Source organism: Nitratireductor sp. ZSWI3 (genome assembly GCF_024655565.1).
GTDB lineage: Bacteria > Pseudomonadota > Alphaproteobacteria > Rhizobiales > Rhizobiaceae > Nitratireductor.
This window is the reverse complement of the sequence record NZ_JANKOF010000007.1, coordinates 1-102,060: the sequence shown is the minus strand read 5'-3', so window position 1 is coordinate 102,060 and position 102,060 is coordinate 1. Positions and strand designations below refer to the sequence as shown.

At 66.0% G+C, this 102,060-nt stretch carries 88 protein-coding genes, 1 pseudogene and 1 riboswitch; of the genes and pseudogenes, 38 read left to right on the top strand and 51 right to left on the bottom strand.

The annotated features are described in order from the left end of the window. From NUU27_RS04575 to NUU27_RS04565, 3 genes are all read right to left on the bottom strand, one after another. Positions 1-533, bottom strand: a 533-nt coding sequence (locus NUU27_RS04575; RefSeq protein ID WP_257760880.1) for an amidase, incomplete at its 3' end; no start/stop codon positions are given. Between the two features lie 52 nt (positions 534-585). Further along, entirely contained in the window at positions 586-873 is a 288-nt protein-coding gene (gatC, locus tag NUU27_RS04570) for an Asp-tRNA(Asn)/Glu-tRNA(Gln) amidotransferase subunit GatC (protein ID WP_257760879.1), read from the bottom strand. Positions 874-1,061: 188 nt separating this feature from the next. Continuing rightward, positions 1,062-1,769, bottom strand: a complete 708-nt coding sequence (locus NUU27_RS04565; protein WP_257760878.1) for a metal-dependent hydrolase — start codon at positions 1,767-1,769, stop codon at positions 1,062-1,064. A 124-nt stretch (positions 1,770-1,893) separates the two neighbouring features. Here NUU27_RS04565 and ruvX point away from each other — a divergent pair, with 124 nt between their 5' ends. Next, the gene (gene ruvX, locus NUU27_RS04560; RefSeq protein ID WP_257760877.1) at positions 1,894-2,385 is read left to right on the top strand and encodes a Holliday junction resolvase RuvX; all 492 of its coding nucleotides are present in this window, start codon (positions 1,894-1,896) and stop codon (positions 2,383-2,385) included. Here the strand turns inward: ruvX and NUU27_RS04555 are convergent. Both NUU27_RS04555 and NUU27_RS04550 read right to left on the bottom strand, forming a co-directional pair. Further along, complete coding sequence (locus NUU27_RS04555; RefSeq protein WP_257760876.1) at positions 2,325-2,663, bottom strand: DUF6105 family protein; 339 nt, start codon at positions 2,661-2,663, stop codon at positions 2,325-2,327. The genes ruvX and NUU27_RS04555 overlap by 61 nt on opposite strands. Continuing rightward, positions 2,663-3,199 carry a hypothetical protein gene (locus NUU27_RS04550; protein WP_257760875.1) on the bottom strand — a complete coding sequence of 179 codons (537 nt, stop codon included), beginning with the start codon at positions 3,197-3,199 and terminating at the stop codon, positions 2,663-2,665. Before NUU27_RS04550 ends, NUU27_RS04555 begins: the two co-directional genes overlap by 1 nt. A gap of 162 nt (positions 3,200-3,361) precedes the next feature. Between NUU27_RS04550 and NUU27_RS04545 the strand changes: the two genes are divergently transcribed. Then, entirely contained in the window at positions 3,362-4,300 is a 939-nt protein-coding gene (locus NUU27_RS04545; protein ID WP_257760874.1) for an AEC family transporter, read from the top strand. Here the strand turns inward: NUU27_RS04545 and NUU27_RS04540 are convergent. Beyond that, positions 4,282-5,910 carry an acyl-CoA dehydrogenase family protein gene (locus tag NUU27_RS04540; protein WP_257760873.1) on the bottom strand — a complete coding sequence of 543 codons (1,629 nt, stop codon included), beginning with the start codon at positions 5,908-5,910 and terminating at the stop codon, positions 4,282-4,284. The genes NUU27_RS04545 and NUU27_RS04540 overlap by 19 nt on opposite strands. 238 nt (positions 5,911-6,148) lie before the next feature. After that, positions 6,149-6,906, bottom strand: a pseudogene (locus NUU27_RS04535) (IS5 family transposase). Positions 6,907-7,067: 161 nt separating this feature from the next. Between NUU27_RS04535 and NUU27_RS04530 the strand changes: the two are divergent. The 4 genes from NUU27_RS04530 to dprA are packed head-to-tail and all read left to right on the top strand — an operon-like array spanning position 7,068 to position 11,088. Beyond that, on the top strand, positions 7,068-8,030 hold the full coding sequence (locus tag NUU27_RS04530; protein WP_257760872.1) for an aspartate carbamoyltransferase catalytic subunit: 963 nt from the start codon (positions 7,068-7,070) through the stop codon (positions 8,028-8,030). Then, on the top strand, positions 8,027-9,313 hold the full coding sequence (locus NUU27_RS04525; RefSeq protein ID WP_257760871.1) for a dihydroorotase: 1,287 nt from the start codon (positions 8,027-8,029) through the stop codon (positions 9,311-9,313). The genes NUU27_RS04530 and NUU27_RS04525 overlap by 4 nt, the downstream gene beginning before the upstream one ends. Positions 9,314-9,340: 27 nt before the next feature. Beyond that, positions 9,341-9,955, top strand: coding sequence for a glycerol-3-phosphate 1-O-acyltransferase PlsY (gene plsY, locus NUU27_RS04520; protein WP_257760870.1), 615 nt, complete (start codon positions 9,341-9,343; stop codon positions 9,953-9,955). After that, positions 9,952-11,088: a DNA-processing protein DprA gene (gene dprA, locus NUU27_RS04515; protein WP_257760869.1), complete on the top strand. Its 1,137-nt coding sequence runs from the start codon at positions 9,952-9,954 to the stop codon at positions 11,086-11,088. Before plsY ends, dprA begins: the two co-directional genes overlap by 4 nt. Here dprA and NUU27_RS04510 read toward each other — a convergent pair. Then, positions 11,050-11,280 (bottom strand): hypothetical protein, encoded by a 231-nt coding sequence (locus NUU27_RS04510; protein WP_257760868.1) that lies wholly within the window; start codon positions 11,278-11,280, stop codon positions 11,050-11,052. The genes dprA and NUU27_RS04510 overlap by 39 nt on opposite strands. A gap of 276 nt (positions 11,281-11,556) precedes the next feature. On the opposite strand from NUU27_RS04510, the gene topA reads away from it, so the two are divergent. Genes topA through NUU27_RS04490 form a run of 4 tightly spaced genes read left to right on the top strand, consistent with a single transcriptional unit; the run spans position 11,557 to position 17,670 of the window. After that, positions 11,557-14,142, top strand: a complete 2,586-nt coding sequence (gene topA, locus NUU27_RS04505) for a type I DNA topoisomerase (RefSeq protein ID WP_257760867.1) — start codon at positions 11,557-11,559, stop codon at positions 14,140-14,142. 4 nt (positions 14,143-14,146) lie between these two features. Further along, on the top strand, positions 14,147-16,465 hold the full coding sequence (gene rnr, locus NUU27_RS04500; protein ID WP_257760866.1) for a ribonuclease R: 2,319 nt from the start codon (positions 14,147-14,149) through the stop codon (positions 16,463-16,465). After that, a complete protein-coding gene (locus NUU27_RS04495) occupies positions 16,465-16,899 on the top strand; it encodes a DUF983 domain-containing protein (protein WP_257760865.1) in 435 nt (144 codons plus the stop codon). Before rnr ends, NUU27_RS04495 begins: the two co-directional genes overlap by 1 nt. A gap of 30 nt (positions 16,900-16,929) precedes the next feature. Beyond that, entirely contained in the window at positions 16,930-17,670 is a 741-nt protein-coding gene (locus tag NUU27_RS04490) for an NUDIX hydrolase (protein ID WP_257760885.1), read from the top strand. Here NUU27_RS04490 and NUU27_RS04485 read toward each other — a convergent pair. The 20 genes from NUU27_RS04485 to NUU27_RS04390 form a co-directional block, all read right to left on the bottom strand. Continuing rightward, on the bottom strand, positions 17,662-18,483 hold the full coding sequence (locus tag NUU27_RS04485; RefSeq protein ID WP_257760864.1) for a sulfite exporter TauE/SafE family protein: 822 nt from the start codon (positions 18,481-18,483) through the stop codon (positions 17,662-17,664). The genes NUU27_RS04490 and NUU27_RS04485 overlap by 9 nt on opposite strands. A 157-nt stretch (positions 18,484-18,640) precedes the next feature. Continuing rightward, entirely contained in the window at positions 18,641-19,648 is a 1,008-nt protein-coding gene (dusA, locus tag NUU27_RS04480; protein ID WP_257760863.1) for a tRNA dihydrouridine(20/20a) synthase DusA, read from the bottom strand. A 142-nt stretch (positions 19,649-19,790) separates the two neighbouring features. Next, a complete protein-coding gene (locus tag NUU27_RS04475; protein WP_257760862.1) occupies positions 19,791-20,555 on the bottom strand; it encodes an ABC transporter ATP-binding protein in 765 nt (254 codons plus the stop codon). Next, on the bottom strand, positions 20,552-21,601 hold the full coding sequence (locus NUU27_RS04470) for an iron ABC transporter permease (RefSeq protein WP_257760861.1): 1,050 nt from the start codon (positions 21,599-21,601) through the stop codon (positions 20,552-20,554). Before NUU27_RS04470 ends, NUU27_RS04475 begins: the two co-directional genes overlap by 4 nt. Next, the gene (locus NUU27_RS04465; protein WP_257760860.1) at positions 21,598-22,638 is read right to left on the bottom strand and encodes an ABC transporter substrate-binding protein; all 1,041 of its coding nucleotides are present in this window, start codon (positions 22,636-22,638) and stop codon (positions 21,598-21,600) included. Before NUU27_RS04465 ends, NUU27_RS04470 begins: the two co-directional genes overlap by 4 nt. Before the next feature lie 54 nt (positions 22,639-22,692). Continuing rightward, a riboswitch (cobalamin riboswitch) is annotated at positions 22,693-22,907 on the bottom strand. 29 nt (positions 22,908-22,936) lie between these two features. Continuing rightward, on the bottom strand, positions 22,937-23,620 hold the full coding sequence (locus NUU27_RS04460) for a metal-binding protein ZinT (RefSeq protein ID WP_257760859.1): 684 nt from the start codon (positions 23,618-23,620) through the stop codon (positions 22,937-22,939). 331 nt (positions 23,621-23,951) lie between these two features. Continuing rightward, on the bottom strand, positions 23,952-25,199 hold the full coding sequence (locus NUU27_RS04455; protein ID WP_257760858.1) for a glucarate dehydratase family protein: 1,248 nt from the start codon (positions 25,197-25,199) through the stop codon (positions 23,952-23,954). Beyond that, a complete protein-coding gene (locus tag NUU27_RS04450) occupies positions 25,190-25,996 on the bottom strand; it encodes a sugar phosphate isomerase/epimerase (protein ID WP_257760857.1) in 807 nt (268 codons plus the stop codon). Before NUU27_RS04450 ends, NUU27_RS04455 begins: the two co-directional genes overlap by 10 nt. Then, complete coding sequence (locus NUU27_RS04445) at positions 25,993-27,027, bottom strand: hydroxyacid dehydrogenase (RefSeq protein WP_257760856.1); 1,035 nt, start codon at positions 27,025-27,027, stop codon at positions 25,993-25,995. The genes NUU27_RS04450 and NUU27_RS04445 overlap by 4 nt, the downstream gene beginning before the upstream one ends. Continuing rightward, entirely contained in the window at positions 27,024-28,193 is a 1,170-nt protein-coding gene (locus tag NUU27_RS04440; protein WP_257760855.1) for an SGNH/GDSL hydrolase family protein, read from the bottom strand. The genes NUU27_RS04445 and NUU27_RS04440 overlap by 4 nt, the downstream gene beginning before the upstream one ends. Positions 28,194-28,209: 16 nt before the next feature. Continuing rightward, positions 28,210-28,959 carry an SDR family NAD(P)-dependent oxidoreductase gene (locus NUU27_RS04435; RefSeq protein WP_257760854.1) on the bottom strand — a complete coding sequence of 250 codons (750 nt, stop codon included), beginning with the start codon at positions 28,957-28,959 and terminating at the stop codon, positions 28,210-28,212. A gap of 17 nt (positions 28,960-28,976) precedes the next feature. Further along, on the bottom strand, positions 28,977-31,307 hold the full coding sequence (locus NUU27_RS04430) for an alginate lyase (protein ID WP_257760853.1): 2,331 nt from the start codon (positions 31,305-31,307) through the stop codon (positions 28,977-28,979). 70 nt (positions 31,308-31,377) lie between these two features. Next, on the bottom strand, positions 31,378-32,904 hold the full coding sequence (locus NUU27_RS04425) for an extracellular solute-binding protein (RefSeq protein ID WP_257760884.1): 1,527 nt from the start codon (positions 32,902-32,904) through the stop codon (positions 31,378-31,380). A gap of 59 nt (positions 32,905-32,963) precedes the next feature. Next, the gene (locus tag NUU27_RS04420; RefSeq protein ID WP_257760852.1) at positions 32,964-33,845 is read right to left on the bottom strand and encodes a carbohydrate ABC transporter permease; all 882 of its coding nucleotides are present in this window, start codon (positions 33,843-33,845) and stop codon (positions 32,964-32,966) included. Positions 33,846-33,855: 10 nt separating this feature from the next. Then, positions 33,856-34,785, bottom strand: a complete 930-nt coding sequence (locus tag NUU27_RS04415) for a sugar ABC transporter permease (RefSeq protein WP_257760851.1) — start codon at positions 34,783-34,785, stop codon at positions 33,856-33,858. Further along, positions 34,782-35,897, bottom strand: a complete 1,116-nt coding sequence (locus tag NUU27_RS04410; RefSeq protein ID WP_257760850.1) for an ABC transporter ATP-binding protein — start codon at positions 35,895-35,897, stop codon at positions 34,782-34,784. Before NUU27_RS04410 ends, NUU27_RS04415 begins: the two co-directional genes overlap by 4 nt. Positions 35,898-35,936: 39 nt before the next feature. Further along, on the bottom strand, positions 35,937-36,716 hold the full coding sequence (locus tag NUU27_RS04405; RefSeq protein WP_257760849.1) for a GntR family transcriptional regulator: 780 nt from the start codon (positions 36,714-36,716) through the stop codon (positions 35,937-35,939). A gap of 237 nt (positions 36,717-36,953) precedes the next feature. Beyond that, positions 36,954-39,701 carry a CHAT domain-containing tetratricopeptide repeat protein gene (locus NUU27_RS04400; RefSeq protein ID WP_257760848.1) on the bottom strand — a complete coding sequence of 916 codons (2,748 nt, stop codon included), beginning with the start codon at positions 39,699-39,701 and terminating at the stop codon, positions 36,954-36,956. Positions 39,702-39,754: 53 nt separating this feature from the next. Beyond that, complete coding sequence (locus NUU27_RS04395; protein ID WP_257760847.1) at positions 39,755-40,285, bottom strand: hypothetical protein; 531 nt, start codon at positions 40,283-40,285, stop codon at positions 39,755-39,757. Positions 40,286-40,397: 112 nt separating this feature from the next. Then, the gene (locus tag NUU27_RS04390; RefSeq protein ID WP_257760846.1) at positions 40,398-41,669 is read right to left on the bottom strand and encodes a YwqG family protein; all 1,272 of its coding nucleotides are present in this window, start codon (positions 41,667-41,669) and stop codon (positions 40,398-40,400) included. A 420-nt stretch (positions 41,670-42,089) separates the two neighbouring features. Between NUU27_RS04390 and NUU27_RS04385 the strand changes: the two genes are divergently transcribed. Next, a complete protein-coding gene (locus NUU27_RS04385; protein ID WP_257760845.1) occupies positions 42,090-43,265 on the top strand; it encodes a M48 family metallopeptidase in 1,176 nt (391 codons plus the stop codon). Between the two features lie 95 nt (positions 43,266-43,360). On the opposite strand, the gene NUU27_RS04380 is transcribed toward NUU27_RS04385, so the two are convergent. The 4 genes from NUU27_RS04380 to NUU27_RS04365 are packed head-to-tail and all read right to left on the bottom strand — an operon-like array spanning position 43,361 to position 48,510. Then, on the bottom strand, positions 43,361-43,939 hold the full coding sequence (locus NUU27_RS04380) for a sarcosine oxidase subunit gamma (protein WP_257760844.1): 579 nt from the start codon (positions 43,937-43,939) through the stop codon (positions 43,361-43,363). 14 nt (positions 43,940-43,953) lie between these two features. Then, positions 43,954-46,947, bottom strand: coding sequence for a sarcosine oxidase subunit alpha (locus NUU27_RS04375; protein WP_257760843.1), 2,994 nt, complete (start codon positions 46,945-46,947; stop codon positions 43,954-43,956). Further along, entirely contained in the window at positions 46,944-47,246 is a 303-nt protein-coding gene (locus tag NUU27_RS04370; RefSeq protein ID WP_257760842.1) for a sarcosine oxidase subunit delta, read from the bottom strand. The genes NUU27_RS04375 and NUU27_RS04370 overlap by 4 nt, the downstream gene beginning before the upstream one ends. A 10-nt stretch (positions 47,247-47,256) precedes the next feature. After that, positions 47,257-48,510: a sarcosine oxidase subunit beta family protein gene (locus NUU27_RS04365; RefSeq protein ID WP_257760841.1), complete on the bottom strand. Its 1,254-nt coding sequence runs from the start codon at positions 48,508-48,510 to the stop codon at positions 47,257-47,259. 97 nt (positions 48,511-48,607) lie between these two features. On the opposite strand from NUU27_RS04365, the gene NUU27_RS04360 reads away from it, so the two are divergent. Further along, positions 48,608-49,669 carry a GlxA family transcriptional regulator gene (locus NUU27_RS04360; RefSeq protein WP_257760840.1) on the top strand — a complete coding sequence of 354 codons (1,062 nt, stop codon included), beginning with the start codon at positions 48,608-48,610 and terminating at the stop codon, positions 49,667-49,669. A gap of 58 nt (positions 49,670-49,727) precedes the next feature. Here NUU27_RS04360 and NUU27_RS04355 read toward each other — a convergent pair whose 3' ends face one another. The 5 genes from NUU27_RS04355 to NUU27_RS04335 form a co-directional block, all read right to left on the bottom strand. Continuing rightward, positions 49,728-50,678, bottom strand: a complete 951-nt coding sequence (locus tag NUU27_RS04355; RefSeq protein WP_257760839.1) for a spore coat U domain-containing protein — start codon at positions 50,676-50,678, stop codon at positions 49,728-49,730. Between the two features lie 8 nt (positions 50,679-50,686). Further along, complete coding sequence (locus NUU27_RS04350) at positions 50,687-53,113, bottom strand: fimbria/pilus outer membrane usher protein (protein ID WP_257760838.1); 2,427 nt, start codon at positions 53,111-53,113, stop codon at positions 50,687-50,689. Then, positions 53,085-53,825, bottom strand: a complete 741-nt coding sequence (locus NUU27_RS04345; RefSeq protein ID WP_257760883.1) for a molecular chaperone — start codon at positions 53,823-53,825, stop codon at positions 53,085-53,087. Before NUU27_RS04345 ends, NUU27_RS04350 begins: the two co-directional genes overlap by 29 nt. A 5-nt stretch (positions 53,826-53,830) precedes the next feature. Beyond that, positions 53,831-54,328, bottom strand: coding sequence for a spore coat U domain-containing protein (locus tag NUU27_RS04340; protein ID WP_257760836.1), 498 nt, complete (start codon positions 54,326-54,328; stop codon positions 53,831-53,833). Between the two features lie 284 nt (positions 54,329-54,612). Further along, complete coding sequence (locus NUU27_RS04335) at positions 54,613-55,524, bottom strand: LysR substrate-binding domain-containing protein (protein ID WP_257760835.1); 912 nt, start codon at positions 55,522-55,524, stop codon at positions 54,613-54,615. A gap of 137 nt (positions 55,525-55,661) precedes the next feature. On the opposite strand from NUU27_RS04335, the gene NUU27_RS04330 reads away from it, so the two are divergent. The 10 genes from NUU27_RS04330 to NUU27_RS04285 all read left to right on the top strand — a co-directional run bounded on the left by NUU27_RS04330 (position 55,662) and on the right by NUU27_RS04285 (position 66,000). Beyond that, the gene (locus tag NUU27_RS04330) at positions 55,662-56,636 is read left to right on the top strand and encodes a tripartite tricarboxylate transporter substrate binding protein (RefSeq protein ID WP_257760834.1); all 975 of its coding nucleotides are present in this window, start codon (positions 55,662-55,664) and stop codon (positions 56,634-56,636) included. Between the two features lie 28 nt (positions 56,637-56,664). Further along, complete coding sequence (locus NUU27_RS04325; RefSeq protein WP_257760833.1) at positions 56,665-57,180, top strand: tripartite tricarboxylate transporter TctB family protein; 516 nt, start codon at positions 56,665-56,667, stop codon at positions 57,178-57,180. A gap of 41 nt (positions 57,181-57,221) precedes the next feature. Beyond that, a complete protein-coding gene (locus NUU27_RS04320) occupies positions 57,222-58,715 on the top strand; it encodes a tripartite tricarboxylate transporter permease (RefSeq protein WP_257760832.1) in 1,494 nt (497 codons plus the stop codon). After that, a complete protein-coding gene (gene argE / locus NUU27_RS04315) occupies positions 58,696-59,892 on the top strand; it encodes an acetylornithine deacetylase (RefSeq protein ID WP_257760831.1) in 1,197 nt (398 codons plus the stop codon). Before NUU27_RS04320 ends, argE begins: the two co-directional genes overlap by 20 nt. A 192-nt stretch (positions 59,893-60,084) precedes the next feature. Further along, the gene (locus NUU27_RS04310; RefSeq protein WP_257760830.1) at positions 60,085-60,861 is read left to right on the top strand and encodes an IclR family transcriptional regulator; all 777 of its coding nucleotides are present in this window, start codon (positions 60,085-60,087) and stop codon (positions 60,859-60,861) included. A 47-nt stretch (positions 60,862-60,908) separates the two neighbouring features. Beyond that, entirely contained in the window at positions 60,909-61,868 is a 960-nt protein-coding gene (locus NUU27_RS04305; protein ID WP_257760829.1) for a tripartite tricarboxylate transporter substrate binding protein, read from the top strand. A 22-nt stretch (positions 61,869-61,890) separates the two neighbouring features. Continuing rightward, complete coding sequence (locus NUU27_RS04300; RefSeq protein ID WP_257760828.1) at positions 61,891-62,337, top strand: tripartite tricarboxylate transporter TctB family protein; 447 nt, start codon at positions 61,891-61,893, stop codon at positions 62,335-62,337. 24 nt (positions 62,338-62,361) lie between these two features. After that, positions 62,362-63,870 carry a tripartite tricarboxylate transporter permease gene (locus NUU27_RS04295; protein ID WP_257760827.1) on the top strand — a complete coding sequence of 503 codons (1,509 nt, stop codon included), beginning with the start codon at positions 62,362-62,364 and terminating at the stop codon, positions 63,868-63,870. Positions 63,871-63,886: 16 nt separating this feature from the next. Continuing rightward, positions 63,887-65,128 (top strand): CaiB/BaiF CoA-transferase family protein, encoded by a 1,242-nt coding sequence (locus NUU27_RS04290; protein WP_257760826.1) that lies wholly within the window; start codon positions 63,887-63,889, stop codon positions 65,126-65,128. Then, on the top strand, positions 65,125-66,000 hold the full coding sequence (locus NUU27_RS04285; protein WP_257760825.1) for a CoA ester lyase: 876 nt from the start codon (positions 65,125-65,127) through the stop codon (positions 65,998-66,000). Before NUU27_RS04290 ends, NUU27_RS04285 begins: the two co-directional genes overlap by 4 nt. Positions 66,001-66,021: 21 nt before the next feature. On the opposite strand, the gene NUU27_RS04280 is transcribed toward NUU27_RS04285, so the two are convergent. The 5 genes from NUU27_RS04280 to NUU27_RS04260 form a co-directional block, all read right to left on the bottom strand. Next, positions 66,022-67,266 carry an NAD(P)/FAD-dependent oxidoreductase gene (locus tag NUU27_RS04280; protein WP_257760824.1) on the bottom strand — a complete coding sequence of 415 codons (1,245 nt, stop codon included), beginning with the start codon at positions 67,264-67,266 and terminating at the stop codon, positions 66,022-66,024. Between the two features lie 75 nt (positions 67,267-67,341). Next, positions 67,342-68,367, bottom strand: a complete 1,026-nt coding sequence (locus NUU27_RS04275; RefSeq protein WP_257760823.1) for a ketopantoate reductase family protein — start codon at positions 68,365-68,367, stop codon at positions 67,342-67,344. Continuing rightward, positions 68,364-69,332, bottom strand: a complete 969-nt coding sequence (locus NUU27_RS04270; protein ID WP_257760822.1) for an isoaspartyl peptidase/L-asparaginase family protein — start codon at positions 69,330-69,332, stop codon at positions 68,364-68,366. Before NUU27_RS04270 ends, NUU27_RS04275 begins: the two co-directional genes overlap by 4 nt. Before the next feature lie 283 nt (positions 69,333-69,615). After that, entirely contained in the window at positions 69,616-71,205 is a 1,590-nt protein-coding gene (locus NUU27_RS04265) for an ABC transporter substrate-binding protein (RefSeq protein WP_257760821.1), read from the bottom strand. 4 nt (positions 71,206-71,209) lie between these two features. Then, complete coding sequence (locus tag NUU27_RS04260; protein ID WP_257760820.1) at positions 71,210-71,779, bottom strand: MarR family winged helix-turn-helix transcriptional regulator; 570 nt, start codon at positions 71,777-71,779, stop codon at positions 71,210-71,212. Between the two features lie 145 nt (positions 71,780-71,924). Here NUU27_RS04260 and NUU27_RS04255 point away from each other — a divergent pair, with 145 nt between their 5' ends. Genes NUU27_RS04255 through NUU27_RS04230 form a run of 6 tightly spaced genes read left to right on the top strand, consistent with a single transcriptional unit; the run spans position 71,925 to position 77,409 of the window. Then, complete coding sequence (locus NUU27_RS04255; protein WP_257760819.1) at positions 71,925-72,626, top strand: creatininase family protein; 702 nt, start codon at positions 71,925-71,927, stop codon at positions 72,624-72,626. A gap of 35 nt (positions 72,627-72,661) precedes the next feature. After that, the gene (locus NUU27_RS04250; RefSeq protein ID WP_257760818.1) at positions 72,662-73,633 is read left to right on the top strand and encodes an ABC transporter permease; all 972 of its coding nucleotides are present in this window, start codon (positions 72,662-72,664) and stop codon (positions 73,631-73,633) included. Beyond that, entirely contained in the window at positions 73,630-74,511 is an 882-nt protein-coding gene (locus tag NUU27_RS04245; protein ID WP_257760817.1) for an ABC transporter permease, read from the top strand. The genes NUU27_RS04250 and NUU27_RS04245 overlap by 4 nt, the downstream gene beginning before the upstream one ends. Beyond that, complete coding sequence (locus NUU27_RS04240; RefSeq protein WP_257760816.1) at positions 74,508-75,485, top strand: ABC transporter ATP-binding protein; 978 nt, start codon at positions 74,508-74,510, stop codon at positions 75,483-75,485. The genes NUU27_RS04245 and NUU27_RS04240 overlap by 4 nt, the downstream gene beginning before the upstream one ends. Next, positions 75,482-76,498: an ABC transporter ATP-binding protein gene (locus NUU27_RS04235; RefSeq protein WP_257760815.1), complete on the top strand. Its 1,017-nt coding sequence runs from the start codon at positions 75,482-75,484 to the stop codon at positions 76,496-76,498. The genes NUU27_RS04240 and NUU27_RS04235 overlap by 4 nt, the downstream gene beginning before the upstream one ends. A gap of 29 nt (positions 76,499-76,527) precedes the next feature. After that, a complete protein-coding gene (locus tag NUU27_RS04230; RefSeq protein WP_257760814.1) occupies positions 76,528-77,409 on the top strand; it encodes a polysaccharide deacetylase in 882 nt (293 codons plus the stop codon). A 62-nt stretch (positions 77,410-77,471) separates the two neighbouring features. On the opposite strand, the gene NUU27_RS04225 is transcribed toward NUU27_RS04230, so the two are convergent. From NUU27_RS04225 to NUU27_RS04200, 6 genes are all read right to left on the bottom strand, one after another. Further along, positions 77,472-79,124 carry an OFA family MFS transporter gene (locus NUU27_RS04225; protein ID WP_257760813.1) on the bottom strand — a complete coding sequence of 551 codons (1,653 nt, stop codon included), beginning with the start codon at positions 79,122-79,124 and terminating at the stop codon, positions 77,472-77,474. A 223-nt stretch (positions 79,125-79,347) separates the two neighbouring features. Next, complete coding sequence (locus NUU27_RS04220; RefSeq protein WP_257760812.1) at positions 79,348-81,366, bottom strand: HAMP domain-containing sensor histidine kinase; 2,019 nt, start codon at positions 81,364-81,366, stop codon at positions 79,348-79,350. Beyond that, positions 81,359-82,753, bottom strand: a complete 1,395-nt coding sequence (locus NUU27_RS04215) for a sigma-54 dependent transcriptional regulator (protein WP_257760811.1) — start codon at positions 82,751-82,753, stop codon at positions 81,359-81,361. Before NUU27_RS04215 ends, NUU27_RS04220 begins: the two co-directional genes overlap by 8 nt. Positions 82,754-82,990: 237 nt before the next feature. Next, positions 82,991-83,962, bottom strand: coding sequence for an ABC transporter substrate-binding protein (locus tag NUU27_RS04210; RefSeq protein ID WP_257760810.1), 972 nt, complete (start codon positions 83,960-83,962; stop codon positions 82,991-82,993). 107 nt (positions 83,963-84,069) lie between these two features. Then, positions 84,070-85,482, bottom strand: coding sequence for a sensor histidine kinase (locus tag NUU27_RS04205; RefSeq protein WP_257760809.1), 1,413 nt, complete (start codon positions 85,480-85,482; stop codon positions 84,070-84,072). After that, positions 85,482-86,159: a response regulator transcription factor gene (locus NUU27_RS04200; RefSeq protein ID WP_257760808.1), complete on the bottom strand. Its 678-nt coding sequence runs from the start codon at positions 86,157-86,159 to the stop codon at positions 85,482-85,484. Before NUU27_RS04200 ends, NUU27_RS04205 begins: the two co-directional genes overlap by 1 nt. Before the next feature lie 194 nt (positions 86,160-86,353). Here NUU27_RS04200 and NUU27_RS04195 point away from each other — a divergent pair, with 194 nt between their 5' ends. The 3 genes from NUU27_RS04195 (at position 86,354) to NUU27_RS04185 (ending at position 89,391) form a co-directional block, all read left to right on the top strand. Next, on the top strand, positions 86,354-87,328 hold the full coding sequence (locus tag NUU27_RS04195) for a tripartite tricarboxylate transporter substrate binding protein (RefSeq protein WP_257760807.1): 975 nt from the start codon (positions 86,354-86,356) through the stop codon (positions 87,326-87,328). An 81-nt stretch (positions 87,329-87,409) separates the two neighbouring features. Then, positions 87,410-87,841, top strand: a complete 432-nt coding sequence (locus NUU27_RS04190) for a tripartite tricarboxylate transporter TctB family protein (protein ID WP_257760806.1) — start codon at positions 87,410-87,412, stop codon at positions 87,839-87,841. 14 nt (positions 87,842-87,855) lie between these two features. Beyond that, positions 87,856-89,391, top strand: a complete 1,536-nt coding sequence (locus NUU27_RS04185) for a tripartite tricarboxylate transporter permease (protein ID WP_257760805.1) — start codon at positions 87,856-87,858, stop codon at positions 89,389-89,391. 7 nt (positions 89,392-89,398) lie between these two features. Here the strand turns inward: NUU27_RS04185 and NUU27_RS04180 are convergent, their stop codons facing one another. From NUU27_RS04180 to NUU27_RS04170, 3 genes are read right to left on the bottom strand one after another with little or no spacing between them, the layout of a single operon-like run. Then, entirely contained in the window at positions 89,399-90,286 is an 888-nt protein-coding gene (locus tag NUU27_RS04180; protein ID WP_257760804.1) for a DMT family transporter, read from the bottom strand. Then, positions 90,283-92,637: a PIG-L family deacetylase gene (locus NUU27_RS04175; protein WP_257760803.1), complete on the bottom strand. Its 2,355-nt coding sequence runs from the start codon at positions 92,635-92,637 to the stop codon at positions 90,283-90,285. Before NUU27_RS04175 ends, NUU27_RS04180 begins: the two co-directional genes overlap by 4 nt. A 19-nt stretch (positions 92,638-92,656) precedes the next feature. Beyond that, complete coding sequence (locus NUU27_RS04170; RefSeq protein ID WP_257760802.1) at positions 92,657-93,853, bottom strand: ROK family transcriptional regulator; 1,197 nt, start codon at positions 93,851-93,853, stop codon at positions 92,657-92,659. A 173-nt stretch (positions 93,854-94,026) separates the two neighbouring features. Between NUU27_RS04170 and NUU27_RS04165 the strand changes: the two genes are divergently transcribed. From NUU27_RS04165 to deoC, 7 genes are all read left to right on the top strand, one after another. After that, positions 94,027-95,292, top strand: a complete 1,266-nt coding sequence (locus tag NUU27_RS04165) for an extracellular solute-binding protein (RefSeq protein ID WP_374565540.1) — start codon at positions 94,027-94,029, stop codon at positions 95,290-95,292. A 65-nt stretch (positions 95,293-95,357) separates the two neighbouring features. Then, entirely contained in the window at positions 95,358-96,251 is an 894-nt protein-coding gene (locus NUU27_RS04160; RefSeq protein WP_257760801.1) for a carbohydrate ABC transporter permease, read from the top strand. A gap of 1 nt (position 96,252) precedes the next feature. Next, positions 96,253-97,134 carry a carbohydrate ABC transporter permease gene (locus NUU27_RS04155; RefSeq protein WP_257760800.1) on the top strand — a complete coding sequence of 294 codons (882 nt, stop codon included), beginning with the start codon at positions 96,253-96,255 and terminating at the stop codon, positions 97,132-97,134. A gap of 5 nt (positions 97,135-97,139) precedes the next feature. Beyond that, positions 97,140-98,618 carry an argininosuccinate lyase gene (argH, locus tag NUU27_RS04150; RefSeq protein WP_257760799.1) on the top strand — a complete coding sequence of 493 codons (1,479 nt, stop codon included), beginning with the start codon at positions 97,140-97,142 and terminating at the stop codon, positions 98,616-98,618. 4 nt (positions 98,619-98,622) lie between these two features. Further along, complete coding sequence (locus tag NUU27_RS04145) at positions 98,623-99,681, top strand: ABC transporter ATP-binding protein (protein ID WP_257760798.1); 1,059 nt, start codon at positions 98,623-98,625, stop codon at positions 99,679-99,681. Further along, complete coding sequence (locus NUU27_RS04140; RefSeq protein ID WP_257760797.1) at positions 99,678-100,586, top strand: carbohydrate kinase family protein; 909 nt, start codon at positions 99,678-99,680, stop codon at positions 100,584-100,586. Before NUU27_RS04145 ends, NUU27_RS04140 begins: the two co-directional genes overlap by 4 nt. Before the next feature lie 128 nt (positions 100,587-100,714). Then, complete coding sequence (gene deoC, locus NUU27_RS04135) at positions 100,715-101,758, top strand: deoxyribose-phosphate aldolase (RefSeq protein ID WP_374565535.1); 1,044 nt, start codon at positions 100,715-100,717, stop codon at positions 101,756-101,758. The last annotated feature ends 302 nt before the right edge of the window (positions 101,759-102,060 follow it).

Below are 102,060 nucleotides of genomic sequence, written 5' to 3'. Positions count from 1 at the left end.
GTGGCGGTTGCGCCGGCGCACAGGAGCGCGGCGACGGCGGCCGCCGAGCCGCCGGAGGAGCCGCCGGGCACGAGATCGGCGTTCGAACCCTCGGCGCGCCAAGGATTGATCACCGGCCCGTAATAGGAGGTCTCGTTGGAGGAGCCCATGGCGAACTCGTCCATGTTGAGCTTGCCGAGCATCACCGCGCCGTCGGCCCACAGATTGGCCGTCACGGTCGATTCATAGCGCGGCTTGAAGCCGTCTAGGATATGGCTCGCCGCCTGCGTGTGCACGCCCTCGGTGGCGAACAGGTCCTTGATGCCGAGCGGAATGCCTTCCAGCGCCCCGCCCTCGCCCCTGACCAGGCGCGCGTCGCTGTCCCGCGCCATGGCGCGGGCCTTGTCGTGCGTCACCGCGACATAGGCGTTGAGCTTGTCGTTCGCCGCGTCGATCGCCGCCAGATAGGCATCGGTCAGTTCCAGGGCGGAAAAGGCCTTTGCGGCCAGCTTCTGGCGCGCTTCGGCGATGGTCAGTTGCGTGAGCTCGGTCATGGAGATTCCGTTGAGGCCTGGGGCGTATTGTGCGGTGCTTGGGACTGCGGCTCTATTCGACCACTTTCGGCACGACGAAGAAATTGTCTTCCGAGACCGGCGCATTGGCGACGACGTCGTCGGCCTTGCTGCCGTCGGTCACCTGATCGACGCGCTTCTTCATCGCCATCGGAATGACCGAGGTCATCGGCTCGATCCCCGCGACGTCGACCTCGTCCAGTTGCTCGACAAAGCCGAGAATGGCGTTCAGTTCGCCCGTCATGCGCTCTGCGTCGCTTTCGTCGACGGCGATGCGGGCAAGCCGCGCGACGCGCTTCACGGTATCGATGTCCACGGACATGGTGCTCTCCGGCGCTCTGTCTTCTGTCGTTGCGCATTGCGGGGGCCGACCAACAGGATGCCCCGGCGAATGCAATGCTGTTGCGCCACGGCTATAATCGGCAGGCGGGCAGCGCGCAACCGCCAACCCCGCACGCCCTCCCGAATTGCCATGGCATTTTGCAGTCGCAAATGCGGGAAAGCGAGTTGCTAGATCTCGAACGCCTCGCCGATCTTCGGCAGCAGCACCTCGGTCTTCGAGCCCTCGAGCCCGTCGACGAATTTGTCCGCCGTCCGGTCGATCATCGGGAAGGTGCCGAAATGGCAGGGCACGACCTTCTCGAAATGGAAATAGCGCTGGCAGGCAAGGGCCGCCACCGCGCCGCCCATGGTGAAGCGGTCGCCGATGGGCACCAGGCCGACCGCCGGCTGGTGCAATTCGTCGATCAGCGCCATGTCGCCGAAAATGTCCGTATCGCCCATGTGATAGAGCGTCTTGTCCTCGGGGAAATGCAGGACGAGGCCGGCCGGATTGCCGAGATAGGTGTTCCCCCCGCCGCTTGCCGCCGAAGAAGAGGAATGCAGCGCGTTGACGAAGGTGGTGGTGAACCCGCCGCAATCGACCGTGCCGCCGTGGTTACCGGGGTTGATCTTGCCCTCATCGACGCCCTTACCCACCAGGAAGCGGCAGACCTCGAAATTGCCGACCAGCATCGCGCCGGTCTTTTTCAGGATCTCGGCGGCATCGCCGATATGGTCGTCGTGCCCATGGGTCAGGAGTACATGGGTGATGCCCTCTGCCGGCCCTTCCCAGCTTTGGCCCCACGACGGATTGCCGCTCAGGAACGGATCGATCAGGATGCGCGCCGCGCCAGCCTCGACCCGAAAGGCGGAATGGCCGTACCATGTCAGTCTCATGAGAAATCCTCCTGTCTCTTGCGGCTTTTTCCGGACGCACCGAATCCTGGCGGATGTTCGTGCTTTTCCTGTGACCGCGTCACGGATAGAACACCTTTCCTATACTTAAAAGGAGCAGCACGTCTTGTCCGTGATCGATCTGGCGGAACTCCCGGCCCTTCTCGAAGAAGGCCAGACGCTTGCCGGGCTCGACCTCGGCACGAAGACGATCGGGCTGGCAGTCTCCGACCGCGGCCTGTCGCTTGCCAATCCACGGCCGGTGATCCTGAGGCGCAAATTCACTCAGGACGTCGAGGCGCTGTTGGCCTCGTTCGAGCGCGACAATGTCGGCGCGATCGTCATCGGCCTGCCGGTGAACATGGATGGCAGCGAGGGCCCCCGCGCCCAGTCCACCCGTGCGTTCGTGCGCAATCTCGAACGGCTGACGCCGCTGCCGGTCGCCTTCTGGGACGAGCGCATGTCGACGATCGCCGCCGAACGCGCGCTGCTGGAGATGGACGTGTCACGCAGAAAGCGCGCCGAACGCATCGATTCGGCGGCGGCGGCCTTCATTCTTCAGGGCGCGCTCGACAGGTTGCGCGCGCTGGGCGGCGGCACCGCGTCTTCGCCCGCATAGGCGGCGCGCTTCTCCTTCAGCCAGGCCCATAGCGCCTTGCGCCGGCGGAAGGCGACGAGCCCCATCAGCAGGAAGGAATCGAACACGCAGGCCCGCGCCGCGAGCCCGGGAATCGTCTTCGGATCGATCCCCAGGATTTCGCCGTAGAGATTGAAGAACAGGTCGTTCATGTCGCGGCTGAGGAAAGCCAGGCCGAAGTTCATGTCGTGATAGGACAGGCCGTACCAGCCCCAGAACAACCCCATCGGCAGCGCCCAGAAGATCAGGAGGTAGCGCATCAGCGGCCCCTATCGTCGGTTGCCGGAAGGCTCCGGGCCAAGCTCCAGGGAACGACAAGCCGGCCGATCAGCGATCCATGCATGGCATTGCGCGCGCTGGATGTTGCCGGCTGATCGGAAAGCTGGACCACCCGCGTCTCCTGCAGTTTCCAGTCGCGCGTCTCCAGATGAATCACCAGATGACTGACAAGGATTGCCAGGAGCGCCGCCGATTCGGCCTGCCCCGTCAGGTCGCGGCCATGCAGCAACGCGCCTTCGAGGGCCGTTGCGAGCAGGACCACCACTGCGCCGCCGCAAGCCAGCCGCGTCACCTGCTCCGTCTCGACCCGATTGGCCTCGCACTCCAGAAGAGCGGCGATCAGGCTCCAGGCGAACAGCACGGCGACGAGCGCATTGGCGAGGACGAGGCCGAACGCCCCGGCCAGCCACCACGGCGTGCCGACCGCCACCCCGTCCGCAGGCAACGCCGCCCAGGCGGCCGTCGCAAAGGACGTCCCCCAGTAGAGCGACAGTAGAATCGTGAAAATGCGGCTCATCGGCTTCTTTCTCCGAGCGCACACTGGACTTCAACAAAACCCGCCGCAACGCTTACCATTCGTTAAGGTTAATTTTCACAGCGGCGCAATGCAGCGGCATGGGTTTACAGCGATGGGGATGCCGATTACGCACGGGGACCCTTCCCTGCCCGGATACTCCCGATGATCGCCATTTTCGAAAGCATCCTGCCGATCTTCCTCCTGATCGTCGCCGGCAACGCGCTGCGGCATCTGCCGATTGTCGACGACGGGACCTGGCCGGGCCTGGAACAGCTCTGCTACTGGTTCCTCTATCCGGCCCTTCTGTTCATCACGATCCTGAACGCCGATTTCACCAGCCTTCGGCTCGACGCCATGCTGGCCGCGCTGATGATCGCCGTTCTGGCCATGATCGCCTTCGTGCTGGCGCTCTGGCCTGTCCTGAAAACGTCCGGGCTCGTCTCCCACGGCCAGTATTCTTCCGTCTTTCAGACGGCGATCCGCTGGAACGGCTTCATGGCGCTCGCCGTCGCGCAAAAGCTGTTTCCGCCGGAGGGTGCGGCCGTGGTGGCGCTGGTGATGGCGGCGATCATCATACCCGTCAACATCGCCTCGGTGTTCGTCGTCACGCGGTTCGCCGACAGTGCCGCCCCGTGGTCCAGGGTGCTGCGCGACGTGGCGCGCAACCCGCTGATCATCGCGGCCGCCGGCGCCATCGTCCTGCGGCTCACGCCCTTCGGCCTCTATGCGCCGCTCAACCAGACGCTCGATCTGGTGGGGCGGGCCGCCCTCGGCATGGGCCTTTTGACCATCGGCGCCGGGCTCAGGCCGGGCGACCTCGTCAGCGCCGACGGCGCGCTGTGGATCGCGGTTCTGCTGAAGCTCGTCTTCTTTCCGGTGCTGCTGATCTCGATCGCGCTCGCCTTCGGCATCTCAGGTCCGGCGCTCGGATATCTGGCGCTGTGCGCGGCGGTGCCGACGGCGATGAACGGCTACCTGCTCGCCCGCCAGCTCGGCGGCGATGCGCCGCTCTACGCGTCGGCCACCACGATGCAGACGATCCTTGCCTTCTTCACCATCCCGATCGTGCTTCTGATCGTCGGTCAGCTCGCTTCCGGATAGAGCACGTCGATGATGGCCGAGGCGTCGTGGCGGGCATCGAGCATGCCGTAGGTGCCGCGCCACTGGCCGGCAAGGCGCGTCTCGATGAAGGCGTCCGCGACACGGCCCGCCCCCATGCGCCGCAACTCGGCGGCCGCGGCCGCCAGCGCCAGCTGCTCGGTCAGGATGCGCGCCGAGCCCTCGTCGCTCTCGCACACACGGGCCGCTGCGGCGAGCACCTCCAGCGTGGCGTTGCCCTTGTCGCCGAGATCCTTGCCGATCAGGCCGAGCACGTCGTTGAAGAGGCTGGCATTGCGCCCCAGCACGCGCAGCACGTCGAGCGCCATGACGTTGCCTGATCCTTCCCAGATCGCGTTGACGGGCGCCTCGCGATAATGGCGCGCCATGGGCGCCTCCTCCACGTAGCCGTTGCCGCCCAGGCATTCCATCGCCTCGTAGGTGATGGCCGGCGCGAGCTTGCACACCCAGTATTTGACGACCGGTGTCATGACGCGCGCGAACGCGGCCTCGGCGCGGCTGTCGGCGGCCTCGTCGAAGGCGCGCGCAAGGCGCAGCGACAAGGCCGTCGCAGCCGCCACGTCGAGCGCCATGTCGGCCAGCACGCGCTGCATCAGAGGCTGCCCGAACAGCGGCTTGCCGAAGACCTGCCGGTAGCGGGCGTGATGCACGGCCTCGGCCAGGCTGGCGCGCATGATGCCGGCCGAGCCCAGCGCGCAGTCGAGCCGCGTCAGCGTCACCATGTCCATGATCGTGCGGATGCCGGCCCCCGGCTCGCCGACCATTTCGCCCATCGTGCCGTGCAGCTCCACTTCCGAGGAGGCGTTGGAGCGGTTGCCGAGCTTGTCCTTCAGGCGCTGGAACTGCAGGCCGTTGTGGCGGCCGTCCTCCAGAAGACGCGGCACGAGGAAGCAGGACAGGCCGGCCTCCACCTGGGCGAGCACCAGGAAGGCGTCAGACATCGGCGCCGAGAGAAACCATTTGTGGCCGGTCAGCCGGTAGATGCTGCCTTCGACGCGCTCGGCGCGCGTCGTGTTGGCGCGCACGTCGGTGCCGCCCTGCTTTTCGGTCATGCCCATGCCGATGGTGATGCCGGCCTTCTGCGCCAGCGGCTTGTTGGCATGGTCGTATTTGCGGGTCGCCACGCGCGGCGCCCAGCGCCGGAACATGTTGGAATCGGCCATCAGCGCAGCGAGCGCGGCACTGGTCATGGTGAGCGGGCACAAATGCCCGCATTCGAGCTGCGCGGTCAGATAGAAGCGCGCCGCGCGCGCCTGGTGGCGCATGCCGCTTTCGGCCTCGCCCGTCTCCCAGATCGAGGAATGCAGACCGTTCGCCGCCGAGCGGCGCATGAGCGCGTGATAGGCCGGGTGATATTCGACGAAGTCAGCGCGTCGGCCGTATCGGTCATGGGTCTTGAGCTGCGGCGTCTCGGTGTTGGCGAGCCGCGCCAGATCCAGCGCCTCGCCGGTCCGAACGAAACGGCCGAACGCATCGAGTTCCTTGCGGACCGTTTCCGAAAGGCGTTCGCCGGCCTGCATCAGCAACGGATCGCTGCGCCAGGCATTGGTGCCGGTGATGGGCGGCGGCTGGTTGGTCACTTCATGCGTCACGGCTTCACTCTACCACTCGATCGGGGATGCGTCAGGAATCAACACAGCCTTTTGCCCTTCATACTGGCAAGTCAGACATTGCCAATCCATGAAAATCAATCTGCGGCGGCGAGGGGCGCTATAGCATTTTGCAGTCAGGTGGAATCACCTGACGTCCGCATAAATGCGGAAAAACAAAAAGATAGAGCGTCCTTTGTGCGTCCGAAAGGACGCACGGCGCTCTAGGACGAATCCACATTCAGCGGAGCCATAGAGCGATAGCTGCGATGTGGACGAAAGCGAGGTAGTACTCGGCGCGCCGGTCGTATCGGGTTGCGAAGCGGCGGAAGTGCTTGAGCCTGTTGAAGCATCGTTCGATGCGGTTGCGCAGCCTGTAGACGGTTTGGTCGTGCGGGATCGGAGCCTTGCGGGAGCGTGTGGAAGGGATGACCGCTTCGGCGTTCATGTTGGCGATGGCTTGGCGCAAGTCATTGTTGTCGTAGGCTCTGTCGGCCAGCACGGCTTCGGCCTTGAAGCCTTCGAGCAGGGCCTTTGCGGTGAGATTGTCGTGCCGCTGGCCGGCGGTGAGCATGAAGCGCAGCGGCCGGCCGAATGTGTCGCAGACCATATGGACCTTGGTGGTCAGTCCGCCTCGGGAACGCCCCAGCGCCTGAGTTTTGGCCCCCCTTTTCCGCTTGCTGCCTGCTGGTGGACGCGCACCAGGGTGGTATCGAGCATCAGATATTTGTTATCGCGATCCTTGATCAGTTCGGCGAAAACCTTCTCCCACACCCCGGCCTTGGCCCAGCGGGTGAAACGGGCATGTACGCTCTTCCACTTGCCGTAGCGTTCCGGCAGGTGCTGCCAGTAGGCGCCGGAGCGCAGAACCCACAAAACGCCGTTCACGAACAGACGGTTATCAGTGCCGCTGCGACCCGGATCGCCAACCTTGCCGGGTAGCAAAGGCGCTATCCGAGCCCACTGCGCCTCGCTCAGTTCATAGCGCTTCACGCCCATCAATCCGCTCCGAATCATCAAATCCGGAACGCATTGATTCAGCCAAACCCTTCAAAGGGAATCCTGAATGTGGATTGGTCCTAGTTTGCGGGGGATGAGCCGGCGCATCGCGAAAGGCCGCTTGCAGGCGGCCCCTGCCCGGCCTATAGCAGCCTCTTGATATGACAGACGCGCCCTTTCCGCTTTATCCGCACCGCCACCTGCTCGGCATCAAGGGTCTTTCGCCCGTGGACATCGAGACGCTGCTCGACCGGGCCGATGCCGCCGTCGCCATTTCCAGGCAACAGGAAAAAAAGACGGCGACGCTGCGTGGCCGCACGCAGATCAACCTCTTCTACGAAGCCTCGACACGCACCCAGTCCTCCTTCGAGCTCGCCGGTAAGAGGCTCGGCGCGGACGTGATGAACATGTCGGTCGCCAGCTCTTCCACCAAGAAGGGCGAAACGCTGCTCGACACGGCGATCACGCTCAACGCCATGCGGCCCGACATCCTGGTCATTCGCCATTCGGCCGCCGGCGCCGCCGCGCTGCTGGCGCAGAAAGTGTCCTGCTCGGTGGTCAATGCCGGCGACGGCGCGCATGAGCATCCGACCCAGGCGCTGCTCGACGCGCTCACCATCCGCCGCGCCAAGGGCCGCATCGGCGGGCTGGTCGTGGCGATCTGCGGCGACATCCTGCATTCGCGCGTGGCGCGCTCCAACATCGTGCTGCTCAATGCGCTCGGAGCGCAGGTGCGCGTCGTCGCGCCGTCGACGCTCCTGCCCTCCGGCATCGGCCAGATGGGCGTCGAACCGTTCACGCGCATGGACGAGGGATTGAAGGGCGCCGACATCGTCATGATGCTGCGCCTGCAGCGCGAGCGCATGGCCGGCTCGCTCGTTCCCTCGGTGCGCGAATATTTCCGTCTCTACGGACTCGATTCGGAAAAGCTGAAGGTCGCCAGGGACGACGTGCTGGTCATGCATCCCGGCCCGATGAACCGCGGGGTCGAGATTTCCTCCGAAATCGCCGACGGTCCGCAAAGCCTGATCCAGGAGCAGGTGGAGATGGGCGTCGCCGTGCGCATGGCGGTGATGGAGGCGCTGCTCGACCCACGCCGCAACGCCGAGGGAGGCGCGGCATGAGCGCGACCGTCTTCCAGAACGCCCGCATCGTCGACCCTTCGCGCGGGCTGGACGAGCGCGGCACGGTGATCGTCAAGGCCGGCAGGATCCTCGCCGCCGGCGCCGATGCCGACAACCAGGGCGCGCCGGAGGGGGCGGCCGTGGTGGATTGCGGCGGACATGCGCTCCTGCCGGGCCTGATCGACGCCCGCGTCTTCATCGGCGAGCCCGGCGCCGAGCATCGCGAGACCATCGCCTCGGCGGGCCGCGCAGCGGCGGCCGGCGGCGTCACCTCGCTGGTCATGATGCCCGACACGAACCCGGTCATCGACGATGTCGCGCTGGTGGAGTTCGTGCTGCGCACGGCGCGCGAGACGGCGAGCGTCAACGTCTTCCCCTCGGCGGCCGTCACCAAGGGCTTCGCAGGCCGCGAGCTCAGCGAGTTCGGCCTGCTGCAGGACGCCGGCGCGGTGATGCTGACGGAGGGCCGGCACACGATCGCCAGCCCGCTCACCATGCGCCGCGCGCTCACCTATGCGCGCGACCTCGGCATCGCCATCGCCCATGAGACGCAGGATCCGGACCTTGCCTCCTCCGGCGTCATGAACGAGGGCCTGTTCGCGAGCTGGCTCGGCCTGCCGGGCATCCCGCGCGAGGCCGAGGCCATTCCGCTCGCCCGCGACCTGATGCTGGCGAAGCTGACGGGCGGGCGCTACCACGCGGCCAAGATCTCGACCGCCATGTCGGCCGAGGCGGTCGCCCGCGCCAAGAACGACGGCGCCAGCGTCAGCGCCGGCGTCTCGATCAACCACCTTTCGCTGAACGAGAACGACATCGGCGACTACCGCACCTTCTTCCGCCTGTCGCCGCCGCTGCGCGCCGAGGAGGACCGGCTCGCCATGGTCGAGGCGCTGAGGACCGGCGCCGTCGACATCATCGTCTCCTCGCACGATCCCCAGGACGTCGACACCAAGCGGCTGCCATTCGCCGAAGCGGAGGCCGGCGCCATCGGCCTCGAGACGCTGCTGGCGGCGGCACTGCGCCTCCATCACAATGGCGACGTGCCCCTTCTGCGCCTGATCGAATGCCTGTCGACGGCTCCGGCGCGGCTGTTCGGCCTGCCCGGCGGCACGCTGAAGCCCGGGGCTCCCGCGGACCTCGTTCTGGTCGACCTCGACGCGCCCTGGCTGGTGCGCGAGGCCGATATCCGCTCCTTGTCCAAGAACACCTGTTTCGAAGGCGCGCGCATGCAGGGACGGGTCTTGCAAACCGTGGTTGCCGGCCGCACAGTGTTTTCCGGTTGATACGCTGAAAGCCAGGGGGAGAGCTGGATGCCAGATCCCATCAGTTGGCAGCTTGCCCTGCCCTATCTCATCGCTGCGCTGCTCTTCGGCTATCTTCTCGGGTCGATCCCGTTCGGGCTGATCATCACGCGCGCGGCCGGCCTCGGCGACGTGCGCAAGATCGGCTCCGGCAATATCGGCGCTACCAACGTGCTGCGCACCGGCAACAAGGGGCTTGCGGCGCTGACCCTCCTGCTCGACGCGCTGAAGGGCACGGCGGCCGTCCTGCTGGCCGGGCTCTACGGTCCCGACCAGGCAGTGGCCGCCGGCCTCGGCGCCTTTCTCGGCCACCTGTTCCCGGTCTGGCTCGGCTTTCGCGGCGGCAAGGGCGTCGCCACCTATCTCGGCGTCCTGATCGGCCTCGCCTGGCCCGGAGCGCTGATCTTCGCCCTCACCTGGCTCGCCGTCGCATTTGCCACGCGCTACTCATCTCTGTCGGCGCTCGTCGCCGCCGTCGTCGTGCCGATCGGCCTCTACTGGCTCGGCCATGTGCAAGCGGCCGAGCTCTTTGTCCTGATGAGCCTCATCGTCTTCATCAAGCACCGGGCCAATATCGCCCGGCTCCTGGCCGGCACCGAGACGCGCATCGGGAGCAAGGGGTGAGCACGCCCCAGGCCGGCGAGCGGCGCCTCAGCGACCGCCAGCGCCTCGCCTGGCTCAGGCTGCTGCGCAGCGAGAATGTCGGCCCGGCGACGTTCCGCGACCTGATCAATCATTTCGGCTCGGCCGAGACGGCGCTCGAAATGCTGCCTGAGCTCGCCCTGCGCGGCGGCGCGAAGCGGCGCCTCGTGGCCGCCTCGCAGGACGATGCCGAGCGCGAGATGGCGCAGGCGGCTCGTTTCGGCGCCCGTTTCGTCGCCGTCGGAGAACCCGACTATCCCCCCCTGATGCGGCAGATGGACCAGCCGCCGCCCCTGATCGCCATGAAGGGCCGGCTGGAGGTCGCACAGCAGCCCGTCATCGCCATCGTCGGGGCCCGCAACGCCTCGCTCGCCGGCATCAAGATGGCACGCCTGCTCGCCGGCGAGCTCGGCCGTGCCGGCTATGCGGTCGCCTCGGGCCTGGCGCGCGGCATCGACGCGGCAGCCCATACGGGCAGTCTGGAGACCGGCACCATCGCCGCCCTGGCCGGCGGCCTCGACAGGCCTTATCCGCCGGAGAATGACGGGCTCTACGCGCAGATCGCCGAGCGCGGCGTGCTCGTCAGCGAAATGCCCTTCGGCTGGACGCCGCGGGCGCGCGATTTTCCGCGGCGCAACCGGCTGGTCGCCGGCCTGTGTTACGGGCTCGTGGTGGTCGAGGCGGCGCGGCGCTCCGGCTCGCTGATCAGCGCCCGGCTCGCCACCGAGATGGGCCGCCTGGTGTTCGCCGTTCCCGGCTCGCCGCTCGATCCGCGCGCCGCCGGCACCAACGGGCTGTTGAAGGATGGAGCCACGCTGGTCACCGAGACGGCGGACATCCTGTCGGAAGTGGCGCCGCTGATCGGAGCGCTGCCACAGCCCGCCCGGCGCTTCGATGAACCCGAGAGCCTGTCCGGCGCCCCGCCGCCGAGCGACGCCGACCGCGACCGCGTGGTCGAGGCTCTCGGGCCGACGCCCGTGACGGTGGACGAGATTATCCGCCACACCGGCCTGCACGCTGCACAGGCCCTTACCATTCTTCTGGAGCTCGACCTCGCCGGTCGCCTCGAGCGCCATTCAGGAGGCGCGGTTTCCCTTGTTGCCGGTGATCGCTGACGCGTGCCGCTCCTCGTCCAGGCGATGGGAACGCTGGCCGCGAATGATGTCGCTGGCCTCCACATAGGCCATCTCGACGAGATAGGCGAGCATGTCGCAACGTTCCGCCAGCGCCATGGTTCGCAATTGACCGAGCATCGCCTGCATATAATCAAGCGTGTCGGTCCGCCTCCTGCCGTAATGCTCGCCCATCCGCCGGCACTCCCTTCAGCGCGCGGTTCCCCTGGCTGTTGCCCTGCTCCCCAGCATTCTCCTTTATGGACCCATTGACAGTATACATACCATTATAAACAAATAAACCGCGAATTTGCGCTAAACACAGCGGAGTCGGGAAATCAGGCCTGGAGAAGACGAAATTCCCATTGGCCCTTGACCGAACGGTAAAGCACGGCCATGTGACGAGGCTGGATTCGTCAATAATGCGTGGCGTCTGACTGGTCAGGCACATGCGGGGATATTTTAGAGCTAATGGATCTCGTTATCGTCGAGTCGCCGGCCAAGGCGAAAACCATCAACAAATATCTGGGTGGGAACTACAAGGTGCTCGCCTCGTTCGGACATGTGCGCGACCTGCCGGCAAAGGACGGCTCGGTGCGCCCCGACGAGGATTTCGCCATGTCCTGGGCCGTGGATACGCCTTCGTCCAAGCGTTTGAGCGACATCGCCAAGGCGATGAAGGATGCCGACGCCCTGATCCTTGCGACCGACCCCGACCGTGAAGGCGAGGCGATTTCCTGGCATGTGCTGGAGGTCTTGAAGCAAAAGCGCGCGCTGAAGGACAAGCCGGTGCGCCGCGTCGTCTTCAATGCCATCACCAAGAAGGCGGTGCTCGACGCGATGGCCAAGCCGCGCGAGGTCGATGCGCCGCTGGTCGATGCCTATCTCGCCCGCCGCGCGCTCGACTATCTGGTCGGCTTCACCCTGTCGCCCGTGCTCTGGCGCAAGCTGCCCGGCGCCCGTTCGGCCGGCCGCGTGCAATCGGTGGCGCTGCGCCTGGTCTGCGACCGCGAGGCTGAGATCGAGCGCTTCGTCCGCGAAGAATACTGGCAGATCGCCGCCCAGCTCGCCACGCCGCGCCAGGAGGCTTTCGAGGCGCGCCTGACGGCGCTCGACGGCAGGAAGCTGCAGAAGCTCGACATCAAGACCCGGGACGAGGCCGAAGGCATCAAGGCGATGCTCGAGGGCGCCAGCTTCAAGACCCTGTCGGTGGAGGCCAAGCCGACACGGCGCAATCCGGCGCCGCCCTTCACCACCTCGACGCTGCAGCAGGCCGCCTCCTCGCGCCTCGGCTTCGGTGCCTCGCGCACCATGCAGGTGGCGCAGAAGCTCTATGAAGGCGTCGACATCGGCGGCGAGACGGCCGGTCTCATCACCTACATGCGTACCGACGGCGTGCAGATGGCGCCCGAAGCGCTCGACCAGGCCCGCGCGGCGATCGGCGCCGAGTTCGGCGACCGGTTCCTGCCGGAGAAGCCGCGTTTCTACTCCGTCAAGGCCAAGAACGCCCAGGAGGCGCATGAGGCGATCCGGCCAACCGATTTCTCGCGCACGCCCGACAAGGTGCGCAGATATCTCGACCCCGACCAGGCCCGCCTCTACGAGATCATCTGGAAGCGCGCCATCGCCAGCCAGATGGAGGCGGCTGAGATCGAGCGCACGACGGTGGAGATCGAGGCCGTCAACGGCGCCCGCCACGCGAATCTGCGCGCCGTCGGCTCGGTGATCCGCTTCGAAGGCTTCCTGGCCGCCTATGGCGTCGACAAGGACGAGAATTCCGAGGACGAGGAAAGCCGCCGCCTGCCGCAGATTCTCGAAGGCGAGACGCAGAGCTGCCAGGCGATCGAGGCCACCCAGCATTCGACGGAGCCGCCGCCGCGCTATTCGGAAGCCTCGCTGATCAAGAAGATGGAAGAGCTCGGCATCGGCCGCCCCTCCACCTATGCGGCGACGCTGAAGACGCTCGAGGACCGCGACTATGTGACGATCGACAAGCGCCGTCTGGTGCCGCAGGCCAAGGGCCGGCTCGTCACGGCGTTTCTCGAAAACTTCTTCGAGCGCTACGTCGAATACGATTTCACCGCCGATCTCGAAGAGAAGCTCGACAAGATCTCCGACGGCCAGCTCTCCTGGAAGGACGTGCTGCGCGACTTCTGGGCCGATTTCTCCGGCCATGTGGACGAGATCAAGGAGCTGCGCGTCACGGACGTGCTCAACGCGCTCAACGAGGAACTTGCGCCGCTCGCCTTCCCCGCCCGCGAGGACGGTAGCGATCCGCGCGTCTGCCCGCGCTGCGGCACCGGCCGGCTGTCGCTGAAGCTCGGTCGGCACGGCGCCTTCGTCGGCTGCTCGAACTATCCCGAATGCGGCTACACCCGCCAGTTCGGCGAAGGCAACGGCGAAGACGGCGAGAACGGGCTCGACGGCGACAAGGTGCTCGGCAAGGATCCGCATACCGGCGAGGAGATCACGCTGCGCTCCGGCCGCTTCGGCCCCTATGTGCAGCGCGGCGAAGGCAAGGAGGCCAAGCGCGCCAGCCTGCCCAAGGGCTGGACGCCCGAGACGACGGACATCGAGAAGGCGCTGGCGCTTCTGTCGCTGCCGCGCGCCATCGGCCAGCATCCCGAGACCGGCAAGATGATCTCCGCCGGCATCGGGCGCTACGGGCCGTTCCTGCTGCACGACGGCGGCTACGCCAATCTGGAGACGGTCGAGGACGTGTTCTCGATCGGCCTCAACCGCGCGGTGACGGTGATCGCCGAGAAGAAGGCCAAGGGCGCCAACGGCCGCGGCAGGTCGACGCCTGCGGCGCTCAACGAACTGGGCGACCATCCCGACGGCGGCAAGGTGACGGTGCGCGACGGGCGCTACGGCCCCTATGTCAATCACGGAAAGGTCAACGCCACGCTGCCCAAGGGCAAGGATCCCATGCAGGTCACGCTCGAGGAGGCCCTGGAGCTGATCGCGGCGAAGGCGGGCAAGGGCGGCAAGAAGTCGGCCAAGGCGAAGAAACCCGCTACGACCAAGAAAAAAGCACCGGCCAAGAAGAAGGAATAACGCCTTGGCGCGCAGGATATCCGGCAGCAAGTCACCCCGCTCCGCCAAGGCATCCGGCGCGAAAGCTTCAAACGAGGCGGGCTTGCCCTCGCGCGAGGCGGTCCTTCAGTTCATCCGGGAAAATCCCGACCGGACCGCGAAGCGGGACATCGCCAAGGCGTTCGGCCTGAAGGGCGGCGACCGCATCTGGCTGAAGGACATGCTGCGCGCGCTGCAGGAAGAAGGGCTTTTGAAGAAGAGCCGCAAGCGGCTGATGCGGCCGGGACAGCTTCCTCACGTGGTCGTGCTAGACATCTTCTCGCGCGATGCCGGCGGCGCGCTGATCGCGCGGCCAGCCGAAAAGGACGATCAAGACGAGGGCGAAGGCCCCCTGCCCCTGGTCGAGATTCGCAGCCAGAAGAGCGGCCGCGCCGCCGGCATCGGCGATCGGGTGCTGGCCCGCGTCTTCCCCAATGAGGGCGATGCCGGACCGGCCTATACGGGCCGCGTCATGAAGGTCTTCGAGAAGCGCCGGCAGAGCGTGCTCGGCGTCTTCCGCAAGGCGAAGGACGGCACCTTCCGCATCGAGCCCATCGAGCGCACGCAACGCGAGCTGACGATCGGGGCGGAGGCGCGCGGCGACGCTCAGGACGGCGATCTGGTCGAGGTCGAACCGGTCTCCGCCGGCCGTTACGGCCCGGCGCGCGGCAAGGTCGTCTCCGTGATCGGTTCGCTGGCCAGCGAGAAGGCGGTCTCGATGATCGCCATCCATGCCCACGAGATTCCGCACATCTTTCCCGCCGCCGTCCTCGAAGAGGCCGAAGCGGCAACACCCGTGGACCTGTCGGGCCGCGAGGACTGGCGGGACTGGCCGCTGATCACCATCGATCCGGCCGACGCCAAGGATCACGACGATGCCGTCATGGCCGAGCCCGATCCGGACGAGAAGAACCCGGGCGGCTTCATCGCAACGGTCGCCATCGCCGACGTGGCCCATTATGTGCGCGCCGGCTCCGCGCTCGACCGGGAAGCGCTGAAGCGCGGCAACTCGGTCTACTTCCCCGACCGGGTCGTGCCGATGCTGCCCGAGCGCATCTCCAACGACCTGTGCTCGCTGCGTGAGGGTGAGGCGCGCCCGGCGCTTGCCGTGCGGATGCGCTTCACCGCCGATGGCCGCAAGCTCGGCCACAGCTTCCACCGCGTCATGATGCGCTCGGTCGCAAAGCTCTCCTACCAGCAGGCGCAGGCGGCCATAAACGGCAATCCGGACGACAAGACCGGGCCGTTGCTCGAACCGGTCTTGCAACCGCTATGGGATGCCTATGCGGCGCTCAGGCGCGGCCGCGAAGCGCGTCAGCCGCTCGAGCTCGACCTGCCGGAACGCAAGATCCTGCTCAAGGAGGACGGCACCGTCGACCGGGTCGTCGTGCCGCCCCGGCTCGACGCGCACAAGCTGATCGAGGAGTTCATGGTGCAGGCCAACGTGGCCGCCGCCGAGACGCTGGAGACCAAGCGCCAGCCGCTCGTCTACCGCGTACACGACGCCCCGTCGCTGGCCAAGCAGGAGGCGCTGCGCGAGTTCCTGCGCAGCTTCGAGATCTCGCTGGCGCGCGGTGCGCAGCTGAAGCCTTCGCAGTTCAACGCCATCCTTGCCCGGGTGCGCGACACCGAGCATGAGCAACTGGTCAACGAGGTGGTCCTGCGCTCCCAGAGCCAGGCCGTCTACGCGCCGGAGAATCTTGGCCATTTCGGCCTCAACCTGCGCCGTTACGCCCATTTCACCTCGCCGATCCGCCGCTATGCCGACCTGATCGTCCATCGCGCGCTGATCGCCGCCCTCGGTTTCGGCAAGGACGGGTTGAGACCCGACGAGGAGGCGCGGCTCGAGGAGATCTCGGCTCTCATCTCGGCCACGGAGCGGCGCGCCATGGCCGCCGAGCGCGACACGATCGACAGGCTCGTCGCCGAGCATCTGTCAGGCCGTGTCGACGAGGACTTCGAGGCGCGCATCTCCGGTGTCGCCAAGGCGGGGCTTTTTGTCCAATTGCCCGACTACGGCGCCGATGGCTTTATCCCCATATCCACGGTGGGAGACGAGTACTATATCTACGACGAGGCTCGCCACGCGCTGGTCGGTGAGCGCAGCGGCAAGGGCTTTCAACTCGGCGACAGCGTTTCGGTGCGACTCGTCGAGGTCGCACCGCTGGCCGGCGCCATGCACTTCGAAATGTTGAGTGAACCCGATCGGCTTCCCGGATCGATGAAGTCGTTTCACAAGGTCAAGGGCGCACGCGGGCGCGGCCGATCGAACGGTCAGCGCCCGGCGGGCCGCAGGAGAAGGTGATGGAAGAACAGATTTTCGGCGGAGCGAGCGCCGCAAAGCGTCCCGAGCGTCCGGTTATCGAGGCGATGAAGCGCGGCTTTCTCGGCCGCTGCCCGCATTGCGGCCAAGGCCGGTTGTTTCGCGCCTTCCTGAAGACCGCCGACCAGTGCCAGGTCTGCGGCGAGGAATTCCATCATCACCGCGCCGACGACCTGCCGGCCTATCTCGTCGTGTTCATCGTCGGCCATATCGTGGTCGGCGGCTTCATGGGGATGGAGGCCATGACCGACTGGCCTGGCTGGCTGCATCTGGCGATCTGGGTGCCCATCACGCTGATCATGGCGCTCGCCCTGATCGGGCCGATCAAGGGAGCGGTGGTGGGCCTGCAATGGGCCTACTACATGCACGGCTTCGGCGGCGAAGACGATGCGCTCGAAACCCATCCCGAGGCATAGGAACGGCCGATGAACGACAGCCCCAACCGGATGGACGGCCTGGACCGCGCGGCGGTCGACAAGGCGGAATCCAAGGATTTCGCCCTCGGCGGCAAGCCGATGCGGCCGCGCGACGCGGCGACGCTGATCCTGCTCGATCGCGCCGGCGGCCATGTTCGCGTCCTGATGGGGCGCCGCCATCGCGGCCACGCTTTCATGCCCGGCCGCTTCGTCTTTCCGGGCGGGCGCACCGATCCGGCCGATAGCCGCGTGCCGGTGGCCAGCGCGCTGCATCCGGACGAGGAGAGGAAGCTGATCGGCACCGGCACGCGGGCGACGGCCGCCCGTGCCCGCGCGATCGCCATGTCGGCGATCCGCGAGACCTACGAGGAAGCGGGACTGTTGATCGGCGAGAAGGGCGATTTCTCGACCCGCGCCAGGGATTGGCAAGGGTTTGCCGAACATGGCGTGCGGCCGTCGCTGGCCTGTCTCCGCTTCATCGCCCGCGCCATCACCCCACCCGGCCGCGTGCGCCGTTTCGACACGCGTTTTCTCGCCGCCTGGCGCGACGACGTGGCCGTCGAACTTGCCGATGGCGGTCCGACGAACGAGCTCGAGGAGCTGGTCTGGCTGTCGATCGACGAGGCCAGGGAGACCGAAGTTCCACTCATCACCCGCACGGTGCTGGACGATCTGCAGCAGCGCCTTGCGAGTGACCCGGAGCTTTCGCCCGGCGCTCCGGTTCCCTTTTACGCGATGCGCCGCGACCGCTTCGAGCGCCAGCTAATATAGGCTCCAGGCAAAGCGCACCGCCACGAGGATCAGGAAAAGGCCGAAGGCGAGTTCGAGCTTGCGCTTGTCGAGCGCGTGCGCGAGCTGGACGCCGTAAGGGGCGACGAGGAGCGTGATCGGCACGATCAGCAGCACGGCGATCCAGTTGATGTAGCCGCTCGAGGCGATCGGCAGCAGCGGGTCGCCCCAGCCCGCCCAGATATAGCCGATCAGCCCGGGAACGGAGATCAGCACGCCGACGCCCGACGAGGTCGCCACGGCCTGATGCATGGGACGGCCGTAGAGGGTCATGAAGGTGTTGTTCATGACGCCGCCGCCGATGCCCATCAGCGTCGAGAAGAAGCCGATCAGCACGCCGACGACGGAGCGCACCGGATTGGCCGGCACGACGGTCCCGAGCCGCCAGCGGTCGCGGTTGAACAGCAGCCGCAGGCTGACGAGGAAGGCGATCCCGGCAAAGATCGCCCGCAGGCCCTCGCTCGACACATGGGCCGCCACCAGCGCGGCGAGGACGACGCCTGCAGGCACGGCGAGAACGAAGCTGCGCAGAATGTCCATATCGACTGCGCCGCGCAGATAATGGGCGCGGAACGAGCGCAACGAGGTGGGCACGATGATCGCCAGCGACGTGCCGACGGACAGATGCATGCGCACCGCCTCGTCGACGCCGAAAAGGCCGAAGACCTGGTAGAAGACCGGCACCAGAACGGCGCCGCCGCCGATGCCGAACAGTCCGGCCATGAACCCGGCCACGATACCTGCCCCCGCCAGTGCGAGAGCGAACAGGGCGATCTCCCCCATCGGTAGGTCCATCAAGATCCCCTCGCCGCCGTCGCGGCCGGCCCATCAAACGAGACAGGCTTGGATGCTGCGAATCGCTCGCGCAGACATGACGCGCCAGCGATGGTCCCTTACCGCGCCCCCCGCCGGCGAGGCAAACGGCCACGGCGGCCGGGCGGATGGCCCAGCTTCACGCCGCGTCGCGCGAAAGCGAGAGATCGACCGCCGCGAAGGCGGCCAGCAGCACTTCAGGCCCCGCATCCCTGCGGGTCGCGTCGCTGGAGAGGATCTGCCGGTAGCGGCGGGCGCCGGCAAAGCCGTGGAACAGGCCGACCATGTGGCGCGTGACCTGCGCGAGCCTGCCGCCGGCGGCGATGTGGCGTTCGGCGTAAGCGGCCATCGTGTCGATCAGCGCCGTATAATCGATAGGCTCGGCGGCCGCGCCCGTCACCAGCCCGTCGGCCTCGGCGAGGATTGCGGGCGTGTGGTAGGCCGCCCGCCCGAGCATCACGCCATCCATGTGCCGCAGATGTGCCGCCGCCTCCAGGATCGAACCGATCCCGCCATTGATGCCGATGAAGCGATCGGGATTGCCGGCCTTGAGCCGATAGACGCGATCGTAGTCCAGCGGCGGGATGTCGCGGTTCTCCTTGGGGCTCAGCCCCTGCAGCCAGGCCTTGCGCGCATGCACCCACAGCCCATCCGCACCGGCTTTCCAGACGGCGTCGGCCAGGGCATCGAGCGCTTGTTCGGCATCCTGATCGTCGACGCCGATGCGGCACTTGACCGTGACGGGCACCGACACGCTTTCCTTCATGGCGGCGACGCAGGCCCCCACCCGTTCCGGCTCCTTCATCAGGCAGGCGCCGAACGCGCCGGACTGCACGCGGTCCGAGGGGCAGCCGACATTGAGGTTGATCTCGTCATACCCGAAGGCCGCGCCGATGGCTGCCGCCTGCGCGAGCTTTGCCGGGTCCGACCCGCCAAGCTGCAGCGCGACCGGGTGCTCCGTGCCGTCATAGCCGAGCAGGCGCTCGCGATCGCCATGGATGACCGCATCCGCCACGACCATCTCCGTGTAGAGCAGCGCCTCACGCGTCAACTGGCGGTGAAAGAACCGGCAATGCCTGTCCGTCCAGTCCATCATCGGGGCGACGGAGAAGATTTTTCTCTTATTTTTCAGTTCATTATACTGCATATCTACCAGATGAGGTCACAACGCCATGCCCTCAAATACGATCAAATTGCATGGATTGGAAGGACTGCGCAGGCATGTCCCCGATTGTGCCGGCCAAGGAAGGCGGGTGGCGGGTATCACTCAACCAACATTATTGGCTGTCTCAGTCCGGCAGGAAATCGACGCGAAGCCGGCCGGTCGATGGGTCTTGGCTGACGGTTGCCGCGATCTCGAAGACGGATCGGATCAGGTCGGCGGTAATCACGTCGACGGGTCTTCCCTGCGCCACCAGCGCGCCTTCCTTGATCACGGCGATCTCGTCGCAGAACGCGACCGCGTGGTTGAGGTCGTGAAGGGCGGCGATGCAGCTCGTGCCGAGGCCGCGGAGCAGCTTCAGGAGGTCGAGCTGATGGCGGATATCGAGATGATTCGTGGGCTCGTCCAGGAGCAGCTCGCGGGGCATCTGCGCGAGGGCGCGGGCAATCTGGACGCGCTGCCTCTCGCCGCCCGAAAGGGTCGACCAAAGCTGGTCCGCCCGGTCCGTCATGCCGGTTCGCTTGAGCGCCGCAGCGACGGCTGCGTGATCCGCCGCGCTCCAGGTCTCCCACGCGCCGCGGTGCGGCGTGCGGCCGAGGGCCACGACTTCGCGCGCGGTCAGCGCGACCTCGGTCGCCGTCTGCTGTTCCACCAGCGCGAGCCTGCACGCAACCTCCCGACGGGAAATGGTCGAGAGGGGCCGGTTGTCGAGGAGGACCGCACCGCCCTGGCCGCGCCGCAGCCCGGCGAGCAGGCGCAGAAGGCTCGACTTGCCCGAGCCGTTCGGCCCGACCAGGCCGAGGAACCGGCCTTCGGGAACACGCAAGGTCACGCCCTTGACGATGGGCTGGCCGCCCGTCTCCCAGGCGAGGTCGCGCGCTTGCAGCGTCATGCCCGCCGCCTCGACCGCCAAAGGATGAAGGCGAAGGCCGGCGCACCGAAGAGCGCTGTCACCACTCCGATCGGCAGGACCTGTCCAGGCACGACAATGCGCGACAGAACGTCTGCTGCGACCATGAAGACGCCGCCCGCCAGCGCCGCTGCCGGGATGAGCCGCCCGTGCGACGGCCCGACGAGGAAGCGGGTGGCGTGCGGAACGACGAGACCCACGAAGCCGACCGCACCGACCAGGCTGACGATCCCCGCCGTCAGCAGCGCCGTCACACCGAAGAGCTCCATGCGCACGCGCGCGGTCTCGATCCCAAGGGAGGCGGCAGCGTCCTCGCCGAATGCGAACGCGTCGAGTGCGCGTGCCCGGTAGAGGGCTACCAGCAACCCGATGGCGAGCATCGGCAAGGCAAGACCGATGTCGGGCCAGCGCGCGCCGCCAAGGCTGCCGAGGAGCCAGAACATGATGCCGCGCGTCTGCTCGGCATTGGCCGAGGTCGTCACGATGAAGGATGTCGCGGCATTGAAGAGCTGCGAGCCGGCGATGCCGGCGAGGATGATCCGCTCGGTGCCGCCGCCCGATCCACGCGCCAGAGCCGCCACGAAGACGAAGGCCAGGCCGGCGCCGAGAAAGGCGCCGCCCGACAGGGTGACGGCGCCCGCGCCGATGCCGAGCACCATGACGAGGACAGCTCCGGTCGAAGCGCCGGCGGAGATGCCGAGCAGATACGGCTCTGCCAGCGGGTTGCGCAGCAGGGCCTGCAGAACGGTTCCGCAGACCGCCAGACCGGCTCCCGCCGAGGCGGCCACGGCGGCGCGGCTGAGGCGATAATGCCAGACGATCCCCTCGCGGATCGGATCAACGGCCAAATCCATCCCGAAGAGCCGGTTGCCCAGCACCTTGACGACCTCGGCTGGCGGCACCGCTACCTCGCCGATCGACACCGCGCCTGCCGCCGCAACGAGGAGTGCGACAAGGGCGATCAGGCCGAACGCCGGCAGGCCCAGCCTGTGGAAAGGACGGGGCGCGACCCCGGCATGCAGGGTCATTGCGTCAGGCCAAGCGCGCGCAGGCCCTGCGCGAGCGTTTCCACGCCGTCGACGGCGCGCAGGGTCGGGTTCATGGAGCGGGCATCCATTCCGATCAAACGCCCTTCGCGCACAGCCGTCATCTGGCTGGTGACAGGATCGCTCTGGAGGAATTGGCGCTTTGCGGCGATATCGTCCGCCGGATAGCGGCGCCGATCCATCGTGGCCAGCACGATGACGGCGGGATCGAGTTCGGCGATCGTCTCCCATCCGACAAGCGGCCATTCTTCGTCCGAGGTGATGACGTTGCGCACGCCGACCACATCCGAGATCCACGCCGGCGCGCCGAAGCGCCCGGCCACATATGCCTCGCCGTCGATCTCGAGCGAGGAGAACCAGTAAAGAACCGAAACGTCGTCGGCACGGAGTGCCGCCGCGTTTGCCGCGGCCGCAGCGATCCGCGCGTCATTCTTGGCGCTCAGCGCATCGCCCGCCGAGCCGGCATCGAAGATCGCGGCAAGCTCCCCGATCTCCCGGCGCAGCAGGTCGGCTGTCCAGGGCTTCGAGCGCGCGCCGTCGCCGCTGCCGTCGCTGTAGGCGCTCTTGGCGCATTCGGCGGGCGAGACATAGACCGGGATCGCGAAATCCCCGAACTGCGCGAAGGTTCCCACCCGGCCGCCATCGGGGCCGATATCGCTGATCCACTCGTTGGTGACGAGGTCGGGCCGCGTCTTCAGAACCGCCTCGAGGCTCGGTGAATTGTCGGCAAGGCGCGGCAGGGCGGCCCCCTCCTCGGCAAGCTCCTCCGGCAGCGGCGCGAGCCAGACCGCGGTTCCGACGATGCGGCTGCCGAGACCGAGCGACAGCAGGATCTCGGTCGAGCCCTGCCCGACCGACACCACGCGCTCGGGCGCCGCGGCAAATGACAGCACGCGCCCGCAATTCTCGATTTCGAGCGGATAGCCCGTGGCCTGCGCCGAAGCGGAAGCGACGGATGCGACAAGAATGCCTGCAAGAAGACAGGAAAAGCGGCTCGCGCCGCCGGTGACGGTAAACATTATTGTTCCTTTCCCGGGCGCCCCGCCCGGTTTCATGTGGATGAGAAGCCACGCTGCTCGCGACTCCGGAACGGCAGGTCTCCTGACTTGCGACCCTGGTTCCGTTCCTGGCCTTCCCATGCGCATGCGCACAGTGGCTCCGACCCTGGGGCCGGCGGAACGGAACGGTCACCTACAGTTGCGGGGGCAGTTCCGGAATTCGCAGGACAGGCCTGCGGCACCGGATTCCCTTTCAAGCCCATCTGGGCACCGTTTCCGACGACAAATTATCTCGGCATCGCGTGCTGTCAACAGACGATCAATGCGCCATCATCTCGCCGGCGATCTGTTCTCCGCTCAGCGACGAGGGATAGTAGGTCGGCCAGTTGGTCACTTCCTTCAGCAAGGCCGCGCGGTCGCTCCCCCAATAGAGATGGTAGTGATCGGCCTGCGCTGGCGCGATGCGGTGATCGCTGAACTGGATGAACCGCGGAGCCTCGCCGTCGCCTCCGGTCTTCTCGAAGATATAGCGCACGCCTCGATTGCCCTTCTCATAGGTCAGGATCTCGTATCCATCCGAAGCGTAACGGCCTTCGACGGCCTTACCGTCCTCATGGAACGTGACGCTGTCGCCGCTGATGACGATGCGATCGACATCGGTCTTGTATCCCGTCTCGTAATAGGCGCGGTATTCCGCAGCGCTCTTGTCGCCCTGCTCCGACTTATGCGCCATAACCGGGTCCAGCGTGCCATCCTGCAGATAGGGATAGACGGACTGCCAATCGCCCTCCCAGTCCGAGAGCATGCGAGCGGCGATCTGGCCGTCTTCGAAATACCCTTTGTAGATGGCGTCGTCGGCACCGTGGGAGTGGTCATGCGCATTGTCGTGAGCGTGCGTCGGAGCGTTGCCGCTCCGGCTCTCCTGCGCGCCTGCCTGCGCGAGAAAAAGCAGCATCGAACCCATCGCCAGTGCGCCGGCGCACCTCGTGAACATCGTTTGCATTTGGAACCCTCTACTGGTTGCTGACGGAGACGATCAGCGTTCATGAAATGTTATGTTATCATATAACGCATCTCGGATAGCCGAACGCCCTCGCCTTGGCAAGGGGGCTTTCGAAAAGGCCCATCACAGCAACCAGCGCGATTACACGCTCCCGTCGGCAACCAATTCTGCGAATATGTCGCTGTCGTCAAAATGCTTCACAGCCTTGCGACCGACGAGGAAGCGTGCACGAAGTGGCAGGAAAAGCGTGCCGAGACGCTTGGCCGAACTTTGAATTCCCAAGGAAGATCAGGACCGGATTTCCCGTCCTGCCGACGTTCGTGCCCGGTCGCTACCAGCGCGGCACGCGGCGTTCGTAAGCCGGATCGAATTGCTTCATATAGGCGGTATCGTCCCGCTCCTTCGTGCCCGCCTGCTCGTAAAGGGCGGCGAGTTGGGCGAGCCTGCCCCGGTCGAGCGTGACGCCGAGGCCTGGTCCGCTCGGCACGGCCAGGGCTCCATTGCGGAAAGAGAACGGCTGACCTTCGATCACATCGACGCCGGTCCAGGGATAATGCGTGTCACAGTCGAAACTCAGATTCGGCGTTGCTGCCGCCGTGTGAAGCATCGCTGCAAGCGTGATCCCGAGATGGGAGTTCGAGTGCATCGACACACCGAGCCCCAAAACCTCGCATATTTTGCCAAGCTGCACGGAAGCTCGCAGGCCACCCCAATAATGATGGTCGGAAAGCACGATCTGCACCGCCCTTTTTCGGACGGCTTCGGCGATCTGATCGAACTCCAGCACGATCATGTTGGTGGCGAGCGGGATCGAGGTCGCCGCGGCGACTTCAGCCATCCGATCCATGCCGATCACCGGATCCTCCAGATATTCGAGGACGTTTTCCAGCTTCCGGGCGACATGGATGGCGGTCTCGACGGTCCAGCCGCCGTTCGGGTCGATGCGCAGCGGATGGCCGGGGAAGGCCTCGCGCAGCTTCAGCATCGTCTCGATCTCGAGATCGGGATGCAGCACTCCGCCCTTGAGCTTGAGGGAACGGAAGCCATGGGCTTCGACCATGCCCCGCGCTTCCTCAACCATCTGGTCGGGTGTGAGCACCTCGCCCCACTCGTCCTGTGCCTGGCCGATATGGGCGCCGAACTTGAAGAAGAGATAGGCACCGAAGGAGACGCTGGCGCGCACCGGGCCTCCGAGCAGATCGACCACGGGTCGTCCTAGCGACTTTCCCTGGATATCGAGGCAGGCAACCTCATAGGCCGAGGCCACCACATCCGTCAGCTTGTGATCTGCGACGGCAGATTTTGCATTGATGCCGCCGCCTTCGGGCAGCGCGGCAACGACGCGGGACTTCAGCGCGTGGAGATGAAACGGATCGAGCCCGATCAAAGCGCCTGCCGCGCGCCTCAAGCCCTCCAGGGCCTTGATGCTTCCATAGGTTTCCCCCAGTCCGACAGTCCCGTCATCGCAAACGACCTCGATGACGGTGCGCAAGGCGTGAGGCTGGTGGACCCCCTTGCAGTTCAGGAGAGGCCTGTCGGGAATCGCGACGGGCGTGAGGTGGATCTCGGCTATGCGCATCGGAAATCTTCCTGTCCCCACCAGGCACGTGCGGCCGTCAGCGCCTCCTCCAGAGGCGAAAGTTCCGGATGCCAGTGGCGCTCCCATTCCAGGCTGAGGGGAATCCGGCGCCCGCTTGACCGGAGAAGCGCAAGCAGGCTTGGCATCGGGAAATCCCCCCGGCCCGGCAACACGTATCGTCGGTGGCCATCGCCGTCAGGCTTGCTGTCCTTGACGTGCACATGAACGACGCTTTTCGCGATGCGGTGCCAAAGGGCTTCCATGTCGGCGCCCCTCGCCCAGGTGTGATGCGAGTCCCAGAGGATCCGCGCCGCCGGCACGCGTTCGACGAACGCAACAAGCTGCCCGTAATCCGCCAGTGCGTCATGGGTCTCGATCATCAGATCGACCTTCAGACCGCGCGACCGCCGATCGGCCTGCCAGGCTTCCAGCCAATCTGCGGCTCGGTCCAGAGCGGCTCGGCTCAGCCGACCGCCGCCATCGAAGACACGCAGATGGTCGGCACCGGCCGCCTCGGCCCAGGCGACAAATGGCTCGATCGCAGAAAGATCGGCTCCGTCGAACAGCCGGACGGACGTGTTCAGCGCGGCGACCCGCAGCTTGCGCTGGGTCAGAAAAGCCGCCAGCCCGTCAGGGGCTCCGAACTCAGCAGCGAGCGCGGCCGGCAGATCGAGCGTTCCCGACAGGGCACGCAGTTCCACGGTCTCGATACCGTTCCGCCCCGCGAGATCGGCGACCTGGTGAAGGCTCAGTTCCGAGCAGCCGAGCGTCGAGAAGCAATGGTCGAATCCGCTCATGCCATACGATCCAGATCGTCTTCGCGCACCGGATGCAGCGGTGCAAGACCGCCGACAAACCGTTCGATCTCCGTGATGGCCAGATCGGAAAGCGCCTTCAGTTCATTCCCCAACGCTCCGGCGATGTGCGGAGTCAGGACGACATTGGGAAGATCGTAGAACGGACTGTCCGTCGGCAAGGGCTCGGGGTCGGGCGTATCGATCAGAACACGCAAGCGTCCCGATCGGGCTTCGGCCAGCAACGCATCATGATCGACGAGCCAGCCGCGCGCCGTGTTGATGAGAACCGCGTGATCCGCCATCAGCGACAATTCGCGCGCGCCGATCATATGGTGGGTCTCGGGCAGGATCGGCGCATGCAGCGAGACCGTGTCGGCCCATGCGAGAAGATCATGCAGATCCATCTTCACCGCCCCCAGCGCGACGGCCTCTCGCGCGTCCAGGAACGGATCGTAGACGGCGATCTCGAATTTGCTGCGGGCGAGCATTTCGATGACCCGGCGGCCGATCCGCGAAGCACCGACGATGCCGACCCGACGGGCGTGATTGCCGAGATGGGGCAGGTTCAGGCCGCGCCGGCTGCCGAAACCGCCCGCCCCGCGCTCTTTGCGGTGGTCGTCGCGCAACCGGAAGACATCCTTGCCGCACATGATGATCGCCGCAAAGGTGAACTCGGCGACCGGAACGGCCATGGCGGATGCGGCGGTGGTAACCAGGATATCGGATGCCTCCCAGAATTCGGCCGGTGCCACAGTGCGCACGGACGCCGCCGCATAGGCAACCATTCTGAGGCGGGGCGCACGGCTGAGGCGCTCCCTCGTCAATGACGGCGCGCCCCAGGCACCCAGGAGGATATCCGCCTCCGCGAGAGCTGCAGCGCCCGAAGGATCATCGACATTCGCATAGGGAAAGCCGGGAATGATATCGGTCACGGCCTTCAATCTCGCCCATTCAGGCGGCCCGAAAAACCCTTCGGGAAGCTCCTTCCGCATGGCTATGAGGAGCCTGGGTTTACGCCGGCTTCCCATCATGCGCGCACCGGGCTCGGAACGGGACGGACATCGATCCGGGCGAGCGCGATCTCGATCGGCATCGCATTCTGGCGCAGGATGACGTGGAGATGAAGCTCGGGCGCTCTTTGCCCCGGCTTCAGTTTCAGGGGCGGTGTCCTCAGCGTCCCACGCCAGGCCGTGCTCGGAAATGGAAACGGCCGTCCGTCATCGCCGTGGAACGGCGCCAGCGCAATCACCTCCTGCCCGTCCTCCGCGCCATCCTTCAGGCGAAGCGATATGCCAAGGACGCCCTCGTGGGCAGGCACGTCCACGTCGCAGGTCGCCTCCACCCAGACACCGACGCCGGGATGGGCGATCTCGCCACCGAGAGAGTGGCTTGCCTCCCCGCTCGCGGTGATCGCCCGGGCATCGAGCTCCGAAGCCAGATTGCCGAGCGGATTGTTCACGGGGTCGAAACGATCGTCTCTCGCGAGAACGCGATCGGGCGCCCACGGCACGATGCTTTGCAGATAGCGCGCCAGCTGGCGGCCGACGGCAAAGCCGCCCAGCACGGAAAAATGCGTCCCGTCATTGGAATAGCCCTCAAACGGTTCGCCAAACTCGTTGTCCGGATCGACCCAGGCGGCGTTCCAGTCGAAGATATGGCAGTTGCCGTTGGCGGCGGCAAACTCGATGCTCTGCCGGTTTATCCAATGCGCTTTTGCCCGCTCCGCTCCACCTGCCGGCCATTTCCCGACGCTGCGCGCCAGGATCGGGAGCAGGATGACGGTCTTTCCGGCATCGAGCAACGTGGAAGCGATCCGCGCGCGCGTCCTCGCGATGGCCTGGCGCGTCTCCACCATCATGTCGTTGGTGCCCGCATCAACGATGACCAGATCGAAGTCCCACTCCAGAAGCCCCGGCAGGCGACGCTCGATCTCGATCGCCTTCTGCCCCGAAACCCCGAAATTGAGGCCCGAGAAGAACCGGCTGACGCCTTGGCGATTGCTGGGCTCCCAGCCGGACAGCACGCGCGGATCATGATGAACGGGGCAGGCGAGCCTGCCGTGCGACAGAACCTCGGCCCAACTCATCCAACCGCGAGCCGAGGTGGCCAGCAAGGTCCGGTCACCAAAATGGTTCTGCTGGACGAGCGAAGTGCCGAGGATGGCGATCCGTCCGGCTCTTGGCAGGGACACGGACATCAAACCCACCGACGCCTCACGAGAACAGGACGCCGCCGTTGATGTCATAGCAGGCTCCGGTGATGTAGGCCGCATCATCCGATGCGAGGAAGGCCACCAGCGCGGCGACCTCCTCGCTCGCCCCTTCCCGCTTCATCAACGCAGCGCCGGCCACCCGCTCGCGAACTTCGGGCTTGGTGAAGGTGTCGTGAAAGGTCGTCGCGATCATGCCGGGACATACGGCATTCACGCGGATGCCCGGACCGGCTTCCTTTGCAAGACCGCGGGTGAAGGTCATGACCGCGCCTTTCGACGTGGCATAGGCGATAGCGCCCGGCCCGCCACCGTCACGACCGGCCTGGGAGGAAAAGGTCACGATCGCGCCGCCCTTGGCCATTCTCGGAAGGGCAGCCTTTGCGGTCAGGAACAGGGAGGTCAGGTTCACGTCGAGGACCTCGTGCCAGAAGGCTTCGTCCATTTCCGCCATCGTCTTTCGGGCAATCAGGCCGCCTGCGACGTGGACGAGGCCATGGATAGTGCCGAACCGATCGGCTGCCGCGACAACCGCCGCTTCGGCCTCGGCCGCGTTCGTCAGATCAGCCTTGATTGCCACGGCCGAACGTCCGAGCTTCTCGATCTCGGCAACTGCCTTGGCCGCCCCGTCCGCAGCGCCGTTGTAGGTGAGGACGACGTTGGCGCCTTCCTCGGCAAAGCGAATGGCGCAGGCGCGCCCGATGTCCCGGCCGGCCCCGGCGACGACGACGGTCCTGTTGACGAAACGCTGCATTGAAAACCTCCTGCGAACTAGAATTGCTTGGGGATGGAAAGCTTGAAGCGGCAGTCATCGACATCGGTGAAATAGATGTCGGTGGAGAATCCCTGATCATCGATGAAGCTGAAGATGCGCTTCGGCTCCTTCAGGCTGTAGGGGACGAGAAGGGTCACCAGGCGGTGGCTTACCGCCGCCGGCACTTCGGCACAGACGTGGTGATGGACATCGAGCCCTTCATGTTCCGCCGGGTCGATGCCCGTGAAGCCCTCGATGGCGGTGATCTGCGGCATGCCGGCGGAGGAAAACACGAACTGGCCATAAAAGCCCGCCTTGCGGCCGTTGTAGCGAAAACTCGAGCGGCCGGTCTGCGGCGCTCCGACCGTGTGGCAAAGCCACTGCAGTTCCTGGGGCTCGGAGCACTCCACCCGATCGACGATCACGAAATAGCTGTCGTTGACGAAATGGATTTCGCGCTCCGCCCTTTGAACCAGCGGGTTGGCGACCTGATAGGCGGCCGTCGCATCGCCGACCAGGCGCACATGGCCGGGCTTTTCCTCGACATCCACGATGCGGCCGCCGGCGCGGCGGGCGAGCGCCTTGTCCTTTTCCGCATACTGGCCCTTGCCGCCGATCAGCACGGCGTTCTTCGACCGGGTCTGCCGGCGCCAATGAAGATGCATGCTGGAATTGAAGGCGACGTAATGGCCGGACTGGATCGCGAGGTCCTCGCCATAGGCATAGAGAACGAAAGCGTTCTGGTCGCCGTGGCTGTGGCTGAGCGAGCCGTAGGGGCTCGATTTGAAGACGAACTGCAGGTGCCCGTCGGGGTCGTCCATGTTCTTCTGGATGGCCGCCCAGCCGATATCGTGGAAAACGGCGAGAGCAGGCAGGTCGGCCGGCGAGGTTGCCGCCACGTCGCGATAGTCGTGACGATAGACAAGGTCGTCGAAGTTCAGGTCCCACCAACCGTAGTTGTAGAAGGCCGCTTCGGTGCCGGCCGCATCCGCTCTGATGCGATCGAAATACCATTGATAGTGACCGTCGCCGGTCACGCCGGCAAACTGGCGTACATTGTAGCCGACCTTCAGGCCCGGAAGATCGCCCATGGTTGAATCGTCGCCGAAACCCGCACGCCGGGTCCCCGGCGCCTTGGTGTAAAGGGGGAACCTGCCAGTGTTTTGGAAAAACGGCCGCTGATAGAGGTCGAAGTCGAGATAGGACCGGATCAGATTGGCTGCCTCGATGAGATAGGCCATGCCGGTCATCCAGTAATGGGGCCCCTCGGCCCATCCCCCGTCCGTTCCGGCCCAGGGAGAATAGAGGGTGGCCAGGAACTCGACGGTGTAGTCGAGCCATTCCGTTGCCTCGTCACTTTCGCCGCAAAGCGCGATACAGGCCGGCGCCAGCACCGCCGAGAGCGAGCGCACGGCATGGCTGTCATAGGGAAACACGTGAATACGCGCATGGGCGATGACGTGTTCGGCCACCTCCCGCGTGCGGCGCAGAAGAACGGACCGCACGGTTTCGCGCTGTTCCTCGCTCAGGTGATCGTGAAGCCAGTCATAACCCCAGGCCAACGCGACGACGATGCGGAAGGCCGCTTCGTCGTTATAGGCGCGTGAGGTCGTGCCGCTCGGATCCCAAGCGGCTACGGCCAGCAACCAGTCGCAGGAGGCGTCGAGCAGGTCGTCGCGCCCGAGGACGCGGCCCGCGATGGCAAGGTGCCGGATCGCATAGATGACCTCCTGGCAGTCGATATACATCTGCCGCCAGAGGGTCGCGACGCGCGTGTTGTTGGGATAAGGCCTGGGCTCCCCGATGATTGGACGCTCCAGCCAGGGCTGCACCGATTTGGCGAAGAAATCCGACCAGCCGCAGTGGTCGGGATTCTTGGCCACGGCAGCGGCGAAGGCGCTGAGCTGGTCGGGATCGAGCCACAGGCGGGGATGGCTCATATGCCCGGCGGCGTGCCGGGCGGCCCGGCCGGGCAGCGGGGTTTTGGGCAAGGCGTCGGTGATCTCGAAGCTGCGCACGGCACTCCAGTTGGAACTGCGTGTCGCGGTATCCTGATCCCAGAGCGCGTAAGACCAGTGATAGCGCCCCGCCGGCAGCGCCTCGTCCGGGGTGAAGAAATTCCACGCCAGATCCGGAAAAGTGCGTGTCTTGTCGTCGGCGAAACCGGAATCGGTCGAGATGCGCAGCACGTATCGCGCGCCGTCGTCGATATCGGGAAGCCAGGAAAAGCGCGGCGGGTTTTCCTTTGGAGGGCACGGCTCGCTCGGCATGTAGCCGATGGTCAATGAACCCGGCCGGGGTTCGTCGAGATGGGCCTGTTTGGCTGTGGCCGGGGCAGAGTGACGCATCGCGGCTGGAACTCCTGTGAATGCGGAGGGAAAGGATGGCGGTCGCGCCGCCATCCCGCGTGAAGAAAGCTTATCGCGCCGCGTATTGGCGGTCGTAGGCGGCCTGCATGATCTCGATGACCTGGTCGTACCCGAGATCGGTCAGGCGCTTCTTGTAGGCCTCCCAGCCGGCATCGACGTCCTGGGCGCCCAGCACCCATGTCTGCTGCATCTCGGTCATGTAGGTGAGGATGCTCGGCCAATAGCGGTCAAAGACAGCCTTTTCCTCGGCATTGAGCGAGACGCCCAGGAACTCTTCCTTGAGGCAGTCGCACTTCTCGTACATCTCGATGCCTTCAAGCGCGATCTTGTTGGTCCATTGGCGCTCGTATTCGTAGGTCATCCAATAGCCGCGCGGTACCTGGGCTCCGATCGCCCAGAGCTGTGCGTTGACGGGGTCCTTGTTCTCCAGAACCTCCTTTTTGAACCGCGGCTTGCCGTCGACCATCTCATAGGTCAGACCTTCGACGCCGAAGTTCGACAGGATGCGGCCCTGCTCGGAGAACCAGAAATCGAAATATCTGATCGTCTCGACCGGGTGCTCGTTGGTCGCCGAAATCGCCCATCCGACCGGCTGGACGCGCAATCGCCGGGCGTCTTCGAAGCGTTCTCCGGAAACCGTTTTGGGCGGCAGCATCGGCTTCAGGGCGAACCCTTCGATTTTGGGTGACAACGCATCGTTGTAGGTTGAGGTGCTGGCGAACCAGTCATGCGTCATGCCGCCGAGATCGTTGCCCAAAAGATATTCTCGCGAGCGGGCGCCGCGCGTGAAGATCTCCTTGTCGATCAGCCCTTCCTTGTACCACTGGGCGACATGCGAAATCCCGGTCTTGTAATTTTCCTCGACCCAGGGATGACGAAGTTTTCCGTCATAGACGGCAAAGTCGCCGTAGCGCTCGGAGCCCGATACACGCGCATCCCACAGATTGATGAGGCGGACTGCATCGACTTCCTCACGGGCAAAGTAAGGCACCTCGTCCTTGACCCCGTTGCCGTTGGGGTCGTTGTCGCGGAAAGCCTTGAGGACCTCGTAGACCTCTTCCGGCGTTTCAGGCCTTTTCAACCCGAGCTTATCGAGCCAATCCTGACGGATGAACCAGCCCCGCGAAAACTTCCCGTCAGGCACATAGGGGATGAAATAGATGTTGCCGTCCGGCCCCGAAATCGCGTTGCGGATTTCGGGATGGCTGTCGAAGAACGCCTTCAGGTGAGGTGCGTTTTCGGCGATCAGATCGTTGAGCGGGACGAAGGCTCCTTCCAGACCGTAGCGGATGAAGTCTTCTTTCAGCCCGCCGGTCGCGTCGCCGCCAACGATGTCGGGAAGCTCGCCCGAAGCGATCATGAGGTTGAACGCGTCGCGGCTGCTGGTCGTGGCAAGCGAGGCCACGTTGCGGACGTGGATGTTGGTGAGCTCGGCCGCGTTCTGCTCCACCGGCCACTTTTCCGAATAGACGTATTTGTCGCGGAAGTGGAAATGGATCGTCAGCTCCAGCGGGTCCTCCGTTATCTTGCCCGCATCCTGTGCCCAGCCGGGCGATGCCGCCGCAACGGCCGTCATCAGCGCCAGTAGACGCGCTCTCTTCTGCAGTGCTTTCACCGGTTCTCCTCCCTGTGTTGTTACTCTTTGACCCCGCCCAGCAGAATTCCCTTCGTGAAATACTTCTGCGCGTAGGGATAAATGATGAGGACGGGGATGATGGAGGCGATCATGATCGCCGAGGTTACGGTTTCGAACGAATACCGGGCCGTCAGCAGGCTCGAGGCAAACTCATCATTCGCGTTGAGGTCGACGATCACCCGCTTCAGATAGACCTGCAGCGGGATCTTCTCCTCGCCGCGCAGGAGCACCATGGCCCAGAAGTAACCGTTCCAGCGCGAGACGATGCAGAACAGCGCAACGGTGACGATCGCCGGCTTGGACAGCGGAATGAAGACCTTCCAAAGAAGCTGCAGTTCGCTCGCGCCGTCCATCTTGGCCGCTTCCTCGAAGGATTTCGGCACGGCCTCGAAGAAGTTGCGCAACAGGATGACGTTGAAGGCGTTCGCGGCAAAGCCGATGATGATGCCGAAACGACTGTCCAGCAGCCCGAGATCCCGCATGTTCATGAAGAACGGGATCATGCCCGCATGGAACCACAGCGTGAAGGCGATCGCGATGTTGAAGAAGGTACGGCCGCGCAGGCGCCTTCGCGAAAGGGCGTAAGCCCCGGGTATCATGATCGCCAGGCTCATCAGCGTGCCGCCGAAGGTGTAGATGAAGGTGTTGCCATAGGCGACCCAGAACATCCTGTCCGACAGCACGCGGTCATAGGCCGCGAGCGTGACATCGACCGGCCAGAGCGTCACGCGGCCGGCGGTGACGGCGGCTCCGGACGACAGCGAGACCGACAGGACGTAGATGAACGGATAGAGCGTCGACAGGACGAACAGGCCGAGGAGAATGGCGTTGGCCCAGCCGAAGATCCTGTCACCGCGGGAATAGAGATTGAAGCTTGCCATCTTCAGCTCCTCACCAAAGCGATGTCGAAGAGACTTTTCGGCTGATGCGATTTGCCGAATAGACAAGGACGAAAGCGATGACGGCGTTGAACAGGCCGGCGGCGGTGGCCAGGTCGTACTGGGTTCCCTGCAGGCCGGTCCGATAAATGAAGGTCGAGACGACGTCGGCGGTTTCGTAGGTGGACGGGCGGTAGAGCAGGATGATGTATTCGAAACCGACCTCGACCAGATTGCCGATGCGTATGATCAGCATGATGATGATGGTCGGCAGGATGCAGGGCAGCGTGATGCGCCACATCATCTGCCAACGCGATGCGCCATCGACCCGCGCGGATTCATACAGGGTCGGGCTCACGCCGGCGATCGCCGCCAGGTAAACGATCGATTCGAACCCGGCCTCCTTCCAGATCGACGATCCGATGAAGACCGGCCGGAACCACTCCGGCTGGGTCAGGAAATAGACCGGTTCCAGCCCAAGTCCCTTCGCAAGCAGATTGACGACACCGGTCGACGGCGACAGGAAATTGATGACGATGCCCGCAACGATCACCACCGAGATGAAGTGCGGCAGATAGACGATCGTCTGCGCCCAGCGGCGCGCCACCGCGTTCTGGACCTCGTTGAACATCAACGCCAGGATGATCGGCACCGGAAACGCGAATATCAGGCCGAGGCCGCTGATGGTGATCGTGTTCCAGAAGGCCCGGATGAACATATCGTTGTGGATGAGCTCCACGAAATTCGCAAAACCCACCCACGGGCTTCCCTCGATGCCGCGGAAAATCGAAAAATCCTTGAACGCGATCAGAAGCCCGTACATGGGCTTGTAGAGAAACAGCGAGAACCAGATGACCATCGGCGCGAGCAGCAGATAAAGCTGCCAGTCCCGCCGCATGTCCTCCCAGAAATCGTGCAGCATCCGGCGGAAATTCTGCTTCATGGCCGCGATCCGCTTGCGGCCTTGAGAGACCTGCCGGTTGCCGCATCGAAGACGTGGATGCGCGTCGTGTCGATGCCCAGCCGCCTCACGCCGTTCAGCTCGTGGTGGGAATAGAGCGTTTCCGCCTTTGCGATGAAGGACTGCCCGTTCGCCTCGCCGTGAAGCAGCGCCTCGGCGCCGAGCGGCTCCACAAGCTCGATGGCACAGTCCAGCGTTTCACGTCCGTCATCGGTCCGCACGGACATGATTTCGGGTCGCAGCCCGAGCTTGATCGGCTGGCCTTCCGTCGCTGCCTTCGCAAAGGCGTCCGGAATGCTGAGGCTCTGGCCGCCCTCCCCCGTCAGAACGGCCTTCGCCCCACCGTCGCGCTTCGCAACGACGGCATCCAGAAGGTTCATCGGCGGAGAGCCGACAAAGCCGGCGACGAAAGTGTTGGCCGGCTCGAGAAACACGTCCATCGGCGAGCCGACCTGCTCGATATTGCCGCCATTCATGATGACGATGCGGTCTGCCAGGGTCATCGCTTCGACCTGGTCGTGCGTCACATAGATGCTGGTCGCCTGCATGCGCTTGTGCAGCTGCTTGATCTCGGCGCGCATATGGGTGCGCAGCTTGGCGTCGAGATTGGAGAGCGGTTCATCGAACAGGAAAACCTTGGGCTTGCGAACGATGGCGCGGCCCATGGCGACACGCTGGCGCTGCCCGCCGGAGAGATCGGCCGGCTTGCGCGTCAGATAGGCCGTCAGCCCCAGGATTTGCGCGGCCTCCGCTACCGCCTTGTCGATCACCTCGCGCTTCTCGCCCCGGACACGCAGGCCGAAGGCGATGTTCTCGGCGACGTTCAGGTGGGGGTAGAGCGCATAGTTCTGGAACACCATCGCCACGTCACGGTCTTTGGGCGCGACCTTGTTGACCACCCGCCCGCCGATCGAGATCGTCCCGTCGGAAATCTCCTCCAACCCGGCAACCATGCGCAGCGTCGTTGACTTGCCGCATCCGGACGGTCCGACCAGGACGACGAATTCCTGCGGCTGGATCGCCAGATCGATGCCATGGACGACTTCCAGGGAACCGTATCTCTTGGCGACGTTGTTGATTTGAACTGCGGACATGAAAGGCCCCTCCTCAAAAGCCTCGGACGTTCAGGCCGGCTATTTGGAGCCTCTGGAGACGCGCTTCCTGGTGACGCGTGTGTTGACCTGCTCGATGTAGGTCCAGATCCTGGGGTTCTTGGACAGTTCCGCGATCTTGGATTCAAGCGATCCGAGATGGCGCTGAACCGCCTCGCGCGCGCCTTCGATATCGCCGGACTCGATGGCAGCCACGATGCTCTCGTGCTCCTCGATCACCTTTTCGGTGCGGCGCACGGCGAACACCCGCTTCAGGTGCCGCATCCGGTCCATCTCGCCCTTCGCCTGGTTGACGACGCTCCACGCCCCAGGCAGGCGAGCGGCGGCGAAGATCGTGCGATGGAACTCCTCGTCCAGCAGAAAGAAATCGGTGAACTGCTCGTCCGCGGCGGCGGCACGCTGCTGGGCAAGACAGGTCTTCAGTCGTGCAATGTCTTCCAGTGAATGCCGCTTGGCGGCCTCGATAACCGCCCCCTCCTCGAGCCTGAAGCGGACGAAGCAGGCTTCCATGTAACGCTGCACGTCGATCGGCGCGATATAGGTGCCGCCCTGCGGCACGACGGTGACAAACCCCTCTTCCGCAAGCCGGATGATCGCCTCGCGAACCGGTGTCTTGCTCACGTTCAGCAGAGCCGCGATCTCCTTTTCGGAAAGCGCGCGTCCCGGCAACAGCTTCACCTCGACAATCAGCTTGCGCAGCAGCGCATGGATCCGATTGGTCATGCTCCCACCAGCCTGCAGGTCCTGCGGCGAGACCAGATCGGAAAGCTGAAGCGACGGGAACTCGACGGGATTAGACATATCAAATCCACAACTAAGATATTAGTTATTTTTCTGATATATTTTTGGATAGGAAGGATGTCAACAACCAGATGCGGCGACGTCGATCCGCGCCGCGAATTTCTTTGGGGTTGTGGAAATCTTTCGGGAAGAAATCGATCCGCGCCTGAACCGGCCGCCGCGCCTTCCCGGCGGGAGCGCTGGCGCGATCAATTGGGAGTTATCGAGCAGTGTCCGGCAGCCGTGGCTGCAAGACGTTCAGTTCTCGAACATGACGAAGGCGCCCCACACGGCCGGGTCCTCGGCCTTGGCGACCTTACCTGCAATGGCATCGAGCCGCGCCTGGCGCAGGGCCTCGGCATAGGTGGTGCCGGGCTGGGCGGCGTGCTCGTAAAATCGTGTCATGAAGGCCGCTGCCCCCTCGTCGTCGATGGCCCACAGGGTCAGGAGAAAGCGCTGCGCGCCGGCAATGCCAAGGGAGGTCGGCAGGCCGCGCACCGCGTCGATGCGGCTCGCGCTGCCGCGGGCGGTCTCGCAGGCCGAAAGGACGATGAGGGAGGCCGACGACAGATCCCAGTCCAGGAGTTCCTGCGCATAGAGATAGCCGTCCTCGCCGTCGGCGCGGGGGTCGGCGGGCGAGCCGGAGCGCGCCAGGACGAGACCGCTGCGCCACAGCGCGTTGGACTCGTCCCCTATGGGATGAAAGAAGCCGTGCGTTGCAAGATGGATGACCTCCGCGCCGGACGCCTCGGCCCTGAGCGCGGCTTCCGTTCCGGCCGCGCCCGTCAGCAGCGTCGTTCGGTACCCTGCGCCTTTCAGGATGGCGTCGATCCGGTCAGCCTCGCGCCGGGAGAACGGAATGGGCGAGGCCCCCTTCTCCTTTCCCTTCGAGAAATCGAGACCTCCGGCCAGGACAGCCTTGCCGCCCGCCGCGAGCCGGTGGCTGCGCCCCTCTTGAAACAACGTGTCTTCGCGGGTGAGGAAACGCACCTCGTAGAGCTGATCCAGATAGCGGCCTTCCGCATCGCGCAGCAGCGAAAAGGGCATCGCATAAAGCGATGCGTCCGGCACGATGTAAAGCCGCTCCACGCCCTCGATATGCACTTGCAGCGGCCCGATGAGCTGCCGGAAGAGCGCCGCGCTGCGCCCCTCCTCGGTTTCCGTGGCCGGCGGCGTCTCGTCGAGAAAGGCATCAGGATCACCGAGGTCGACCAGCACGGGCGCCGCGGCCTTCCTGTGCACCGCCGCGATCAGGCGGCGTTCAAGAACGGCGTCATCGCTACCAAGCGAGGGTTTGCGGCGTGACAGCGCGATGAAGTTCACCAGCGCGTCGGATGGGCCAAGAACGGCCTCGACCGTTGTCGGCACCGAGGAGGCGGTCACCGGGGGAAGCTGCGCTATGCGCTCCTCGAGTTCCTTCGCCTTGGCCTTCAGCGCCTCGATGACGGCTTCGTCGTGCTCCCGGTCGGCAAGGGTCCGTCGCGACGACATGATCTCCTGGCGCTGGCCGTGCAGGCGGATGACGTCGCGTGCCAGCGCCCTCGTGCCGTCATCCGGCAGATGGTCCACCATCAGGCGAAGGCGGGCGCGCTCGCCGCTTTCCATGGCCTTCCAGCGGCCGGCGGCATGCGCGAAGGCAGGCCTGGCTTCCTCATGCGCAAGCGCGAACCGGGCGAAGGAGAAGAGGAAATTGTCGGCGATGGCGCGCGTGTTCTCTGCGGTGAAGCGGTTGCCGGCGTTGCCGATCTCCCGCAGCATCCACTCCAGTAGGCGCGCATCCATGGCCTGGAATATCTCCAGGGCCTTTCGGTCGTCCCCCTTCCGCGCATAGGCATCCGCAAGCCCGAGTTGCGCGTCCGATGTGATGGGATTGGTGGGGCGAAACGCGGCGACCGCTATCTCATGGGCCTCTTCGCGAAGGCGAATGGCGCGCTCCCAATCGCCCTTCTTCTCATATTGCTCTGCCGCAAGCGCGGCGGCCTTCACGCGCAGCAGATCGGGCGAGCCCCGCCAGTCCTTGAGAGCCGCCATCGCTTCGAGTTCGTCGGACGGAAGGGACAGGTCCTCCGCAAAATAGGCTTTCGTGTAGCGAACCCACGCCTCGGCCTGCGGCACGTGCTCGGACGTCGGATCGGCGAGTGCGGCACCGTAGCGGCGCTGCAGCTCGAAATAACGCAGCGCACAGGTCTCGTCGCCGAGCGCAAGGCAATCGAGCGCGGCGTTGCTGGCGCTGACCAGCGCCTGGATGCTGCCTTCTCCGTAATGCTCGACGCGTTTGGCCAACAGGAACTCGTCGATCGGCCTCGCCGCTTGCGGATGGCCGATGGAGCGCAGCGCCTCGGCGTAGTTGTTCGCCGTCCGCCATGTCAGCGGCTCGTCGTCTCCGAGCGCTGCACGCGCAAGCTCGAAATTGCGCTCGGCGATGTTCATGCCGATCGCCACGGAGCCGGTGTTGACCAGGAGCGCTCCCAACGTGTCGTTCGCCGAGATCGTCTCGCGCGAGCGCGGGCCGGTGAACTGCTCGAAAAGGCGCCGCGCCCACCGTATGTGGATGATCGCCGACTCGAGGCGGCCGTAGCGCTCCAGAAAGCGGGCGTAGTTGAAGTGCAGGTAGGCGCGTTCCAGGCTGGGTTCGGACGCCGCCTTGCTGAGGAGCCCCTCTTCATAAAGCTCCTGCGCGATCGACACCTGCCGTGCCTGCGCGAATCCTCCCGCCCATGAGGCGTATTCCGTCAGCGCCTCGCGCATCTTGCCTGCGGAGATCAGACCGGCGAGATAGTTGCGCAGGCATGGCAGGCCTTTGTCCACGTCGCCCGCATCCAGCAGCGCCTCGCAACGCTGGACGCGCGCCATGTCCGTGCTGCTCGCGTTCTGCGGCTGCGCCAGCGCTTCCGCGGAGCCGAGCCGCAGGGCTGCCGCGATGCAGAGCACGGACCATGCGGACGCCGCACCCATGCGGCGCAGCAGAAACCTTCCGGTCGAGCCGCCTTCGGTGCAACGGTCCATCTTCACCCCCGTCCAATCATCGTGCGTTCCGAGCGGCCTCTGCCGGCTTCACGTCAATCGCGGATGACGAGGCCCAGTTTGCGCCGAAGCGTTTCGATGCGGCTCCCGAACATCGCATGACGCTCGTCGGGCAGCGCGACGGCCTGTGCCATGGCGAGGAGTTCTTCCTTCTCCTCGCGGCGCAGATGGTCCTTCAGGAAGAGCGCGATCTTGTCGATGACGATGGAGACATCGGCGACCTGGCTCGTCGCCCATTTGGCATAAATGACCGCCTCGTCGACCTGACGCTCCGACGCGGCGATCACCGCGATCTCGTCGCGCAGGCGCTTTTCCATCTCCTCGGAGACGACCATGTCCTCGGAGGCGATCGCAAGGACCACCGTGCTTGCGGCGGTCACGGGGTCATCGATGGCGGCGATGGGCGAGATCGCGGATTTCTTGCGCAGCGCGCTGCGACGCATGTTCCCCCGGACCCGACCAACCGCGTCGGCCACTTCGCCAGCGGCCTTGCTCATATACTGGACGCGGTACCACCAGAAGCAGCCGGCCGCGACGACGCCGGCAATCATGACGAGGATGTGCATGGATGCGATGCTCCTGTTTTCTGCGAATGTGACGTCAAGAGGCGCAGAGCGGTGCCGGCGCGCTCACCGGGACGCCTTGTCCTCCAGCGGTTTCGGGTCGGTTGTGCCATCGTCAATCCTGCTCGTAGACGATCCACGCCCTGTCGAAGCGGCGCTCGGCGAGATCCTCCCCACGCATGAGGACGTAGAAGGCGCCGGGCAAGTCGAGACCGAGAACGTCGTCGCGGCCGATCTGCAGCACGAGCCGCCAATCCTGCGCATCCTCAAGGAGCCGCCTGGCCTCGGCACTCTCGTAAGCTTCAGACGTTCCCGCGTAGACGCCGTTGGCGGCAAGCTGGCTCTGGGACTGCATGCCGCCCTGGATGGCGCGCGGCCAGCCGCCGAGCTGGTGATTGCCGCTTTCCGCCGTGGGCCAGCCCAGCGTGTAGAGCCATTCATGGTAGAGACCCGCATCGTCCTCGTTGCCGAGGCCGAGCGCGCGCCACGAGGCGCCGCCTGCGGGAATCGTGGTGATCACCGATCGTGGCGCAATGGCCGCCGGGGCAAGCAGGAACTGGCGCGGATCGGCAGCCGCCCGAAACTCCTCCGGCGGCTCTGCGCGCACGAGCTCCGATACCGGCGTTTCATCGTAGATCAGGCGCAGCCCCGCACTCGAGCGTGGATCGAAGGAAGGCGGCAAGATCCACAGATCATAGAACAGAAGAAGGCGTCCGGTATCAGGCAGGCTCGCATCGAAACCTGCCTGCGTCGACAGCGCAGCCAGGTCGAACTGGCCTATGAAAGCGAGCGGAAACGACTTGCCCACCGCCTCCGCCCTGGCGCGCCAAAGAAGGGCTTCGGCCTCGATCTCGTCTTTTCCAGGCCGCTCGATGTCCTTCGGATCGAAATCGACCTCGACACCTGCTTCCTCCATCAGCGCACGGGTGCTGGCCCAGGCCTCCTCGTTCAGGCGCTTGCGCTCGTCGACCAGTTTCCTGCCGTCCTCTGGCGAGAGCCAGGGCGGCGGCAGGCCGGCATCGGCATAGAGATTCCGGGCGTCGGCGTTGAACACCGCCGCGAGTTCGCCGGCATTTTCGTATCCGTCGCGCATCGGCCATGGCATGCCGGGGGGCAAATCCGGCACACCGCCGATCCGGCTTGCGCCAAGGGCGACTTCATCGTCGGAGACGGGCGTCGTCTCAAGCACGAGTGCGGGACGTGACGCGGCCAGGATGATCGCCCTTCCTTTCCGCGACAGGCCGGCCTCCTCGAGGCGCGCGGCAAGCCCGGCTTCATCCGTTGGCAATGGCTGGATACCGTCGTCATAGGCCATGGCATGTTCCGTCGAGACAAAGATGAGCACGGCAAGCAACAGACGATGCAGGCTCGGCGATCCGTGTTTCACTCCCCCACCTCCGTCGAAACGCCAACGCGACAAGGGCAACCGTATGCCACGGAGAATTCGGAACTTTTGTGAAGGACAGGAAACAGAATTCATGCCGATGGTTTTATTCGAGGTGTCACGGTCCCTCAACACTCGGGATGGTAACTGAAGAACTTACCAACTGCATTGTAGCCGCGGAACAACACCGGCCGGTTCCCGATATCTATTGTCACGCAAGAAGAACCGACTTGTCTTCACGCAGACGGTGCGCCTCAACTCCGAATGTGGATAAGCAACCGTACCGCGCATCACTTCAACTATGGATGTTGAGGTCGGCGGGAATGGTTTCTATAAGCCAAGCGAATAATTTCACTTCATTACAGACCGCCGTGTTTTAGGAGGCGGTGCTGCACATGGATTGCGGATAGGAGAGGGAATCAGATGCATCAGAAGATCGATGTGCCGGCCGGCGCGCCCGTTCAGGTGTCGCGCTGGCCGAGCGAGATACCGCTGCGCGTTGCCGTCATGGTGGTGGGGATCCTGCTGTGGCTGCTGCTCATCGTCGGCTCGTTCGGCCTGGGCCTCATCTATGTCGGCCTGATCGGCGCCTTTCTGTTTCTGGTGCAGGTCGGCTTCATCGCGCATCTGCGCGGAAGCGCAGTCCAGCTCGGCCCGGACCAGTTTCCCGAGCTCTATGCCCGCGTGGCCGAGCTCGCCCGCAAGGCCGGGCTGAAGGCGACGCCGGAAGCCTACATCCTGCAGGCCGACGGCGGCCTCAACGCGCTGGCCACCAAGTTCTTCCGCCGTCGCATCATCGTGCTCTATGCCGATCTTCTGGCGGCCTGCGGCGACGACGAGGCGGCCCGCGACATGATCATCGGCCATGAGATCGGGCATCTGCGCTGCGGGCACCTCGACTGGTTCCTGCTGAGCGCGCCGGGCCGCATCATTCCGTTTCTCGGCTCGGCCTATTCGCGCGCTTGTGAATACACTTGCGACCGCTGGGGCGCGGCGCTGAGCGGCAGCCCGGACGGGGCGAAGCGGGGCCTGGCCGTGCTGGCGGCGGGCGGCGCGCACAGCCGGCAGGTCAATCTCGACGCCTATGTCCGGCAGCAGCAGAACCTCAACACGGGCTGGATGACGCTGGCCCGCTGGCTGTCGACCTATCCGCCCCTTTCGGCGCGCGTTGCGGCCATCGCCCCGGATCCAAACGCGCCGAGATACACTTCCGGCCGGGGGGCGCTACGCGCCTGGGCGATCATGCTGTCCTTCGTGCTCGTGCCGGCCTTGATCGTGATGGGCATTGCGGCAGTCCGCGGCTATCCCGGCGCCACCAGCCTGCTGCCCGCATTCGTCAATGGTTCGTCTGCACCCAGCAGCTCGAGCGACCAGACATTTGCCTCCGTGGACGACATGCCGGCGCCCCAGGAGGTGCCGCAGATCGACGACGCGGCCCTGGCGGAAATGGCCGTCCAGTGCCACGGTGGCGACATGGCCGCCTGCGACCGGCTCTATTACGAGTCCGAGGGGGGAAGCACGGAGGAGAACTACGGCAACAGCTGTGCCGGCCGTTTCCCCGGCAACCCCATCGACTGCGTCGACTATCTGGAGGAGTGACTAAACAGGACATCGCGCCGGCCGCCCACTCCTTCCATCCCACCTGTTAGCGGTCACTCTCAGGGCGATTGCTTCGGCGATCGCCCTGTCGCGCATCAAGGTCGGCGGTTCGCAAGGCCGGATTGTTCGGCGGCCAGCTCGGCGCAGCCCGTTTCGAGAAGCGCGACCACATGCGGGGCGAAGGAACGCCACATGTCGAGGCGAAAACTGTCCTTGCCGTCGCGCCACAGCACGACCGTCGCGCCGTCCATCAGCGTCCGGCGGCCCTCACCCTCGGCAATGCGGTCGAGATCGCGCGGGCAGCCGAGCGTCAGCAGCTCCGCCGCCTCCGGGCCTTCGATGCGCACCGAGACCTCGCGGTCCGAAATGTCGGTCAGGCTGTGCGGCGCATCGGCGTATACGGACGCGCATCTTTCGACGAGCCGCGGCGCATCGGTCTCGGCAACCAGGACATGCCATTCATCGGGACCGAGGCACAAAATCTCGACGGTGCCGATATTGGCGCGTGCACCGATCTTCGCCGGAAGATCGACGCCGACAGCCTTGGACAGAACAGGCATGTCCGTCGCTCGCGCGCGCAGCGAAAACCGGCCGGTCGGTGCGAGAAGCGAGACACTGACGGCACCGCTTTCGGCAAGCGGGCCAGGTGTGAAATCGGGGGTAAGAGCGGTCATCGCGGTGCTCCCGTTCAAAGTTTCAGCCGGTCGCCGTCAAGGTCGTAAAACACGGTTCCCGTGATTTCCGCCTTGATCACGGCGTCCGGCATGGGGATGAAGACGGTCTCGCCCATTCGCTTGTGCCCACCTTCGATGAGCGCCAGGGCGATGGGCCTGCCGGCCGCCTCAGAGCGGTAGGACGAGGTGACGTGGCCGACCATTTTCATAGGCTTGGGCTGACCGGGATCGAGCACGATCTGCGCGCCCTCCTCCAGCCTGGTGCTGCCGTCCTCGGTCAAGAGGCCGACGAGCTGCTTACGGCCTTCGGCGACCAGATCCTGACGCTGCAGCCCGCGCATCCCGACAAAATCCGGCTTCTTCCTGCCAACGGCCCAGCCGAGACCGGCATCGAAGGGGGTGACCGTCCCGTCGGTGTCCTGGCCGACGATGATGTAGCCCTTTTCGGCCCGCAGGACATGCATCGTCTCGGTGCCGTAAGCGCAGATCTCATATTGCTGTCCCGCCGCCCAGAGTGTCTCCCACAGCGCCCGGCCGTGGCGGGCCGGCACGTTCACCTCGAAGCCGAGCTCGCCCGTGAAGCTGACCCGGAACAGGCGCGCCGGGAAGCCGGCCACCGTGCATTCGGCGATCGACATATGCGGAAACGCCTCGTCCGAGAGATCCAGCCCCTCGACGAAAGGCTCGAGCAGCTTGCGCGCGTTGGGGCCGTTGAGCGCGACGGTCGCCCACTGCTCGGTCGTCGAGGTCAGCCAGACCTTCAGGTCTGGCCACTCGGTCTGGAGATAGTCCTCCATCATGTTCAAAACGCGCGGCGCACCGCCGGTGGTGGTGGTGACGTGGAAGCGGTCTTCCGAAAGGCGCCCGATCACGCCGTCGTCGCGGATATAGCCATCGTCTCCCAAAAGCAGGCCGTAGCGGGTCCGGCCCGGCGCCAGCTTGCTCCAGGGGTTGGTGTACATGCGGTTCATGAACTCCACCGCATCCGGCCCCACCACCTCGATCTTGCCGAGCGTCGAGGCGTCGAAGATGCCGAGGCTGGCCCGCGTCTGCCGGCATTCGCGGGCCACCGCCGCCTCCATGTCCTCGCCGGGCTTCGGGAAATACCAGGCGCGACGCCACAGGCTGACCGGCTCGAACACGGCGCCATGCTCTTCGGCCCAGCCGTCGATCGGCGTCTTGCGGGTCACCTCGAAATGCCCGCCCCGATGGTATCCGGCAAGGGCGCCGAAGGTCGTCGGCGTGTAGGGCGGACGGAACGTGGTCAGCCCCACCTGCGGCGCAGGCTTTCCAAGTGCGTCCGAGGCGATGTTCAGACCGTTGATGTTCGACATCTTGCCCTGGTCGGTGGCCATGCCGTTGGTGGTGTAGCGCTTGACGTGCTCGATCGAGCGCATGCCCTCACGCACCGCGAGGCGCAGGTCCTTGGCCGTCACGTCGTTCTGGAAATCGACGAAGGCGCGCGCCCGGCCCGGATTGCGGTCGGTGGGCAGTTCCTTGTGACTGACGCCGGCGCCGGTGCGCTCATTGGCAACGGCATGGCGGATCGCGGCAGGTTCCCTGCCGAGCGCGCGGACCGCCTGCGCGCCCATTCCGGCACCGTCGTTCAGGGCCGCCTCCACGCCCCACAGACCGCGGCCGGCACCCGCGATCTGGCAGGCCTCGGTCTTGCGCTCGGGAAGAAAAGTCTGGTTGTCGTCGTCCCAGGCGAGCGTGCCCTTGGTGTGCGAGAACAGGTGCAGCGACGGCGTCCAGCCGCCCGAGATCAGGAGGCTGTCGCAGGCGAGCGTCTGCGCCGGCCCGACCCTGTCTCCTTGCATCGGATTGACGCGCACCGATCCGATGCGCAGACGTCCCGTCGTTCCGGTAACCGTGTGGCCCGCCAGCACCGCAATCCCGCGCGCCCCGGCTTCTGCCTGCAAGCCGGCCGGCGGCTCGGCGCGGGTATCGACAATGGCGGCGACCTTCGTGCCCGCGTCGGCCAGGTCGAACGCCGCGTACCACGCGCTGTCATGGCTGGTGGCGACGACGGTCCTGTCGCCGACCCTGACGCCAAAGCGATTGAGATAGGTCTGGGCACTTCCCGCCAGCATCACGCCGGGCCGGTCGTTGCCGTCGAACACCAGCGGCTTTTCCAGCGCGCCCTGCGCCAGGACAACCTGCCCTGCCCGGACGCGCCACAACCGCTCGCGCGGCATGTCCGCGGGAGGCGTGTCCAGATGGTCGGTCAGCCTCTGGCAGAGCCCGACCATGTTCTGATGGTAATAGCCTATCGCCGTGGTGCGGGTCATGATCGTGACCCCGAGCGCCTCCAGTTCCTTGAGCGTCGCCGCCAGCCAGTCCCAGGCGGGTGCGCCGTCGATCCTGACCTGCGGCTCGCTCAGAAGCGTTCCTCCGGCCTCGGCATTCTCGTCGACCAGCGTGACGCGCAGGCCCGAACGGGCCGCAGCCAGCGCGGCGGCCAGGCCCGCCGGACCGGCACCGACGACCAGCACGTCCGTGTGCAGATAGCGCGAGGCGTAGCCGTCCGGATCTTCCTCCCTCGGCGACACGCCGAGCCCGGCGGCGGCCCGGATGAAGGGCTCGTAGACCTTGTCCCAGAAGCTTTTCGGCCACATGAAGGTCTTGTAGTAGAAGCCGGCCGAAAACAGCATGTAGGCGCGGTCGTTCAAGGCGCCGACATCGAATTTCAGGCTGGGATATCTGTTCTGGCTGGTCGCCTCCAGCCCGTTCCAGATCTCCTGCACGGTGGCGCGGGTGTTGGGCTCGAAGCGGCCGGGCCCGCGGCGCGTGCCGATGAGGGCGTTCGGCTCCTCCGAGCCGGCCGAAACCGCACCGCGCGGCCGGTGATACTTGAACGAGCGGCCCATCAGGTGCACGCCATTGGCCAGCAACGCCGAGGCGACGGTGTCGCCCGCGCGCCCCTCGACGGTGTCGCCGTCGAAGGTGAACGTCACCGGCCGGTCATGGTCGATCCGGCCACGTCCGGGAACGCGGAAGGCACTCATTCCGCAGCCTCCTTGAGCGAGGAAAGGTCGGGACGCGGCTCGCCCGCCTTGTAGGTGATCAGGAAACGGTCGGTGACGGTGTCGCGCACGGCGTTGAAAAACCGGCCGCAACCGTGCAGATGCCGCCAGCGTTCGAAATGCGGCCCGCGCGCATTGCTGCGGATGAACAGATAGTCGCGCCACTCCTCATCGCTCATGGCAGAGGGTTCGGCGGGCCGGGCGATGTGCGCCTCGCCGGCATAGGCGAATTCCAGCTCCGGCAGGGTCTCTTCGCAATAGGGGCAATGGACGAGAAGCATCGTTTCCTCCTCAATGCGCGACGGCGGCCGCGGCGGCCTCGTCGATCAGACGGCCGGTGGTGAACCGCTCGAGGGTGAAGGGCGCGTTGGCCGGGTGAGGTTCGTCCCTGGCGACGGTCCAGGCAAGGGTGTGAGCCGCGCCCGGCGTCGCCTTGAACCCGCCCGTGCCCCAGCCGCAATTGACGTAGAGCCCCGGCACCGGCGTCTTGCCGAGGATGGCCGAGCGGTCCGGCGTCACATCGACGATGCCGCCCCATTTGCGCAGCATCCGCATGCGGGTGAAGATCGGAAAGATCTCGCAGATCGCCGCGACCGTATGCTCGATCAACGGCAATCCGCCGCGCTGCGAATAGCTGGTGTACTGATCGGTCCCGGAGCCGATGACCAGTTCGCCCTTGTCGGACTGGCTGATATAGGCATGCACCGTGTTCGACATGACGACGCACGGGAAGATCGGCTTGACCGGCTCCGAGACGAGCGCCTGGAGCGGAAAGCTTTCCAGCGGCAAGCGGACGCCGGCGCTGTCCATGACGACGGTGGTGTTGCCTGCCGCAGACACGGCGACCTTCTTCGCCCTGATGAAGCCCTTGGCCGTCTCCACGCCGGCAACGCGGCCGTCGGAGCCGCGCCGGATCGCGGTGACCGGGCAATTCTGGATGATGTCCACCCCGCGTGATGCGGCGGCACGCGCATAGCCCCAGGCCACGGCATCATGGCGCGCGGTGCCGGCGCGCTTCTGCAGCGCGGCACCCATGACCGGGTAACGCGCCGTCGGCGAGATGTTGAGCGGCGGGCAGAATTCCTTGGCTTCCTCGGCGGTCAGCCACCGGTTGTCGACCCCGTTGAGGCGATTGGCATGGATATGACGCTGAAAGCTCTGCACGTCGTGCACGTTGTGCGCCAGCATCATCACGCCGCGCTTGGAGTACATGACGTTGTAGTTCAGCTCCTGGCTGAGGTTCTCCCACAGGTCCAGCGCGTGGTCGTAGAGCTTGGCGCTCTCGTCATAGAGATAGTTGGAGCGGATGATCGTCGTGTTGCGCCCGGTGTTGCCGCCTCCGAGCCATCCCTTGTCGATCACCGCGACATTGGTGATCCCGTGCTCCTTGGCCAGATAATAGGCAGCGCCCAGCCCGTGCCCGCCGGCGCCGACGATCACCACGTCGTATTCGGCTTTCGGCTGGCTGTCCGGCCACTGCTCGGTCCAGTTCTTCTGACCGGTGAAAGCATTCATCAGAAGCGACAGCGCAGAAAAATGCGTCATGAGAGGCGGCCTCCCGCAAGTTCGAATTGCCGAATATTAGTCGGAGAGGGCCAGACAAAACTGGAATATCGCGTCGTGTTGATTGTATGATTGCGCCATGAAGATCACTCCATCGCGCGAAAGGCCGGGCAAGAAGCGCTTGAGCGTGGCGTTCCTGCTTGCGGACCGCTTCACGCTTTCCGCCTTTGCCAATTTCGTGGATGTCCTGCGGCTCGCCGCCGACGAAGCGGATCGCTCGCGGCCGATCCATTGCGAATGGTCGGTGCTGTCGGCCGACATGCACTCGGTCCGGTCGAGCTGCGGCGTCAAGATCCAGCCCGATACCCGCCTGCACAATGGCGGAGAGTATGATTACATCGTCGTCGTCGGCGGGCTCATCCAGGAAGCAAGCGGTCTTTCGCGCGAAAGCGTCGCGTTTCTCAAATCGGCGGCCGGGGCCGGCGTGCCGCTTGTCGGCCTGTGCACCGGTGTCTTCCTGCTCCATGAAGCCGGGCTTCTCGACGGCTATCGCTGCTGCGTGAGCTGGTTTCACCATGACGACTTTGTGGAACGTTTCGACACCGCCAACCCCGTCTCGGACCAGATCTTCGTCGTCGACCGGGACCGGTTGACCTGCTCGGGCGGGCACAGCGCCGCCCATCTGGCCGCCTGGCTGGTCGAAAAGCACATCGGCCGCGTCGCCGCCACCAAGAGTCTGAGCATCATGATCATCGACGAAGCCATGGCCGGTGACAAACCCCAGCCCGGGTTCCGCAGTGATCTGACCGCCCGCGATCCGGTGGTGCGCAAAGCCTTGATCCGGATGCGCCAGAACATGGAGAACCCCGAAACCGTCGAGGACCTGGCGCGGGGGTTGGGAATCGGCCGGCGGCAACTCGAGCGACGCTTTCAGAACGACCTCGGCCTCTCGCCGTCACGGGCCGATCTCCGGCTTCGCCTCGATGCCGTGCGCGGGCTGCTTGAGAGCACCGGGCGAACGGTAACGCAGATCGCCCATGCCACCGGCTTCTGCGACGCCTCGCACCTCATCAACACGTTCAGGTCCGAGCTGGGCCTGACGCCGTCGGACTACCGGCGGACGAATTCGCCGGCTCCCGGTGCCCGGAAGTCGCACGCGGCGGCGGTTCTCCTACCGCGAGGCTCACATTCGGGAAACTGAGGCCGAAACACCGGCGTGTGAAGCGACGGCGGCGAATCGCCTGACGGTTCTTTTCATCTCAATAGGTGACGGTCACCACCACCGTATCGGTGTAGAGTCCGGCTGCGGGGGTCGGCTGCGATGGGACGCGACCGTAGACCGGCAGGCTCTGCGTTGCTCCCGCGCCCGTGCCGGTTGCCAGGTCGCCGCCGGCATTGCCCCACGGCTGGCTGCGGGCGGCGTCCTTGTAAAGACCGTAGAGTACCGATCCGCCGCCGAGCGTCATGCGGCGCGCCGTGGGGCCGGTGCCACTGAGGCCGTTGTTGAGACCAATGGTGTAGTTTGTCCCAGGTGTGCATGTGACGTTGATGCCGCCCGTCGCATCGACCTGGCTGCTGAGCACACCATGGGAGCCGAAGTTGATATTCTGCGCGGTCACGCTGCAGTTGGGTATGACATTCGCCTGTGTCGTAAAACTCGGTTGCGTCGTGTTCTGGGTCACGGTGGAGCAGGCCGGCGGGTTCGAAATGAGCAGATAGGTGGTGTAGTTGAAGCTGACCTGGGCACCGGAAAATATCGACGTGTACAGCCCGGCGGCGGCACTTTGCTGATTGGCGAAGACCCGGGCGTAAATCGTTCTGCTTTGCGTGGTGGAACCGAGAAGCTGTGTGAAGTTGAGAGCCACTGGCGAGCCGAGCGCCGTGTTTGTCCGCGAACCCCAGGGAATCGTACGGGCTGCATCCTGATAGAAGGTGTAGTCGAGCGCGGCGTTGGCGGCGTTGCGCATGTGACGAGTGCCAGAGGTTGCACCGCCCGAGCCGGCGTTGATGTTGAGGCATACGCGGACATTGGTCAGGAGACCCGAAGAACAGGTGACGTCGACGCTGGCCGTCGTGTCGGCGACCGCACCGGTCAACGTATCGACATTGCCGAAATCCACGCTGCTGACGCTGAAGGAACAACTCTGGGCCAGTGCCGACACGGGCAACAGAATGATCATGGTCAACGAGATCAGGACCGAACGCAGCATGAGCTTTCTCACCGGATTGCACGACAGGTGACGTCGGGGATGGTGATCTGCACGCCCGGGCGTGGTTCGAAATCGAATTCGGCCGCACAACGTCCCCGGCTTGCCTGATCGATGACAATGCGGTTGTGTGAGCCAAGCCCGGCGACAAAGGCCTGACCGTCATAGCCGACCACAAAGTCCTCCGATTGACCATCGAGCCGCCCCCTCGAGCCGGTCTCCAGAAAGGCGCCTTGCTCGTCACGCAACGTGACGAGCGCCGCTCGCGGGTCCGTATCCACACCAAAGCGGACCACCGCTCCGCTACGGTCAGCCGGAACGACCACTTCCATCGTATTGCCGACCGTCGCATCGACCGGCAGATTGGCTGGATCGATCGTGATCTTGTTCGGCTCATAGGAGCGCAGAACGGGGATCAGCAGCCTGCCCCCACGATCGGTACGCCCTATCGGACGGTTCTCGTACTCGACATCGACCCCGGCGGCACCTGTGTCGACCACGGCGAAGGCGTCGTCGATTCTGTTTGACAGAAAGACCCCTCCGCCAGCAGCAACAACCGCGCCGTCGATCTGGCCGAACGAGCGAAAGTGATCGCCATGCTGTTCGATGCCAGCCTCCACCCGGGCAAACCGGCTGCGATAGCTGGCTGAAGCGGCGCGGTTGGTGCGATCGCCTTCTGTGTCCCGCAGCCGCCAGCCGTAGCCACCGATCCCGGCCCCTTCCGACTTGGTCAACGTCGTCGTAACGGCTGTGCCTTGACCATCAGTCGAAACGCCGGTGGAGGCATGGACATCCCTTCCGAAGGGCATTGACAGCCCGACGAAGACACCGAAGGAGTTCTCGTTCTCCAGGTCGGTGAATGCGGTGGCAAACAGGGACGCGCTTGTGCCAAACGGGCGGTTGAGGGACAGCCCGAGAAGACGCGACTTGTCGCCCTCGACCGTCTTGAGCTCCGTATAGCTAAAGCTGAGGCTGGTCGGATCGATTTTCATGGGTACGGAAAGGGAGACCTGATTGATCGTCCGGGGTGGCGCAGCACCGATGAAACCCGCTCCCGGCAAACTGGCCGGAAAGGGTTGCGCAGTGATTGCGGCAATGTCGCTGTAATCACCGAAAGTCCGTTGGGAGCGCGCAAAGAAATGCACGCCCGAATATTCGAGCTCCATGCTGCCGGCAACTTGAAAACCCGATGCTCCGTTGTAACTGCTTGCTGAAACCGCAAGCGTTCCGACGCCATAGGGCCCGAGGCCGAACACTGCCCCGGCCCCACCGTTGATCAGACCGCCACCTCCCTCGGCGTGACCCTCCAGCGTCAGCCAGTCGCTCAGCCCGTAACGAAACGTCCCCGAAGCCATGAGGCGGCTGTCATAATCGTTGGATTCGATGCCATAGAAGCGGCGCGCAAACCCGGCTTCCATCGAATAGTCCCAAAGCCCGGGTGCCAGAAGCTGCGACGATGCAAAGAACGGCGTCTCGGTCACCGTCTCCCGTCCGAGGGCATCACGCACGACGACCCGCGCGGTACCGCCGCCCGTGACGACAGGGAGGTCGCTGATCCGGAACGGTCCGGCCGGAACGCCCTCGGAGACGTGGCGAGCATTGTTGAGATAGACGTCTACGGTCGAAGGAACAGCTGCGGATCCGGACAGTTCGGGCAACGGCATCGTGACGAGATCCGGACGCAATCCGAAATTGCGCTGTATTTGCAGCCCTCCCAGACGGGTCGGACGCGTCCAGCTCAATCCGCCCGTGATGACATCGCCTGCTCGAAACGTCGTCATCCAATTCCGGCTCGAATAGGACCAGTTGGTATCGAGGCGAGTGGATCCGTATCGGTCGTTTGTGGAGCTTCTTGCAAGATGAGAGTGGGATATCACACCAAATGGACCGAAAACCCGTCCTTCGAGCCATCCCGACACACCTTCAAAGCTCCACATGTCATCAATATCATCGCCGCCCGTGCTGGCGTAGACCGTGTAGTTCATCAGTGCGCCGAAGCTGCTTTTCGCCGCACCTGTCGCCTCTTCCTCCGAAACGTTCTTGTGTGCCCTTATGATGCGCGTGGACAACGCATCGAATGCGACCTCGAAATGAATGCTCTGAGCGGCTTCATCATAAGTGTATGAGACACCCGGAAGCTGCGCGATATCAACCAGACCGTCGGGTCGAACAGCCGTCTCGGCCGGATCGAGGCCGACGTTGCTCAACTGTTCTGGTTCGATCACAAGCGTTCCATCCTCATCTTCATGGAAGGATGCGATGAGTTCGGTGCTGTCACCGTTGACGTAGACTTCGAGCTGAAGGTCTCTGGCACTGCTCCCATCTGGACCAGGCGCAGGAATTGCTTCTGCAAGTGCCTGGGGCGCGTTGATTGGCGTCAGGAATCCAGCCGACATCAAAAGCAGGACACTAGCCGCCCCTGAGACGCGCGGTCGCATCGAAACGTCCTGCTTCGCTGTCCGCAGTGATCGTTACCGAACGCCCTGAGAGCTTGCCGCTGCCCGGTACAAACCAGCTTGCAGTCGAATTGCCAAGCACATAGCCAACCAACCCCTCGCGCCTCGCCATCGTCCCGGCGCCGCTGCTCAGGGCGAGGTTGGACACCTTGAGCCGCTTTGTGCCGTTGTTCTGCACCGTGACGACGAATCCGCCACGCTGCTGTCTGACGCTCCACGATGGATTGGCTCCTGCGGCTTCATTGGTGGCAAAGAAGACCGGGATCGAATGCCGGACGACAAGCGCCACGTTGCCCGCCGCTCGGCGCGAAGGATCGGGCAACTCGTCGACCACCAAGCGGTAGCTTTCCTCGCCCTGAACGGGGCGCTTCGATACGCGCACGACACGAACGATGTTCTCCCCACCCGGCTGAAGCGTCGCGATCGGCGGGCTGACGACCACATCGTTCGTCGCTTCATAGGTGTCCTCGCCGTTGCGCTGCCTCCAGCGAAACACCCGAATCTGCACATTGATCGGCTGGCGAGCGTCGTTCCATACGCGGATCGTGGATGCGGCTGTCGGAGACCTGAGGTCGACGATCACGGGTGCCACGCGAAGAGACGCGGCATCGGACGGATCGCCTGATTGGAGAAGCATCACCAAGGCTGCAACGGTCGCAGCAAGCGAACGCCATATCATCGCCGTATCCAGCATGATCTTCAATATGTCAGCGTTACAGTGATGATATCGGTATACGTGCCGGGCGTCGGGGTCGCTTGTGCAGGAACCTGACCAAATACCGTGTAGGTCTGTTCGCTCCCGGTACCCGTGCCGGCCACCGTGTCGGTGCCGATGGTGTTGCCCCACACATCCGTATGAGCCGCATCGGTATAGAGCGAATACGCGACATCTTCCGAGTTGGGGCCCGTCATCGCGCGATCCGCGACTGTGGCGCCAGCGCCCTGCCCCTCATTTAAGCCGATGTCATACGTTGTTCCATTGGTACACTGCACGGCAATGGCACTGGTTGCTTCAATGGCCGCGCCGATTACACCGGATGCACCAAAATCCAGGTCAGACGCCGCGTTTATCTGGCACTCGGCGTTGATTGTTATCTGTACGTTGAACTGGGTGGTCGCTGTCTGGGCAGATGCTGAACCAACCCCCTCGGCCGAGACAGCAGTAGCCACGATACAAGCAAGAAGAAACGTCCGCATGCGTCCCCCTTCCATGGGATTGTGTGATAATTCCGGTGTTAAGTAACCGCCTTCCCAACAATCCTCACTTTCATAAACAAAGATAACATACGCGGATGCTTTAAAAAAGACCGCTTGCCCAGCACCATTTCGCCGCCTCAATACAACTTCTCATTGAAAATGTATCGATCCTGCAGTTTTCCCGCCCGCGAGTTTCAATAACCGGTTTAGGATGGTTCAACGGCTTCGACGCAGGTCCGCGCCCTCGGAGCTCCGCGTCCGTTCCGATGACGGGCCGCCGCCCCTCACGACAGCACCGCGCGCTCGCGCAGGATGCCGATTTCGGCGCGCATCGTGTCGATGAAGGCCATCTCGATGCGACTCAGCGGGCGGTCGTCGTGATGGAAGATGGCCATATCCCATCGAATGGCGGGAAAAAGAGGACGTTCGACCACACCGTCGCCGGATCCCAGGAGGGCGGTGAACGGGTCGACGATGGCGATGCCGACGCCGCGCCGCACCAGGCCATGCACCGCGCGCAGCGTGCGCGCCTCGGCGGCGATCTTCCGCTGCGCGCCGATGCTTTGCATGATGTAGTCGACGCGGGTCCGCAAGGGACTGCCGATCGCCAGGTCCACGAACACCTCGCGGCGCAGGTCCTCCAGCCGAAGCGGCCCCTTGCCCGCCGCCAGCCGATGGTCCTTCGGCATCAGGCAGCGCGCCTCGCAGGCGCCAAGGGGGATCAGGCTCGCGCCATAGGGGCTGGCGTCCAGCGTGATGCCGACGCCGATGTCGCAACTGCCCTCGTTGAACATGCGGAGCAGTTCCTCGAGGCCGGTGTCGACGATCTTCACGGCGACGTCCGGATGGGTCGTCTTGAAGCGCGCCACCACGTCGAGCAGGAAGGTGTCCACATAGATCGGCTGGGCGGCGACGACGATGCGGCCGACCTGCCGGTTGGCGATCGCACGGGCCTCCCGCTCCAGTTCCTGGAACGCCGTCAGGGACCGCGAAACGGTGGTGTGGAAGAGCATCGCCTCGTGGGTCGGCACGAGCTGGTTGCGCTTGCGCACGAAGAGCGGAAAGCCGGCCGTCTCCTCCAGTTGCGCGAGCAGACGGCTGACCATGGGCTGGCTGATCTTGAGCGCCGCTGCCGCGCGCGTTGCCGAGCCATGGCTCATGAAGGCGTCGAAGGCCTCGAGCTGTTTCACATTCATTCGTGCATCCCACATAGCCACTATTCATAATAATAATACTAACAGGCAAAATTTGCACATTAAAGCATACCGTGCAAAAACCGCCCGTCGCGCCGATGTCGCCGGCATCAACAATTTCTCTCCCTGGGAGGACACCGATGAAAGCTCTTGTGAAGAATCTCTTAGCGGCCGCCGCGCTCGTCTTCGCGGCCGGCACCGCGCAGGCCGATTATCCGGAAAAGGCCGTCACCATCGTCGCGCCCTATGCCGCCGGCGGCGCCTCGGACCTGGCTGCCCGCGCGCTTGCCGAGACGGCCCGCAAATATCTCGACGACCAGCCGGTCGTCGTCGTCAACCAGCCGGGCAATGGCGGCATGAACGGCGCCCGCGCCGTCTCCGAAGGCACGCCGGACGGCTACACGCTGCTGCTGGCGCGCGTCGGCATGGCGCTCTATCCGGCCGTGCAGGAAAGCTCGCCGGTGGCCTGGGACGGCTACACCTTCCTCGGCTCGCTCGAGGCCACGCCGATGATCCTCGCCGTTTCGGAGAATTCCCCTTACAAGACCGCCGCCGAGCTGGTCGAGGGCCTGAAGGCCAATCCCGGCGCGCTGACCTATGGCGCATCGGGCGCCACGGCTATCGACGGCTTCACCGTGCAGGCGCTTCTGGCCGACGCCGGCCTTGATCCGCTGACGGCGGCAACGCTGGTGCCCTACAAGGGCGGCGGCGAGCTGGCGACGGCGCTGCTCGGCGGCCATATCGACTTCCTGGCCATCGCCGCCGGCTCGCTCATGCCGCACATCCAGTCGGGCAAGATGCGCGCGCTGATGGTCTACGCGCCGTCGCGCATGGACACCCTGCCCGACGTGCCGACGGCCGCCGAGCTCGGCTACGAGAAGGCCGGACAGGTCACCGGCTGGAGCGCGCTCTACGGACCGAAGAACCTGCCGCAGGATGTCGTCGCCCGCTGGCAGGACGTTTTGGGCAAGGTCGCCGAGGACGAGGCCTGGCTCGAGTTCGCCAAGCGCCGCGGCTCCATCTCGACCGCCGGCAAGGAGGACATGGCCGCCTATGCGAAGGCTCAGTACGAGCTGTTCAACGGCCTTGCACGCGACTTCGGTTACATAAAGTAAGCCAGTATCGGGAAGAGGAGGCCGCCGCATGGCGAACAAGGCATTTGCCCGCGGGCTTTTGATCGCTCTGTTCTTCGGGATCGTGTTCTTCGCCGTCATTCCGGTCTATGTGCAGCGGCCTTCCTTCATTCCCGGCTTTGCGCCGCCACCGGATATGTGGCCGCGCACGGTCTCTCTGCTGGGGCTCGCCCTCGGCCTCCTGGCGATGGTCTCGGCCGTTCTCGGCACGCGGCAGGCGCGGCGTGAGGCCAGCTCATCCGGGCCGGCCGGCTGGTTCAGCCAACACCGGGGCGGGTTCGGCCGCCTCGCGCTGGCGCTCACCGCCTTTGCCGGCTTCGTCATCCTGACGCCGCGGCTGGGCTTCCTGGCCTCCTCGATGCTGCTTGCGCTTGCCTGCTTCGTGCTTGCCGGCGCATCGAAGCGCCTCGTGACCATCCTGCTTCTGGCCGTCCTGCTGCCGCTCGGCCTGCAGTTCTTCTTCGGCCATGTCACCCATACGCCCTTCCCGATGGGAAGCTGGGGCGTGATGCCCACCCTGCCCTAGCAATTGAACAAGCGCGCCAGCGCCTTCCGGACCCGATCATCATGTGGAACGAACTTCTCTTCGCGTTTCAGTCCGTCGCCACGCTCGCCAACGTGCTGGCCATGGGCGCCGGCATCCTGGGCGGTGTCGTCATCGGCGCCATTCCCGGCATGACCGGCACCATGGCGGTGACGCTCGCCCTACCCTTCACCTTCTACATGTCGCCGGTGACGAGCATCCTGCTCCTCGTGGCGCTCTACAAGGGCAGCACCTATGGCGGGTCGATCTCGGCGATCCTGGTCAAGACGCCCGGCACGGCCTCCGCCGCCTGCACCGTGCTCGACGGCTGGCCGCTCGCACAGCAGGGCAAGGCCGGCAAGGCGCTCAACATGGCGCTGGTCTCGTCCTGCATCGGCGATTTCCTGTCCAACATCTCGCTGATCTTCCTTGCAGCGCCGTTGGCCCTTCTGGCACTGCGCGTCGGGCCGCCCGAATACTTCATGCTGATGGCCTTCGCGCTGACCATGGTCGCCTCGATCTCCGGCGGCTCGCTGCTGCTCGGCGTCGTGTCGGCCTGTTTCGGCCTGCTGCTCGCCACGGTCGGCGAGGACATGTACGGCTCGTTCCGCTTCGCCATGACCGAGGACATGAAGAGCGGCCTTTCCGTGGCGCCCGTCCTGATCGGCCTGTTTGCGCTGCCGGAGCTCCTGCGCCTGATCTTCTTCCGCGACGATGGCCAGGGCCAGGCGATGAAGCTCGGCGACAACCGGCTGACATTGTCCGAGTTCCGCGGCTCGCTGAAATCGATCATCCGCGGCAGCTTCATCGGCGTGGTGCTCGGCGCCATCCCCGGCATCGGTCCGTCCTCCGCCGCCTTCTTCTCCTATGGCGAAGCGCGCCGCGCCTCTCCGAACCGGGAGAATTTTGGCAAGGGCGAGCTCGAGGGCATAGCCGCATCCGAATCGGCCAACAACGGCTGCTGCGGCGCCACCATGATCCCGCTGCTGGCGCTCGGCGTGCCGGGCGACGTCATCACCGGCGTCATGCTCGGCGCCTTCATGATCCAGGGCCTGACGCCCGGGCCGCTCCTGTTCCAGAACAATCTGAACGAGGTCTACATGCTGTTCATCGGAATGATGTTCTCCTCGGTGCTCCTGTTCGGAGCGGGCAAGATCACCGTGCGCTTCTTCTCGCACATCGCCCGCATCCCGCAGGTGCTGCTCGCGCCCATCGTCCTGATGCTGTGCATCTACGGCATCTACTCGATCTCCAGCAGCATGTTCGACGTGACCGTGCTTCTGATCATGGGCGCGGTCGGCTTCATCATGCTCCTGCTCGACATCCCGCCTGCGCCGTTCCTGATCGCCTTCATCCTGGGCCCGATGTTCGAGGACAATTTGCGCCGCGCCCTGGCCATCTCGCGCGGTGACCCATCCATTTTCTTTCACTCCGTCATTTCCTGGATCTTCGCCGGTCTGATCGTCTTCTTCGTCGGCCTGACCATCCGCAGGGAATGGCAAAAATCCAGAGAAAACCGTGCTGCAAGAAACGCCTGAAGTCCGCACCATGTCTCCCATCGACAGCGCCAAGAAGCACCTGAAGGACCTGGTCGGCTTCGACACGACGAGCCGCAACTCCAACCGGCCCCTGATCGACCACATGGCCGCGTTCCTGCGCGCCCACGGCGTCGAGCCGGTGATCCTGCCCGATGCGACCGGGGAAAAGGCCAATCTCATCGCGCGGATCGGTCCCGCCGACCGGCCGGGCGTGGTCCTGTCCGGACACACCGACGTGGTGCCCGCCCTCGAGAAGGGCTGGACCTCTCCGCCCTTCGAGCTGAGCGAGCGGGACGGCAGGCTCTATGGGCGCGGCAGTTGCGACATGAAGGGGTTCGCCGCCTGCGTCATGGCGATGGTTCCGCGCCTCGTTAGGGCCGAGCTGTCGCGTCCCGTCTGGCTCTGCTTCTCGCATGACGAGGAGGTCGGCTGCCTCGGAGCGCCGGCCATCGCCCGCTGGCTCGCCGCGCTCGACGTGCCACCCATGCTGGCGATCATCGGTGAGCCCACCGACATGACGCTGGTGACCGGCCAGAAGGGCAAGATCGCCATGCGCTGCCATGCGCACGGCACGTCGGGCCATTCCTCCTTCGCGCCGGATCACGTCAACGCGCTCGAATTCGCGGCGCGCGTCATCGGCCTGATTGCCGACCGCGCCCGCGAGATCGAACGCGACGGCCCCTTCGACCGCGATTTCACCGTGCCGCATTCCACCATGCTGGCGACGATGATCAGCGGCGGCGTGGCCACCAATGTGACGCCCGATGCCTGCAGCTTCACCTTCGAGATCCGCAGCCTGCCGGACCACGACGCCCGGGCCGAGCTCGACGCCCTCAAGGCCCGCGTCGAGCGCGAGATCGTCCCGGCGATGAAAGCCGGCAGCGCCGAGGCCGGGATCGAGTGGGAAGAGATCTTTTCCTATCCGGCGATGGGCGACTGCACCGGCAGCGACGGCTTCGCCTTCTTCCGCGACATCATGCCGGACTGGTCGGGCAAGGTTTCCTACGGTTCCGAAGGCGGCGTCTTCGAGACCGTCGGCAAGATCCCTTCGGTGATCGTCGGCCCGGGATCGATCCGGCAGGCCCACAAGCCGGACGAGTTCGTCGAGATCGAACAGCTTCGCCTTTGCCTGGATTTCCTGGACCGCCTGAGCGCACGGCTCGCAGTCACCGCCTGATTTTTCCTTCCGGAGCGCGGGTGCCTTTCGCCCGCGCTGCCGCTCTCCTCCTTCTTCTTCCAAAAAATCCGTCCCGACGACGCCGCTGGTCGCGCAGTTCACCTGCGCCTTGACCCCGGTCCGGCTTGCCTGTAAACAGCGCCTGTTCTTAATACAGAACCAGTTCAATATACTGAACTACGGGAGGAAGGCATGAGCGGTCGCGGCGCCGAACGCATCCTTTTGCTGGTGGAATGGCTGGCCGGTCGGCGGGCTCCCGTCACCTTTTCCGACGTGGTCGCGGCGCTCGACCTGCCGAAGAGCAGCGCCCTCGGCCTTCTCAGGACCCTCGTCGACCTCGGCTATGTGCGGCGGGAGAGCGACGGCCGCTACAGGCTTCTGCGCCTGCCGGGCGAGCCGACGGACGACAGCGGCGCCTGGGGCACGCTCGCCCGGCTGACCGAAGGCGTGCTGCGCGAGGCGGTGCGCGAAGCCGGCGAGAGCGGCTTCATCGCCGTCCTCGATGAGCAGACCCGCGTCCGCTACATCTCGAAGATCCTACCCGACAGGGAGATCCGCTACGACCGCGACATCACGGTGGCCCGCAAGGCCTACCAGGTGACGAGCGGGCTCGTCCTTTTGACCGGGTTCGGCGCGGCCGAGCTGCGATCCTATGCCGAGGCCGCCGCCGGCGAGGCGGGCGTGCCGGATCTGGCTGCCTCCATCATCGAAAAGGTCGAAGCGGCGCGCGCCGAGGGCCATGCGGTCAATCTGCGCGGCGTCGTCGAGGGAGCGGCCGGCATCGCCGCGCCCGTGTTCGATGCCGACGGGCGCCTGCGCGCCGCCCTCAACATCGCCGGCCCCGCCGACCGCATGGCCGGCAACGTCGACAGGGTCACCGCCATCACGTGCGAAAGCGCCGAGCGCGCCACGGCTGCGCTCACAGCCTTCCGCCACCGCATTCCCGCGCGCGAAGCGCGGGGGGGCTAAGGCGGCTCCGCCGCCTCAACGATCACAGCACATCAGGAGGAAACACTGTGAAACGACTGCTCAAGACCATGGGGCTTGCCATCACTGCCGTTGCCGCGCTGCAGAGCGCGCCGCTTCACGCCGAGGAGTTCCCCGCGCGCGGCCTCGAATTCGTCGCCGGCTACGGCCCCGGCGGCGGCCACGACACGATGCTGCGCGCCATGGCGAAGATCCTCAAGGAGGAAGGCATCGTCGAGGTGCCGATCAACGTGGTGAACAAGCCTGGCGGCAGCTCCGCCGTCGCCATGGGCTATCTCAACGCGCGGGCCGGCGACGGGCACTATCTGATGTCCATCACCTCCTCGCACATCACCACGCCGCTGGCGTCGAACATCGGTCTCGACCACACCAATTTCACGCCGATCGCCCGCCTCGGCATCGATCCGGAGCTGCTCGTCGTCAATGCCGCGGGGCCGTACAAGTCCATCAAGGACCTGCTCAAGGCCGACAAGGTGCTTAATGTCGGCGGTACGGCGACCGGCAGCATCGAGCACATCGTCTCCATCCAGTTCCAGAAGAAGACCGGCAAGGAGATCAACTTCGTGCCGTTCCAGGGTGACGGCGACGTGGTCGCCGCGCTGCTCTCGAACCAGCTCGACTTCATCGTCACCAATCCGGGCACGGCCAGGGACTTCATCGAGGCCGGCAATTTCAAGGCGCTGGCGATCAGCACCGACGAGCGCATCGACGCCCTGCCCGACGTGCCGACCTTCAAGGAGCAGGACATCGACATCACGCTCAGCCTCTATCGCGGCGTGACCGCGCCCGCCGACATCAGCGAGGAGGCCAAGGCCTACCTGACCGAGAAGATGACCGAACTCAGCGAGAGCGAAGCCTGGAAGACGGGCTACATGGAGCCGAACGCCGTCGTCGGCGATTTCATCACCGGCGAGGAATTCGAGGCCTATCTGGCCGAGAACGAGAAGCTCTACCGCGAGACGCTGACCGAACTCGGCATCCTGAAATAGGCCTGAGACAGGAGAAGGGCTCATGAAACCGTCGGAAATCGTCCTGCTCGCGGGGCTCGCCGTCTTTTCGGGAGTCCTTCTCTGGAACGGCCTCGACATGCCTTACGGATCGGCGCAGAGCTTCGGGCCGGGCTACATCCCGCTCAACATCGCGGTGGTGACGCTGGTGCTGATCGCCCTGCTCGCGGCCAGGGCGCTGGCGGCCCGGCGCAGCGCCCCGCCGGCGCAGGCGATCCCGGGCGAGAGCCTTGGCGCCGTCCTGCCCGTCGTCGCCGTCATCGTGCTCATGGCCGCCGCCATCTATGCGATGAGCCTCGGCAGCGTGCTGGCGCCGCTCGGCGTGCTGATGGTGCTCCTGTCCTGGCGCTTTGCCGGGCATCCCCCGCTCAAGTCGCTCTTCGTCAGCGCGGCGATCCTGGCCGTCATCTACGCCATCTTCAGCCTGTGGCTGAAAATCCCGCTCATCTGACCTCCTGCGGAAAGGCCCCACCTCATGCTTGACGCATTGACCCACCTGGCGGGCGGCTTCGCGGAAGTGCTGACCGTCTACAACATCGTGCTCATCTTCTTCGCCGGCATGATCGGCACGGTCGTCGGCGCGCTGCCCGGCCTCGGGCCGTCCGCCGGCATCGCACTGATGCTTCCGCTCACCTTCGGCATGCCGCACGCTTCCGGCCTGTGCCTTTTGACCGGCGTCTACATGGGCACCATGTATGGCGGCCGCATCACCTCGATCCTGATCAACACGCCGGGCGATGCGCCGGCCATCGTCACCGCGATGGAGGGCTATCCGATGATGCGGCGTGGCCAGGGCGGCCTGGCGCTCGGCCTGTCGGCCGTCTCCTCCTTCGTCGGCGGCTTCTTCGGCCTGCTGGTCCTCATCTTCTTCGCCCCGGTCGTCTCCTCCTATGCAATCTATCTCGGCGCGCCGGAATATTTCCTGCTCATGCTGCTCGGCCTCAGCACGATCATCCTCCTGGCCGGCGAAGACCTGGTCAAGGCGCTGCTGATGGCCTGCGTCGGCGTTCTCGTCTCCACCTTCGGCAGCGACTACATCTCCGGCCACATCCGCTTCGCCTTCACGCCGGAGCTGATCGAGGGCATCGACTTCGTGGCCATCATCATCGGCCTCTACGGGCTCGGCGAGGTGTTTTACAATCTCGAGCAGCGCACCCGCCTCGACCTCGGCCGGCCGAGCTTCAACCTGCGCGAATACATCCCGCCGGCGAGCACCCTGAAGGAAAGCAGCGGCGCCACGCTGCGCGGCTCGGTCATCGGCACGGTCATCGGCATCCTGCCCGGCGCCGGCGCGACGGTCGCCACCTTCCTCGAATACGCGCTGGAGCGGCGCATCTCCCGCAAGCCGGAGGAATTCGGCAACGGGGCGATCGCGGGCCTGGCCGGCCCCGAAGCTTCCAACAACGCCTCAGTGCCCGGATCGCTGATCCCGCTCATCACGCTCGGCATTCCAGGGTCCGGCGGCACGGCCATCATGCTCGGCGCGCTCATCATGTTCGGCCTGCAGCCCGGTCCGCTGCTCATGATCAAGTCGGGCGACGTCGTCTGGGCGATGATCGCCGGGCTGGTGCTCGCCAACGTCTTCCTGCTGTTCTCCAACGTCCTGCTGATTCCAGTCTTCGTGAATCTCCTGCGCTCCGTGCAAGGCCATCTCGCCAGCGTCGTCGTCGCGCTGTGCGTGGTCGGCGCCTTCTCGCTCGCCTACAACAGCTTCAACATCTGGGTGGCGCTGGTCTTCGGCATCCTCGGCTACCTCATGAAGAAATGCGACTATCCAACGGGGCCGTTCATCCTCGCCGTCGTGCTGGCGCCGCTCGCCGAAAACTATTTCCGGCAGTCGATCATGCTCGGACAGGGCGATTGGAGCATCTTCGTCGATCGGCCGATCTCGCTCGGCATCATCGTCGCGATGGTCGCCACCGGCATCCTCGGCCTCGTCACCAAGCGGTTCATCAAGAGCCGCAAGCCTGCAGCACGTGCCTGACACGAGAAGGAAGACAATGGCCGAGAGTGCCTGGAAACCCGTCGATTATACGCCCGATGCACGCGGCCCGCTGAGCGGCCTCGTGGTGCTCGACCTGTCGCGCCTCGTCGCCGGCAACATGACCTCGCTGCAGATGGCGGATTTCGGCGCCGAGGTCATCAAGGTGGAGCCGCTGCCGGCCGGCGACCCCCTGCGCGCCTGGAAGCAGGCAGGCCATTCCACCTTCTGGAAGGTCTATGGCCGCAACAAGAAGAGCATCGCGCTCGATTTTCGCAAGGACGGCGCGGTGGACCTTCTGCGCCGCCTGATCGCCCGCGCCGACGTGATGATCGAGAGCTTTCGCCCCGGCACGCTGGAAAAGATGGGGCTCGGGCCCGACGTGCTGGAGCGGGATTTTCCGCGCCTGGTGCTGCTGCGCGTCTCCGGCTTCGGCCAGTCCGGCCCCTACAGCCCGCGCCCCGGCTTCGGCACGCTGGTCGAGGGCATGTCAGGCTTTGCTCATCGCAACGGCGAAGAAGGCGGCGATCCTCTGCTGCCGCCGCTCGCCCTCGCCGACATGATCTCCGGCCTCTACGGAGCCAATGCCGTCATGATGGCGCTGCGCGCTCGGGACCAGGACGGCCGCGGCCAGGTGATCGACCTGTCCCTGCTCGATGCCATGGTCTCCGTGCTCGGGCCCGAGCCGCTCGACTACCAGATCACCGGCAGGCCCAAGCCGCGCGTCGGCAACGGTTCCAACACGTCGAGCCCGCGCAATGTCTACAGGACCAGGGACGGGCATTTCATCGCCATCTCCGCCTCTATCCAGAAGACGGCCGAACGGCTGTTCCGCACCATCGGCCGTCAGGACATGATCGAGGATCCGCGTTACGCCACCAACGAGGCGCGCGTTTCCCGTCGCCCGGAAGTGGACGCCATCGTCGGCGGCTGGATCGGCGAGCGCGATCGGGACGAGGTGCTCGAGATCTTCGAGCGGGACGGCATCACAGCCGCCCCGCTCTACGACATCGCCGATATCGCCGCCGACCGGCATTTCGTCGAACGGGGCATCTTCGTCAGCGTTCCGGACGCCGACCACGGGCGGATCCCGACGCACGCGCCGCTGCCCCGCCTGTCGGCAACGCCGGGCGCGCTGCGCGGGCCGGCCCCGGCGCTCGGCGCGCATTCTCGCGAAATCCTGAGATCTGCGGGTTTCGACGATGCGGAGATCGAAGCGGTCACCGCAAGCGGCATCGTGAAAGCGGAGGACGCAGCATGACCGCCCAACAAGACCATTCCTGGCGTTCGCTGCTCTATGTGCCCGGCAACAACGAGCGCTTCATCGCCAGAGCGCAGAGCCGCGGCGCCGGCGCCATCGTGCTCGACCTGGAGGACAGCGTCCCCGACGACCGCAAGGCCGAGGCGCGCGACATGACGGCCGCCGCCATCGGCGATCTGCGCGAAGGCCCCTCGCGGCTGATGGTGCGGATCAACGGCGGGCTGCGGCTCGCCGTCCCCGATCTGGAGGCCGTCGTGCAACCCGGCCTCGCCGCGCTGTTCGTGCCGAAATGCGAGGCCGGCGAGAAGCTGCGGCTGATTTCCGACCTCGTGTCGGAGCTCGAGGCCGAACGCGGCATGCCTGTCGGCGCCGTCGGTCTCGTGGCGATGATCGAATCGCCGCGCGGACTCCACAGCGCCGACCGCATCGCGTGCGCCGACCGCCGCGTCCGCGCCCTCATCCTCGGCAGCGAGGATTTCGCGACCGCCGCCGGCATGATGCCGACACCCGAGGCGCTGCTTCTTCCGCGCCAGCAGATCGTCTTTGCGGCCCGTGCCGCCGGCATTGTGCCGCTCGGGCTTCTCGACAGCGTAGCCAACTATCGCGATGCGGAGCACGTTGCAGCCGTCGCTCAGCGGGCGCGTGCCTTCGGCTTCCGTGGCGCAACCTGCGTGCATCCGAACATGGTGCCGATCCTCAACGCGGCTTTCCGCCCCTCGGCCGCGGAAACCGATTGGGCACGCGGCGTCCTTCATGCAATGGATGCGGCCCACGCCGCCGGCAGGGGGGCCGCGGTCTTCGAGGGCCGCATGGTCGACAAGCCAATGCTGGACCGGGCGCGCGAAATCCTCGCCTCGGACGAGGCTTCCTGATCCCGGCGCCGCCTTGTCGTTTCAGGTGCGCTTCGGCGCGGTTTCGGCCATCAACGCCGCCTTCAGCGCTGCCGGCCCCTCGGCGATCAGCGCGCCGTCCGGCGTGTAGCCGGCCGCCAGCATGCGCCGCGCCAGCATGTGCTCACCCGGTCTGTTGACGGTCTCGACCGCCACCAGCCGGGCGCCGGAGAACAGGAAGACGGCGAAGGCGCCGCTCTGCGGGTCGCCGGACAGAACCTCCCGATCGACGTCGAAAGCGAGCCCGGCCATCTGCAGCTTGCGTTCGCCCTGGTCCGACCAGAACCAGGCGACCGCGTCGTAGCCGGCGGGCTTGCCGAGCATGGCGCGCGCCGCGCAGCGCGCCTGGTCGGTGGCGTTCTGCACCGATTCGAGGCGCAGGACCCGGCCCGACGCCCGGTGCGGGAACGACACGCAATCGCCGATGGCGAAGATGTCGGCAATGCTCGTGCGGCAGGTCTCGTCCACCCGGATGCCATCCTCGCAGAAGATGCCGGCTGCCGCCGCCAGCCGCGTGTCCGGCTCGGCGCCGATCCCCACCAGAACGGCGTCGGCGGGAATCGCCTCGCCCGCATCGGTCACGACCGCCTTCACGCGCCCCTGCTCGCCGCCGATCTCGCGCACGCCCGTCTGCGTCAGCACGCGTATGCCGAGGCTCTCGTGATAGGCGCGCATATGGGAGGAGACCTGGCGGGAGACAGCGCGGCCGAGCAGCCGCTCCGCCGCTTCAACCACCGTCACCCGCTTTGCCTGCATGGCCATGGTCGCCGCCACCTCGAGGCCGATGAAGCCGCCGCCGATCACCACCACCTCGCGGGCGGTCTCCAGCTCTGTGCGCAGGAGGCGCGCATCGGCGCAATCGCGCAGATAGAAGACCCCGCTCAACCCGGCGCCCGGCACGGTCAGCCGTCGCGGTCGCGCCCCTGTCGCCAGAAGCAGCTTGCTCCAGGACAGGCTCGAACCGTCGCTGAGCGTCAGCCTGTGCGCTGCGGGATCGATGGCGGTCACCTCGGCGCCGAGGCGCAGGTCGATCTTCTGTGAATCGTAAAATGCCTGCGCCCGCAGGATCTGCGGCTCGGCATCGGGCGCCTTCAGAAACGTCTTCGACAAGGGCGGCTTGTGATAGGGCAGCTCCGGATCCGCCGAGATCAGCGTCAGCGCGCCGTCATATCCTTCCTCGCGCAGGCTGGCAGCTGCCTGCACGCCGCCGTGCCCCGCGCCGATGATGATGATGTGCTCGTCCGCCATTCCAGCCCCTGTCGATCGGGCTCGCAGCCCTGCCCGCCCGACATAGACATGGCGCGCTCCACCGGCAAGTCCCGCTCAGCCTTCGGCGGCCGTGCGGTTGAGCAACGAGAACGCCGCCGGCCCCTGCTGCATCGCGCCGTCCTCGATCGCGTGGATCAGTTCGACCAGCCGCGCCAGCACCGGCGTCGCGATGCCGGCCTCGCGGCCGAGGTCGCAGATGATGCCGAGCTGCGCGTCCGCCTCGGTGCGCCGCTTGCGCACGGCGAGATCGCGCCAGATGCCCGAATGGGTCTTTGCCGTGTGGCGATTGAATTCGGCCAGATCGGCGATCGAGCGCCGTGCCGCGCTCTCGGGCGCATCGGCGGCGAAGGCCGCCGGGTCGAAGCCGTTGAAGCCGCGCGGCGCGACACCGCGCGCTGACGCCACGCGATGGACCTCGCGCGCCAGCCGGTCGAAGACGGCAAACCGCTCGGGGTCGGCGAAATTCGCCGACATGGAATCGTTGTTGAGCGCCGTGGCGAACAGCATCGCCCCATAGGCGAGCTTGCCCCACAGATAGCCCCAGATGTCGTCCGTCAGCACCGCCTCGGCGTCGAATTCGCACAGCAGCCCGTGCATGGCGCGGGTCCGCTCGCGGACGGCCCCATCGATCTCGCCGATCACCACCGCGCCGCGGTTGCCGTAGAGGATGCGCCCGGGCGCGATCCAGTCGGCGCCGAAATTGACGAAGGCGCCGATGGTGCGCTCGGGTCCGACGATGGATGAGATCACCAGCTCGTTGAGCCCGTTCTGCGCCGACAGGACGAAACCATCCGCGGCAAGATGCGGCAGCAGCATGCGGCAGGCCTCGGCCGTGTGCTGCGCCTTGACGGCGAGCACCGCGCGGCCGAACGTTCCGGTGAGTTCGGCCGGCGTCACGGCGTCGGCCTTCTGGCGGAACGCCGCCACCGGTCCCTCGATCGCCAGCCCCACGCTGCGGATCGCCTCGACATGGTCGGCGACCACGTCAACCATCACAACCGGATGGCCGGCGCGCGCCCAAAAGGCACCGAGCGCACCGCCGATGGCGCCGGCGCCCCAGATCAGGATCGGCTCGTTCATGGGCGGCCACCCGCCAGCGTCTCGACGAAAAACACCTCGCTGTGGCTTGCCACGTGCAGCCTGCCCTCACGCGTCACCCAGCCCCGGAACATGCCGTCCGTGTTGTAGGGCGCGCTGACATCGCCCCGGCCGTCCACCGCCACAGCACCGGCGCCGATGCCGTAGGACTTCAGGTCCTCGCGGATGACCCGGTGCGCGGCCGCCTCCAGTGTTTCGCCCAGATAGGTGATGCGGCTGGCGATCTCGTGTCCGACCACGTGGCGGATGAAGAACTCGCCCTGCCCCGTGCCCGAGACGGCGCAGACGCCGTCACGCGCGTAAGTGCCGGCGCCGATGATCGGCGAATCCCCCACCCGGCCCTCGGGCTTGTTGTTGTAGCCGCCGGTCGACGTGGCGGCGGCCAGATGCCCTGCCCGGTCGAGCGCCACCGCGCCCACCGTGCCATGCTTCTCGGCTTCGGAGGCCGCCTTGAAGGTGCCGGCCCGGGCGTGCGCCTTCATGGCGGCGAGCGCTTTCTGGCGCCGCTCGGTGGTGAAATAGCCGGGCGCGACGATGTCGAGGCCGCAACGTTCCGCAAAGCGGTCGGCGGCAGGCCCGGTCAGGAGCACCGCGCCGCTCTTCTCCATCACTGCGCGCGCCGCCCTGACGGGATTTTTGATGCGGCTCGCCGCGCAGATGGCGCCGGCATCGAGGTTCGAGCCGTCCATGATCGAAGCATCGAGTTCATGTTCGGCATTCTCGTTGAGGGCGGCGCCGTAGCCGGCGTTGAAATGCGGCGAATCCTCCATCACGACGACGGCCGCCTCGACAGCGTCGAGCGCCGAGCCGCCCCTGGCGAGCACCGCCCACCCGGCGCGCAGCGATGCCGCCAGATCGGCGCGCGCGGCCTGCCACTCTTCTTCGCTGAGGTCGAGCTTGGCCATCACGCCGCAGCCGCCATGGATCGCCAGTGCAACAGGATTCATCGTCGGTCCTTTCGAAAAAAGCACCCGGCCGCCCCTGTGTATGGCGGCGGCCGGGCCGGAGCAATCCGCTCTGGCCGATGTCGGGTCTGGCCTGACCGGCCGAGCGGCTCCTAGTGGTCTGACCGAAACAGATGGTCCCCATCTGTTTCGACAAGTCAGCCCACAAGCTATTGATCTGGTGGGGCGATTTTTCCCAACAGATGGGTACCATCTGTTGGGATCGCACCACTAGTCTATCCGCCCGCCGGGGAGCCAGCGGGCGGAAAGGCCGTCGGACCGACGGTTATTGGGCCGGCCGGATGTTCATGGCCAGCGTATCCTCGTCCGAACGCGGCACGATGGCGAGGTCCTTCTTCATCGCCCAGGCGGTGACGATGGACGCGATGGGCAGGTTCGGCCGGTCGGTCGCGACAAGGCCGTTGGCCTCCTGCAGAAGCGCGCGCCGCTTGCCCTCGTCCATCTCGGTCGCCGCATCCTCGATCAGCTTGTCCATCTGCGCGTTGGAGTAGCCGCGCACGTTGAAGGCGCCCATCTTGGTTTCGGGATCGTTGGTGTGCACGAGCGAGGAAAGCGTGTAGTTGGCCTCGCCTGTGAGCGTGCCCCAGCCGGACATGGTCAGCGAATACTCGCCGCGCGTCTTGGCCGGGAAGAACACCGCGCCCGGCGCCGCGTTGGCCCCGGCCTTGATGTTGATGCCCGCCAGCATCTGGGCGATCGTCGTGCCGACGTCTTTGTCGCCCGGCAGGCGGTCGTTGGTGAAGGAGAAGGTCACGGAAAAGCCGTCCGCATAACCGGCCTCCGCCATCAGCGCCTTGGCCCTGTCGAGATCGTAGCCCGACACCTCGATCGCCTCGTTGTAGCCGAAGATGTTCGGCGTCACGAGCTGGCTCTGGGCCGTGCCCATCGTCTCCATGGCGATCTCGGTGATCGTCTCGCGGTCGATGGCCAGATCAATCGCCTCACGCACGCGCGGGTCCTGGAAAGGGTTCTTGTCGAGCTTGCCGCCGTCCTTGGCGGTGATCTGCGGGCTGTCGTCGCGGAAGTCGAACTCGACGTTGAACAGATAGACGCTGTTCTCGCGGGTGACCGTCAGCGCGCCGTCGCGTTCCAGCACCGGCACGTCGGCGGCAGGCACGCGGGCGATGATGTCCACCTGGCCGGCCTTGAGCTGGGCGACGCGCGCCGCGTCGTTGGGGATCTCCTTGCGGGTCACCTTGTCCCACGGCTCGGCGCCGCCCCAGTAGCCGTCGAATTTTTCGAGCACCAGCTCTTCCTTCGGCGTCCAGGAGACGAATTTGTAAGGGCCGGTGCCGATGGCGGCCTTGCCCGAGTTGAAGCCCTCATTCGCCGTCTCCTGGGTGGAGAAATCCTTGGCGGCGGTGTGCGAGACGACGAACAGGCGGATGAAGTCGTTGGGCAGCGTCGGTGCCGGGCCGTCCGTCTTCACGCGGATCGTGTGGGGATCGACGATCTCGACGGACTGCACGCGGCGCACATAGATGGTGGTCGGATTCGGGCCCGCCACATTGGGGATGCGCTCGATGGAGAACTTGACGTCCTCGGCGGTGAAATCCGATCCGTCGTGAAACTTGACGCCCTGGCGCAGCTTGAATTCCCAGGTCGTGTCGTCGATCGCCGTCCAGCTCTCGGCCAGCCCCGGCTCCAGCTCCAGATCGTTGCCCGATTTCACGAGCGTGTCGTAGATGTGCTTCATCGCCTCGGCATGCGTGCCGGCAGCGGTAAAATGAGGATCGATGGACAAGGGACCGGCGCGCACGCCGATGGTCAGGTCGTCGGCGAGCGCATGGCTGGACACGCCGGCCATGAGAGCGGCGGCAAGGGCCGCCATGCGGAACTGCGTCTTGAACGTCATCGTGTTACTCCTCTGGATCGATGCTGTTTGGCCAGTTCTTCGAATCCACCACCATCTTCGCCAGGAGCTCGGAGAGCATCAGGCGTTCGGCCTGGGTGAGCTTCGCCAGAAGCACGTTCTCGCGATCCACCATCGGCTTCAGGGTTTCATCGAAGATTTCCCTGCCCTTCTCCGTCAGGCGAAGGACGAAGCTGCGCTGGTCGTCTGGCGCGACCTCACGCAGGATGATGCCCTTGTCCAAAAGCTTCTGGACGGCCCGGCTGATCGTGTTGCGGGGAAACCCCGACGACGAGCAGATGTCGCGCGCGGCGATGCCGTCCTTCAATCCGATCGAGTAGAGCACGACGAATTCGGGCCGCGGCAGCCCGTGGCGCTTCTCGATCCAGCTATAGACAGGGATGTTGAAGTTGAGGGCCAGGTAGTTCAGCCGGAACGAAAACCAGCACGGATTCCCCCACAGCTTGACGCCGACGAGATCGTCCACGACGCGTGCCGCATCATCCGTCAGCCCGCCGCCCATGGCGGGGTCCGCGTATCCATGCGCGGCCGCGCCTGTCCCCCAGATTTTGCCCACGAAATTTCCTTTCGCAGTTTTGTTCCATATGGAACTTGACGCAACGAATTGTCACCGTCAATATCTTTTTATTGTTCCATACGGGACTAATCAGCAATTTTATGCCGCCGTGCCGCGGCATCTTGAAACGACTGACAGGTGAATGATGCGGATTGCCGATATGAACTGGATGCAGGTCGAGGAACGGGCCGCGCAGGACGACCGCTGCATCCTGCCCCTCGGCAGCGTCGAGCAGCACGCCTATCTGAGCCTGGCCGTCGACATGATCCTGGCGGAGCGCGTCTCGGTTGATGCCGCCGAGCCGTCGGGCGTGCCGGTGTTTCCCGTCGTGCCCTATGGGCTCGCTTCCAGCTTCGCCGATTTTCCGGGCACGGTGTCCTTGAGGCTCTCGACCTATGCGGCGCTCGTCGGCGACGTGCTCGACAGCCTGCACCGCTCGGGCTTCCGCCGCATCCTCATCGTCAACGGCCATGGCGGCAACACGCCGGTCACGGCGCTCGTCTCCGAATGGCTGAACGCGCACCGCGACACGATGGTCAAGTTCCACGACTGGTGGCGGGCGCCCGGGGTCTGGGCCAAGGTGCAGGAAATCGATCCGGCCGCCTCGCATGCCTCATGGATGGAGAACTTTCCCTGGACCCGGCTCGCCGGCGTCGCCATGCCCGAGGAGCGCAAGCCGCAGATCGATTACGCCAGGCTCGCCCGCCTCGATGCCGGCCGCAAGCGGGCGCTGCTCGGCGACGGCAACTATCATGGGCTTTACCAGCGCCCGGACGAGGACATGATGGCGATCTGGGAGGTCGCCGTCACTGAAACCCGGGCGTTGCTCGAGACCGGCTGGGACTGACCGGGCACCAAACAGAGGGGGCAAAAAGAACAAAAATGCTTGGCTTCGTCATTCAGCGCTTGTGGCAGGCGATGATCGTCATCCTTGCCATGTCGGTGCTGGTCTTCTGCGGCGTCTTTGCGGTCGGCAATCCGATCGATGTGCTGATCTCGCCGGACGCGACGCAGGACATCCGCGCCCAGGTGATCGCCCAATACGGGCTCGACCAGCCGCTCTGGCGGCAATATTTCACCTTCTTCGGCCGCATGCTGCAGGGCGATTTCGGAGAATCCTTCGTCTACAACATGCCGGTCACCCAGCTCATCCTGTCGCGCCTGCCGGCGACGCTCGAGCTCGTCCTCTTCGCCGTCGTCGGCGCCAGCCTCCTCGGCATCCCGCTCGGCATGTATGCCGGCTACCGGCACGACGCGCCGGCCGCCAAGATCATCATGGGCCTGTCGATCCTCGGCTTTTCCGTTCCGAGCTTCTGGATCGGCCTCGTGCTGATCATGACCTTCGCCGTGCAGCTCGGCTGGCTGCCGGCCGGCGGGCGCGGCACGACGGCCTCGCTGTTCGGCATCGAATGGAGCTTCCTCACCATCGACGGGCTCAGGCACATGCTGCTGCCGGCCATCAACCTTGCCCTCTTCAAGCTGGCCATGATGATCCGCCTGGCGCGCGCCGGCACGCGCGAGATCATGCTGACCGACACGATCAGGTTCGCCCGCGCCGCCGGCCTGTCCGAGGGCACCGTGCTGGTGCGCCACGTGCTGCGCCTGATCGCCATCCCGCTGGTGACGATCTTCGGCCTCGAGCTCGGTTCGACGCTCGCCTTCGCCGTCGTCACCGAGACGATCTTCTCCTGGCCCGGCCTCGGCAAGCTCATCATCGACAGCATCACCTCGCTGGACCGGCCGGTGATGGTCGCCTATCTGATGCTCGTCGCCCTGCTCTTCGTCATGATCAACTTCTTCGTCGACCTCGCCTATGCGTTGCTCGATCCGCGGCTGAGGAGGGCGCGCGCATGATCGCGAAAGACGGCTTCCTCGGGCGTTTCCTCCGCGAATTCGCGGGCAACAGGACGGCCACCGTCGCGGCGGTGGTCGTGCTTCTGATCGCCCTTCTGGCGATCTTCGCACCGCTCGTCGCCCCGCAGGATCCCTACGACCTCGCCAATCTCGTCCTGCGCGACGCACGCCGCCCGCCGGGCTATGTGGGCACCACCGGCACGCTGCATCTGCTGGGCACGGATTCGCAGGGCCGCGATCTCCTGTCGGCCATCCTCTACGGGCTGCGCATCTCGCTGGAGATGGGCCTGCTGGCCGGCACCATCGCCTTTTCCATCGGCGCCGTGGTCGGCACGTCGGCGGCCTATCTCGGCGGCCGCTTCGAGGCGCTCATCATGCGCATCGTCGACCTGCAGCTCTCCTTCCCGGCGATCCTGCTCGCCTTCGTCATCGCCGCCCTGCTCGGCCAGGGCGCCTGGCAGCTCGTCATGGCGCTGGTCTTTGCCCAATACGCCTATTTCGCCCGCACGGCGCACGGCGCGGCCTCCGCCGAGCGGCACAAGGACTATGTCGAGGCGGCCCTGTCGACGCCGCTCAGCGCGCGGCGCGTGGTCCTGCGCCACATCCTGCCCAACACGTTGCCGCCGCTCATCGTCGTGGCCACCGTGCAGGTGGCGAGCGCCATCGCGCTGGAGGCCACCCTCTCCTTCCTCGGCGTCGGTCTGCCGCCCACCGAGCCTTCGCTCGGCATGCTGATCGCCAACGGCTTTCAATATCTCCTGTCGGGCCGCTACTGGATCTCCATCTACCCGGGCCTCGCCCTCATCGTCCTCATCGTGTCGATCAACCTGGTCGGCGACCAGGTGCGCGACCAACTCAATCCGAGGCTGAAGCGATGACCCAGCCGCTGCTCGAAGTCTCCGGCCTGAAAACCCACTTTCCCACCGCCGCCGGGATCGCCAGGGCCGTCGACGGCGTCTCCTTCACGCTCGGCCGCGGCGAGGTGCTCGGCCTGGTCGGCGAATCCGGTTCCGGCAAGAGCGTCACCGGCTTCTCCCTGATCGGCCTCGTCGACGCGCCGGGCCGCATCGTCGAGGGCTCGGTGCACTACGGGGGCCGCGACCTCGTCGGCCTTTCGACCGCCGCGCTGCGCCGCATCCGCGGCAAAGAGATCGCCATGGTTTTCCAGGACCCGATGATGACGCTCAACCCGGTGCTCAGCATCGCCACGCAGATGCGCCTTGCCATCGAGGCCCATGAGCGCGTCTCGAAGGCGGCCGCCCGCGCCCGCTCGGTGGAGGTGCTCGCCCGCGTCGGCATTCCCGCGCCCGAAAGCCGGCTCGACGCCTATCCGCACCAGTTCTCCGGCGGCATGCGCCAGCGCGTGGCGATCGCCATCGCGCTCCTGCACCGGCCGAAGATCATCATCGCCGACGAGCCGACCACCGCCCTCGACGTCTCCATCCAGGCGCAGATCCTCGCCGAGATGAAGGCGCTGGTGGACGAGATCGGCATGGCGATGATCTGGATCAGCCATGATCTGGCCACCGTCTCCTCGATCGCCGACCGCATCGACGTCATGTATGCCGGCAGGATCGTCGAGGCCGGCCCGGTCGGCGCCGTGCTGCGCTCGCCGCGCCATCCCTACACGCAAGGGCTGCTCGAGTCGCTTCCCTCGCGCACCGTGCCCGGCGAGGAGCTGCGCCAGATTCCCGGCACCACGCCGTCGCTCACCAACCTGCCAAACGGCTGCGCCTTCGCTCCCCGCTGCCCGCGCGCCGACACGAAGTGCCAGGTCATGCCCGTCGAAAGCGCCGCGGCGGAGCGCACCTGGCGCTGCCACCATCCCGAGACGCAAAGGAGTGCGGCATGAGCGCCTTTCTCACCGTCGAGAACGCCGCCAAGCGCTTCTCGCCCGGCGTCACCTTCGGCGACCGCGTCGCGACCTGGCTCGGCGCCCAGAAACCGCCGCGCTCCGTCCACGCCGTCGATGGCGTGAGCCTTGCGATCGGACGCGGCGAAGTGCTGGGCCTGGTCGGCGAATCCGGTTGCGGCAAGTCGACGCTCGGCCGCATGATCGCCGGCATTCACGTGCCGACGGAAGGCACCATCCGGCTCGACGGCGCGCCGGTCATGTCGGGCGGCAGCCGGCCCCGCAAGGTCACCACGCGCGTGCAGATGGTCTTCCAGGACCCCTTCGCCTCGCTCGATCCGCGCATGCGCATCGTCGACACCGTCTCGGAGGGACCGGTCGCCCACAGGCTGACGACTCGTGCCGAAGCCAGCGCCTACACGCGCCGCTGGCTGGAGGCGGTCGGGCTCGATCCCGACTTCGCGACCCGCTATCCGCATCAGTTCTCGGGCGGCCAGCGGCAGCGCATCGCCATCGCGCGGGCCCTCGCCATGCAGCCGGACCTGATCGTCTGCGATGAGCCGGTGGCCTCGCTCGACGTTTCGATCCAGGCGCAGATCATCAATCTTCTCATGAGGTTGCGGAAGGAGTTGAACCTTACGCTTCTGTTCATATCGCACGACCTCTCGGTGGTGCGTCACCTTTGCGATCGTGTCGCGATCATGTATCTCGGGCGCATCGTCGAGGAGGGCGCGACGGCCGAGGTCTACGACCGGCCGCAGCACCCCTATACCAGGGCGCTGCTCGACAGTGTGCCGAAGCTGGAGATCGACGACGACGTGAAGGCGGTGTTCAGGCCGATCAAGGGCGAGCTCCCCTCGCCGCAGGACCCGCCTGCCGGCTGCCACTTCCACGCGCGCTGTCCGGCCGTGATCGGACGCTGCCTCGGCGAGCGGCCGCCGCTCGTCGTCACGGCGCCCGGTCGCCGCGCCGCCTGCCATCTCGTCCCGGCGCTGCAGGCCGCGGCCGGCTGAATTCCCTCATCATGCAAGCGGAGAACGACATGGAACCCTGGGAGTGGAGCGAGGACGTCTGGCGCTCGAAGGTCAACAAGGTGCGCGCCGGCCGGTCGCTGAAGCCGGCCCGCTGGAAGGATGGTGCGCGCTGCGCCGTCGCCCTCTCCTTCGACAGCGACCATGAGACCAACGAGTTGCGCGACGGCGGGCAATCCATCGGCCGCATGTCGCAGGGCCAGTACGGCAACCGCGTCGGCGTGCCGCGCATCCTCGACGTCCTGTCAAGGAACGATGTCCGGGCGAGCTTCTTCGTGCCGGCGGTCTGTGCCCTGCTTTATCCCGACGAGCAGCGCCGCGTGGTGGCCGAGGGGCACGAGGTGGCCCTGCACGGCTGGATCCACGAGCTCAACACCAAGGTGCCGGCGGACAAGGAGCGCGAGCTTCATCTGCGCGCCGCCGAAACGCTGGAGAAGGTCACCGGCATCCGTCCCGTCGGCATGCGCACGCCCTCCTGGGATTTCTCCGACGTGACGCTGCAGATCGAGCGCGAGCTCGGCCTCCTCTATGACAGCTCGCTGATGGCTGACGACGATCCCTACGAGATCGTCGAGGAAGGCGAGCCGACCGGCATCGTCGAACTGCCGGTGGAATGGATCCGCGACGATGCGGTCTATTTCAACATGAACCGCTTCCAGGCGCTGCGCCCCTACACGCCGCCGACCGACGTGCTCGACATCTTCAAGCGCGAATTCGACCGCGCCTATGCGGAAGGCGGGCTGTTCCTGCTCACCATGCATCCGCATGTCAGCGGCTACCGCTCGCGCATCTTCATCCTCGAGGAGCTGATCGCCCATATCCGGGCGCATGACGGCGTCTGGTTCGCCACCCACGCCGACATCGCCGCCTATGTGCGGGACGCGGGCGACTGACGAAAAAGCCCTCCGGCGGGGCTCCCACCGGAGGGCAGCACTGCATCAACCCGTTCCGAAATTCAGAACAGGGCCGCGGTCTTCTGCAGCGTGATCCACACGCCCCACAGGATCGGGATGCCGACCACCGCCCAGGCGGCGAGCGCCTTGGCGTCGAAGCCGCCCCTGCCGATGCCGAACGAGCCGGTCGGGCCGGAATCGGCAGCCGCCGTCTTCGCCTGCAGGGACGCCACCTCCTCGTCCGACATGTACCATTTGTCGGCGAGCGGCTTGACCAGCATGTTGCAGACCAGGCCGAGCAGAAGCATGCCGGCCAGGATGTACATGGTGAAGTCGTAGACCTGCTCGCGCGGGATGCCGGCGTTGATCTGCGCCTCGCGGATGTAGTTCACCACCACCGGGCCGATGATGCCCGCCGTCGCCCAGGCCGTCAGGAGCCGGCCGTGGATGGCGCCGACGAACTGCGTGCCGAAGATGTCGGCGAGATAAGCCGGAATGGTCGCGAAGCCGCCACCATACATCGACAGGATGACGCAGAACATCAGCACGAACGCCACCTGGCTGCCCATATGCGCGGCCGTCGGCGCCAGCGCGTAGAGCACGATGCCGATCAGGAAGAAGGCGTAGTAGGTGTTCTTGCGGCCGATCTTGTCCGACAGCGAGGCCCAGAAGAAGCGGCCGCCGATGTTGAACAGCGAAAGCAGGCCGGCAAAGCCGGCGGCGATCGCTGCGATCGCCGTCTTCTGCGAAGCGTCGAGCGCGCCGAAGGTGAGTTCGGGCGAACCGATGAGGCGACCGCCGAAGATTTCCTGCAGCATCGGCGAAGCCATGCCTATGACGCCGATGCCCGCCGACACGTTCAACGTCAGCACCGCCCAGATCAGCCAGAACTGCTTGGTCTTGTGAGCGTCGCGCAGATGCACGTGGCGCGCGGTGATCATCGACTTGGCGCTCTTGGCCGGCGGCGTCCAGCCATCGGGCCGCCAGCCTGCCGGCGGGATGCGGTAGCCGAAAGCGCCGCCCATCATGAACACGAAATAGATCGCCGCCATCACCAGGAAGGTCTGCCAGACGCCGACCGAATCGGGCGACTTGAAGGCATTCATCAGCATGTCGGCGAGCGGCGCGCCGATCATTGCGCCGCCGCCGAACCCCATGATCGCCATGCCGGTCGCCATGCCGCGCCGGTCCGGGAACCATTTGATCAGGGTCGAGACGGGCGAGATGTAGCCGAGACCGAGGCCGATGCCGCCGATGACGCCCGCCCCGAGCCACATCATCCATAACTGATGGAGCATGACGCCGAGCGCTGCGATGGCGATGCCGCCGCACCAGCAGAAGGCGGCGACGACGCCCGCCTTGCGCGGGCCGGCGCGCTCCAGCCAGCCGCCCCAAATCGCGGCTGAGCAGCCGAGAAGCACGAAGAACAGCGTGTAGATCCAGCCAAGGTCCGACACGCGCCAGTCGCAGCTCATGGTGAACAGTGCCGAGAGCAGCGTCAGATCGGCGCAGGCGACGCGCTCGGTGACGCCCACCGCCTGGGTCAGCGGCAGCCAGAAGACGCTGAAGCCGTAGGCCATGCCGATGCACAGATGGATGGCGAGTGCCGCCGGCGGCACCAGCCAGCGGTTGAAGCCCGGCTGGGCGATGATCCGTTCCCTGTCGAGCAGTCCCCCGACAGGGACATCGGTTAAAGTTTCACTTGCTGCGGACATGAATTCCTCCTCCTACCGCCATACCCCATGGCGGCCGTCCAGCTGGTTGCGCGAATGGCGTGTTCCGGGCGCCCTCTCCGCCCGGTGTTTCCTCCTCTTGCTTGCTTCTGCCTCGAAGCAACGCGCGTGCCAGATGGGAGTCCTAAGGATTTCAATCGGTTATCGCGCAGGAGAGCGCACCGGCGGACATTTTGTCCGTGGTGGCCGGACAGATTGTCCCGGCTCAGTCGGCCTCGGGCAGCCAGATGGAGAAAACCGTGCCGCGCCCCAGCTCGCTGGCGACCGTGATCTTGCCGGCCTGGCGGCTCACCAGCGTCTGGCTGATCGACAGGCCAAGGCCCGTGCCGGCGCGCCGCTTGGTGGTGAAGAACGGGTCGAACACCTTGCGCAGGAGCTCCGCGCTCATGCCGACGCCCGTGTCGGCCACCTCGATGGTCACGCCGGCCTTGCCGTGCATGGCGCTGTCGAGGGTTCTGAGCGTCAGCGTCCCGCCATCCGGCATGGCGTGGATGGCGTTGACGATCAGGTTGACAAGCACCTGCTGCAGTTCCGTGCGGTTCATCAGCACCAGGCGGCTTGCCCGGTCCTCGCGCACGACCTCGATGCCGGCCTTGTTCAGAAGATGCTGCACCAGCGGCAGGGTGTCGGACACCACCTCGGCGGGCGCATGACGCTCGATGAAGCCGGCATATTCCTCCGGCTTGGCGAATTGCAGGAGCTTGGTGACGATCTGGCTGATGCGATGGATCTGCTCGTCGAGCAGTCGGAACTCGGTCCTCGCCTCCTCGGCGCGCGCGCCCATCACCTGACGCACCACTTCAAGATTGCCCTGCATCACCGCGATAGGATTGTTGATCTCGTGGGCCACGCCCGCCGTGATCTCGCCGATCGCCGCCAGCTTCTCCGACATGATGAGCTGCTTCGTGGTCGCCTCGAGCTGCCGGTTGGCGAGCTTCAGTTCGCGGGTGCGCTCCTCGACCCGGGCATTCAGCTCCTCGTTCCAGGCGCGCAATTGCCGGTCGCGCTCCTGCAACTGCCCCAGAAGGAGATCGAGATGCTGTGCCACACGGCCGATCTCGTCGTCGACGCGGGTGATTCCCGTGCGTGCGCCAAGATCGCCCCCCTCGACCTCGGAGATCGTGCCGGCCATGCGCTCGAGCGGCTTGAAGATCGAGCGTGCCCAGCGCAGGAACAGCGGCACGCTCAGCGCCGTGATGGCCAGGAAGGCAAGCGCGATGGTGATGAGCGTCGTGTATTTGGCCTGCGTGAACGGCGTTTCGAGGAAGCCGACATAAAGCATGCCGACCCGCGTGCCGAAACTGTCGATGATCGGCTCATAGGCGGAGATGTACCAGTCGCTGACGACAAAGGCGCTGTCGAGCCAGGTGCGTCCCTCGCCCAGCACCGCCGAGCGCACGGCCGCCGAAACCCGCGTGCCGAGCGCCCTTCGCCCTTCGAACAGGCGCACATTGGTGCTGATGCGCACATCGTCGAGGAACAGCGTCGCCGTTCCCTGGCTGCCCTCCGGCAGGCTTGCCTCGCGATAGACGAGGTCGTTGATCGTGTCGATGAAGACCAGGTTGCGATTGAGCAATATGCCGCCGACCAGAGCCCCGATGCCGCCGTCGGCGAGCCTGACGGGGCTTGCCGAGTGAACCACCATGCCGCGCGTCTCCGCATCCCGGTCGGTCGGCACCGCATTCGGCGTCGGCACAAGGCCCAGCCGTGCCCGCTCGGCCAGCGCCGGCGCGACGGCGGTGAGCTCCTCGCTCGAAAAGATATCGACGCCGGTGGAGGCCTCGCCCGACAGGGCGGCGGTGATCACCGGCCAGTCCCGGCGCGGCATGCCCGCCGGCACCGGCGCCGCCGCCACGATCCGGCCCTCCCTGGAGACGGCATAGAGAAAGTCGAGGCCCAGCCGCTCCCGGTGCTCATCGAGCAGCGCCGGCAGGTCCTGCGCCCCGCCCTCGATCGTGTCGCGAAACCGCGCCGACTGGCCAAGCGCCGTCAGGTGCTCGCCGGTGTTCTCGAGGATGCGGGCGAAGTACTGATGCGCGATGGTCAGGTCGCCATTGACCTTGGAGATCAACGCCGCGTCGAATTTCGCGTTCCAGCGATAGACCGCGACGCCGAGCAGAAGCGGCAGGATGACCAGCGTCGGCAGGAGGGCGATGGCGAGCAGCCGGAAACGGACCGAGCGGCCCCGCGCCCTGCCTGCCGGGCGGGCGGGCCCGTCAGGCATTCCAGGCCGTGCATTTGCGATCGATGGTCTTGCGCGAGACGCCGAGCTGCCGCGCCGCCGCGTCACGATCACCGCCGAACTTTGCGAGCACGGCCAGGATGTGCCGGCGCTCCACATCAGCAAGGCTCTGCCCCGCGGCGCCGCCGGCAAGCGCGTCGCCGCCGCCGAAATCATCGGGGAAGCGGCCGAGGATCAGCGAGCGCTCCACGAGGTTGCGCAATTCGCGCACATTGCCCGGCCAGTCATAGGCGGCAAGCGCCGCCCGCACGCCGGCACCGATCGGCACTTCGGGCATGCCGAGCTGCTGCGACAGCTTGCGCATGAAGAGATCCGCCAGCTCCTGCACGTCGTCGCCGCGCTCGGTCAGCGGCGGCAGGTGGATCTGCATCACGTTGATGCGGAAGAACAGGTCGGCGCGGAAGCGGCCCGCTTCCACCTGCTTCTCGAGTTCGGCGTTGGTGGCGAAGACAAAGCGCAGGTCGACGGGAATCTCCCGCTCCGATCCGACGGGACGGACGCGACGATCCTCCAGCACCCGCAAGAGCTTGCTTTGCGTGGCTAGCGGCAGTTCGCCGATCTCGTCGAGGAACAGCGTGCCGTTCTGGGCATGCATGAAGAGCCCTTCGCGCGCCGAGCCCGCCCCGGTGAAGGCGCCCTTCAGATGGCCGAACAGTTCGGTCTCGATCATGTCCGGCGGGATCGCTGCGCAGTTGACGGGGACGAACGGCTTGTCGGCGCGGTCCGACAATGAGTGCAGCGACCGCGCCGCCACCTCCTTGCCCGTGCCCGAGCGGCCGGTCAGCAGCACCGAGGTGGGCAGCGACGCGACGCGGGCGATGGCCTCGCGCACGTCACTGATCGCCGTCGAATGGCCGATCAGCTTGTCGCGCAGCAGCACGTGATCGGAGGTCGATTTCAGCTCGTAGCGCAGCACGTAGTTCTCGCGCTGCAGGCGCATCTGATCGAGGCAGCGGGCCACCGCGTTGAGCAGCTGGTTCGAACGGAACGGCTTCAGCACGAAATCGACCGCACCGGCGCGCAGCGCCTGGATCGCCGTCTCGAGATCGGCGTAGGCCGTCATCAGGATGGCATTGGAGAAGAAACCGATGGCGCGCTGCTCGGCCAGCCAGTCGACGCCGTTCTTGCCCGGCATGATGTTGTCGAGGATGACGACGTCGTAATGGTGCTTGTCGAGCTTGGTGGCGGCTTCCTCCGTGTCGGCGGCCTCGTCGAGCCGCTTGCAGCGGGGGCCGAGCGTGCGCACCAGAAAGTTGCGCATGCCCGGCTCGTCGTCGACGACCAGGATCGACGCCTGCGCCAGCCACGGCCCGAATTCCGGATCCGCCGCCATGTCGCGGGGCCGTCGCGCTGCCTGTCCGGTTGCCATGTCCTCCAGCATCCTCCCATGCTTCGCTTCATGATTAGAGCATTTTGCCGCCGCGTGAAATCGCCATGGTGGATAAGGCAGGGCTCCGAACGCGGATCACCACGACACCGATCACCCCACTCCGACTTGCTTCGCAAGCCACCTCTCCCCCTGCCCGGGGAAGAGGAAGGGTGCGAAGCGGTCGGAGTGGGGGTCGACGCGACGTCCGTCAACCCGCGTTCATCGCCATGGTGGCTCCTATTCGCCGTCGCCTGCCTGAAACGACTTGCGCCACTGGTCGAGGAAGGCCTTGCGCTTGGCCTGGTCGAGCCCGACGAGCAATGCCGGCGACAGGGCGATCGGCCGGAAGGCCGCGCGGCCGGCGGCTTGACCGATGCCGTCGCCGGCCTGCTCCAGCATGGCTGGCCCGTTGAGCGACGAATAGAGCTTGGAGGAACCGGACAGGAGCTTCTGGCCGGTCTCGGACAACGACAGCGCAAGCAGCGCATTGGCGGCCCGCTTGTTGCGGGCATGGCGCGAGACGAGAGCGGCGCGCGACAGGGCCAGCGTGTAGTCGGAGGGAAAGATGATGCCGATGCGCGGGTCCGCCGCCTGCCGCGCCAGCGCATAGGAGCCGAGCACGTTGTAGCCCAGCACCAGCCGGCCGGTGGCCACCCCGTCGATGACGTCCGAGCTGCAGCAATAGAGCCGCGCCTGGTTCTGGCCGAGGCCTTCCAGAAGGCGGCCCCAGGTGGATGCCTGCTCGGCGTCTTCGAAGGCGAAGATGTAACCGACCCCCGAATCCTCGATGTCGTAGGTGCCGATCCGGCCGCGGAACCGCTCCGTCTGGCGCAGCAGGTCGACCAGTTCGAAGCGGTTGCGCGGCACCTCTTCGGGCTTCAGCCCCTGCCGATCGTAGACGATCACTGCCGGCTCGAAGGTCAGCCCGACCAGTTCGTTGCGCCAGAAGGCCCAGTCCGGCAGGCCGGCCGGCATGACGAAGCGGAACGGATCCGAGCAGCCGTCATTGACCAGCCGCACCTGTTCGGGAATGGCCGAGGAGATCACCACATCGGCGAAGAAGCGGTGCGCCTGGCAGGCCTCGGCCGCGGCGGCGTAAAGGTCGAGGCTGGTCAGCTGCCGGTAGACGACCTCGGTCGACGGGTTGGTGCGCTGGAACTCCCGGATCAGCGGCTCGATGAAGACGAGGTCCGTGACGCTGCCGATCACCAGGGTTTCCGCCCGGCCGCCCGGCGCTGGAAAAACCGTATCCTCGGCAAAGGCACCTCGCGCGCATAAAACCATCAGCAGTGCACAAACAATCTTACGCAACATGTTCATGACGCTTTGCTTTCCGACGAGGACAAGGGCAGGTCGAGGCCAATCGTGAAGCTGCCTTCCCCGCGCTCCAGCCGTATCTGACCGTTGTGGAACTCGGCCACCTCGCGGACGATGGCAAGGCCGAGCCCGGCACTTTCCGGCTTGTTCGGATCGATGGCGAAACGGCGGCCGATCTCCGAGGCGTGGCGCGCCGGCAGGCCGGCACCGGCGTCGGTCACGTCGACGGCGGCCCGGCCGCCGGGTGCGACATGCACGCGAAGCCGGACCGGTGCCTTGCCGTGCGCGGCGGCGTTGTTCAAGAGGTTCTTCACGGCCTCGCGCAGGCTGAAGGCGTCGCCGGCGACCATCACCGGCTCTTCCGGCAGATCGAGCCTGACACGCGCCTTGCCGGGGCCGGAGAGCTGGCCGAACTCGCGCTCGGCGTCGATCGCGATGCGGCGCAGGTCGAGCGGCTCCAGTGGCGCCGTGTCGGCCCGGTGCGTCACCAGCGCGTGGCTCAGAAGCTGATCCGTCAGCCGGTTGAGGCCGATGGCGCGGCTGCGGATGCGCTTGTGCAACGCCTTCAGCCGTTGCGGATCGTCCTCCTCCAGCGCCAACTCGCTGTGCGCACGCAGCGCCGTGATCGAGGTGCGGATCTGATGCGCCGAATCGGCGACGTAGTCCTGCATGGCGCGCACGCGCCGGTCGAGCCGGCCCATGAAGCGGTTGATCGCCGCCACCAGCGCCGACACCTCGTCCGGCGCGCGCATCGAAAAGGGCGACAGGTCGAGAGGGTCGCGCTCCAGGATCGCCGTCTGGATGCGCTCCAGCGGACGCATGGCGTAGCGCATGGCGATCAGCGCCAGGATGAGGATCGCCAGCCCCGCGCCGGCGATCACCGTCACGGCCTGGGCGGCAACGCTGCGGGCGAGCTGGTCGCGGCTCACCATCGTGTGGGCGACGACCACATAGATGTCGCCGCTCACCGCACGCTCGGCGAGCCGGCGCGGCATGGCCAGCGCCCGCACCCGCTCGTCGCCGAAGGTCGTCTCGTAGGTCAGGCCGCCTTCGGGAACGGGCTTCGCCTTCGGCAGCGGGAAGGCCTCGTAGCCGGTCAGCGTGGTTCCGTCGGGCAGCGCCACACGGTAGAACACACGCTCATCCTTGGCCAGCGACAGGAGTTCGAAGGCGGAGACGGGAATGTCGACCCGGATCTCGCCCTCGACGACGAAGACGCGCTCGGCGATCTGCAGCGCTGCGCCCTGCAGCAGCCGGTCGAACGCCTCGTTGGCGGCGCGCCGCCCGTAGCCGTAGGCGGCATAGATGGTGGCGGCAACGGCGAGCGTCAGCACCAGCGTCAGGGCGATGGCCAACCGGGCGGTGACCGACAGGCTGCGGCCGGGAGCCGGCTCCCCCGTGATGCGCTGCATCAGGCCTCCGCCTCGGCCACCACCGCCTGGTAGCCGAGCCCGCGCAGGGTCTTGATCTCGAGGCCCGAGCCTTCGATCTTGCGGCGCAGCCGGCCGACATAGAGCTCCACCGCATTGGGATTCTTCTCGCCATCGTGGCCGAACAGCCGCACCAGCAGGTCTTCCTTGTCGAGCACGCGGCCGCGATTGGTCAGGAAGATCTCCAGAAGCGTCTGCTCGCGGCGCGTCAATTCGCAAGGCGTCCCGTCGATGGTGACGCTGCGGGCGGCCATGTCGAAGGTCAGCCGGCCGGCCGACAGCGTCCGGTCCGCCTCGCCGCTCCTGCGGCGGATGATGGCGCGGATGCGTGCCTCGAGCTCGCCGAGATCGAACGGCTTGATCATGTAATCGTCGGCGCCGAGATCGAGCGCATCGATCCGGTCGTTGACGGCAAGCCGGGCCGTCAGCACCAGCACCGGCACGCGGTTGCCCTCGGCGCGCAGGCGTTTCAGGAAGGCGATGCCGGAACCATCCGGCAGGTTGATGTCGAGCACGATCAGGTCGTGACGCGCCATGGCCGCGAAGTGCCAGGCATCCTCCAGCGTTTCCGCCCGGTCGCTGACATGGCCGGCCTTCTCCAGCCGGCGCTCGATGGCCTCGGCAACGTCGCGCGTGTCCTCGACGATCAGAAAATGCATCTTCCCCGCACTTTGACAGCTTCTTGACAGGCTCACCCTATAGGCTCCACCCGGCCAAGAGAACAAGTCTTTGGCTGCCGCTGCCGTACGCCCAAAGGGAATGGGCGTTCCAGGAGGAAATGCGGTAGACTGAACTTTGGAGAGCAGGTCCGGCCGTCTTTAAGGGGCGGGATTGCTCGAGTGGAGGAACTCACATGAAAAAGCTCATCGGCCTCGCGGCCGTTTTCACCCTTGCGTCCAGCCTTTCCGCCTTCGCCTTCGAGCCGGGCAAGACCGAGTGCGTCGCGCCGGCGGCGCCCGGCGGCGGCTGGGACTTCACCTGCCGCCAGGTCGGCAAGACCCTGCAGGACCTGAAGCTGGTGCCGGGGTCCATGCAGGTCACCAACGTGGCCGGCGGCGGCGGCGGCGTCGCCTTTGCCGAAGTGGTCAGCAAGCGCAACGACGACAACAGCCTGATCGTCGCCGCCTCCTCGGCGACCGCCACGCGGCTCGCCCAGGGCGCCTTCCCCGGCAACACCATGGACCAGGTGCGCTGGATCGGCTCCGTCGGCGCCGACTACGGCATCATCGCAGTGGCCAAGAATTCGGCCGTCAACACGCTTCCCGAACTGATGGACATGATCAAGAAGGATCCGTCCTCCGTGTCCGTCGCCGGCGGTTCGGCTGTCGGCGGCTGGGATCATCTCAAGGTGCTGATCGCCGCCAACAAGGCCGGCGTCGAGGATGTCCGGCAGGTCAAGTACGTCGCCTTTGACGGCGGCGGCGAAGCCGTCACGCAGCTTCTGGCCGGTTCGGTGCAGGCCTTCACCGGCGATGCTTCGGAGGCCAAGGGTTTCGTCGATTCCGGCGACATCAAGGTGATCGCTGTGCTCGCCCCCGAGCGCCTGGAAGGCGATTTTGCCTCCTTCCCGACCGCCAAGGAGCAGGGCATCGACGTGATCGGCGCCAACTGGCGCGGCTTCTACGCACCCGGCGGCATGTCGGACGAAGCCTATGATTACTGGGTCGACGCCGTCGGCAAGGTCTACGCCTCCGACGAGTGGAAGGGCATCATGGCCGCCAACGGCCTGGCGCCTCTCGATCTTCAGGGCGAGGAATTCCAGGCCTTCGTGAAGGAATCCATCGAGTCCATCACCAATCTGTCGAAGCAGATCGGCATCGTGAAGTAGCACGGCAAACCGCCATTCGGGCCTGTCGGTCGCCGACAGGCCCGAATTGCATCAAGCGAACACAGGAAAACGGTGCCCGTCATGAGCGACCGCATTTTCGGCGTCTTCGGACTGCTGCTCGCCGCCTTCTATCTGTGGCAGGCGACGCAGATCGAGCTGAGCTTCATCTCCGACCCGTTCGGCCCCAAGGCCTTTCCCTACATGATCGGCATCGTGCTGGCGGTTGCCAGCGGCGTCGTCGTGCTGAGCCCGGACACCGAGCCGGAATGGCCCACCTTTTCGCGTCTGTTCGAGATCGGCGTGGCGACTGCCGTCATGATCGCCTATGCGCTGTTCCTCAAGGAATACGGCTTCATCGCCTGCACGAGCGTTGCCGCCGCTTATCTGTGCTGGCGGCTCGGCGCCCATCCCCTGTCCGCCGTTATCGCCGGCGTCGCCATCGCCGTCGGCATCTATGTCATCTTTCATCTCGTCCTCGGGCTGTCGCTGGCGCGCGGCCCGTGGGGCTTCTGAGCGGGAGGCGCATGATGGACACCCTTGCTTCGCTGGCTGACGGCTTCGCCGTCGCGCTCACCTGGCAGAACCTTTTCCTGGCGCTGGTCGGCTGCTTCCTCGGCACCATCATCGGCGCCTTGCCCGGCCTCGGCCCCTCCAACGGCGTGGCGATCCTCATCCCGCTCGCCTTCACCCTCGGCCTGCCGGCGACGCCGGCCCTGATCCTGCTCACCAGCGTCTATTACGGCGCCATGTATGGCGGACGCATCTCGTCGATCCTGCTCAACATTCCCGGTGACGAGCCGGCCCTGATGACGACGCTCGACGGCTATCCGATGGCGCGGGCCGGCAAGGCCGGCGAGGCGCTGGCCATCTCGGGCCTTGCCTCCTTCGTCGGCGCCTTCTTCGCCACCTGGGGCCTTGTCTTCCTCGCCCCGCAGCTCGTCAAGGTGGCGCTCCTGTTCGGCCCGGCCGAGTATTTCGCCCTCTTCGTGCTGGCCTTCGCCACGCTCGGCGGCGTCGCCAGCCGCAACCAGGCGAAGGCCGCCTTCGCCGCCGCGCTCGGCCTCGGGATCGCGACCATCGGCGTCGACGGCCAGACCGGCGTGCCGCGCTTCGCCTTCGGCGAGGTGCATCTTTACGACGGCATCGACTTCCTCGTCGCCATCGTCGGCCTGTTCGCGCTGTCCGAGGTGTTCATCTTCCTCGAGCATCGCGGCAACGGCAGCGGCGCCGACGCGTCGATGCGGGTCGGCCGGGTCATCCCGCCGTGGAAGATGGTGCGCGAGACGCTGCCGGCCATGGGCCGCTCGACGATCCTCGGTTTCATCGCCGGCGTTCTGCCCGGCGCCGGCGCCTCGCTCGGCTCCTTCATCTCCTATACGTTCGAAAAGCGCCTCTCCGACCGCAAGGGCACCTTCGGCAAGGGCGACCCGCGCGGCATCGCCGCCCCCGAAGCCGGCAACAACGCGGCGGCCGGCGGCGCGCTGGTGCCGATGCTGGCGCTCGGCGTGCCGGGCTCCGGCACCACCGCGGTGCTGCTCGCCATGCTGCTGGCGCTCAACATCACGCCCGGCCCGCTGCTGTTCCAGCAGAATCCGGACGTGGTCTGGGGCCTGATCGCGGCGCTGTTCATCGGCAATCTCATGCTGCTCGCCATGAACCTGCCGATGGTGTCGCTGTTCGTGCGCGTCCTGCTCATCCCGACACGCTATTTGATGCCGGCCGTCGCCATGATCTCCTTCGTCGGCATCTACGGCATCTCCGGCTCCACCTTCGACCTTCTGGTGATGATCGCCTTCGGCGTGCTGGGCTGGGTGCTGCGCAAGCTCGACGTGCCGCTCGTGCCGATCATCCTCGGCGTGCTGCTTGGCGACCAGATGGAAAAGAACCTGCGCCGCGCCATGACCATCCATGACGGCGACTGGACGATGTTGTTCAACTCCTGGCTCGCCATCGGGCTATGGACTTTCGCCGTCGTCGGGTTCGTCCTGCCGCTCATCATCGGCCGTTATCTCCGGCCGAAAATCGCCGACCAGCCGATCGCAGAAGGCGCCGATCCGGACTGATCGTCCGTCAACCTCCCGAGGCGGCGTGGTTTCGCACTTTCGCCGTCCGGTAGGTCAGGAAAGCGGTGGCGGCAACGATGATCGCTGCCCCCGCAACCGTGTTCAGGCTCGGCACCTCGGCGAAGAAGACGTAGCCGACCAGGCCCGACAGGATCAGGCTCGCATAGCCGAGCGGCCCCAGGAAGCCCGCATCGCCCAGCCAGTGGGCGCGCAGGAAGCAGAACTGCGCGGCTTGCGAGAAAACGCCGACGGCGAGCAGGAACGGCCAATGCGCCGCGCTCACAGCGTGCCAGTCCGACAGCGCCGGCATGGCGGTGATGAGCGCCAGTCCTCCCGTGTAGAACAGCATCATCACCACCGGCGGCGTCCCCTTCAGCTGCCGCGTGACGATGATCGCTCCGGTGCCGGCGAGGACGGCGGCAAGGGCCGCCAGCAGCGCCGGCGTCCACGGCACGTTGCTAGGATTGGCGGCGATGAAGGCGCCCACGAGCCCCAGGCCCGCCGCCAGCCAGCGCGCGCCCGGCACCGCCTCGCGCAGGATCAGCGCCGATAGCGCCACCAACACCACCGGCCGGGTGAAATTCATCGTCATGTAGAAGGCAAGCGGCAGGTTTGCCACAGCGTAGAAGCCGCCGGTCAGCGCCACCGCCGACAGCGCCACGCGGAAAAGATGCAGCCCGAGCCGGTCGATGCGGGCGAGCACCTGGCGGCGGCGGACGAGCCAGGGCAGGATCAGCGCGAGACCCGCCAGAGCGCGCAGGAAGACGACCTGCCAGGCCGGATAATCCGCCCCCAGCGCCTTGACGATGGATATGGCCCATATGTTCAGGCCCATATCCGCCATCAGCCAGAGGCCGGCGCGAAGATTGTCCTTCGGCGAGGCGCCTGCGCTCACGGCCTTGCCAGCAGATTGGCCATCAGGCGGAAGGCGCCCGGCACCAGCTTCTCCATCTGATGATGCAGGATCAGCGCCACGTGGCTGTGCCTGCCCTTGCCGATGACCGCCGACAAAAGCGCCCCCTTGTGCGGCGCCTCGTCCGGATCCGCCATGGAGAGGAGCGGCTGGTAGGCCGCGTCCCAGCTCTTGGCGAAATAAAGCCCGCGCTCCTTGTGCCAGCCGGCCCAGTCGTCGTCGGAGATGCGGTTCGGCAGGGTGAGCAGCGGGTGATCGGCGATAAGATGCGCCACCGCGGCATTCTCGTCGGTCACCCGCCAGCGCAGCGAGGGCTTGCCGATCTCCAGCCGGCGCGGCGGCACGGTCTCGGGATCCCATGCATCGCGCGGTCGGTGATAGAGCGTGACGAGATTGCCGCCCGCCTCCACCCAGTCGTGGACAAGCGGCATCGCCGCCCTCAGCGCCGGCCGGGTGCGGACCGCGAAAATGCCCACCAGCAGCGTGTCGAAGGCCTTCAGGCCATCGGCTGTCAGCGCGTCGTCGGCAACCTCCGTCACGTCGAGGCCGAGCGCGCGCAGCCAGTGGCCGACATGGTCGTTGCCGCCGCCCACATAGCCGATGCGGACGTCCGGCAGCGCCGCTTCGAGCACGCGCACGCAGAGCGCGGCCGGAAAGGCGCGCGACCGTACCCCGATATGCGGATAGGCGATGCGGTGCGCCGTCATCGCCGCCTCGCCGTCGAGCTTCAGGGGCAGCCGGTAGAGACCGGGCGCCACATCCTTCGGCGCCGTCACGCGCACTGCCCCGGCCGCGATCTCGACGCTCCAGCCCTCCGGCAGGTCGAGCGCGGGTGCTGCGCTCGACGGGAAGAGATCGGCGATCCGCGTCTCGACGGTGCGCCCCTCTGCAGCAAGGTTGATGAGCGCCCGGTCTGGAGCGAGCGCCGCCGAGCGGGCCGGCAGCACCACGGGCGCCGTCTCCAGCGGCAGCAGCGTCTCGGCCGACACGCCGTCCACCGTCACGCCGACACGCATCGCCGGCAGCCGCGCCCGGCCTGGGCTGTGATGCGCCGGATAGGGATCGGAAGGCTGCGCATCCCTGGGCACCCTCACGGCGCCGTCGGCAAAGACCCAGCCCTTCGGCAGAACCGGCGAGACCTCGGCCACCGCCCCCGCCGTCCCGACGCTCAGCGCGGCGCTCTCGCCGGGCCGCAGCACATCGCTCGCCAGCGTGGCATGCAGTTCCACGCCGCAGGCGATGCGCATCACGTGGGAGAGCTGCTGCTCCTTCGCCGCCAGCCGGTGCAGAACCTCGCCGCGCGCATGTGCCGGGCAGGCATCGCGCGCCGCGCGCACCTTCGCCAGCGCAGCCGCCGCATGGCGCGCGATGTCGTCGGCGTTCGGGAACGCCGCGATCGCCGCGTCGCATTCGGCCTGCGCGGCCTTCAGCTCCGGATCGATCTCGCCAGCCCCCACGAAATCGGCGAGTTGCGACAGGTCGGCGGGCAGTCCATCGGTGAGCCGGTGGTCCGCGCCCTCCACCTGCGAGCGCACCAGATGCAGCGGCCAGTCCATCCTGGTCCCGTACGGCACCCAGCGGCCCATGCCCTGGGTGCGGTGGAAGGCACGCGACTGCTCGCCGATCTGCGCCCAGCTCCAGCCCGTCACCGGATCTTCGCCGGACGCCTTCACCGTCAGCGTCGCGTTGGGCGGCGGCAGGTCGTCATCATAGGAATCGCCGGCGCCGGACCAGGCCGGCAGGTAGAGCTTCTTCACCTGCCAGACCGGCAGGTCGACGGCCGGGAATGTCGGGTCGGCGGCGGCGCTCATCACGTCGTGCGCCAGCTCCGTCATGGCGCGGTGATGGCCGTGCTGGCCAGGAATGTTCAGGAAGGTCGGGCAGATGATGTCCGGCCGCTCGATGCGGACGATCTCTACAAACCGCTTCAGCGTGCGCTCGCGGCCCCATTTCTCGAGCGTCTCGGCGCCGCTCTTGGAGAAGCCGAAATCGAAGATCGGATCGTCCGGCGTCTGCGACAGCCAGTAGAGATTGAGGTTGAGGACATCGGCCGCCCGCTCCATTTCGGCGGTGCGGACGACGCCGAGATCATGGGCGACCTCGGTGCCGATGTCGTTCTGCCCGCCCTCGCCGCGTGTCGAGCAGGCATAGGACAGCGACAGGCCGTCGCGAAAGGCCAGCACGGCCAGCATCTCGGAGGTCTCATCGTCCGGATGGGCGCCCGTGTTCATGAAGGACACGCACGATTTCAAGGGCGCCAGGGCGCGCCACAGGCGGACGATGCGTGGGCTGCGCGCCTGCGCGGCAATGCGGTCCTGAGCGGAAACGGGCATTCCAAACCTCCCGGAGATGTCAAGTCTTCGCGGCGATGCGCGGGGTGATGGTGTCATGGATGACGAGGGCGGCCCCGCCGAGAGCGGCGGTCAGGCGGCCGCACGCCCCGCGCAGAATGCGCGGCGTCTGGCGATCGGGCCGCACGGCGACGGAACCGCCCGGAAGGGCGAGCCCGGAGATCAGGTGATCGAGCACGGCGTCGGGCATCGCGCCGCCGAGGATCACCGTTTCGGGATCGAACAGGTTCTCGATCATGCCGATCGCCTGCGACAGCGGCTCGGCCGCCTCGTCGAGCCAGGCCATCAGCGCCGGGTTCCGGTCGCGATAGAGACAGTCGATATCGTCGGTGCTGGTCAGGGCGATGCCCGCCTCGGCAAGCCGTGCCCGCGCCGCGATGCGGCTCGCATAGGTTTCCAGGCACCCCCTGTTGCCGCAGGCGCATTGCCGCCCGCCGGGCCGCACCACCACATGGCCGACCTCGCCCGCATTGCCGAAGGCGCCACGCTGCACCTCGCCGTCGGCGACCATGCCGAGACCGAGGCCGGCGCCGAAATAGATGAAGCAGAAGGTGCGCAAGCCGGCGGCGACACCGCGCACCCGCTCGGCGACCGCCGCCGCCGTCGCGTCGTTCTCGATAATGACGCCCATCTCCAGCGCCTCCTCGAACAGGGCCGCCGCGTCGGTGTCCTCCCACCCCTGCAGGGCGGACTGGCCGGCGCCGGAAATGCCGACATTGCCGAACGGGCCGGGCATCACCACGCCCGCTCCCAGCATCCGCTGCCCGGCCGGCCGAGTTTCGAGCGCGGCGGCGCGGATCCTGCGCGCCATGGACGCAACCGTGACCGGCGCATTGTCGGCCAGCGCCTCACGCGTCGTGAACAGGGTCTCGCCCTCGAGGTTCACCAATGCGCCGAACATGGCGTCGGGCCTGACCTCGATGCCGAGGGCCGCCGCCCCGTCGCCGTTCAGCCGGTACTGCAATGCCGGCAGGCCGCGCCCGCCGGTCTGCCGCCCGGCTTCCAGAAGAAACCCGTCCTCCTCCAACTCGGCGATGATATTGCTGACCGCCTGCGTCGAAAGGCCTGAGATGCGGGCGATCTCGGCACGGCCGATCGGCTGCTGTTCGCGCACATGGCCGAGCACCACCTGGCGGTTGTGCAGGCGGCTGCGCTCGGCATTGGAGCCGACGATGCGGCGTGGGCTCGTGATCTTCATACACGCCTATTAATTCAAGTAACTTGAATATTCAACTTGATTGAGTTAAACCCGGAAAATTCCACCGGACATCAAGGATCCGGCCGGACAGAGGGTGAATGGTGCCGCGAGCGGAAAGACACGGGGTGCGCCGATGCGCGCCCGCCGCGAGGGTTTTACAGGGAGCAAGAGCAATGAAGTCGATGAACAGATTTCGCACGTTCGTTCTGGGCGCGGCCACCGCGGCGCTGACGGCCGCCTCCGTCACCGCCGCCTCCGCGGTGGAGATCGAGTACTGGCAGTATTTCTTCGAGGCGCGCATCACCGCCATGGAGAAGCTGATCGAGAATTTCGAGAAGGCCAATCCCGACGTCACGGTCAAGATGACCCATTTCCCCTATGACAGCTATCGCACCAAGGTGGCGGCCGCCATTCCTGCCGGCCAGGGTCCGGATGTGGTGCAGCTCTTCTACGGCTGGCTGAACGATTATGTGGAAGCCAAGCTGATCCAGCCGCTGCCGGCCGACGCCTTCCCGCCCGAGAAGATCGAGGCCGAGTTCTTCCCCATGGTCAAGGCGATGCGCATGGGCGACAATTACTGGGCGCTGCCGACCGCCGTGCGGTCGCTCGCCCTCTTCTACAACCAGCGCATGTTCGACGACGCAGGCATCGACCACCCGCCGACCGATCTCGACGAGCTGGTCGAGATGGCGCAGAAGCTCACCCAGAAGGACGGCGCCGGGAACCTGACCGCGGTCGGCCTCACCACCGGCATGACCGCGCAGGATCACCACTGGATCCGCGAAGTGCTGATCCGCCAATATGGCGGCGAACCCTATCTCGACGACTACAAGACAGTGAACTACAACAACGAGACCGGCATCGAGGCCTTCACCTTCTACAACGACCTGCAGGCCAAGCACGGCGTCACCAAGGCCGCCTTCATGGACGAGCCGCAGGCTGCCTTCAAGGCGGGCCGCGCCGGCATGCACATCGACGGCTCCTTCCGCATCGGCGCGCTGGAAGGCGTGCGCGGCCTGAAATGGGGCGTCGCCGAACTGCCGGCCGGTCCGGACGGCACCAGGTCCAACTACGCCTCCTATTGGGTCAACGCCATCACCTCGAAGGCCGAGGGCGAGAAGCTCGCCGCAGCCGTCAAGTTCATGGAGTACCTGACCTCGGACGAGGCCATGCAGATCTGGCTGGAGACGGTCGGCGAGCTGCCCGCCAAGCCGTCCGCGGCGATGACCGAGAAGAACGTCAACGATCCGGTCTACGGCCCCTTCATCAAGGGCCTCGAATACGCCAGGACCACGGTGTTCGCCAATGAGAGCGCGCAGCGCCAGGTGATGGTCGACATGATGCAGCGCATCGAGCTGCAGGGCCAGCCGGTTGCCGAGAGCGTCGCCCAGGCGGCCACTGAGGAACAGAAGATCCTCGACGAATACTACAAGAAGTGATGCGCCGGGCGTCCGGGTTCGCCCGGGCGCCCCGTCACCTCGAGGTCTGGCAGCGGAACGGGGCCATGCGCTTCTATCACAATCTCACCATTTCGCAGAAGCAGATCGTCTGGGCCTGGGCCTTCCTGGCCCTGCCGGTGCTGTTCTACGTCGTCATCCGCTTCTACCCGACGGCCAACGCCTTCGTCCTGTCCTTCCAGGAGTGGAACCTTCTGGGCGCACGCTCCTTCGCCGGCTTCGACAATTATGTCCGGCTCTACAACGACCCGGTCTTCTGGAAGGTGTTCCGCAACACCTTCATGTATCTGATCCTCGGCACGCCGATCAGCCTCGTGCTCTCCTTCGTCATCGCTTACCATCTCGACAAGGTGCGCTTCATGCACGGCACCATCCGGGCGCTCTATTTCCTGCCCTTCATGACCAGCGCCGTGGCCATGGCATGGGTGTGGCGCTGGTTCTACCAGCCGGTGCCGATCGGCGTCTTCAACAATTTCCTGGCGAGCTTCGGCTTCAGTCAGATCCAGTTCCTGAGCTCGACCACCAATGCCCTGCCCTCGGTGCTGGCGCCCGCCATCTGGGCCGGCCTCGGCTTCCAGGTGATCATCTTCATGGCCGGCCTGCGCGCCATCCCGCAGAGCTATTACGAGGCCGCGCGCATCGACGGCGTGTCGAGCTGGACCGTGCTTTGGGAGATCACCATCCCGCTCCTGAAGCCGACCATCGTCTTCCTGGTGGTGTTCTCCTCGATCGGTTTCCTCAGGATCTTCGATCAGGTCTACAACATGACCACCAACAACCCCGGCGGCCCGCTCAATTCCACCAAGCCGCTGGTGCTCCTGATCTACGACACGGCCTTCAACGGCTTCAATATGGGCTATGCGGCGGCGCAGACCGTGGTGCTGTTCACCATCCTTCTGATCGTCAGTCTGATCCAGCTCCGCATCTTGAGGGACCGCTGACATGGCTGCCCAGGACGTCGCCATCAAGGCTTCGAGCGACACGCTCTTTTCCGGCTCCTCGCGCGCCTCGCGCCGCAATATGGGCCAGTTCATCCGCTGGGCGCTGCTGTTTTCCGGCGGCGTGCTGATGGTCATGCCGATCGTCTTCATGCTGTCGACGTCGCTGAAATTCCCCTTCGAGGTCTACAATCTGAACCTGATCCCCGAAGAGCCGACCATCGAGAACTACACCTATGTGCTCGAGGACGGCCGCTTCTATCACTGGTTCTGGAATTCGCTGATCGTCGCCACGCTGACCACCATCTCGGCCGTCTTCTTCGATGCGCTGGTGGGCTATGCGCTGTGCAAATTCAGGTTTCCGGGCCGCTACCTGATCTTCATCGCCATCCTGTCGACGCTGATGATCCCGACCGAGATGCTGGTCATCCCGTGGTACCTGATGAGCAAGAGCTTCGGCTGGCTCGACACCTATTGGGGCATCATGTTCCCCGGCATCATGACGGCCTTCGGCACCTTCCTGATGAAGCAGTTCTTCGAGACGGTGCCCGACGATTTCCTGGAAGCGGCGCGCATCGACGGGCTGAACGAATTCCAGATCTGGTGGCAGGTGGCAATGCCGCTCGTGCGCCCGGCGCTCGCCGCGCTCGCCATCTTCGTCTTCCTCGGCAACTGGACCGCCTTCATCTGGCCGCTCATCGTCACCAATTCCGCCGACATGTACACGCTGCCGGTCGGCCTCTCGAGCTTCGGCGACGAGGTGGACGTCGCCTGGGAGCTGATCATGACCGGCGCCGCCATCTCGACGCTGCCAACGCTGGTCGTCTTCCTGGTCTTCCAGCGCTTCATCATTCGCGGCGTCGTCATGGCCGGGCTGAAAGGGTAAGGTCGATGGAGAAATTCCCCCATCCCGTCTACAAGGACACGGTGCTGGCGCCGCTGTTCGAGGGTGTCAAGGCGCACTATGTCGGCGCCTTCCGCGCCATCAACCGCGCCCACCTCGTCATGCTGACGGAAACCGGCATCCTGAAGCAGGAAGACAGCCGGCAGATCGCCGCCGCCCTCGTCGACATCGACGAGACGGTCGACGTCGCCGCGCTCACCTACACGGGCGAGGTGGAGGATTATTTCTTCCTCGTCGAGGCCGAGCTGAAGAAGCGCCTCGGGCCGGACCTTGCCGGCATGCTGCACACGGCCCGCTCGCGCAACGACATGGACCACACGGTCTTCAAGCTCACCCTGAAGCGACATGCCGACACGCTCATCGCCAAGGCCCATGCGCTGGCCGCCGCCCTGATCGACAAGGCCGAGGCCGAGCGCGACACGCTGATCGTCGCCTACACGCACGGCCAGCCGGCCCAGCCCTCCACCTTCGGCCATTATCTGGCGGCGGCTGTGGAAGTGCTTCTGCGGGACATCGAGCGCCTGCAGGCGGCGCGCGCCAACATCGACCATTGCCCGATGGGCGCCGCCGCCATCACCACCAGCGGCTTTCCCATCGACCGGCAGCGTATGGCCGATCTGCTCGGCTTTGCCGGCCCGTTGCGCAATTCCTACGGCTGCATCGCCTCGGTCGACTACGTCACCGGCTTCTACGCGGCGATCAAGCTCGCCTTCCTGCATCTCGGCCGGCTCATCCAGGATATGCAGTTCTGGTCGGCCTTCGAGGTCGGCCAGCTCCACGTGCCGGGCAGCCTGGTGCAGATCTCGTCCATCATGCCGCAAAAGCGCAACCCGGTGCCGATCGAGCATCTGCGCCATCTCGCCTCGATGACCGCAGGCCGCGCCGACGCCATCGTCAACACGATGCACAACACGCCCTTCACCGACATGAACGACAGCGAGGGCGAGGTGCAGGTGGCGGGCTATGCCACCTTCGAGAGCGGCGGGCGCGTGCTCGACCTTCTCGCCGCCCTCGTCAGCGCCGTGTCGATCGATGCCGGCCGGGTGGCGAAGAACATCGACGCCGCCTGCATCACCGTCACCGAGCTCGCCGACACGCTGGTGCGGCGCGAGGGCCTGTCCTTCCGCCAGGCGCACGAAATCGCCGCCACCACGGCGCGCGCGGTGATCGCCGCCGGCGAGCCGCTCGGTGCCGGCTTCGCAGCCTTCACCGCCGCCTTCCGCGCGCTTGCCGGCCGCGACAGCACGCTTGGCGAACCCGCCTTTGCCGAAGCTGTCAGCGCCCGCCATTTCGTTGCCGTGCGCGAACGGTTCGGCGGCCCCGGGCTGCAGGCCATGGACGAGGCACTCGCCGCCTATCGCGCAACGCTTGCCGCCCTTTCGGAACAACAGGACGCCGGGCTTGCCCGTGCCGCCAAAGCCGAAGCCACGCTCGACGCCGCCTTCGCCGCCCTTCTCCAGGAGTAGACCCTTGGCCACGCTCTCCCTTCGCAATCTCGTCAAGACCTACGGCAAGGTGGAGGTGCTGCACGGCATCAGCCTCGATGTGGCCGACGGCGAGTTCGTCGTCTTCGTCGGCCCGTCGGGCTGCGGCAAATCCACCACGCTGCGCATGATCGCCGGCCTCGAGGAGGTGTCGGGCGGCGAGATCCGCATCGGCGAGCGTCTCGTCAACGATCTGGAGCCCAAGGACCGCGACATCGCCATGGTGTTCCAGAATTACGCCATCTACCCGCACATGTCGGTGCGCAAGAACATCGGCTTCGGCCTCAGGACCGCAAAGATGCCGAAGGCCGACAAGGAAAAGCGCATCGAGGAGGTGGCCGCCATCCTCGGCATGGGTGACCTTCTGGAACGCCGGCCCAACCAGCTTTCCGGCGGCCAGCGCCAGCGCGTCGCCATCGGCCGCGCCATGGTGCGCGATCCCGCCGTCTTCCTGTTCGACGAGCCCTTGTCGAACCTCGACGCGCAGTTGCGCACGCAGATGCGGCTCGAGATCAAGAAGCTGCACCAGCGCGTCGGCAACACCATCATCTTCGTCACCCACGACCAGGTGGAGGCGATGACCATGGCCGACCGGATCGTCATCATGAAGGACGGCTACATCCAGCAGGTCGGCACGCCGCTCGAGGTCTACCACAAGCCGGCGAATACCTTCGTCGCGCAGTTCATCGGCGCCCCGTCGATGAACATGCTGCCCGGCACGTGGACCGGCGGCGGCGTCAGGCTGGCCGACGGTCTCGGCATCGAACTGCCGCGACGCAACGCCACCGAGGGGGCGGAAGTAGTGCTCGGCCTGCGCCCGGACGATCTGCTCGTGACGGACAGGAAGGGCCTGTTCTCCGGCACTGTCAACATCGTCGAGCCGCTCGGCGCCGATACGCTCGTCTATGTCGGCGTCAACGGCCACGAGGTCATCGCCAAGGCGTCCGGCCGCGAGCCGCCGCAGCCCGGGCAGACCGTCGAGCTCACCGCCGATGCGGGCGAGATGCACCTGTTCGACGCCGCGAGCGGGGAGGCCCTGCCGTGACGCAGGCTCTGCGCTCCGGGCGTTCCGGCCGGGTGCTCTCGGTCGGCCGGCTCTATTGCGACCTGATCTTCACCGGCCTGCCGAAGATGCCGACGCTGGGCGAGGAGGTGTTCGCCGGCGGCTTGTCGGTCAAACCAGGCGGCGGCGCCTTCATCACCGCCGCCTATGTGGCGGCGCTCGGCCGTCCCGCCTCGCTCGCCTCGGCCCTGCCCTCCGGTCTTTTCGCGGCGGCCCTGATCCCCGATCTCGAGGCGAGCCGCGTCGATCTCTCCGTCTGCGCGCCCTCGCCCGACACGCTCGATCCGCAGATCACCGTGGCCATGGCATCGGGCAACGAGCGCGCCTTCCTGACGCAGCGCGCCGGTCCGGCCGTGCCTGCCGGCTTCGAGGCCGCCCTTGCCTCCGGCCGTTTCTCGCATCTGCACATCGGCGAGCTGGCGACGCTGGTCGAGGAGCCGTCGCTGGTGCGGCTGGCGCGCGCCGCCGGCCTGTCGGTGTCGCTCGATTGCTCCTGGGACGAGGCGGTGCTGGCGCGCGACGACCTTGCCGGGCTGATCGCCTCGGTCGACATCTTCCTACCCAACGAGACGGAGGCCGACCGGCTCGGCATCACCGCCTCCGCCCCGCCGCCGGCCCCGCTCACCGTGGTCAAGCGCGGCGCCGAGGGATCCGTCGCGATCTCCGCCGAAGGCGCGGTCTCCGTCAAGGCGCGCCCGGTCGAGGTGGTCGATTCGACCGGCGCCGGCGACGCCTTCAATGCCGGCTTCATCGACGCCTGGCTCGCCGGCCTGCCGGTTGAGCGCTGCCTGCAAGCCGGCAATCGCTGCGGCGCCGAAGCCGTCACCCGCATCGGCGGCGCCTCCGACCTGCCCGATCTCGACAGGCTGCCCGCCGAACGCGCATAGGCGCCGCACCACGAGGGCGGCAGGAAGGCTGTTGTGCCGGTGCCCCCGGCGCAGGCAAGTGTGATAAGCCTTGTCACGACCGCCCGTCTCATGAAAGATGCGGCGAAATCGTGTCGTGTGAGTTCACCATGAGTGGAAAGTCCGAACAGTCCATGACCGGCGGTGCCAGTGTTTATCCCCTGCCGCGCGCGGCGGACAATGCGGGTAGGAACGCCGGCCTCCTGCCGCGCAATCCCGGCATGCCGCTGGACACGGCCTGGCTGGAGGCCGTGCGGCACATCAACCGCAGCGCGCTGGAGCGCCGTGTCGACACGCTCGGCAAGCGCCGCTCGATCAAGAAGGATCACCAGGCCGCCTGGCTCCTGCGCGCCATCGCGGTGATGGATCTGACGACGCTTTCCTCCGACGATACGCCCGACCGGGTGCTGCGGCTCTGCGCCAAGGCGCGCAACCCGCTGCGGCCCGACATCGCCGCCGGCCTCGGCCTCGGCGAGGCCGACATCCGCCCGGCAGCCGTCTGCGTCTACCATCCCTTCGTGGCGACCGCCGTCGAGGCGCTGGCCGGCACCGACATCCATGTGGCGGCTGTCTCCACCGCCTTCCCGCACGGGCTGGCGCCGCTGTCGACGCGCATCGGCGAAATCCGCGCCTCCGTCGAGGACGGTGCCGACGAGATCGACGTGGTGATCCCGCGCGGCCTGGTGCTCGGCGGCCACTGGGAAGAACTCTATGACGAGATCGCCCAGTTCCGCGAAGCCTGCGGGGCGGCGCATCTGAAGGTCATTCTCGGCACGGGCGATCTGGCGACGCTGCGCAACGTCATGCTCGCCTCGATGGTGGCCATGATGGCCGGCGCCGATTTCATCAAGACATCGACCGGCAAGGAGAGCGTCAACGCCACCCTGCCCGTCGGCCTCACCATGGTGCGGGCGATCCGCGCCTATCACGAGCGCACGGGCATCCATATCGGCTTCAAGCCGGCCGGTGGCATCTCGACGGCCAAGGCCTCGCTCGACTGGCTGGTCTTGATGAAGGAGGAGCTCGGCCGGCGCTGGCTGGAGCCGGACCTGCTGCGCTTCGGCGCCTCGAGCCTTCTGACCGACATCGAGCGGCAGCTCGAGCATCACCTGACCGGGCGCTATTCGGCCGCCCATCGCCACGCCATGGCGTGACCATGCTTCGACGCCGGCGCCCCTTCGCGCACCCCCCTCTGCCCTGCCGGGCATCTCCCCCTCAAGGGGGGAGATTGTATTGCATTGATCTTAATGCCCGTTATGCGGCGTCGATGATTGCAAGCGGTCATCGATGCCAGCCAATTTCCCCCCTTGAGGGCAGGGCAATCGCCTATGGTCTTTCTTGCAGGCTCCGCCTGCGACCCCCACCCGTCCTTCGGACCCCTCCCCTCAAGGGGGAGGGAAGAAAGGCTGTGCGCTCGATCATTCCCCTCCCCCTTGAGGGGAGGGGTAAGGGGTGG

Excerpts from the sequence above, each read along its gene's own strand:
- NUU27_RS04255 (WP_257760819.1), top strand. The coding sequence starts at position 71,925 with ATGCGGATTGCCGATATGAACTGGATGCAGGTCGAGGAACGGGCCGCG.
- NUU27_RS04485 (WP_257760864.1), bottom strand. The coding sequence starts at position 18,483 with ATGGACCTACCGATGGGGGAGATCGCCCTGTTCGCTCTCGCACTGGCG.
- NUU27_RS04205 (WP_257760809.1), bottom strand. The coding sequence starts at position 85,482 with ATGCAGCGCATCACGGGGGAGCCGGCTCCCGGCCGCAGCCTGTCGGTC.
- NUU27_RS04400 (WP_257760848.1), bottom strand. The coding sequence starts at position 39,701 with ATGGACCGTTGCACCGAAGGCGGCTCGACCGGAAGGTTTCTGCTGCGC.
- NUU27_RS04430 (WP_257760853.1), bottom strand. The coding sequence starts at position 31,307 with ATGCGTCACTCTGCCCCGGCCACAGCCAAACAGGCCCATCTCGACGAA.
- NUU27_RS04225 (WP_257760813.1), bottom strand. The coding sequence starts at position 79,124 with ATGTCCGCAGCAAGTGAAACTTTAACCGATGTCCCTGTCGGGGGACTG.
- NUU27_RS04230 (WP_257760814.1), top strand. The coding sequence starts at position 76,528 with ATGGAACCCTGGGAGTGGAGCGAGGACGTCTGGCGCTCGAAGGTCAAC.
- NUU27_RS04240 (WP_257760816.1), top strand. The coding sequence starts at position 74,508 with ATGACCCAGCCGCTGCTCGAAGTCTCCGGCCTGAAAACCCACTTTCCC.
- NUU27_RS04290 (WP_257760826.1), top strand. The coding sequence starts at position 63,887 with ATGGCCGAGAGTGCCTGGAAACCCGTCGATTATACGCCCGATGCACGC.
- NUU27_RS04365 (WP_257760841.1), bottom strand. The coding sequence starts at position 48,510 with ATGACGCATTTTTCTGCGCTGTCGCTTCTGATGAATGCTTTCACCGGT.
- NUU27_RS04265 (WP_257760821.1), bottom strand. The coding sequence starts at position 71,205 with ATGACGTTCAAGACGCAGTTCCGCATGGCGGCCCTTGCCGCCGCTCTC.
- NUU27_RS04405 (WP_257760849.1), bottom strand. The coding sequence starts at position 36,716 with ATGTCTAATCCCGTCGAGTTCCCGTCGCTTCAGCTTTCCGATCTGGTC.
- NUU27_RS04475 (WP_257760862.1), bottom strand. The coding sequence starts at position 20,555 with ATGACGCTGCAAGCGCGCGACCTCGCCTGGGAGACGGGCGGCCAGCCC.
- NUU27_RS04330 (WP_257760834.1), top strand. The coding sequence starts at position 55,662 with ATGAAAGCTCTTGTGAAGAATCTCTTAGCGGCCGCCGCGCTCGTCTTC.
- NUU27_RS04385 (WP_257760845.1), top strand. The coding sequence starts at position 42,090 with ATGCATCAGAAGATCGATGTGCCGGCCGGCGCGCCCGTTCAGGTGTCG.
- NUU27_RS04340 (WP_257760836.1), bottom strand. The coding sequence starts at position 54,328 with ATGCGGACGTTTCTTCTTGCTTGTATCGTGGCTACTGCTGTCTCGGCC.
- NUU27_RS04370 (WP_257760842.1), bottom strand. The coding sequence starts at position 47,246 with ATGCTTCTCGTCCATTGCCCCTATTGCGAAGAGACCCTGCCGGAGCTG.
- argH (WP_257760799.1), top strand. The coding sequence starts at position 97,140 with ATGGAGAAATTCCCCCATCCCGTCTACAAGGACACGGTGCTGGCGCCG.
- NUU27_RS04565 (WP_257760878.1), bottom strand. The coding sequence starts at position 1,769 with ATGAGACTGACATGGTACGGCCATTCCGCCTTTCGGGTCGAGGCTGGC.
- NUU27_RS04165 (WP_374565540.1), top strand. The coding sequence starts at position 94,027 with ATGAAGTCGATGAACAGATTTCGCACGTTCGTTCTGGGCGCGGCCACC.
- NUU27_RS04160 (WP_257760801.1), top strand. The coding sequence starts at position 95,358 with ATGCGCTTCTATCACAATCTCACCATTTCGCAGAAGCAGATCGTCTGG.
- NUU27_RS04510 (WP_257760868.1), bottom strand. The coding sequence starts at position 11,280 with ATGGGCGAGCATTACGGCAGGAGGCGGACCGACACGCTTGATTATATG.
- NUU27_RS04415 (WP_257760851.1), bottom strand. The coding sequence starts at position 34,785 with ATGAAGCAGAATTTCCGCCGGATGCTGCACGATTTCTGGGAGGACATG.
- NUU27_RS04215 (WP_257760811.1), bottom strand. The coding sequence starts at position 82,753 with ATGGCAACCGGACAGGCAGCGCGACGGCCCCGCGACATGGCGGCGGAT.
- NUU27_RS04525 (WP_257760871.1), top strand. The coding sequence starts at position 8,027 with ATGAGCGCGACCGTCTTCCAGAACGCCCGCATCGTCGACCCTTCGCGC.
- NUU27_RS04470 (WP_257760861.1), bottom strand. The coding sequence starts at position 21,601 with ATGACCCTGCATGCCGGGGTCGCGCCCCGTCCTTTCCACAGGCTGGGC.
- NUU27_RS04250 (WP_257760818.1), top strand. The coding sequence starts at position 72,662 with ATGCTTGGCTTCGTCATTCAGCGCTTGTGGCAGGCGATGATCGTCATC.
- NUU27_RS04550 (WP_257760875.1), bottom strand. The coding sequence starts at position 3,199 with ATGAGCCGCATTTTCACGATTCTACTGTCGCTCTACTGGGGGACGTCC.
- NUU27_RS04380 (WP_257760844.1), bottom strand. The coding sequence starts at position 43,939 with ATGACCGCTCTTACCCCCGATTTCACACCTGGCCCGCTTGCCGAAAGC.
- NUU27_RS04375 (WP_257760843.1), bottom strand. The coding sequence starts at position 46,947 with ATGAGTGCCTTCCGCGTTCCCGGACGTGGCCGGATCGACCATGACCGG.
- NUU27_RS04530 (WP_257760872.1), top strand. The coding sequence starts at position 7,068 with ATGACAGACGCGCCCTTTCCGCTTTATCCGCACCGCCACCTGCTCGGC.
- NUU27_RS04275 (WP_257760823.1), bottom strand. The coding sequence starts at position 68,367 with ATGAACGAGCCGATCCTGATCTGGGGCGCCGGCGCCATCGGCGGTGCG.
- NUU27_RS04195 (WP_257760807.1), top strand. The coding sequence starts at position 86,354 with ATGAAAAAGCTCATCGGCCTCGCGGCCGTTTTCACCCTTGCGTCCAGC.
- NUU27_RS04285 (WP_257760825.1), top strand. The coding sequence starts at position 65,125 with ATGACCGCCCAACAAGACCATTCCTGGCGTTCGCTGCTCTATGTGCCC.
- NUU27_RS04395 (WP_257760847.1), bottom strand. The coding sequence starts at position 40,285 with ATGCACATCCTCGTCATGATTGCCGGCGTCGTCGCGGCCGGCTGCTTC.
- NUU27_RS04450 (WP_257760857.1), bottom strand. The coding sequence starts at position 25,996 with ATGAGCGGATTCGACCATTGCTTCTCGACGCTCGGCTGCTCGGAACTG.
- NUU27_RS04310 (WP_257760830.1), top strand. The coding sequence starts at position 60,085 with ATGAGCGGTCGCGGCGCCGAACGCATCCTTTTGCTGGTGGAATGGCTG.
- NUU27_RS04355 (WP_257760839.1), bottom strand. The coding sequence starts at position 50,678 with ATGCTGCGTTCGGTCCTGATCTCGTTGACCATGATCATTCTGTTGCCC.
- NUU27_RS04555 (WP_257760876.1), bottom strand. The coding sequence starts at position 2,663 with ATGCGCTACCTCCTGATCTTCTGGGCGCTGCCGATGGGGTTGTTCTGG.
- NUU27_RS04425 (WP_257760884.1), bottom strand. The coding sequence starts at position 32,904 with ATGACGGCCGTTGCGGCGGCATCGCCCGGCTGGGCACAGGATGCGGGC.
- NUU27_RS04245 (WP_257760817.1), top strand. The coding sequence starts at position 73,630 with ATGATCGCGAAAGACGGCTTCCTCGGGCGTTTCCTCCGCGAATTCGCG.
- NUU27_RS04190 (WP_257760806.1), top strand. The coding sequence starts at position 87,410 with ATGAGCGACCGCATTTTCGGCGTCTTCGGACTGCTGCTCGCCGCCTTC.
- topA (WP_257760867.1), top strand. The coding sequence starts at position 11,557 with ATGGATCTCGTTATCGTCGAGTCGCCGGCCAAGGCGAAAACCATCAAC.
- NUU27_RS04200 (WP_257760808.1), bottom strand. The coding sequence starts at position 86,159 with ATGCATTTTCTGATCGTCGAGGACACGCGCGACGTTGCCGAGGCCATC.
- NUU27_RS04420 (WP_257760852.1), bottom strand. The coding sequence starts at position 33,845 with ATGGCAAGCTTCAATCTCTATTCCCGCGGTGACAGGATCTTCGGCTGG.
- NUU27_RS04345 (WP_257760883.1), bottom strand. The coding sequence starts at position 53,825 with ATGCTGGATACGGCGATGATATGGCGTTCGCTTGCTGCGACCGTTGCA.
- plsY (WP_257760870.1), top strand. The coding sequence starts at position 9,341 with ATGCCAGATCCCATCAGTTGGCAGCTTGCCCTGCCCTATCTCATCGCT.
- NUU27_RS04220 (WP_257760812.1), bottom strand. The coding sequence starts at position 81,366 with ATGCCTGACGGGCCCGCCCGCCCGGCAGGCAGGGCGCGGGGCCGCTCG.
- NUU27_RS04185 (WP_257760805.1), top strand. The coding sequence starts at position 87,856 with ATGGACACCCTTGCTTCGCTGGCTGACGGCTTCGCCGTCGCGCTCACC.
- NUU27_RS04445 (WP_257760856.1), bottom strand. The coding sequence starts at position 27,027 with ATGATGGGAAGCCGGCGTAAACCCAGGCTCCTCATAGCCATGCGGAAG.
- NUU27_RS04360 (WP_257760840.1), top strand. The coding sequence starts at position 48,608 with ATGAAGATCACTCCATCGCGCGAAAGGCCGGGCAAGAAGCGCTTGAGC.
- NUU27_RS04545 (WP_257760874.1), top strand. The coding sequence starts at position 3,362 with ATGATCGCCATTTTCGAAAGCATCCTGCCGATCTTCCTCCTGATCGTC.
- gatC (WP_257760879.1), bottom strand. The coding sequence starts at position 873 with ATGTCCGTGGACATCGATACCGTGAAGCGCGTCGCGCGGCTTGCCCGC.
- dusA (WP_257760863.1), bottom strand. The coding sequence starts at position 19,648 with ATGCAGTATAATGAACTGAAAAATAAGAGAAAAATCTTCTCCGTCGCC.
- NUU27_RS04460 (WP_257760859.1), bottom strand. The coding sequence starts at position 23,620 with ATGCAAACGATGTTCACGAGGTGCGCCGGCGCACTGGCGATGGGTTCG.
- NUU27_RS04410 (WP_257760850.1), bottom strand. The coding sequence starts at position 35,897 with ATGTCCGCAGTTCAAATCAACAACGTCGCCAAGAGATACGGTTCCCTG.
- NUU27_RS04495 (WP_257760865.1), top strand. The coding sequence starts at position 16,465 with ATGGAAGAACAGATTTTCGGCGGAGCGAGCGCCGCAAAGCGTCCCGAG.
- NUU27_RS04155 (WP_257760800.1), top strand. The coding sequence starts at position 96,253 with ATGGCTGCCCAGGACGTCGCCATCAAGGCTTCGAGCGACACGCTCTTT.
- NUU27_RS04170 (WP_257760802.1), bottom strand. The coding sequence starts at position 93,853 with ATGAAGATCACGAGCCCACGCCGCATCGTCGGCTCCAATGCCGAGCGC.
- NUU27_RS04300 (WP_257760828.1), top strand. The coding sequence starts at position 61,891 with ATGAAACCGTCGGAAATCGTCCTGCTCGCGGGGCTCGCCGTCTTTTCG.
- NUU27_RS04350 (WP_257760838.1), bottom strand. The coding sequence starts at position 53,113 with ATGCGACCGCGCGTCTCAGGGGCGGCTAGTGTCCTGCTTTTGATGTCG.
- NUU27_RS04235 (WP_257760815.1), top strand. The coding sequence starts at position 75,482 with ATGAGCGCCTTTCTCACCGTCGAGAACGCCGCCAAGCGCTTCTCGCCC.
- NUU27_RS04335 (WP_257760835.1), bottom strand. The coding sequence starts at position 55,524 with ATGAATGTGAAACAGCTCGAGGCCTTCGACGCCTTCATGAGCCATGGC.
- NUU27_RS04270 (WP_257760822.1), bottom strand. The coding sequence starts at position 69,332 with ATGAATCCTGTTGCACTGGCGATCCATGGCGGCTGCGGCGTGATGGCC.
- NUU27_RS04280 (WP_257760824.1), bottom strand. The coding sequence starts at position 67,266 with ATGGCGGACGAGCACATCATCATCATCGGCGCGGGGCACGGCGGCGTG.
- NUU27_RS04175 (WP_257760803.1), bottom strand. The coding sequence starts at position 92,637 with ATGCCCGTTTCCGCTCAGGACCGCATTGCCGCGCAGGCGCGCAGCCCA.
- NUU27_RS04295 (WP_257760827.1), top strand. The coding sequence starts at position 62,362 with ATGCTTGACGCATTGACCCACCTGGCGGGCGGCTTCGCGGAAGTGCTG.
- NUU27_RS04320 (WP_257760832.1), top strand. The coding sequence starts at position 57,222 with ATGTGGAACGAACTTCTCTTCGCGTTTCAGTCCGTCGCCACGCTCGCC.
- NUU27_RS04325 (WP_257760833.1), top strand. The coding sequence starts at position 56,665 with ATGGCGAACAAGGCATTTGCCCGCGGGCTTTTGATCGCTCTGTTCTTC.
- NUU27_RS04490 (WP_257760885.1), top strand. The coding sequence starts at position 16,930 with ATGGACGGCCTGGACCGCGCGGCGGTCGACAAGGCGGAATCCAAGGAT.
- NUU27_RS04465 (WP_257760860.1), bottom strand. The coding sequence starts at position 22,638 with ATGTTTACCGTCACCGGCGGCGCGAGCCGCTTTTCCTGTCTTCTTGCA.
- NUU27_RS04440 (WP_257760855.1), bottom strand. The coding sequence starts at position 28,193 with ATGTCCGTGTCCCTGCCAAGAGCCGGACGGATCGCCATCCTCGGCACT.
- NUU27_RS04455 (WP_257760858.1), bottom strand. The coding sequence starts at position 25,199 with ATGCGCATAGCCGAGATCCACCTCACGCCCGTCGCGATTCCCGACAGG.
- NUU27_RS04435 (WP_257760854.1), bottom strand. The coding sequence starts at position 28,959 with ATGCAGCGTTTCGTCAACAGGACCGTCGTCGTCGCCGGGGCCGGCCGG.
- deoC (WP_374565535.1), top strand. The coding sequence starts at position 100,715 with ATGAGTGGAAAGTCCGAACAGTCCATGACCGGCGGTGCCAGTGTTTAT.